At 39.5% G+C, this 115,343-nt stretch carries 99 protein-coding genes, 1 tRNA gene, 2 pseudogenes and 1 other annotated feature (1 of these 103 running past the window's edge); of the genes and pseudogenes, 90 read left to right on the top strand and 12 right to left on the bottom strand.

What is annotated here, in order from left to right:
• The 9 genes from BLR11_RS02535 to BLR11_RS02495 all read left to right on the top strand — a co-directional run.
• A protein-coding gene (locus tag BLR11_RS02535; RefSeq protein ID WP_091647910.1) for a TetR/AcrR family transcriptional regulator crosses the window boundary here: on the top strand, positions 1 to 109 show its 3' end. Its footprint begins 512 nt before the window's first position; the window shows 109 of its 621 coding nt (coding positions 513-621); its start codon lies beyond the left edge, outside the window; its stop codon occupies positions 107 to 109.
• A gap of 76 nt (positions 110 to 185) precedes the next feature.
• Positions 186 to 1,604 carry a radical SAM protein gene (locus tag BLR11_RS02530; RefSeq protein ID WP_245675057.1) on the top strand — a complete coding sequence of 473 codons (1,419 nt, stop codon included), beginning with the start codon at positions 186 to 188 and terminating at the stop codon, positions 1,602 to 1,604.
• Positions 1,605 to 1,711: 107 nt separating this feature from the next.
• On the top strand, positions 1,712 to 2,944 hold the full coding sequence (locus BLR11_RS02525; protein WP_091647909.1) for a hypothetical protein: 1,233 nt from the start codon (positions 1,712 to 1,714) through the stop codon (positions 2,942 to 2,944).
• 258 nt (positions 2,945 to 3,202) lie between these two features.
• On the top strand, positions 3,203 to 3,787 hold the full coding sequence (locus BLR11_RS02520; protein WP_091647907.1) for a dienelactone hydrolase family protein: 585 nt from the start codon (positions 3,203 to 3,205) through the stop codon (positions 3,785 to 3,787).
• 41 nt (positions 3,788 to 3,828) lie between these two features.
• On the top strand, positions 3,829 to 4,224 hold the full coding sequence (locus BLR11_RS02515; protein WP_091647906.1) for an FMN-binding protein: 396 nt from the start codon (positions 3,829 to 3,831) through the stop codon (positions 4,222 to 4,224).
• 147 nt (positions 4,225 to 4,371) lie between these two features.
• Entirely contained in the window at positions 4,372 to 5,229 is an 858-nt protein-coding gene (locus BLR11_RS02510; RefSeq protein WP_091647904.1) for an AraC family transcriptional regulator, read from the top strand.
• A gap of 44 nt (positions 5,230 to 5,273) precedes the next feature.
• The gene (locus BLR11_RS02505; protein ID WP_091647902.1) at positions 5,274 to 5,945 is read left to right on the top strand and encodes a hypothetical protein; all 672 of its coding nucleotides are present in this window, start codon (positions 5,274 to 5,276) and stop codon (positions 5,943 to 5,945) included.
• 78 nt (positions 5,946 to 6,023) lie between these two features.
• Positions 6,024 to 6,716 (top strand): aspartate/glutamate racemase family protein, encoded by a 693-nt coding sequence (locus tag BLR11_RS02500; RefSeq protein ID WP_091647900.1) that lies wholly within the window; start codon positions 6,024 to 6,026, stop codon positions 6,714 to 6,716.
• Positions 6,717 to 6,786: 70 nt separating this feature from the next.
• Entirely contained in the window at positions 6,787 to 7,269 is a 483-nt protein-coding gene (locus tag BLR11_RS02495; RefSeq protein ID WP_091647899.1) for a GNAT family N-acetyltransferase, read from the top strand.
• A 35-nt stretch (positions 7,270 to 7,304) separates the two neighbouring features.
• Here the strand turns inward: BLR11_RS02495 and BLR11_RS02490 are convergent, their stop codons facing one another.
• Positions 7,305 to 7,841, bottom strand: a complete 537-nt coding sequence (locus BLR11_RS02490) for a permease (protein ID WP_091647897.1) — start codon at positions 7,839 to 7,841, stop codon at positions 7,305 to 7,307.
• Positions 7,838 to 8,317, bottom strand: coding sequence for a permease (locus tag BLR11_RS02485; RefSeq protein ID WP_091647895.1), 480 nt, complete (start codon positions 8,315 to 8,317; stop codon positions 7,838 to 7,840). Before BLR11_RS02485 ends, BLR11_RS02490 begins: the two co-directional genes overlap by 4 nt.
• Before the next feature lie 150 nt (positions 8,318 to 8,467).
• Between BLR11_RS02485 and BLR11_RS02480 the strand changes: the two genes are divergently transcribed.
• From BLR11_RS02480 to BLR11_RS02450, 7 genes are all read left to right on the top strand, one after another.
• Positions 8,468 to 8,818, top strand: coding sequence for a helix-turn-helix transcriptional regulator (locus BLR11_RS02480; protein WP_091647894.1), 351 nt, complete (start codon positions 8,468 to 8,470; stop codon positions 8,816 to 8,818).
• Positions 8,819 to 9,051: 233 nt separating this feature from the next.
• Entirely contained in the window at positions 9,052 to 9,876 is an 825-nt protein-coding gene (locus BLR11_RS02475) for an AraC family transcriptional regulator (protein ID WP_091647892.1), read from the top strand.
• A 34-nt stretch (positions 9,877 to 9,910) separates the two neighbouring features.
• Positions 9,911 to 10,333, top strand: a complete 423-nt coding sequence (locus tag BLR11_RS02470) for a DUF2000 domain-containing protein (RefSeq protein WP_091647890.1) — start codon at positions 9,911 to 9,913, stop codon at positions 10,331 to 10,333.
• Between the two features lie 160 nt (positions 10,334 to 10,493).
• Positions 10,494 to 11,087 carry a DJ-1/PfpI family protein gene (locus tag BLR11_RS02465; RefSeq protein WP_091647889.1) on the top strand — a complete coding sequence of 198 codons (594 nt, stop codon included), beginning with the start codon at positions 10,494 to 10,496 and terminating at the stop codon, positions 11,085 to 11,087.
• Positions 11,088 to 11,187: 100 nt separating this feature from the next.
• Positions 11,188 to 11,544: a molecular chaperone Hsp90 gene (locus tag BLR11_RS02460; protein ID WP_091647887.1), complete on the top strand. Its 357-nt coding sequence runs from the start codon at positions 11,188 to 11,190 to the stop codon at positions 11,542 to 11,544.
• A 178-nt stretch (positions 11,545 to 11,722) separates the two neighbouring features.
• The gene (locus BLR11_RS02455; protein WP_091647885.1) at positions 11,723 to 12,466 is read left to right on the top strand and encodes a gamma-glutamyl-gamma-aminobutyrate hydrolase family protein; all 744 of its coding nucleotides are present in this window, start codon (positions 11,723 to 11,725) and stop codon (positions 12,464 to 12,466) included.
• The gene (locus BLR11_RS02450; protein WP_091647883.1) at positions 12,459 to 13,769 is read left to right on the top strand and encodes an APC family permease; all 1,311 of its coding nucleotides are present in this window, start codon (positions 12,459 to 12,461) and stop codon (positions 13,767 to 13,769) included. The genes BLR11_RS02455 and BLR11_RS02450 overlap by 8 nt, the downstream gene beginning before the upstream one ends.
• A 99-nt stretch (positions 13,770 to 13,868) precedes the next feature.
• On the opposite strand, the gene BLR11_RS02445 is transcribed toward BLR11_RS02450, so the two are convergent.
• The gene (locus BLR11_RS02445) at positions 13,869 to 14,150 is read right to left on the bottom strand and encodes a glutaredoxin family protein (RefSeq protein ID WP_091647881.1); all 282 of its coding nucleotides are present in this window, start codon (positions 14,148 to 14,150) and stop codon (positions 13,869 to 13,871) included.
• 346 nt (positions 14,151 to 14,496) lie between these two features.
• Between BLR11_RS02445 and BLR11_RS02440 the strand changes: the two genes are divergently transcribed.
• The 9 genes and pseudogenes from BLR11_RS02440 to BLR11_RS02400 all read left to right on the top strand — a co-directional run bounded on the left by BLR11_RS02440 (position 14,497) and on the right by BLR11_RS02400 (position 29,286).
• Complete coding sequence (locus BLR11_RS02440; protein ID WP_091647879.1) at positions 14,497 to 15,804, top strand: chloride channel protein; 1,308 nt, start codon at positions 14,497 to 14,499, stop codon at positions 15,802 to 15,804.
• A gap of 191 nt (positions 15,805 to 15,995) precedes the next feature.
• Positions 15,996 to 16,820, top strand: a complete 825-nt coding sequence (locus BLR11_RS02435) for a pyridoxamine kinase (RefSeq protein WP_091647878.1) — start codon at positions 15,996 to 15,998, stop codon at positions 16,818 to 16,820.
• 13 nt (positions 16,821 to 16,833) lie between these two features.
• Positions 16,834 to 17,493: a TatD family nuclease-associated radical SAM protein gene (locus BLR11_RS02430; RefSeq protein ID WP_091647876.1), complete on the top strand. Its 660-nt coding sequence runs from the start codon at positions 16,834 to 16,836 to the stop codon at positions 17,491 to 17,493.
• Positions 17,494 to 17,522: 29 nt separating this feature from the next.
• Complete coding sequence (locus BLR11_RS02425; protein ID WP_091647874.1) at positions 17,523 to 18,062, top strand: ECF transporter S component; 540 nt, start codon at positions 17,523 to 17,525, stop codon at positions 18,060 to 18,062.
• Between the two features lie 112 nt (positions 18,063 to 18,174).
• Complete coding sequence (locus tag BLR11_RS02420) at positions 18,175 to 18,915, top strand: hypothetical protein (protein WP_091647873.1); 741 nt, start codon at positions 18,175 to 18,177, stop codon at positions 18,913 to 18,915.
• Positions 18,916 to 19,102: 187 nt separating this feature from the next.
• Positions 19,103 to 19,573: an NUDIX hydrolase gene (locus BLR11_RS02415; RefSeq protein ID WP_091647871.1), complete on the top strand. Its 471-nt coding sequence runs from the start codon at positions 19,103 to 19,105 to the stop codon at positions 19,571 to 19,573.
• A gap of 548 nt (positions 19,574 to 20,121) precedes the next feature.
• A pseudogene (locus tag BLR11_RS14710) lies at positions 20,122 to 20,292 on the top strand (helix-turn-helix domain-containing protein); the annotation flags it as partial.
• Positions 20,293 to 20,306: 14 nt separating this feature from the next.
• A complete protein-coding gene (locus tag BLR11_RS14460; RefSeq protein ID WP_176762840.1) occupies positions 20,307 to 28,682 on the top strand; it encodes an ESPR-type extended signal peptide-containing protein in 8,376 nt (2,791 codons plus the stop codon).
• A gap of 184 nt (positions 28,683 to 28,866) precedes the next feature.
• On the top strand, positions 28,867 to 29,286 hold the full coding sequence (locus BLR11_RS02400; RefSeq protein WP_091647866.1) for a DUF3887 domain-containing protein: 420 nt from the start codon (positions 28,867 to 28,869) through the stop codon (positions 29,284 to 29,286).
• A gap of 81 nt (positions 29,287 to 29,367) precedes the next feature.
• Here BLR11_RS02400 and BLR11_RS02395 read toward each other — a convergent pair whose 3' ends face one another.
• Entirely contained in the window at positions 29,368 to 30,033 is a 666-nt protein-coding gene (locus BLR11_RS02395; RefSeq protein ID WP_218118691.1) for a YczE/YyaS/YitT family protein, read from the bottom strand.
• A gap of 224 nt (positions 30,034 to 30,257) precedes the next feature.
• On the opposite strand from BLR11_RS02395, the gene BLR11_RS02390 reads away from it, so the two are divergent.
• From BLR11_RS02390 to fucO, 8 genes are all read left to right on the top strand, one after another.
• Positions 30,258 to 30,533, top strand: coding sequence for a hypothetical protein (locus BLR11_RS02390; RefSeq protein ID WP_091647864.1), 276 nt, complete (start codon positions 30,258 to 30,260; stop codon positions 30,531 to 30,533).
• A 23-nt stretch (positions 30,534 to 30,556) separates the two neighbouring features.
• Positions 30,557 to 31,510 carry a D-2-hydroxyacid dehydrogenase gene (locus BLR11_RS02385; RefSeq protein WP_091647862.1) on the top strand — a complete coding sequence of 318 codons (954 nt, stop codon included), beginning with the start codon at positions 30,557 to 30,559 and terminating at the stop codon, positions 31,508 to 31,510.
• Between the two features lie 124 nt (positions 31,511 to 31,634).
• Positions 31,635 to 31,879: a binding site (T-box leader), on the top strand.
• A gap of 150 nt (positions 31,880 to 32,029) precedes the next feature.
• On the top strand, positions 32,030 to 33,772 hold the full coding sequence (locus BLR11_RS02380) for a 2-isopropylmalate synthase (protein ID WP_091647861.1): 1,743 nt from the start codon (positions 32,030 to 32,032) through the stop codon (positions 33,770 to 33,772).
• Positions 33,773 to 33,802: 30 nt separating this feature from the next.
• Positions 33,803 to 35,062 (top strand): 3-isopropylmalate dehydratase large subunit, encoded by a 1,260-nt coding sequence (gene leuC, locus BLR11_RS02375; protein ID WP_091647859.1) that lies wholly within the window; start codon positions 33,803 to 33,805, stop codon positions 35,060 to 35,062.
• A gap of 1 nt (position 35,063) precedes the next feature.
• Positions 35,064 to 35,552 (top strand): 3-isopropylmalate dehydratase small subunit, encoded by a 489-nt coding sequence (locus tag BLR11_RS02370; protein ID WP_091647858.1) that lies wholly within the window; start codon positions 35,064 to 35,066, stop codon positions 35,550 to 35,552.
• A complete protein-coding gene (gene leuB, locus BLR11_RS02365; protein ID WP_091647856.1) occupies positions 35,553 to 36,623 on the top strand; it encodes a 3-isopropylmalate dehydrogenase in 1,071 nt (356 codons plus the stop codon).
• A 179-nt stretch (positions 36,624 to 36,802) separates the two neighbouring features.
• On the top strand, positions 36,803 to 38,737 hold the full coding sequence (locus tag BLR11_RS02360; RefSeq protein WP_091647854.1) for a sigma-54-dependent Fis family transcriptional regulator: 1,935 nt from the start codon (positions 36,803 to 36,805) through the stop codon (positions 38,735 to 38,737).
• Between the two features lie 251 nt (positions 38,738 to 38,988).
• Positions 38,989 to 40,140, top strand: coding sequence for a lactaldehyde reductase (fucO, locus tag BLR11_RS02355; RefSeq protein ID WP_091647852.1), 1,152 nt, complete (start codon positions 38,989 to 38,991; stop codon positions 40,138 to 40,140).
• Between the two features lie 97 nt (positions 40,141 to 40,237).
• Here fucO and BLR11_RS02350 read toward each other — a convergent pair whose 3' ends face one another.
• On the bottom strand, positions 40,238 to 40,903 hold the full coding sequence (locus BLR11_RS02350; RefSeq protein WP_091647850.1) for a metal-dependent hydrolase: 666 nt from the start codon (positions 40,901 to 40,903) through the stop codon (positions 40,238 to 40,240).
• A 9-nt stretch (positions 40,904 to 40,912) separates the two neighbouring features.
• Complete coding sequence (locus BLR11_RS02345; RefSeq protein WP_245675056.1) at positions 40,913 to 41,314, bottom strand: hypothetical protein; 402 nt, start codon at positions 41,312 to 41,314, stop codon at positions 40,913 to 40,915.
• Positions 41,315 to 41,466: 152 nt separating this feature from the next.
• Here BLR11_RS02345 and BLR11_RS02340 point away from each other — a divergent pair, with 152 nt between their 5' ends.
• From BLR11_RS02340 to BLR11_RS02260, 18 genes are all read left to right on the top strand, one after another.
• A complete protein-coding gene (locus BLR11_RS02340; protein ID WP_091647847.1) occupies positions 41,467 to 41,955 on the top strand; it encodes a tRNA (cytidine(34)-2'-O)-methyltransferase in 489 nt (162 codons plus the stop codon).
• Positions 41,956 to 41,966: 11 nt separating this feature from the next.
• On the top strand, positions 41,967 to 42,317 hold the full coding sequence (locus BLR11_RS02335) for a YlbF/YmcA family competence regulator (protein ID WP_245675055.1): 351 nt from the start codon (positions 41,967 to 41,969) through the stop codon (positions 42,315 to 42,317).
• Positions 42,307 to 43,239 (top strand): UDP-N-acetylmuramate dehydrogenase, encoded by a 933-nt coding sequence (gene murB / locus BLR11_RS02330; RefSeq protein ID WP_091647843.1) that lies wholly within the window; start codon positions 42,307 to 42,309, stop codon positions 43,237 to 43,239. Before BLR11_RS02335 ends, murB begins: the two co-directional genes overlap by 11 nt.
• A gap of 192 nt (positions 43,240 to 43,431) precedes the next feature.
• Positions 43,432 to 45,240 carry a translational GTPase TypA gene (gene typA / locus BLR11_RS02325; RefSeq protein ID WP_091647841.1) on the top strand — a complete coding sequence of 603 codons (1,809 nt, stop codon included), beginning with the start codon at positions 43,432 to 43,434 and terminating at the stop codon, positions 45,238 to 45,240.
• A gap of 177 nt (positions 45,241 to 45,417) precedes the next feature.
• The gene (locus BLR11_RS02320) at positions 45,418 to 46,803 is read left to right on the top strand and encodes an ammonium transporter (RefSeq protein WP_091647839.1); all 1,386 of its coding nucleotides are present in this window, start codon (positions 45,418 to 45,420) and stop codon (positions 46,801 to 46,803) included.
• Between the two features lie 50 nt (positions 46,804 to 46,853).
• On the top strand, positions 46,854 to 47,249 hold the full coding sequence (locus tag BLR11_RS02315; protein WP_091647838.1) for a P-II family nitrogen regulator: 396 nt from the start codon (positions 46,854 to 46,856) through the stop codon (positions 47,247 to 47,249).
• Between the two features lie 173 nt (positions 47,250 to 47,422).
• Positions 47,423 to 48,304 carry a DMT family transporter gene (locus BLR11_RS02310; RefSeq protein WP_091647836.1) on the top strand — a complete coding sequence of 294 codons (882 nt, stop codon included), beginning with the start codon at positions 47,423 to 47,425 and terminating at the stop codon, positions 48,302 to 48,304.
• A gap of 260 nt (positions 48,305 to 48,564) precedes the next feature.
• Positions 48,565 to 48,942 carry an ArsR/SmtB family transcription factor gene (locus BLR11_RS02305; protein WP_091647835.1) on the top strand — a complete coding sequence of 126 codons (378 nt, stop codon included), beginning with the start codon at positions 48,565 to 48,567 and terminating at the stop codon, positions 48,940 to 48,942.
• The gene (gene arsD / locus BLR11_RS02300; protein ID WP_245675054.1) at positions 48,926 to 49,306 is read left to right on the top strand and encodes an arsenite efflux transporter metallochaperone ArsD; all 381 of its coding nucleotides are present in this window, start codon (positions 48,926 to 48,928) and stop codon (positions 49,304 to 49,306) included. The genes BLR11_RS02305 and arsD overlap by 17 nt, the downstream gene beginning before the upstream one ends.
• Before the next feature lie 14 nt (positions 49,307 to 49,320).
• On the top strand, positions 49,321 to 51,072 hold the full coding sequence (gene arsA, locus BLR11_RS02295; RefSeq protein ID WP_091647832.1) for an arsenical pump-driving ATPase: 1,752 nt from the start codon (positions 49,321 to 49,323) through the stop codon (positions 51,070 to 51,072).
• A 121-nt stretch (positions 51,073 to 51,193) separates the two neighbouring features.
• Entirely contained in the window at positions 51,194 to 52,480 is a 1,287-nt protein-coding gene (gene arsM, locus BLR11_RS02290; protein WP_091647830.1) for an arsenite methyltransferase, read from the top strand.
• Positions 52,461 to 53,522 carry an ACR3 family arsenite efflux transporter gene (gene arsB / locus BLR11_RS02285; RefSeq protein ID WP_091647828.1) on the top strand — a complete coding sequence of 354 codons (1,062 nt, stop codon included), beginning with the start codon at positions 52,461 to 52,463 and terminating at the stop codon, positions 53,520 to 53,522. Before arsM ends, arsB begins: the two co-directional genes overlap by 20 nt.
• A 288-nt stretch (positions 53,523 to 53,810) precedes the next feature.
• The gene (locus tag BLR11_RS02280; protein WP_091647827.1) at positions 53,811 to 54,800 is read left to right on the top strand and encodes a DUF5677 domain-containing protein; all 990 of its coding nucleotides are present in this window, start codon (positions 53,811 to 53,813) and stop codon (positions 54,798 to 54,800) included.
• A gap of 276 nt (positions 54,801 to 55,076) precedes the next feature.
• Positions 55,077 to 55,247 carry a hypothetical protein gene (locus BLR11_RS14085; protein WP_176762839.1) on the top strand — a complete coding sequence of 57 codons (171 nt, stop codon included), beginning with the start codon at positions 55,077 to 55,079 and terminating at the stop codon, positions 55,245 to 55,247.
• Between the two features lie 97 nt (positions 55,248 to 55,344).
• Positions 55,345 to 55,833: a sigma-70 RNA polymerase sigma factor region 4 domain-containing protein gene (locus BLR11_RS02275; protein WP_091647825.1), complete on the top strand. Its 489-nt coding sequence runs from the start codon at positions 55,345 to 55,347 to the stop codon at positions 55,831 to 55,833.
• 96 nt (positions 55,834 to 55,929) lie between these two features.
• Complete coding sequence (locus BLR11_RS02270) at positions 55,930 to 56,184, top strand: hypothetical protein (RefSeq protein ID WP_091647824.1); 255 nt, start codon at positions 55,930 to 55,932, stop codon at positions 56,182 to 56,184.
• Positions 56,185 to 56,398: 214 nt separating this feature from the next.
• Complete coding sequence (locus BLR11_RS02265; RefSeq protein ID WP_091647822.1) at positions 56,399 to 56,596, top strand: hypothetical protein; 198 nt, start codon at positions 56,399 to 56,401, stop codon at positions 56,594 to 56,596.
• Positions 56,597 to 56,928: 332 nt separating this feature from the next.
• On the top strand, positions 56,929 to 57,132 hold the full coding sequence (locus tag BLR11_RS02260) for a hypothetical protein (protein WP_091647820.1): 204 nt from the start codon (positions 56,929 to 56,931) through the stop codon (positions 57,130 to 57,132).
• A gap of 444 nt (positions 57,133 to 57,576) precedes the next feature.
• On the opposite strand, the gene BLR11_RS14705 is transcribed toward BLR11_RS02260, so the two are convergent.
• The 3 genes and pseudogenes from BLR11_RS14705 to BLR11_RS14200 all read right to left on the bottom strand — a co-directional run bounded on the left by BLR11_RS14705 (position 57,577) and on the right by BLR11_RS14200 (position 58,735).
• Positions 57,577 to 57,729 (bottom strand): integrase core domain-containing protein, encoded by a 153-nt coding sequence (locus tag BLR11_RS14705; RefSeq protein WP_218118698.1) that lies wholly within the window; start codon positions 57,727 to 57,729, stop codon positions 57,577 to 57,579.
• Between the two features lie 57 nt (positions 57,730 to 57,786).
• Positions 57,787 to 58,350: pseudogene (locus BLR11_RS14205) on the bottom strand (IS3 family transposase); the annotation flags it as partial.
• Between the two features lie 37 nt (positions 58,351 to 58,387).
• Positions 58,388 to 58,735 (bottom strand): transposase, encoded by a 348-nt coding sequence (locus BLR11_RS14200; RefSeq protein ID WP_218118690.1) that lies wholly within the window; start codon positions 58,733 to 58,735, stop codon positions 58,388 to 58,390.
• Positions 58,736 to 58,810: 75 nt separating this feature from the next.
• Between BLR11_RS14200 and BLR11_RS02250 the strand changes: the two genes are divergently transcribed.
• Complete coding sequence (locus BLR11_RS02250) at positions 58,811 to 59,941, top strand: DUF4020 domain-containing protein (RefSeq protein WP_091647818.1); 1,131 nt, start codon at positions 58,811 to 58,813, stop codon at positions 59,939 to 59,941.
• Between the two features lie 407 nt (positions 59,942 to 60,348).
• On the opposite strand, the gene BLR11_RS02245 is transcribed toward BLR11_RS02250, so the two are convergent.
• Positions 60,349 to 60,437 (bottom strand) — tRNA-Ser (locus tag BLR11_RS02245).
• A gap of 160 nt (positions 60,438 to 60,597) precedes the next feature.
• Here BLR11_RS02245 and BLR11_RS02240 point away from each other — a divergent pair.
• The 11 genes from BLR11_RS02240 to gatB all read left to right on the top strand — a co-directional run bounded on the left by BLR11_RS02240 (position 60,598) and on the right by gatB (position 76,042).
• Positions 60,598 to 62,691, top strand: a complete 2,094-nt coding sequence (locus BLR11_RS02240) for an LTA synthase family protein (protein WP_091647817.1) — start codon at positions 60,598 to 60,600, stop codon at positions 62,689 to 62,691.
• 219 nt (positions 62,692 to 62,910) lie between these two features.
• Positions 62,911 to 63,786, top strand: coding sequence for a glycine--tRNA ligase subunit alpha (gene glyQ / locus BLR11_RS02235; RefSeq protein ID WP_091647815.1), 876 nt, complete (start codon positions 62,911 to 62,913; stop codon positions 63,784 to 63,786).
• Positions 63,787 to 65,838 (top strand): glycine--tRNA ligase subunit beta, encoded by a 2,052-nt coding sequence (glyS, locus tag BLR11_RS02230; protein ID WP_091647814.1) that lies wholly within the window; start codon positions 63,787 to 63,789, stop codon positions 65,836 to 65,838.
• 95 nt (positions 65,839 to 65,933) lie between these two features.
• Positions 65,934 to 66,497, top strand: coding sequence for a hypothetical protein (locus tag BLR11_RS02225; RefSeq protein WP_091647812.1), 564 nt, complete (start codon positions 65,934 to 65,936; stop codon positions 66,495 to 66,497).
• A 138-nt stretch (positions 66,498 to 66,635) separates the two neighbouring features.
• Positions 66,636 to 66,980, top strand: a complete 345-nt coding sequence (rplS, locus tag BLR11_RS02220) for a 50S ribosomal protein L19 (RefSeq protein WP_091647810.1) — start codon at positions 66,636 to 66,638, stop codon at positions 66,978 to 66,980.
• 219 nt (positions 66,981 to 67,199) lie between these two features.
• Positions 67,200 to 68,483: a manganese-dependent inorganic pyrophosphatase gene (locus BLR11_RS02215; protein WP_091647808.1), complete on the top strand. Its 1,284-nt coding sequence runs from the start codon at positions 67,200 to 67,202 to the stop codon at positions 68,481 to 68,483.
• Between the two features lie 73 nt (positions 68,484 to 68,556).
• A complete protein-coding gene (gene pcrA, locus BLR11_RS02210) occupies positions 68,557 to 70,755 on the top strand; it encodes a DNA helicase PcrA (RefSeq protein WP_091647806.1) in 2,199 nt (732 codons plus the stop codon).
• Positions 70,756 to 70,767: 12 nt separating this feature from the next.
• Positions 70,768 to 72,771 (top strand): NAD-dependent DNA ligase LigA, encoded by a 2,004-nt coding sequence (gene ligA / locus BLR11_RS02205; RefSeq protein WP_091647804.1) that lies wholly within the window; start codon positions 70,768 to 70,770, stop codon positions 72,769 to 72,771.
• Positions 72,772 to 72,835: 64 nt separating this feature from the next.
• A complete protein-coding gene (gatC, locus tag BLR11_RS02200; protein WP_091647802.1) occupies positions 72,836 to 73,126 on the top strand; it encodes an Asp-tRNA(Asn)/Glu-tRNA(Gln) amidotransferase subunit GatC in 291 nt (96 codons plus the stop codon).
• Between the two features lie 7 nt (positions 73,127 to 73,133).
• A complete protein-coding gene (gatA, locus tag BLR11_RS02195) occupies positions 73,134 to 74,600 on the top strand; it encodes an Asp-tRNA(Asn)/Glu-tRNA(Gln) amidotransferase subunit GatA (protein WP_091647800.1) in 1,467 nt (488 codons plus the stop codon).
• Positions 74,600 to 76,042, top strand: coding sequence for an Asp-tRNA(Asn)/Glu-tRNA(Gln) amidotransferase subunit GatB (gene gatB, locus BLR11_RS02190; RefSeq protein ID WP_091647798.1), 1,443 nt, complete (start codon positions 74,600 to 74,602; stop codon positions 76,040 to 76,042). Before gatA ends, gatB begins: the two co-directional genes overlap by 1 nt.
• 195 nt (positions 76,043 to 76,237) lie before the next feature.
• On the opposite strand, the gene tadA is transcribed toward gatB, so the two are convergent.
• Positions 76,238 to 76,690 (bottom strand): tRNA adenosine(34) deaminase TadA, encoded by a 453-nt coding sequence (gene tadA, locus BLR11_RS02185; RefSeq protein WP_091647796.1) that lies wholly within the window; start codon positions 76,688 to 76,690, stop codon positions 76,238 to 76,240.
• A gap of 113 nt (positions 76,691 to 76,803) precedes the next feature.
• On the opposite strand from tadA, the gene BLR11_RS02180 reads away from it, so the two are divergent.
• The 22 genes from BLR11_RS02180 to sufU all read left to right on the top strand — a co-directional run bounded on the left by BLR11_RS02180 (position 76,804) and on the right by sufU (position 106,768).
• Entirely contained in the window at positions 76,804 to 77,463 is a 660-nt protein-coding gene (locus BLR11_RS02180; protein WP_091647794.1) for a trimeric intracellular cation channel family protein, read from the top strand.
• Positions 77,464 to 77,517: 54 nt separating this feature from the next.
• A complete protein-coding gene (locus BLR11_RS02175; RefSeq protein WP_091647792.1) occupies positions 77,518 to 79,344 on the top strand; it encodes a DUF4127 family protein in 1,827 nt (608 codons plus the stop codon).
• A 191-nt stretch (positions 79,345 to 79,535) separates the two neighbouring features.
• Positions 79,536 to 80,552 carry an endolytic transglycosylase MltG gene (gene mltG, locus BLR11_RS02170; RefSeq protein ID WP_091647790.1) on the top strand — a complete coding sequence of 339 codons (1,017 nt, stop codon included), beginning with the start codon at positions 79,536 to 79,538 and terminating at the stop codon, positions 80,550 to 80,552.
• A complete protein-coding gene (locus tag BLR11_RS02165) occupies positions 80,549 to 81,178 on the top strand; it encodes an O-methyltransferase (protein WP_091647788.1) in 630 nt (209 codons plus the stop codon). The genes mltG and BLR11_RS02165 overlap by 4 nt, the downstream gene beginning before the upstream one ends.
• Positions 81,153 to 82,373 (top strand): peptidase U32 family protein, encoded by a 1,221-nt coding sequence (locus BLR11_RS02160; RefSeq protein ID WP_091647946.1) that lies wholly within the window; start codon positions 81,153 to 81,155, stop codon positions 82,371 to 82,373. The genes BLR11_RS02165 and BLR11_RS02160 overlap by 26 nt, the downstream gene beginning before the upstream one ends.
• Complete coding sequence (locus BLR11_RS02155; RefSeq protein ID WP_091647787.1) at positions 82,370 to 82,597, top strand: DUF4911 domain-containing protein; 228 nt, start codon at positions 82,370 to 82,372, stop codon at positions 82,595 to 82,597. Before BLR11_RS02160 ends, BLR11_RS02155 begins: the two co-directional genes overlap by 4 nt.
• A 310-nt stretch (positions 82,598 to 82,907) precedes the next feature.
• Positions 82,908 to 84,074: a glucose-1-phosphate adenylyltransferase gene (locus BLR11_RS02150; RefSeq protein ID WP_091647785.1), complete on the top strand. Its 1,167-nt coding sequence runs from the start codon at positions 82,908 to 82,910 to the stop codon at positions 84,072 to 84,074.
• Entirely contained in the window at positions 84,071 to 85,183 is a 1,113-nt protein-coding gene (gene glgD, locus BLR11_RS02145; protein ID WP_176762838.1) for a glucose-1-phosphate adenylyltransferase subunit GlgD, read from the top strand. Before BLR11_RS02150 ends, glgD begins: the two co-directional genes overlap by 4 nt.
• Before the next feature lie 19 nt (positions 85,184 to 85,202).
• Positions 85,203 to 87,641: a glycogen/starch/alpha-glucan phosphorylase gene (locus tag BLR11_RS02140; protein ID WP_091647783.1), complete on the top strand. Its 2,439-nt coding sequence runs from the start codon at positions 85,203 to 85,205 to the stop codon at positions 87,639 to 87,641.
• Between the two features lie 17 nt (positions 87,642 to 87,658).
• Entirely contained in the window at positions 87,659 to 89,581 is a 1,923-nt protein-coding gene (glgB, locus tag BLR11_RS02135) for a 1,4-alpha-glucan branching protein GlgB (protein WP_091647782.1), read from the top strand.
• Between the two features lie 75 nt (positions 89,582 to 89,656).
• A complete protein-coding gene (gene glgA / locus BLR11_RS02130) occupies positions 89,657 to 91,096 on the top strand; it encodes a glycogen synthase GlgA (RefSeq protein ID WP_245675053.1) in 1,440 nt (479 codons plus the stop codon).
• Positions 91,097 to 91,169: 73 nt separating this feature from the next.
• Positions 91,170 to 94,568: a 4-alpha-glucanotransferase gene (gene malQ / locus BLR11_RS02125; protein ID WP_091647780.1), complete on the top strand. Its 3,399-nt coding sequence runs from the start codon at positions 91,170 to 91,172 to the stop codon at positions 94,566 to 94,568.
• A 105-nt stretch (positions 94,569 to 94,673) separates the two neighbouring features.
• The gene (locus BLR11_RS02120; protein WP_245675052.1) at positions 94,674 to 95,900 is read left to right on the top strand and encodes an NAD(P)-dependent malic enzyme; all 1,227 of its coding nucleotides are present in this window, start codon (positions 94,674 to 94,676) and stop codon (positions 95,898 to 95,900) included.
• Between the two features lie 197 nt (positions 95,901 to 96,097).
• Complete coding sequence (locus tag BLR11_RS02115) at positions 96,098 to 97,765, top strand: ATP-dependent nuclease (RefSeq protein ID WP_091647779.1); 1,668 nt, start codon at positions 96,098 to 96,100, stop codon at positions 97,763 to 97,765.
• A gap of 37 nt (positions 97,766 to 97,802) precedes the next feature.
• Positions 97,803 to 99,935, top strand: a complete 2,133-nt coding sequence (locus tag BLR11_RS02110; protein ID WP_091647777.1) for a DNA topoisomerase 3 — start codon at positions 97,803 to 97,805, stop codon at positions 99,933 to 99,935.
• A 119-nt stretch (positions 99,936 to 100,054) separates the two neighbouring features.
• Positions 100,055 to 100,576, top strand: a complete 522-nt coding sequence (gene dcd / locus BLR11_RS02105; RefSeq protein WP_091647775.1) for a dCTP deaminase — start codon at positions 100,055 to 100,057, stop codon at positions 100,574 to 100,576.
• A 61-nt stretch (positions 100,577 to 100,637) separates the two neighbouring features.
• Positions 100,638 to 101,627, top strand: coding sequence for a P1 family peptidase (locus BLR11_RS02100; RefSeq protein ID WP_091647774.1), 990 nt, complete (start codon positions 100,638 to 100,640; stop codon positions 101,625 to 101,627).
• Between the two features lie 198 nt (positions 101,628 to 101,825).
• Complete coding sequence (sufC, locus tag BLR11_RS02095) at positions 101,826 to 102,572, top strand: Fe-S cluster assembly ATPase SufC (protein WP_091647772.1); 747 nt, start codon at positions 101,826 to 101,828, stop codon at positions 102,570 to 102,572.
• Positions 102,573 to 102,583: 11 nt separating this feature from the next.
• Positions 102,584 to 103,996, top strand: coding sequence for a Fe-S cluster assembly protein SufB (gene sufB / locus BLR11_RS02090; RefSeq protein ID WP_091647770.1), 1,413 nt, complete (start codon positions 102,584 to 102,586; stop codon positions 103,994 to 103,996).
• 12 nt (positions 103,997 to 104,008) lie between these two features.
• Entirely contained in the window at positions 104,009 to 105,133 is a 1,125-nt protein-coding gene (locus BLR11_RS02085) for a SufB/SufD family protein (protein WP_091647768.1), read from the top strand.
• Complete coding sequence (locus BLR11_RS02080; protein WP_091647767.1) at positions 105,096 to 106,316, top strand: aminotransferase class V-fold PLP-dependent enzyme; 1,221 nt, start codon at positions 105,096 to 105,098, stop codon at positions 106,314 to 106,316. Before BLR11_RS02085 ends, BLR11_RS02080 begins: the two co-directional genes overlap by 38 nt.
• An 11-nt stretch (positions 106,317 to 106,327) precedes the next feature.
• Positions 106,328 to 106,768, top strand: a complete 441-nt coding sequence (sufU, locus tag BLR11_RS02075; protein WP_091647765.1) for a Fe-S cluster assembly sulfur transfer protein SufU — start codon at positions 106,328 to 106,330, stop codon at positions 106,766 to 106,768.
• A gap of 107 nt (positions 106,769 to 106,875) precedes the next feature.
• On the opposite strand, the gene lgt is transcribed toward sufU, so the two are convergent.
• Positions 106,876 to 107,667 (bottom strand): prolipoprotein diacylglyceryl transferase, encoded by a 792-nt coding sequence (lgt, locus tag BLR11_RS02070; protein WP_091647763.1) that lies wholly within the window; start codon positions 107,665 to 107,667, stop codon positions 106,876 to 106,878.
• A 100-nt stretch (positions 107,668 to 107,767) separates the two neighbouring features.
• Between lgt and BLR11_RS02065 the strand changes: the two genes are divergently transcribed.
• The 5 genes from BLR11_RS02065 to BLR11_RS02045 all read left to right on the top strand — a co-directional run.
• Complete coding sequence (locus BLR11_RS02065) at positions 107,768 to 109,300, top strand: glycosyl hydrolase family 18 protein (RefSeq protein WP_091647761.1); 1,533 nt, start codon at positions 107,768 to 107,770, stop codon at positions 109,298 to 109,300.
• A gap of 381 nt (positions 109,301 to 109,681) precedes the next feature.
• Positions 109,682 to 112,156, top strand: coding sequence for a leucine--tRNA ligase (gene leuS, locus BLR11_RS02060; protein ID WP_218118696.1), 2,475 nt, complete (start codon positions 109,682 to 109,684; stop codon positions 112,154 to 112,156).
• Between the two features lie 92 nt (positions 112,157 to 112,248).
• The gene (locus BLR11_RS02055) at positions 112,249 to 112,863 is read left to right on the top strand and encodes an NUDIX hydrolase (protein ID WP_176762837.1); all 615 of its coding nucleotides are present in this window, start codon (positions 112,249 to 112,251) and stop codon (positions 112,861 to 112,863) included.
• A 535-nt stretch (positions 112,864 to 113,398) separates the two neighbouring features.
• Positions 113,399 to 114,538 carry an acyl-CoA dehydrogenase gene (locus BLR11_RS02050; RefSeq protein ID WP_091647756.1) on the top strand — a complete coding sequence of 380 codons (1,140 nt, stop codon included), beginning with the start codon at positions 113,399 to 113,401 and terminating at the stop codon, positions 114,536 to 114,538.
• A gap of 79 nt (positions 114,539 to 114,617) precedes the next feature.
• On the top strand, positions 114,618 to 115,343 hold a 726-nt coding region (locus BLR11_RS02045; protein WP_091647755.1), incomplete at its 3' end, for an electron transfer flavoprotein subunit beta/FixA family protein.

Here is a 115,343-nt window from a genome sequence, read left to right as displayed (position 1 = left end):
TTTGTTTGACCACACTTTTCTCGTGGAAAATAATATGACCTATTATGATGCGGTGGTATCCTTGTCGAAAATCCTTACCCGGGGATTTATTGAGGAAAAAGATATATAAACAATGCCGTATAATGTATAACATTTCATTTTTGAAATGAGAGCATGTTTTTACAAGCGAGTAGGAGTGATTCAGTATGAGTACGATCAAAAATAAAATGACACGTATGTTGTTAAAGGAAGGCTTAGATCTGGCAATACATCATATGGAAAAAAATCCAGAAACAGGTATGCAGGATGTAGCAATGCTGGTAAATAAATATTTTAAGCCTACACCATATGATCGGAATCAGATGGGACAGAATACATTTTCATATATGGAACAGTATCTAAGGAACCCACAATCAAAATGGCGGCGTTATGCGGAAGATTTGCTGCGGGATATAGATAAAAATGTACTGAAAACGTTTATCTTAAATTCGGCGTATGAAGCAGGATACAAAGGAAATAACCTGCGGCACCAATTAATGGAACAAAAGTTATGTAATATACCGTGGGCGATTTTGTTTGATCCAACATCTATGTGTAATATGCATTGTACGGGATGCTGGGCTGCAGAGTATGGACATATGCTGAACTTGAGTAACGAAGATATGGATGCTATTGTACGGCAAGGAGAAAAAATAGGCTGTCATTTTTATTTGCTGACAGGCGGTGAACCATTGATGCGAAAAAATGATATTATCATTTTGGCACGAAAACATCCTACAAGTGAATTTCATATTTTTACAAATGGTTCTTTGATTACGGACGAATTTTGCCAGGCGGCAGTAGCTGTAGGCAATTTGTCTTTTTCATTAAGCATAGAAGGATTTGAAAAGGCTAATGATGAAAGACGAGGTAAAGGAAGTTTTCGACGGATTATGAAGGCTATGGATATTTTGCACCGTAATCGCCTGCTATTCGGTATTTCTGTGTGTTATACTAAATTAAACTATAAGAATGTAACGTCGGATGAGTTCTTGGATATGGTTATTGAAAAAGGCTGTAAATATGCATGGTATTTTCATTATATGCCGGTAGGAAATGAAGCGGTTCCGGATTTACTTTTGTCTCCGGATGAACGAACCTATATGTATCATCGTGTGCGGGAAATTCGTTCAGAACAGTGTGATAAACTATTCTTTGCCATTGATTTTCAAAATGATGGAGAGTTTATTGATGGATGCATTGCCGGCGGACGAGCTTATCTGCATATTAATGCCAATGGGGATATTGAACCTTGCGTTTTTATCCATTATTCAGATACTAATATTCATACAGGTACAGTAATGGAGGCGCTTGAAAATCCTTTGTTTATGGCATATCATACGCGGCAGCCGTTTAATGAAAATTTACTGCAGCCTTGTCCGATGTTGGAAAATCCATCGATATTGCCGGAAATTATTCGTGAATCTAAAGCCCCCTCTACTGATTTGCAATCTCCTGAATCGGCAGAACATTTATGTGCAAAATGCAAAAAATATGCGAAAGACTGGCAAGCCGCGGCAGATACATTATGGATGGAAAGCGGACATAGCGGACATAGCGGACATAGCGGCAATCGCGTATCATAATTGGTTATAGGTGCGTCGGTATGACGTATGATATCTCGGAAATCGATGTTTTTTGATTTAAAACATCGATTTCTGGGTTAATGGCATGAAAAAGAAGGTGATGATATATGGACCGAAAAAAATGGAATGTGGCGATCGGCTTTGCAACCGGGAGAAAAAATTTTTATCGTATCCTGCGAAGTTATGTATTAAATTGCTTTGAATCAGGATTACTTGATAATAAAGATGTAGGATTAAATTTGTTTGTTGCATATGATCTTGAGTATCGTCATACGCGTAAGGCTGACTTCGTTTCGATAAATCCGGAAATTTCAAAATTATTGGACAGTGTTCATTTTATTGGTAAACAAGAGATGTTAGCAGAAAAACAAAATATGTTAAAACGAGGCATTCTTACTAAAACGGAGGCGAGTGTTATTTTTCGGCGCGGGTATGCATTGCAGCGGAATATTATTTTGTATAAAGCAATTGAAAATCATATGGACTGCTTACTTTTTCTCGACGACGATGAATATCCGGTGGCTTTGACGAAAAGTATCGAAACTGATTTATGGGGTGGGCAGCGTGTTATTCAGTCACATCTTAAATATATCAAGGAGGCAGATATTACTTGCGGACATCATTGTGGTTACATATCACCGATTCCCTATATGGAATTTTCACGTTCTTTTCCTGAAAGCATATTTAAAAAATTTATTCAGGCGTTAAGTAATGATATCATAAATTGGGATACTATCTGCAGTGTGATGAAAAATGGCGGAGTCACATATGCAGATAAGCAGATTTTATTGCGTAAGGAAGTAAAAACAATACAGGAAAGCAATGGAGCTAAGTTTATTTCCGGTTCCAACCTTTGTATTAATTTACAAAATCCGAAGCGAGTATTCCCTTTTTACAATCCGCCAGGGGCACGCGGGGAAGATACTTTTTTAAGTACCTGTCTGACAGAACGCAAGGTACTGCAGATTCCCTGCTATACCTTTCATGATGGATTTGGCGCATATCGTTATATGCTGGCGGGTGTTCTGCCTGTACGAATGAAGATGATACGAGCTGATTCTTCACGAGTGCTCAAACGTTTTTATGCGGCCTGTGTAGGCTGGGTACGATATAAGCCGTTGTACATATATATTACGGATAGAGCGCACTATTACAGTCGAATAGACGAAATGACTGAAAATCTAGAACAAACATTACCGGTTATTTGCCGTTATTTTAAATCGGATATGTTTATGATGGTGCTGCGGGAATTAAAGAAGTATGATAATACAATTGGTAAACAGTATACACAGTTTGAAAATAATAAATTGATATGGTCCCGTATATTGGAAACATTATAAAATGAATATACGAAAAATAAAATACAGTGCCATTTTCTAAAGAGACGCCGGTTGGCGTCTTTTTTGTATAGACATCAGCCGCAATGGAAAATTTTATTGTAAAGTGCCGTTTTCAGATGTTGAATTTTTTGGGACCCATTACCATAATAATAGATTGACAAGAATATTTCTTGTGCATACAATAGAATACACAGGTTTTAAAGTCTGGTTTTACAACCTCGTACAGATGTAAAATATATTGGATAAAAAGGTGAAAAAATGTTTGAAAAAAAAGTGGCATTGGTTATCTTACCGGAAATTTACGGTATTAATCCATTCATCGAAACCGTGAAGAGAAAATATCAGGCATTAGGCTTTCATGTTTTTTCTCCTAATTTATTATTGCGTTCTTATTTTCCTTATACGGAACGGGAAGAAGCATATCTGTTTTTTCAAAATCATATAGGGTTTGGGGCATATAAAGATGTGGATTATTTAATGGAAGAGTTGCAAGCTTCTTATGAAAAAGTTATTATATTAGGGTTTAGCGTCGGAGCAACATTAGCTTGGCGGTGCAGTGGGCGAGGGCACGTTGACGGAATTGTTGCTTGTTACGGTTCCCGTATTCGAGATTATCTGGAGGTAGAGCCGCGGTGTGATTCGCTGTTGCTTTTTGCGGAAAAGGATTTTTTTCATGTTACTGAAGTGCAGCAGGCTGTATTTTCAAAAAAAAGAGTAAAATCTATGATATTTCCTGCTGCGCATGGATTTTTTGATATGTATAGCGAGAGTTATGATAAAGAACAAGCAAATAAAGGATGGCAGTACATTGATGAATTTATCGATGGTGTTATAGAAGCATAGAATTAAAAAATTAAATCGCTGCATTTGCGCGGAGGAATCGCATGATAAGAAATAAGAAAAAATGGATACAGGCTGGAGTCATAGTTTTAATTATTCTTTTGGCCGGTGGAGCAATATATATGAAAAAAGTTATGAATTATCAAGAAAAAGTACAGCATATTGTTATTCATAATGTGGATATTTCAGCAAAAGCGGATGGAGTATATACTGGAAAGTGTGATGTTGACCTTATTTCTGCAACGGTTGAAGTTACGGTCCATAATGGGGAGATTACGAAAATCAATATTCTGCAGCATAAAAATGGACGAGGTAAACCGGCAGAAGCTGTTTTAGATAGAATAATCAAGGAACAAAAACTTAAAGTAGATGCTGTATCAGGGGCAACTAATTCAAGTATTGTTTTGGAAAAAGCCGTTGAAAATGCACTTAATACATAAAGCAATCTATTTTTCTAAAAGAGAAAATATCTGCAATTATAATTTTAAAATCATTGCAGATGCTTTTTGACTAATTTTTGTGCTTTATAATGAATAACTTATTATGTGATGTATAGTAGCAGCTGGGGGTAAGGAGGATTTCTTGAGGTGAATAAGGAACAAATTAAATTTACAATAATTCCTCAGCTGCATAATCTTGAATTACTTCATGCTGCTTATGGAAATTATACTTTTAGCAAACATATTCATGAAAATTATGCGATTGGAGTGGTGGAACGGGGAGCACTTGGTTTTTCTTATCATGGGGAACGGCTTGTTTCTTATCCCGGAAGCATTAATTTAGTCGTTCCGGGAGAGGCACATGATGGGTATGCCGCTTCACAGAATGGATGGACATACCGCATGTTTTATATTTACCCTGAAATGATGGAAAAAGTAATGTATTATATGTCAGATCGAATACACCAATTGCCATATTTTAAAGCCGGAGTGATACAGAATAAATTTTTGGCGGCATACATTCGAAATCTGCACATAGCGTTATCAGAACCACAGGGCATATCCCTGATAGAACAAGAATCCTTATTGCTGACAATGCTGACTGTATTTATTTCTCGATATGCAGAAGAAAAACCTTGTGTAAGACGGATAGAAAAAGAGAAAAAAATGGTTAGGTCCGCGGTGTCTTTTATAGAAGAAAATTATATGAGAAATATTTCTATTCGAGAATTATCCGATGTATGCCACTTAAGTCCGTATTACTTAATTCGTATGTTTCATGAATGTATGGGTGTGCCGCCGCATATGTATTTGAAGCAGGTTCGAATACATAGAGTGAAGGATTTATTGGGAAAAGGATACTCTTTGTTATCGGCAGCTCAAGAAACAGGTTTTACAGATCAAAGTCATTTGACAAAGCAATTTAAACAAATTACCGGAATTACACCTAAAAAATACAGCAATAGTATACAAGAAATAGCAGGGAGAAAAGCTAAAATAAAGTAAATCGCTGCAATCTTCTGCGATATTATTTTAGGAGGCGAGAGCATATGATACAAGCAACAGAAAAATGGAAGGAAAGACATCCAGATGCCAAAATGGGTTTTATGGTAATGAATCAGCTCATGTATGGCATGGGGACAGAAATTTTGGATGCAGAAAAGGAAAAAGTAGAACAACTACTTAGAAATTCTTTTGCAGATAGTACTTCATTAAAAGGACAACCCGCGATTGCTGCCTATGTAAAATATTATAAGCATTTTAAGAAAACCTACCATGTTTTAAAGCAGCAAGAGTCGGTTGCTTTTAAGGGAAAATCAATTCCACAATCTATTCCCATAGTGGAAGCTATGTTTATGGCTGAACTCAAGAATGGTTTGTTGACAGCCGGCCATGATTATGATGCATTAAAACTACCGCTGTATCTGGATACGGCACAGGGAACGGAGTCATATACGTTGATGAGCCGCAATATACAGCAACCGAAGAATGAGGATATGATACTATGTGATCAATGTGGTGTTATTTCCAGTATTATCTATGGACCAGACCAACGGACGCGTATTGTACCTGAAACGAAGACTGCATTATTTGTTATTTATGCGCCACCGGGTATTTCTGATAGTATGATTCATAATCATCTGACGGATATGTATACTTATGTTAAAATGGTTTATCCAGAGGCAGTGGTAGAACAGCAGCAGATTATATCAGCTAGGTGATGGGTAAGGTTGAGAATTAAAGAGATAGATGCGAGAGTATCTGCTTGCAATATTGTTTAATAGAAAGGATCGTATAAAATGAAAAAATTAGGATTGATTGGCGGTACAGGACCTGAGTCTACTATACCGTATTATCGAAATATTGTATTTGGTGTTAAGCATAAAGTCGGCAAAGAGTATTTCCCGAACATAACCATAGAAAGCTTAAATGTATTTGAAGTTCTTAACAAATGTGCCATAGGTGATTATATGGGACTTGCAGAATATATGGCTGCCGGAATTTCATGTCTTGCTGCTGCCGGTTGTGATTTTGCCGCTTTTACTGGTATTACTCCTCATATAGTATTTGATGAAGTACAGAAAAAATCAGCTATTCCTCTTGTTAGTATGATAGATACAACGTGTAATAAAGCGAAATGCTGTCAATACAAGAAAATAGGTCTTTTAGGAACTAAAGCGACTATGACCGGTTCTTTTTTTCAAAAACCATTTGAGGCAAGTGGAATAGAAATTATAACACCTGAATGCTTTGCTATGGAATATATTAACGATAAAATTTCCCGCGAATTGGAAAATGGAATCGTTCTTGATGATACAAGACAGCAATTTATTCATATTATAGAAGATATGGTTGATAACGATTCTATAGATGCCGTTGTATTAGGGTGTACAGAAATACCGCTACTCTTCCAGTCGACGAATTTGCCGATTCCGGTATTAGATGCGATGGAGATACATATGGAAACACTAATTGATATGATATTGAAATAGAAGCATATGATGTAGTATTGTACATATGCCGGAGTGTTTTAAAAATATGGGTTACGAGGGGATGATATATATGGCAGCAGATATTGTATTAGGATATGATAAAAAAAATGATTTAAAAAAATTATTTACAGAATATACGGATATGCTTGTTGCAAACGATTCAACTTTTGCGGCTTCTCTAAAAATGCAAAAATATGAAGAAGAAATAGAGCATTTACATGACAAATATGGAATGCCGGATGGAAGACTTTATATTGCCTATGTGGAAGGGATTCCTGCTGGGTGTGCAGCGTTTCATCGTTATGATGCTGTTCGCTGCGAGGGAAAGCGCCTTTATGTGCGTCCGCAATATCGCGGACAGCACATTGCAACGCTGCTTATGGAAAAAATTATGAAGGAAGCCAAAGAAATTGGCTATAAGATTTTTCTTCTTGATACGCTGCCTTTTCTTAAAGAAGCTATTAAAATGTATGAAAAGTACGGCTTTTATGAAATACCTAAATACTACGATTCGCCCGTTGCTTCTACCATTTATATGGAAAAAAAATTATAATATAATAAACATCATTACATGATGAGGTTGTACAGTTATATCTCCTTTTTTCTGGCTTGATATAACTGTATTTTTTCGTGTTTTGACAGTAAAATATCTGTTATTTTTGCTATTATTATTATGGCAGGGATATCCAGAATATAACGTAATATCATAAATGGCCAACCCATTACAGAGGCTTCAAATAATGAAATGGGAATTTTTGTAGCAGACCATGCACCTACGAAAATAAGAATATTGGTGAAAGCTGCATTTTTTTTCATCAGCACTTCAGTGAAGGGAAACGCCATATAGCCGGGACCGGCAGCAACGGATCCAATAAAGAGTGCTGTTATAACTCCTCGCATTCCAGCATGTTCACCCATGAATTTTGTCATTGTTTTTTTGTCGATCCATACATCCAGCAACCCCATTAAAATAAAAATAGGTGGCATGATAAACATCATTTCTTTTAAATTTTGTGTTGTTCCATGTATTGATTTTATCCCAGATTCAGGAGAAATGATATATAAGCATGCATTTATAAGTATGAGTAGTAGTACGAATTTGTATCGGTATAGGATATACTTCATTTTAATAACGCCTCCATTATGCATGCAATCAAAAAAGAAAAAAATATAGCGGACATGTTGCGGATATATGCAGCTTTTTTTCCAAAATATTGAATTTCTATTGGCATAGTAAGGACGCCGACCATTACGGATGTTGAAATAAAAACAGTAATTTGAAAAAAACCAGCGCCGTTTTCCAGTAATGTATGGGCCAGTGGAAATGTTACAAAGCCGGGTATAATAGTACAGGAGCCAATTATGGCGGCTAATACAATGCTATACCAATTGGAATCACCTCCTAATAATAAAGCGATTGTTTCTGGTGTTAAAAAAGAAAGAATGATGCCGACGATGAACACAATAGCCAAAAACAGCGGCAACATATTTTTAAAGGAATTCCAGCTTTTTAATAAAGCTTGCTTTGTTTTAGACATACTTTTGTGTGCGGACCACAGAATTAAGAAAAATACTGCGGCGTAAAAAATAATTGTCATCATAAATAGTGTCCTTTCAATATAAATGTTATTAACATCATGATGTATAATACAGTATCAATATAAAGCTAATTTACTGTTTTGTCAATTGAATATTGACAGAATAGTAAGAAAAGCAGTAAGGTGTATATAACATATAGGAGGTTATAACGTATGAATAAAACGCAGCAACATAGACATTTACCAGCATTTATTTTACTTCAATTGGCACAGCATAGTGCACATGGGGGGGCGTTATACAATGCGTTAATTCAGGATATTCCTGATTTTCAATGTGATACAGCAGCGATTTATCGTACATTGAAACAGCTTGAAAAAGAAGACGCGGTCATATTTTCATGGGATACAAGTCATGCAGGTCCAGCGCGCAAGATTTATAGTATTACGCCTATCGGATATAAGCAGCTTGCCTTTTGGAAATCAGATATGGAGCAGCGAAGTAAGCGATTGCATTATTTTTTAAATACATATGAAACATTAAAACTTGATAAAACTGAATTATAACAATAACCGCTATGCGATGTGGTACATCGCATAGCGGTTATTGTTTTTACTGTATAAGCGTTTTTGGTTCAGTGGTTTATTGGAAAAACAACAGGCATAAGATATACGTAATTATGCATCTGAGAGGAACCTGTAGTACCGAGATTGCTATTTATACAGATAGATTGACGATATTTTGCAAGCCTGTCCATAAGACCCATGGTACAATAAGCTTATTAAAGGAGGGTAGCGAGATGAATAAAGGAATACGTACGATTGTATATGATGAAGAGTTACATTTGGAAGCATATCATCTCAAGGGCATTGTGCAGTCTTTCCCCAATCATTTCCATGAATGCTATGTAATTGGTTTAATGGAAGATGGAGAGCGATGCATGTGCTGCAAGAACCAGGAATATATATTGAAAAAAAATGATATTGTTTTATTTAATCCGGGAGATAGTCATTTATGTTTTCAAAATGATGGACATACATTGAGTTATAGAGCCATTAATATTTCCCGAAATAGAATGCTGGATTTGGCAGAAGAGGCAATAGGAAAACGAGAAGCCATTAATTTTTCGAAAAGTGTTATCAGGGATCAAGAAATGGCCTGTCTTTTACATGAATTGCATAGCATGATACTGGATGGATTTGAAGAATTTAATAAAGAGGAAAAATTAATGTTTTTAATTGCCCTTTTATATGAAAGATGTGGATCGCCTTTTTCAATATGCTTGCCCGAATATGCCGAGGAAATCGAAAAAATTTCTAATTATATACAAGTACATTATAGGGAACGAATTTCTTTGTCACAACTTTGCCAGCTTGTAAATTTAAGTAAATCTACCTTATTACGGGGATTTACAAAACGTAAAGGGATGACACCCTACCGTTATCTGGAAACTGTGCGAATTAATGAGGCAAAAAAATTGCTTGAACAAGGAATTTCACCATTAGAAGCTGCCATGAAAACTGGTTTTTCAGATCAAAGTCATTTTACAAATTATTTTAGTCAATTTATTGGATTGTCTCCAGGTGCATATCATCAAATATTTTTTGATAAACCGAACAGATAGTAAAAAATAATGAATATAAGAAGGGTGAATTAGTATGGATTGGATGAGAGAAAAGTGTGTTATGATTATTGATGAAAAATTGCCATTAGGATTAATTGCCAATACAGCAGCGATTCTGGGGATCACATTAGGGAAAACTGTGCCGGAAGTTGTCGGAACAGATGTTGTGGATCAAAATGGCAATCCCCATCTTGGTATTATTGCGTTTCCGGTACCTGTATTAAAAGGATCATCAGATGTAATAAAAGAAATAAAAAAAAGATTGCAGGATCCTTTTTTTCAGGACATAATAGTGGTGGATTTTTCTGATTTAGCACAAGAATGTAAAACATATGATGAATATAAGGAGAAGATGGCAGCTATGCCTGAACAAGCGCTGCAATATTTAGGTATAGCTATTTGCGGTTCTAAAAAAGAAATTAATACATTGACCGGAAATATGCCGCTTCTTAGATGAATTTACATTATGTATCTCGGTTATTGTACGATATAACAGAAAATGTTTTGATTTTGTCTTTGATTTGATATAGTATTATAGATAAGGTTTGTATAAGAATGCTTTATTATACACCGGAGACGTACTGACGTATAAATGTAAAAAATGGGAGATGGATATATTGGAAATTTATATTATACTATTTCATGATTTTGAGACGTTGGATGCGTTTGGGCCCGTGGAAATTTTGGGTCGCATTGGAGAATATCATCTGCATTTTGTGTCATATGCAGGGGGAACAGTGATTAGCCGCCAGGGCATCCCGGTGATAACTGAAAAATTAGACAGTGTAAACGGTGGAGGAGTTGTTCTTATTCCCGGTGGAATGGGAACGCGGACGCTGGTAACAGATAAAGCTTTTTTGAAGGCCTTGGTTCCGGTTGTTGATATGTCTGCCTACTGTCTTACTGTGTGTACGGGATCCGTACTTCTTGCACAAACGGGAAGGCTGGACGGACGGAAGGCCACATCAAATAAAAAAGCCTTTTCTTGGGTTAAGACTACCCGTACTGCTGTTTTGTGGCAAGGTAAGGCACGATGGGTTGTTGACGGGAAATTTTATACGTCATCCGGTATATCCGCAGGCATCGATATGACATTAGGATTTATTTGTGATGTATATGGAAGGAAAAAGGCCGTAGAAATTGCTCAGAGTATAGAGTATAATTGGCAGGAAAATAAAAATTGCGATCCGTTTGCTGCGGATAATAAATAAGGGACGTATATATACTATATGGTATCGTTGAAGCCATTGCACGCAGTTAAGTATTGTGATAGAATACGAGCAATACTAGAAGAAAGCGAGGAGGGTATGTATGGAAAACGAAACGCGGAAATTTATCATTGAAAAAACACAGGAATTGATAAGTGCTCCATCCTGCAGCCGGGAAGCGAAAGAAGCGGCACAGCATTGGCTGGAGACAGTTGGATCAGAACAGGAAACCGAAGTCACAAAAAAATATCTGCTTGAATTAGAATCTGACATTATGCCTATTGATATGTTGATCGCCTTTGCAGAATCTTCTAAAGGAATCGAAATTTTTGGAACAGAGAAGGCAGCGGCTATTTTGACACATGCCAAACAAATTAAATCTGCCGGAGCACAATATTGTGATTGTCCTGCCTGTACTGCAGCGGCGGCAATTCTGGAAAAAAAGAATTTGTTTTTTTGATAATATACTGGTATAACAATTAGAAGGGTCTTGGGCGTCTTTTGTCTGAGGCCCTTTTGTATAGAAAATAATTTTATTGACGTAGTGTTTTATGTATTATAGAATGGAGCGTATGGATAAAGCATGGCTTTTTCCGATTTTATGACAGCAAGGAATCTTTTTGGGAGGGGAGAGATATATGAATAAACCCGTAATTGGTATTTCAGGATCTCATTTGATTGATGATCATGGTGCTTTTGCCGGATATCACCGTGCCTATGTCAATGATGATTATGTCCGATCTGTGGCAGAGGCAGGAGGGATTCCGGTTATATTGCCTTTTACCAGTAATGATGAGATTGTTACGGAAACAATGAATCACGTTGATGGATTATTATTATCAGGTGGGCACGATGTATATCCGCTGTGTTATAATGAAGAGCCTATGCAAGGGATTGGCCCGGTTTGGCCGGAACGGGATCATTTTGACTTTTTATTATTGGAAATGGCTGAGAAAAAAAATATCCCCATTATGGCTATTTGCCGGGGACATCAAATTGTTAACGTGTATCATGGAGGATCTTTGTATCAGGATTTAAAATATGATACAGCATGTTATATTAAACATGCACAGAATCAAGATCCAGCAACAGCGACACATACCGTTATTGTGGAGGCGGATTCGCGATTAGCAGGTATTATTAAGTGCACAGAGTGGATTACCAATTCCCATCACCATCAGACAATAAAAAAAATGGGAGAGGGATTGCGTATTGCTGCGCGTGCCAAAGATGGTACTATTGAAGCAATGGAGGGAACGGTATATCCGTATTTACAAACCTATCAATTTCATCCTGAAATGATGACTGTAAATAATGGAGAAGCAAAATGTTTATTTGATGATTTTATTCAAGCGGCAGGAGGGAAGAAAAATAATGGATAAAAAATCGGGAAAATTTGGTTTTTGGAGTATTGTTCTCCTGGGAATTAACAGTATTGTCGGTACGGGGATATTTCTTTTGCCCAATAAAGCATATTCGTTGATTGGGTCGGCTAGTTTAGGCGTTCTTTTTTTTGATGCGCTTCTGGCTGGTTGTATGGCTCTTTGTTTTGCGGAAGTTGCCGGTTTTTTTACGCGTAACGGCGGACCTTATTTATATGCGAAATATTCATTGGGAAATTTTTTTGGCTATGAAGTTGGTGTTTTGAAGTGGATTGTTGTCATGATTGCATGGGCTACAATGGCTGTAGGATTTGCTACGGCATTAGGGGCGGCCTTTCCTTTTTTATCCGGTGAAATGATGAAAAATATTATTGCTTCCGCTATTATTTTAGTACTGACCATTATCAATATCATCGGTGTTAACACGACAAAAATTTTGAGTAATCTTATTACAGTATCTAAGCTGGTTCCGCTTATTGCATTTATTGTGATTGGTATTTTCTTTGTCAATGGCTCTCACTTTACCCCTGTATTTCCAGGCGGAGAGTATCAAGGCGGCACATTTGCCAGTGCTGCTATTTTATTGTTTTTTGCCTATACCGGATTTGAAGCTATTGCAGTAGCTGCAGAAGATATGGAAAATCCAAAAAAAAATCTGCCTCGGGCTATTATTATGACGATGATTATTGTTTCTATTTTATATATGCTTATTTTAGGTATCAGTATCGGTATTATGGGAACTGATTTAGCACATACACAGGCACCGATTCAAGATGCGTTCGGTATGATTCTTGGACCAGCAGGTGCATATTTTGTTTTAGCAGGGACATTGCTTTCTATGGGCGGTATTAATATGGCACAGTCTTTTTTTGGTCCGCGTGTCTGCACTTCCTTATCGGAGGATGGAATGCTGCCGTCAGTACTTTCTAAACGTACACCATGGAATACTCCGTATGTGGCGGCTATTGTAACTGCTTTTTTCAGTATCTTGTTGACTTGGACGGGAAGTTTTGCAACTTTGGCAGCTATTAGTGCGGTGTCGCGTTTTACCCAATATTTGCCAACTTGTATTTCTGTTATTATTTTCCGAAAGAAATGGGCAGATAAAGAAAGACCGTATATGATTCCTTTTGGTGTTACTATTCCTGTTATTGCTATCGTTGTCAGCCTTTGGATGTTGTCTCAGGCTCAAACTTCACAATTGATCTGGGGATTTGGAGGATGTATAGTAGTTCTTCCGTTCTACTTTATTTATCTAAGTAAAAAGCGTAAAGGATTAATTAAGGAAAGCAATACATTGTAGCATAGGGTATTGTTTATATTGTTGTGATAAAGGCTGCATTTTTTAATTTAAAACTCCTTGAAAACACTGAATGTTACGAGTGTTTTCAAGGAGTTTTTTTTACATGGCAAGCGCTTTATCAAGGGATGCCTTTACGTGTTTTTTGATTTCTTCATAGGTTTGCCCAGGTTGTGCTTCGTATAATTTTTCATGCCCGATAAATAGGGAAGGTACATAGTAATACGTATGACCCTTCACTGCTTCGGGGTTTTCACTTTCTTCATACCAAGTAATAGGAACTGTGCGGTAAACTTGGTTTTCTGTTATTAATTCTTCAATGGCAGCCTTCGCATTACGGCAATAGGGGCAATGTGTGAGATAAAAAGCTGTAATAGGTTTCATGTATATCTTCCTCCTTTATCTTTGATATCTTAAGCGTACTTTAATTTTTTAATATTGTCAATTGGCAAAATAAACATCGTTTTATGTATAACAATGAATTAGTTAATAACGGCGAGGATATACCGCGTTTTTTTGAAATACTTTTGAAATACATAGTTATCCTATTAATAAAATTATATATATTTTTTATCTTAATTATCTTAATATAATATTTCAAATACATGTTGACATTTTCATGAATACATGGTAATTTTATACATGCAGGTCATTTGTTTTTTGTCAATAATGGTATACCAAATGCCACTTGCAATAAAACATGGCGAATTCACTAACAGGAGTGTTCTACATGAAATCATTACATATAAAAGTTATACTTTACTTGCTTATTATAGGCGCAGCAGCCGGATTTATAGGTATTATTTTGACTGTACTTATGCATACGATACAACATTATGCTTTTGGATATGGTTTTTATGGCGAAGTATCTTTTCGGGAGGTTGTAGAATATGCATCGCCTTTACGCCGGCTTATTGTGCTGACGGCTTGCGGCATGCTAGTTGGAGGAGCTTGGTTTGTTATTCATCGAATTTGTCCGCCTCTTGTTTCTATCAAGCAAACCGTGGATGATCCAACTCGGGAGATGCCGGTGAAAACAACGGTTGTTCATGCTGTCCTTCAAATTATAACAGTTGCATTAGGTTCACCTCTGGGAAGGGAAGTTGCTCCAAGAGAAATTAGTGCAGCCTTTGCAACGAAATTATCTCAGGTTTTTCATGTTGATACAGAAACACGAAAATTATTATTAGCTTGTGCTTCTGGGGCGGGTTTGGCAGCAGTGTATAATGTTCCTTTGGCGGCTGCCATATTTTCGTTGGAAACATTATTAATGCGCTGGGATTATCGATCTGTTAGTGCAGCCTTTCTATGCAGCGGTACTGCTGTTTATGTTGTACGGCAAGGATTGGGTGATCTGGTTCAATATCCTCTGCCACAAGTTGCATTCGGTGAATCGACCGTTTTATTTGCAGCACTTATAGGACCTTTTATAGCGATTGCCGTTATTGTTTTTGAAAAGAGTTTGAAGCCGTTTCCTTTCATCTCCAGAAATAATCCTAAAATAATAGCGGCAGCTATCATATCTTTTTTTCTCATTGGGGTATTATCCATGTATTATCCGGAAATTCTAGGTAATGGGAAAGCGGGCAATCAACTTAGTTTTACAGATATGATCAGTTGGCAATATGGTTTGGGACTTTTATCTACTAAATGGCTGGCAGTTATATTGGCAACAGCTGCAGGTGCTTACGGTGGCCGCATTACACCTTCGATGATGCTGGGAGGAATGATAGGTATGGTTTCAGCAATTTTTTGGAATATCCTTTTCCCGGGTATTTCGGTATCAGTTGCTGTTATTGCCTTTGTTGGAGCTGCTATTTTCTTGGGTTTGGCACAAAAAATGCCAGTTACCGCCATCGTATTTTTGTTGGAATTATCGCGTTTTTCTCCTGCTTACTTATTTCCGATGTGTGCTTGCTTAGCTACTGCATTGCTTGTGTATAATGCACTGCAGTTTGCAGATGTACCAGCTAAAAATTGGGTAGAAAATCAAAGACATCCTTATATGGCGTATATTCTTTCCCATATTATAAAGTAGTAAATTATATGTCTGTTACATAGCAGAGATACTGTTATACAGTATTTCTGCTGTTTTTTTTATCAATCTGTACCACTAAAATATTTTATTTTTGTATATTTTAATGAATACACATTTGATGTATACTTAGTTTTAGATTTTCTGATGCGGGAAATCTAAAACTATATGGGTACTGGGGATGATAGTAGACAATGAGACAAAAACGAATTGCCTTAATCAATGACTTAACGGGATTTGGAAGATGTTCAATTACTGTGGAACTGCCGCTTATTTCCGCATTAAAAGTACAAGCATGTCCGCTGCCGACAGCCATACTTTCCGTTCATACGGGTTTTTCTGCTCATTATATGAGTGATTACAGTGAAAATATGCGGCCGTATATACGTAACTGGAAGGACAATCAATTGCAATTTGATGGGATTTGTACCGGATTTCTTAGTTCTGTCAAACAAATTGACATTGTTATTGAGTTTATAAAAAACTTTAAACATTCACATACACAAGTTATTTTTGACCCGGTAATGGGAGATTATGGTACATTATATGCATCCTACACTCCCGATATTTGCAATGAAATGCGAAGGCTCTTAACGTATGCTGATACGATAACGCCGAATCTTACGGAGGCTTGTGAATTGCTTTGCATACCGTATCCGGATGAAGGCACAGTGAGTGAAACAGCGTTGTTTCAAATGGCAGAGGCATTATCTTTCAAGGGACCTTCCCAGGTTATCATTACCGGGGTGGGTGAGAAGAATACAATTAGTAATTATATATATGAACGAGGAAAGGAACCGCAGATTATCAAGACGTTGAAAATAGGCGGCAACCGGTCTGGTACGGGAGATATTTTTACCGCAATCATTTCTGCCTGCTTAGTAAAAGGAGAACCATTAATACCTTCTGTAAGAAAAGCAGTGGATTTTATTGTAAAAACATTGGTATATACTGAAAAACTAGGATTGCCTTGGAATTATGGATTGGCATTTGAAGAATATTTGACAGAATTGGAATGAGGAGGACAGGAATATGATTATCTATACGTATGATAAGGGGCGGTATTTAAGTTTGGAGGAAAGTTTAAAACGACAACCGCAGGGCATGAGAAGTGTTTATATCAATATGACGAATCGTTGTAATTGTGCTTGTACATTTTGTTTGCGGAACGTAAAAAAAATGGATAAAACAGCGACACTTTGGTTGGAAACAGAACCTTCTGCAGAAGAAATACAGTATATGTTGGATACAGCACCATGGACGGTTATCAATGAAATTGTATTTTGTGGGTTTGGTGAACCAACGATGAGATTATCTGATGTAGTTCAGCTTTTAACCTATGTAAAACATAGGCATCCTCACGTACAAACACGGATTAATACAAATGGTTTATCTGATTTGGAATATGGTTACGATACATCGTCCGTCTTTGACCATCATATTTTAGATACTATTTCTATCAGTCTTAATGCTTCAAATGCAGAACGGTATTTAACACTTACGAGAAGTAAGTTTGGCGCAGAATCCTTTGAAGCGATGCTTGCATTTGCAGGTCATTGCAAGAGATATATTCCCCATGTGGTAATGACGATCGTAGATAAAGTGGAAAGTGATGATGAAATTAAAGCTTGTCAAACAGTATGTGCCCAACGAGGATTAACACTGCGTGTACGGGCGTACGAAGAAAATTAGGTACGAGAATATGAATGGGAGTGTGTGCCATGATGGAGTATAACAAGACAAAACCTATGTCTGCGTCACGAAGTATCTGCATAACTGCTGTTATGACGGCATTTATCTGCATGATGACAATTGTTCCGCGTATTCCAATTCCTTTGGGATATGCTCATTTAGGAGATGCTGCCATTTTTCTGGTTGTTTTATATGCCGGACATCGTGAAGGAGCTGTGGCAGCCAGCCTTGGTTCTGCATTTGCCGATTTTTTAGGAGGTTTTCCTATATGGATTCTTCCGACTATTCTTATCAAATATAGTATGGTGATTATTCTCTGGCACATTGTAAAAAAACATGCAGCAGATATTCATGTTTTGTCTGCCTATGCTTTTTGCGGGTTATGCTTATCAGGTGGATGGATGGTCATTGGATATACTATATTCGGAAGTATTCTATATGGAGGGATAGCAGTTGGATTAACCTCTGCGCCAGGACTTTTTTTAGAAGGAGTAGTTAATATTGCAGCAGCTATTGCAGCGGGAGCAGTATTGGAACGAAGCAAATCTTTTTCGGCGTATTTTAAATAAGTGGGACTTATAGCACAGATGTTGATGATTGGGTGAATATATATTGTTTTCTTACATGAATGAGCGTATAATATTCGTTTGAAAAGAAACCAGTATAAGGGAGAGACCCATTTTGAAAAAGTTATTATCTATAGTTGCAGTATGTTTTGTTTTTTTTATGGCAGTATCAATGAATTGCTTAGCAAAAGGAGAAGGAACGGAAAGTCGGGAAAATATGTTACAATGGCTGGAACCGGCCGAAGGCGATTGGTACAGTACCAAGGGGAATCTGACGCTGACGATCCAAGGAGATTATATTAATAATTGCAAAGTCCTTGGCGCACAGAATTGTACCTATGATTACCCGCGAAGCGGTACTTTTTGCGTTGCTGAAGCTGCGGGGAATCGTAATATAAAAATGGATTTATTTGGGAATAATGTGCATCAATATCTTATTGTCGATGATCATATGGTACTGCGCCGCTCTACTCGTCCGGAATACAATGAATCTGCCGGTGGCATCTATCTGGGTATGACGCAGGAAGATGTATTGCAACACTATGCCCGTCCGACGAATATTATTGCCGAAAATGGTACGGAACGATGGGAATATGATGCCAATAAATTTGATGTTATTTTTAAAAGCAATATTGTAGTAGGTATCCGGTTATATGAAGATAGTACGAAACATTTTGATAAATCCGGACTTGGCGCTGCTTCCGCACCATCTGCGTACAAAGAAGCCTATGGAATGGAGGATCTTCCCAGCATTCCTGCTCAAGGGGGACAACTCTCACCAGTATATAAAATAGGTCATGGCGAGTTCCTGTTTTTCGGATCAGATTATGTGCAGTTATCTGTATATAATCGATAAGAATTTAAATTGTTGGCTAATTGATTATACGATACAAGGACTGCTCTTTATAAGCTGAATGCGGCAATTTAACTTATGAAGAGCATTTTTTTTATGACCGGCAGGTAGGATATATAGCAGTAGACAGCAGTATACCCTATGCTATAATAATAAAATACAAGGTATAAAAAGAAAAGAGTGAACATATATGCTAAATACTACATTGTGTTATATAGAAAGAAATAATTCTTACTTAATGCTGCATCGCATTAAGAAAAAAAATGATATTAATCATGATAAATGGATTGGCATTGGCGGTAAATTTGAAGAGCATGAGAGTCCGGAAGACTGTGTATTACGTGAAGTTTACGAAGAAACAGGTTTAACATTGTCCTCTTGGCGGTATTGCGGTATTATTACGTTTATTTGTGATGATTATGAAACAGAACTTATGCATTTATATAGTTCGGATTCTTTTTCTGGAGAGCTGCAGGAATGTGATGAAGGTGTATTGCAGTGGATTCCTATTGAAAAAATATATGACTTACCTCTTTGGGCAGGGGATAAAATATTTTTAAAACTGATGCAGCAGAAACAGGACTTCTTTTCTCTTAAAGTTATTTATAAGGGAAATACCTTGGTTCATGCGATACTTAATGGAAAAGAAAAACTAGTTTAATTATATAGTGTGGATATAGAAAATCCCTGCTATATACCTATGATGATTTTTACTCATAGGTATGTAGCAGGGATTTTTATGTTGAAGTAATATGATCTATGTATTTTAAAATGTATATATAGAAGAAATGTAAAAGTGAACACTTGACTAGTTAATAATATTTTTTTATAAGACTAATTATTTATTTTTACGTTTGTATTATAAAAAATATGAATATTTATTTAAAATATAAGCGTAAAAAGGCTTAAAGTGTTTATATTATCATCATAAATACAATTCAAATGTTCTTATTTATGATGATAATGTTCTTATTTATGAACATTATAAGACGAATATATAAACTATTAATTTATTTTATGAATAATTATACTTTACAAAAAATAGAAGAAACGATAACATACAAATATATATATTAAGTTAATAATAATCAATATAACTTAATATTCTTAACTAAATAATAAAAAAGGAGAGATAATTTTGTATGATGACAAGGAAATTTATTTTAAACAGATAGGATATCAAGTTGCAAGTTATAGAAAAAAAAAAATTTAACCCAACAAGAATTGGCGGATAAAGCACATATCAGCAGAAGTTCCATCGGAAAAATCGAATGTGGAAACTATAATCGGAATATTTCGCTGTCTATGCTCATAGATATTGCCAATGCCTTGGGGATTCATTTTACAGCCTTTTTTTCTTTTATGAAAAATAGAAAATAATGGAGGAAAAAATTATGAACAAAATATATAAGGTTATATTTAATCAAGCACTGCAGGTATATCAAGTGGTATCTGAATTATCTAAAGGACATAGCAAATCTTCAACTCCCTCGGCCAAACGGAAAGATAAATGTGCTTTACAATTATTAAACGCACGAAAACTGCTGCTTGCTTCTGCAATGGCAGGATTCATGATTTCTCCGGTATTTGCAGATACCATTGTGCCGATCAGCGGAATAACCCAAGTGCAAGAAGGCAGTAATATAATCCTTACAGAATCTAGTGATGGCACGACCTTGAGCATTGGCGTGAACCCCAGCATAACTGCAGATACACTAACGGTGGGCAATACAACGATAGATGCCAGCGGACTTGCTATTACCGGTGGTCCAAGCATACAAGTCAGCGGCATAAAGGCTGGTGGAGAAAAAATCACAAATGTGTCAGCAGGAGATATTTCTTCCGTGACTTCAATGGATGCGGTAAATGGCGGACAATTATTTGCAACAAACCAAAACGTTGCGGCGAACACCAGTGATATCAGTGGTCTGAAGACACGAGCAGCGGCTGATGAAACAACTATTGCGGCGAACACCAGTGATATTAGTGGTCTGAAAACACGAGCAGCGGCCGATGAAACAACTATTGCGGCGAATACCAGTGATATCAGCGGTCTGAAAACACGGGCCACGGCTGATGAAACAAAGATAACGGCGAATGCCAATGATATTAGTGGTTTAAAAACACGAGCTACAACAGATGAAACGAATATAGCAACCAATGCAACTCATATAACAGCACTTCAAACTGCGCTCCAAACGACGGGTATAGGAGTAAAGTATTTTCGGGAAAATTCTACGGGAATTGATGCAAGTGCATCCGGGACGGATGCGATTGCTGTAGGCAGTTCTGCTGTATCCAGCGGGACAGCCTCTATTGCAGCAGGAATTTCGGCAGTGTCCAGTGGTACGGGGGCTGTCGCTGTGGGATATAGTGCGGCAGCGGCAGCGGATAATTCTTTGGCGCTAGGCTCAGCGGCAACGGTTGGCTCGAAAACAGTGAATGGCGTAACCACTCTCACGGGAGGAAATCAGGGAATTGCCATAGGTGATGCTGCCAGTGTCACTGCCGATAATGCAATTGCTTTAGGAACAACCGCGAGTGCCGGTGGAGAGGGAAGTATTGCCTTTGGCGGATCAGCTAATGCAACCTCGGCTAATTCGATAGCGATTGGTCTGTCCGCTGTTACAGATGGTGTAACAGGGATTGCCATTGGTGATGGAACCCAAGTTAGTGGTGCTAGCGGCGTAGCCTTGGGTACATCGGCTAAAGCCGGTACGGATGGTACTGCCATAGGCGATAAAACTAGTGCCGGTACGAATGGCATTGCTTTGGGACTTTCCGCTTCTGCTGGAACCAATGCCATTGTTTTAGGAACCGCGGCTAGTGCTGGCAACGGAATTGCGTTAGGTACAGCTGCTGCAGCTAACGGAGATACAAGTATCGCTTTGGGGGCATCGGCCAGTACCAGCGGCAGTAACGATATTTCCTTTGGTTCTTCTGCGGGACTAGGATCCACAGGTACAAGCACTGCGAAAAATCAAGCGAATCGTATCGCATTAGGTACAGATGCAGGGCAATATGTAAGTGGTAATGAAGATATCGCTATCGGTTTAAGTGCCGGTAATAACGTGAGTGGTTCTTATAATATTGCGATTGGCAGCAGTGCTGGCGGTAATACTGCCGGTGATAACAATGTTGCTATCGGATGGCAGGCTAATTTAACAAATGCGACGGGGAGTCATAGCACGGCGATCGGGGCTTCTACTACGGCTGCTTCAGGGGCTACCGCTGTAGGGTACTTAGCAAATGCAGCGGGAGATAATTCCATTGCAATTGGCTATCAATCTACTTCCTTTACTTCTTCCGGTGTTGCTATAGGAGTTAATGCGACAGCAGCCGATAATAGCAGCATAGCATTGGGAAATGATTCCTATGCCATTGCAAGTGATTCTTCAGGAAACGGCTATCTAACGGGAACCACTTCCGGTGTCGGGGTTGTATCTGTGGGATCTTCCGGTGCAAATGGGCAGATTTTTCAGCGGCGTATTACTAATGTAGCTGCCGGTTCCTCTGCGTATGATGCAGTGAATGTACAGCAGCTGCAGGCTGCACAAACCAGAGTAGCCAATCTTATCGGCGGCAATGTAACAGTAAATACAAATGGTACCTATAGCGGGATCACTCTGACGGATAACAAGAATCAAACCTATACATATTCAACAGTAGCGGCGGCATTAAATGCGCTTAGCTCAGGGACTATAAATCTTCTCCCCAGTGGTACAATTACCTATTCGGATAATACAAATGCTGATATTAAACTGGCAGGAACCAATGGCACCACCATCAGCAATGTGGCAAATGCGGTTACCTCAGACCAGGCTGTAAATTTAGGACAAATGAAAAGTGCCATTGCAGCTAGCAGTACCAAGTACTTCAGTGTTAATTCAACAGTAGGAGGGAATTCAGGAAATCTTGGTGCGACAGGAAAAGATGCGATTGCAATTGGAGGGGCAGTCACCGCAGTGGGGGCAGAAAGTATATCCATGGGCTATAATACAAAAGCACAAGGAGATAATACCATTGTTTTAGGCAATGCCGTATCGGCTACGGACAGACAAACTGTAGCCTATGATACTTCGGGAGTGGCTATTGGTACTTCGGCGAGCAGTACGGGCAGTAATTCTATTGCTATTGGTACATATGCACAAACAGGTCTTCAGAATAGTCCTACGACGACGTCAAACAATGCTATTGCTATCGGTGATTATGCGGAAGCAACAGCGGATTCTGCCGTTGCACTAGGGCAAACTGCGCACGCATCAGGCTTAAAGGCAATTGCGCAAGGATATACTGCCAGTGCTACGGGAACATCTGCCATTGCAATGGGTACAGGAACCATGGCATCGGGAACTTCTTCAACGGCGTTGGGTTCATATGTAACCGTATCTGCTTCAAACTCCGGCGCCATAGGCAGCACAATGCTTGGAAAAACGAATGGAACTACTTTGAGTGGGGCCGATACGTATGCGATTGGCAATGGAGATACTATTTCAGCGGCTAATTCCAGTGTTGTGGGAAATGCGAGCACGGTGTATTCTAATAATTCCAGTATTACCGGAAATAGCAACAGCATAGGCCAAATAGTGCCGACAGATAATACAGGGCTTAACTATGCTACCATCAGTACTGTAAATTCCAGTATAGTGGGAAACAGCAATACAGTAACCGCATTGAATTCAGATGTTATTGGAAATTCAAATATAGTTGGCAAGGTGGATACTACCTATGCAACTTCATATGATTATGCCACAGGATCAGGCATTTTGGGCAATAGTAATACCTTGACGGGAAGCAACGACCGCATCATTGGGAATAACAACGTTGTATCTGATTTGTCGGATGTATTTATTTTAGGCAACAGTGTTACGGCAGGGATGGGAAATTCTGTATATCTTGGTACCGGTTCAGCTTATGTAGCAGCCTCTGATGCAAGCAATACCACAGAAGGCATATCGACTTATAACGGGGTTACTATTGGCAATGGAAATTATACTTTTTCAGGAACTGCGCCTGCAGGTGTGGTAACTGTGGGATCCGTTGGTTCGACTCGGCGGATTCAAAATGTTTCTGCTGGTTTAATATCGCTTTCCAGTACGGATGCGGTAAATGGCAGTCAATTGTATGCCTTGACGCAGCCGCTTCGTTTTGCTGGTGACAATTCTACTGTAAGCAATACCTCTGCGGCCAGCAGTTCTGATAAGAATGTGATACAGCGCGGTTCTGACCAAGCGATACAAATTATCGGAGGAGCTTCTGCAACGAACCTTTCTTCCAATAATATAGGAGTGACGGCTAATACATCTACCAACACACTGGCGGTTCAGCTGGCGAAAGACTTGACCGGGCTGAGTAGTGTTACAACGGGAAATACGGTGATGAATACCAACGGCCTGGTCATTACGAATGGTCCGAGCATTACGGCCGGCGGCATTAATGCGGGTAATGAAAAGATTACCAATGTGGCGGCTGGTACCGTGTCAGCGACTTCGACGGATGCGGTAAATGGCAGCCAGCTTAACGCGGTTAGTACCGTTGCCAATAAAGGATGGAATACCACTGCGGCAGCGACGGGTACGGGTACGGTAAGCGGCAGCAGTACGGCAAATGTAGCTCCTGGTGCAACAGTTACGACCACGGCAGGAAATAATATTGCTATTACCCAGAATGGTACTAATTTGACGATTGCTACTAATCCAAATTTAATTTCCACCAGTTTAACCACTGGCAACACCACGGTAAATACGAACGGACTTAGTATTACAGGAGGGCCGAGTGTTACGGCCAGCGGCATCAATGCGGGTGGTAATAAGATTACCAATGTGGCGGCCGGCATTGTGTCAGCGACTTCGACGGATGCGGTAAATGGCAGCCAGCTCAATGCGGTCAGTACCGTTGCGAATGAAGGATGGAATTTAACCTCAAATGGGGCAGCCGGCTCTAAGAGTAATGTGGCACCTGGCAGTACAGTAGATTTCAGCAATACCGATGGCAATGTTACAATCAGCAATACCGGGAATGCAGTGAAAGTGAATTTGGCATCGAAACTTACGTTAGGAAGCGGGTCCGGGGCAGTTATTGCAGATGGTACAGCAGGAACAGTCAATGCAGGGACAAAAGTATCATTAAATGGCAGTACCGGTACCGGAGTTATTGGCAACGTTACTATTACCGGCAGTGGTTCAACGGGCACCGTAAATGGATTGACTAATAAAGCATGGGATCCCAATGCCATCGTATCTGGTCAGGCGGCAACGGAAGATCAGTTAAAGTCGGCCTCCAATACGCTTACCAATAATGGGCTGAATTTTGCAGGAAATGATGGTAATTCTATTCATAAGAACTTAGGAGATACGTTAAATATTGTCGGCGGCTATAGCGGCAGCGGAACAACGTCCTCCAAAAATTTAAAAACGGTGAAGGATGCCAATGGTAATTTGGAAATTCAAATGGCGGATGACACAGTTTTACATAGCGTGACCACGGGTAATACAGTGGTAAATACGAATGGTGTGACTATTGGTACTGGTAGTACAGCGGTCTCTTTGACCAATGGCGGTCTCAATAACGGCGGTAATAAGATTACCAATGTAGCGGCCGGAAAAGATCAAACAGATGCGGTAAATGTAGGACAACTACAAACGGCGATAGCTGGATCAAAAACAACAGTTTCTGATGGTACCAATACGCACGTGACCTCTTTCACCGCGGCAGACGGTCATACAGACTATCAAGTGAATCTCAATGATACGGTGACGCTGGGAAGCGGCGCCGATGCGGTTACCCTGGATGGTACGAAAGGTACGATTCAGGCAGGTACAAACGTGGTGCTGGATGGTGTCAATGGAACCGGAAAGATAGGCAATGTGACCATTAATGGGAATGGTTCCGCAGGAACCGTGAATGGGTTGACCAACAAAACCTGGGATCCTAACAACTATGTAAGTGGTCAAGCGGCAACGGAAGATCAGCTGAAACTGGCAGCCTCTACTGTAACAAGGGCAGGATTGAATTTTGCCGGTAATGACGGTACGGTAATCCATAAGAATTTGGGAGATCAGTTAAATATTGTAGGCGGTTACAACGGTACGGGAACTACTTCTTCAACTAATGTTAAGACAGTCAAGAACAATGATGGAAATTTGGAAATCCAAATGGCCGATAACGCGGTGTTCAACAGCCTTATTACAGGCAGCACGGTGATGAATAACAGCGGTATTACCATAGGTAGCGGATCATCTGCGGTATCCCTCACCAATACAGGTCTGAATAACGGCGGACAGAAAATTACCAATGTAGCAAACGGGACAGCAGATAACGATGCGGTCAATGTGAGCCAGCTGAATACGGCGGCCGCCAAAGCTGCGACTACTGTGTCTGATGGTACCAATACGCACGTGACCTCTTTCACCGCGGCAGACGGTCATACAGACTATCAAGTGAATCTCAATGATACGGTGACGCTGGGAAGCGGTGCCGATGCGGTTACCCTGGATGGTACGAAAGGTACGATTCAGGCAGGTACAAATGTGGTGCTGGATGGGGTCAATGGAACCGCAAAGATAGGCAATGTGACCATTAATGGGAATGATTCCGCAGGAACCGTGAATGGGTTGACCAACAAAACCTGGGATCCTAACAACTATGTAAGTGGTCAAGCGGCAACGGAAGATCAGCTGAAACTGGCAGCCTCTACTGTAACAAGTGCAGGATTAGACTTTGCCGGCAATGACGGTACGGTCATCCATAAGAATCTGGGAGACCGACTGAATATTGTAGGAGGGTATACAGGAAGCGGCACGACTTCGTCGAAAAATATCAAGACGGTAAGGAACCAAAACGGTGATTTGGAAATCCAGATGGCCGACGACGCGGTGTTCAACAGCCTTACTACAGGCAACACGGTGATGAATACGAACGGTGTAATCATCGGCACGGGGGATACGGCAGTGTCTTTGTCCAATACGGGCCTGAATAACGGCGGCAACAAGATTACCAATGTAGCAAATGGGACAGCAGATAACGATGCCGTGAATGTCAGCCAATTGAATAAAGCGGCAGCCGGATCAAAAACAACGGTATCCAATGGTGTGAATACAACCGTGTCATTGAGTGTAGATCCAATGGACGGTCATACGGACTATCAGGTAAATCTGAATAAGGATATCAATGTGGAAAGCGTGACGGCTGGGAATACCAAGATGGATACCAATGGTCTGACTACGGCAGACGGCAAGGGAAACAGCACGTCTGTTACTGCAACAGGTATGACTACCAAAGATGCTGCCGGCAATACGACGTCAGTCACCGGAAATGGAGTGAGCATTGCCGGTTCCAACGGTAAAAATGTATCTTTGACCAGCAGCGGTTTGGATAACGGCGGCAACAAGATAACGAATGTAGCAGCCGGGGTGGATGGAACGGACGCAGTTAATGTAGACCAACTAAATGATACGGTGGATAAAGCAGCCGCAGCAGCAAAATCAACTGTATCTGCAGGAAAGAACATTACGGTTACACCTACGGTAGATGGAACAGACGGACATACGAATTATAATGTGGCGTTGAATGATACGGTGACATTGGGAAGTGGTGCTAATGCGGTTACCATGGATGGTACTAAAGGAACGGTTACTGCTGGAACCGGAGATAATGCAGTAACTATGAATGGTAGCAATGGTACGATTCAGGCCGGTACGACGGTGTCTTTGGATGGAGCAAACGGAACCGGAAAGATCGGTAATGTGACGATTAATGGTAGTGGTTCTACCGGTACGATCAATGGACTGACAAATAAAACTTGGGATCCGGGTAACTACACCAGCGGACAGGGGGCGACAGAAGATCAGTTAAAAGTTCTGGATTCTCGAACAGTGCAATATAATCTCAACAGTGACGGCAGCGTAGACAACAGTAAAATTACGTTAGGTGGTTCTCAGGGGACTACAATTACCAATGTGGCTGCTGGAAAATTATCATCTGATTCCACTGATGCTGTCAATGGCAGCCAACTGTATGCAACGAATCAAGCGGTCACTAACAATAGTCAAAATATTAGTATTCTCGGGAATTCCATCAGTAATTTGGATACTCGTGTTGACAAAGTGGGCGCCGGTGCAGCAGCTCTTGCCGCACTGCATCCTCTCGATTTTGATCCGGATGATAAGTGGGATTTTGCCGCTGGATATGGTAATTACAGCGGTGCGAGCGCAGCTGCTATAGGTGCATATTATCGACCGAATGAAGATACTATGTTCAGTATCGGCGGCAGTATCGGCAATGGAGAAAACATGATCAATGCGGGTGTCAGCTTCAAATTAGGACAGGGAAATCATATTTCCACTTCCCGTGTTGCCATGGCGAAAGAATTAAAGGATATGCGTGCTGTCGTAGCACAGCAGGCAGAACAAATACAAAAATTGACGGCTGTTGTGAATACGTTGGTAGGCATGCAGGCAGTAAAACCTAATTCAACGGTGATGTTCCCTGATGTTCCGGAAAATCATTGGGCCTATGAAACCATTAAAGCGATGGCAGCTCAGGGACTTATCGAAGGATATCCGGACGGTACCTTTGGCGGGGATCGTACAATGACGAGATATGAATTTGCCCAGATTATTTATCGGGTACTGCAGAAAGGGATTCCCGTAGACAGCAAACTCGTTAGTGAATTTAAACCGGAATTGGAACGGATTCGCGTGGATACCATATCGAAAGATAAAAACGGAAATCCGACGATTGAACGAGTTCGGGTAAATACAGTATATTAAGATTTTATTTTTTGAGAAAGCACGCGGTATAGATGAAATGATACAGGGGGGCAGTTTGGTTGTTTTATGCTATATCATTGCATATCCATGGTAATGTAAAATGCCGATACAGGTATGTTGTTTCCCAAAAGAGTAGCTCGTCACTTTTAGTGTATTTTAAAAATGTATAAGAGGAGCGGAATATATGAAATTTAAAAAAATTATATGTACTGTCTTTTTTGCGATTTCTTTAAGTAATATGGGTATAGCCGCTGATAATGGTGCTGTATTGACAAAAGAAGAAAGTCAAGTACAAACTTTCATGACAGCGTTATATACGGATAATGGTTATGGATCTGCCAAAAGCAGTATGGCAGATTCTTTGGCAGAAAAAATCAACACGCAGAACTTTGGAGAATTGCAAAAGCAAATTCAAAATAAATTTGGACGATATAAAAGTATGAAATTAGTTGTCTTGGAAAAATTTGATCAGGGAGACCGGTTGACTTATATGGCAGACTACGGCGCGAATCAATTGGTTAGAATTGTGATTACGTTTGGTCCCAATGGAAAAAATGGTATTCAAAGTTTCGCTTTTACACGGATGCAAGTTGATAAAAAATAAAGCCTGACAGTGGAGCATGTGAATTATATTTAAAGTTAAAAATACGTTACCTGCAGAAATATCTGCAGGTAACGTATTTTATTACTTCATTTTTATAGGGTATAGTTTTTTTTCGAAATCGAAATAATTGGCAATACGACTCCAAATTTTGACCAGGAAACCAACCAGAAAAATAGAAACAATAGTGCCTTCACGAATGCCTCGTATATCCCCGAAATAAACAACGGAAATCAGCAAAGCGGTTATGCCTAATACAGCATCAAATACTACTTTTACGCTGCCGAAGCGAATTTTGAATTTGTAAGCCAGCGCTTTTACCGCACCTTCTCCGGGATTCATGATGACATTTGCTGCTACTTGCAGATAGATTCCCAATGCCATCAGAATGCTGCCGATAAGCAGGGCCAACATTCTGGCCCAATAGGCACTTGGATTCAGGGGCGAGAAAATATACATTCCCAAGTCTGTAAAAAAGCCAAAAAAAGGACCGATAATAATTTGCCAAAGTTGTGCTTTTGGAAAGTCTCTGCCTAATATAACAAACTCCGCTATCATGAACAGGATACTGAGCAGGCAGGTAAATTGTCCGAAGGTAATTGGAAAAATAAGGCTTAAAACGAATGGGACACTGGAAATGGGCGTAGTACCTGAATTTGATTTTGCAACTACCGCGATCCCAAAGGCCATAATAAGTAACCCTGTAAATAAAATTATATAACGAATTATTATGTTTTGTGTGCGAGTCAAAATGACGTATCTCCTTTTATATGAAAATATATAGAAAAAAAGCACACCATCCCGCGTATTGATAGATGGCATGCATTTAATTTTATAATGTATATTTTAACAGGTCTGTCTGGTTTTGTAAAATAGTTGCGGTATACTATCACTTGCCAAGGGACCGGTGTTCATATAAAATAGAAATATACGATATGATCCAGTACGATTACTAACAAAAAGAAGGCATGGCAATGAGTAAAAAACCAACAAAAAAAACAAATTCTGCAATACCTAAAAAAACGAATAAAGTTAAAGAACAACAAGAGAAAAAACCAAAAAGCGTAAAACAAGTTTTAATTGAAATGGATAATAAAACACGTTTTACTTATGTGCTGGGGGTGGCAGCTTTTATCTGGTCGTATTACATGGTATTAGAAAAAGGAAGTATTGATGATTATTTTTTACTGGCATTTATTACGGCTGTCCTGATCGGAAGTTTTGCAATGCGAATGAAAGGAAAAAAATAATACATAAAAAGGAGTTTTTTATTATGAAAATACTGGCAGTAATGGATTTATTGGATACCCATAAAAAATGGTTGGAGGAGGCTGCAGGAGATAATGAAATTGTTTATATTCCAGCAGCGAATGTGACTATACAGGATGTATCTGATGCGGAAGTTATTATTGGAAATATAGCACCGGCACTTTTATCGACAGCATCAAAACTGCGATGGGTGCAATTGTTCAGTGCGGGTGCCAGTGAATATTGTAAACCAGGTGTGCTTCAGCACGGTGTTATGTTAACGAATGCAACCGGTGCGTATGGCTTGGCTATTTCGGAACATATGTTGGCAGTGCTGTTAGCAATGATGAAAAAATTATATGTGTATGAGGCAAATCAAAAACAATGTTTATGGAAGGATGAAGGACCCGTTACTTCTGTATCGGGTGCTACCGTTCTGGTGATTGGTCTGGGTGATATAGGCGGCAGATTTGCCCGACTTTGCAAAATGATGGGAGCACATGTCATTGGGATGCGGCGGCGCAGCACTGTTATTCCAGATTATGCGGATGAAATGGGAACGATGGAAAGGCTGGATGAATATTTGGCTCGTGCTGATGTTATAGTCTCCAGTCTTCCAGGAACAAAAGCAACAACGGGTTTGTATAATAAAGAACGTTTTCAAGCGATGAAGCAGGGGGCTTATTTTATTAATGTAGGACGCGGTACGGCGGTTGTTAGTGAGGATCTGTGCAATGCAGTAAAAAACGGACATCTTGCAGGTGCTGCACTTGATGTGACGGATCCGGAGCCGTTGCCGAAAAATCATCCTTTATGGAGTATTCCGGGTATCCATATAACGCCGCATGTATCCGGCGGATTTCATTTAGCAGCTACACATGACAATATCGTAAAAATAGCAGCAGCTAATCTGCGGTCATATATCTGCGGAGTTCCACTGAAAAATGAAGTTGATTTTATGACAGGATATAAAAAGTAATAGTATTTTGTGACGCTGAACATAAATTTACAAAAAAATACAATATAGTCAAACGTTTAATTTAATTTTACCCTCTTGTCAAAAGAAGAATGTTGTGATAAAGTATCATTCAACAAGCAAAAATACAAATGCGTTGATAAGAATTAGTAGTGTCCGGAAAGCTTGCAGAGAGCTGTTGGGTGGTGTGAAACAGTAGCGGAACGGAAGCGAACTCATCTTTAAGCTGCTCGCTGAATCAAGTAGGTGGAGCCGGGGCCTGGCCGTTAACAAACAGGAGGGTATCGATGAAAATCCGTACCTGATATAAGAGCATACTTTTTTGGTATGAATTAGAGTGGTAACGCGTGAGCAAAGTCTTTCGTCTCTTCAAAGAGATGGAAGACTTTTTTTGTTGTCTGTTGATGTAACAACCCGGGATTAGTAAAAAGGATGAAAACGGGTTCATGTGTACAGATAGCAAAATCTTGATAAAAATCAGCGTTTGCTTGTAATCAGAAGGGAAAAGGAGATGCATGGTGGATGATGAACGTAAAAAAATACAAGAAAGGGTATTATATGCCGCCGTATACAGATGTAAGCTGGGCGGCAAAGGATTGTGCCGAAAAAGCACCGACTTGGTGCAGCGTAGATTTGCGAGATGGTAACCAGGCTCTTATTATCCCTATGAATCTTACCGAAAAAATAGAATTTTATAAAAAATTGGTACAAATGGGTTTCAAGGAAATCGAAGTTGGTTTCCCGGCAGCGTCAGAAACAGAATATGAATTTTTACGTACACTAGTTGAAAAAGATCTGATTCCTGATGATGTGACTGTACAAGTATTAACACAGGCACGGAAACATATTATTCAACGAACGTTTGAAGCGTTAGAGGGAGTAAAAAATGCAATTGTGCATGTATATAATTCAACATCTGCAGCACAGCGAACACAAGTGTTTCATAAATCAAAGGAGGAAATTAAACAAATAGCAGTTGAAGGAGCAGCATTGTTGAAAGAATTAACTGATCGAAACGGTTCTAAGTATCGATTCGAATATTCTCCTGAAAGTTTCACCGGGACAGAGCCTGAATATGCACTGGAGGTTTGCAATGCGGTTCTTAACGTTTGGAAGCCTGCAAGTGATCGTAAGGCTATTATCAATTTACCCTCTACTGTGCAAATGTCTATGCCCCATGTGTATGCTTCACAGATTGCGTACATGTCTCAACATTTGAATTATCGAGACAACATTGTATTATCTCTGCATCCTCATAATGATAGAGGATGCGGTGTTGCTGATGCAGAACTGGGATTGTTGGCGGGTGCAGAGCGTATTGAAGGTACTTTGTTTGGCAATGGAGAACGTACCGGTAATGTCGATATTGTAACGATTGCGTTAAATATGTATGCCATGGGGATTGATCCTGGTTTGGATTTTTCTAATATGCCGGAATTGATAGAAGTATATGAACGGGTGACGCGTATGAATGTTCCTCCCAGACAACCGTATGCCGGACAACTTGTTTTTGCCGCTTTTTCTGGATCTCATCAGGATGCCATTGCAAAAGGAATGAAATATCATGCCGATACGTGTCAAAAGCAATGGTCTGTGCCATATCTGCTTATTGATCCGGAAGATTTGGGACGCCATTACGATGCGGATGTTATCCGCATTAACAGTCAATCAGGTCAAGGGGGTGTGGGATATGTAATGGAACAACAGTATGGCGTTTGCATGCCTAAAAAAATGCGTGAAGATTTTAGTTATTTTGTAAAAGAAATTTCAGATCATAAACATCGTGAATTAAAGCCGGAGGATATGTATCATATATTTGTGCAGCATTATGTTAATATAATCTCACCTTTCCAATTAGAGGATTTTTCACTTAAAAAAGAAGAGACGAAATGGTATGGACAAATTGTTCTTATGGTAAACGGGAAGAAAACGATTTTGGAAGGCAGCGGAAATGGACAGTTAGATGCTGTGAGTAATGCTATTTGCAGCACGTATGGCATACATATATATAATTTAGTTTATAATGAGCACGATTTAGATAGCGGATCCAATTCGCGGGGAATGGCTTATTTTGGATTGACCTATGATGATAGGAAGACTGCTTGGGGAGTAGGAGTAGATACCGATATTATCACCGCTTCCGTTATTGCTTTTATCAGTGCTGTAAATCAAATGGAAGGAATCAAAGAAAAAGTTAAATTTTGTCAAAAACGAGAAGCTGCATATGAAAAAGACATATATAAAGATGGAATTGCACAACATTAGTAACTGTTATAATTTTGGAGGGAATATATTATGGGAATGACGATGACACAAAAAATTTTAGCCAGACATGCAGGATTGGATTTTGTTAAGGCCGGTGACTTAATTAATTGTAAACTGGATATGGTGTTAGCGAATGATATTACGGCACCTCCTTCGATTGCTGAATATAAAAAAATAGGCAGACCGGTTTTTGATTGTACAAAGGTTGCTTTGGTACCGGATCACTTTATCCCTAATAAAGATATCAAATCTGCAGGACTTGCAAAGATTGTACGTGATTTTGCCAGAGAAAATAACATTCAGCATTATTATGAAGTTGGGCGTGTTGGGATTGAACATGTTCTGCTTCCGGAACAAGGATTAGTAGCGCCGGGGATGGTTACGATCGGAGCCGATTCTCATACTTGTACCTATGGAGCGTTAGGCGGTTTTTCTACAGGTGTCGGTTCAACCGATCTCGGAGTGGCCATGGCGACGGGAGAGGCCTGGTTTAAAGTTCCGGAGGCGATTAAAGTTAATATTACAGGTAAAAAACCAGATGATATTACCGGCAAGGATGTAATGTTGACTTTAATAGGTATGATTGGAGTGGACGGAGCACTTTATCAATCATTAGAATTTATGGGCAGCGGTATTGCAGAATTGTCGATGACAGATCGGTTTACTATTGCCAATATGGCTATTGAGGCAGGAGCTAAAAATGGCATTTTTCCTGTAGATGATCAAACTATGCAATATATTAAGAATCGTGTCACTACGCCGTATGATATAGTGACAGCGGATGATGATGCGTCGTATCGACGTGTAGTTTCAATCAATCTTGAAGAATTGAAGCCAGTAGTTGCGTTCCCGCATCTGCCGGAAAATACGAAAGTAGTAGGAACATTTGGAGATATTAAAATTGATCAAGTTGTGATTGGCTCTTGTACAAATGGCCGAATAGAAGATTTGAAAATTGCAGCATCTATTATGCAAGGGCATACGATTCATCCTGATGTGCGTTGTATTATTATTCCAGGCAGTCAGAAAATCTATATGGAAGCGATGGAAAAAGGATATATTAAAATATTTATTGAATCAGGAGCGGCTGTATCTACGCCTACATGCGGTCCTTGCCTGGGGGGATATATGGGGATACTTGCAGCCGGAGAAAAGTGTGTTTCTACAACGAACCGTAATTTCCGCGGCCGGATGGGACACGTAGATAGTGAAGTATATCTGGCGGGTCCGCAAGTAGCGGCAGCCAGTGCTATTTTGGGGAAAATTGCAGCACCTAAGGAGGTATATTGAAATGAAAATAGAAGGAAAAGTTTGGCGTTATGGCGATAATATAGATACAGACGTTATTATTCCTGCCCGTTATTTGAACAGTTTTGATCCACAAGAATTAGCGTCCCATTGTATGGTAGATATAGACGAAACATTTTCTCATGAAGTACAAACAGGAGATATCATGGTAGGAGGCAAGAATTTTGGCTGCGGTTCCTCGCGTGAACATGCTCCGATAGCTATTAAAGCTTCTGGAATCCCGGTTATTATTGCAGCTAGTTTTGCTCGTATTTTTTATCGCAATAGTATTAATGTAGGATTACCTGTATTGGAAATCGGCAGTGATGTAGAAAAGATTAAAGCCGGTCATATCCTTCGGATTGACTTGACGGCAGGATGTATTGAAAATAGTACAACAGGAGATATATTTCAAGCAGCACCGCTGCCTGGATTTATTCAAGATATTGCCAGAGCCGGCGGGTTAATTGAATATGTAAAGGAGAAAAAATAAATGGAAAAACATATCGTTGTCATCCCGGGAGACGGGATTGGAAAAGAAATTACGACAGCGGCTGTGAAGGTGCTGAAAAAAATTGATGAGATATATCATATAGGGCTTACCTTTGAATATCAATATGCAGGGGGAACGGCCTATGATAAATTTGGAACCCCGCTTCCTGAAAATACGATTGAGGCTGCAAAAAAAGCGAGTGCTGTTTTATTTGGTGCAGTAGGCGGCACGCAGTGGGATAGTGTGGAACCAGCACTGCGGCCTGAAAAAGCGGTTTTAGGATTGCGAAAAGCCTTGGGATTATATGTTAATTTGCGTCCAGTAAAAGTGCAGAAGGAACTTTGTGAATATTCTCCGCTGAAACCGGAAATTGTGACCGGTTCAGATATTCTTATTGTTCGCGAACTTATTGGCGGGATTTATTTTGGTGATAAATGCGAATCGGAAATACATAATGGTGTTGAACGTGCATGGGATTTGGAAAACTATAGTGTACCGGAAGTAGAACGAATTACACGATTTGCGATGGAAGCTGCACGCAAGAGGAAAAATAAGGTCACCTCCGTCGATAAATCCAATGTATTGGCAACGTCTCGCTTATGGCGGCGGACAGTCACTAAAATTGCCGCGCAGAATCCCGATATATTAGTAGATAATCTGTATGTAGATAATTGTGCGATGCAGCTGGCCATCAGGCCGACACAGTTTGATGTGATTGTAACAGGAAACTTGTTTGGCGATATACTGAGCGATGAAGCGGCTGTATTGGGAGGATCCATTGGAATGATGCCATCGGCTAGTATTGGAGAACTTACAAGCCTTTATGAACCTATTCATGGATCGGCACCGGATATTGCCGGCAAGGGTATTGCCAATCCCTTGGCAACGATTCTTTCTTCTGCTATGCTGCTTCGCTATTCGTTAGAGGAAGAGTCAGCGGCCTGTGCTGTTGAAAAAGCTGTTGATGCTGCTTTGGAAGAGGGCTGGCGCACTCCCGATTTATATAAGGATGGATTTAAAAAGGCTGATACAAATACAATGACGGAAGTTGTATTGCAATATATTAAATAAATTGAAATTACATGCGTTTCATCGGTATGTTATACACTTCTTGCAAATGAATACATAAATTCATATACCGTTTAAAAGTAAGCGTAATATATGATGATTGATGATATACTATTCATATAGGATGGTTTGTCTGTTTTTTTAATATATATACTATTCGTTCGTTGTAGGGAGTGCATAACATGAAAATAGGTGAAGCAAAAGCTGTGTGGCAAAAATTTATGTCTGATGGTACCTTAAATGAAAAGATGCAGCCTGCTGTTGCACGGTCTTGGTTAAAGTGCCGGGAGATGAGAGTAAATCCATATAGTGATAATGTTACACAGGTAGATGATATCGTCTTTCAAAAGGTATTGAAGAAAAACAAAGAATTGATTCGAATAGCAGCCCCTATTATACAAAGTGTATACCAAATTATTAAAGAGTCACACTTTTTACTGGTATTAACTGATAGGGATGGGTATGTTTTAGAAACAATCGGGGATGATTCTATCTTAAAAAGGTCCGAAAACATATTGTTTCATAAGGGAGCTGTATGGACTAATCTGGGAGTAGGAAGTAATGCACCGGGAATTGCATTGGAATATGACATGCCGATTCAAATGAATGGCCCGGAACATTATTGTATGTCTCAGCATGGATGGACTTGTTCCGCGGCGCCGATTCATGGGTTGAACGGTCAAGTAATCGGTTGTCTGGATTTGTCCGGTGCTGTGGAAGCCGCTCATCCGCATACACTGGCACTTGTTGTAGCCGGCGCGTTTAGTGTGGAAAGTATGCTGGCAAGTTATCATCAGTCGCTGCTTATGCGTTCAGCAGCCAACGGACTACACGAATCCATCCTTTTGCTCAATGATACATTTCAATTGCGATGGATAAATAATACAGCAAAAAAGGAATTATCGATTTGTTTTCCTAAAATGGCAATGATTGATTTTAGAAGTGTTATGCCGGATGTAGATTGGAATAGCGTTATAACGATGCAAAAGGAAAATGCACCGTTATATATAGATGACATGCGTTTTTTTATTAAGGGAAAAGTGCGGCGTTTTAGTGCTACTATTTCATTAACCGTAAATACGAGCGGACGGACAATCACCGTGATTCTTCGTAAGCAAGAACATCTTATACGGTCAGTGAATCGTGTGTCCGGAAATCAAGCTGCATATAGCTTTGACAATATTTTTACTGCGGATACCATGATGAAACAAGTGATAGAAAGAGCACGGCAGTATGCCCGATATGATGGAAGCATCCTCATAGAAGGTGAAAGCGGTACGGGAAAAGAACTATTTGCTCAAGCCATTCATACGGGAAGCTGTAGAGCAGAAGGACCTTTTGTTGCGGTAAATTGTGCTTCTTTGCCGCGGGATTTGATAGAAAGTGAACTTTTTGGCTATGAAAAAGGAGCTTTTACAGGAGCTCTCAAGGAAGGGAATCCGGGAAAATTTGAATTAGCCGACCATGGTACGTTGTTTCTTGATGAAATCGGAGAAATGCCATTGGAATTTCAGGCTAAGTTACTGCGAGTGGTTGAAACATTGCAAGTTCGCCGTATTGGCGGTAAAGAGGAAAAAAAACTGGATGTGCGTGTTATTGCCGCGACCAATCGCAATTTAAAGAGACAAGTCCGGTTAGGGTTATTTCGCAGTGATCTTTATTATAGACTCAATGTATTGAGATTAGATATTCCGCCTCTGCGGGAACGTCCAGATGATGTAGAATTTTGTGCCAATCGATTTTTGCAGCGGTTTAATTTGCGATATCCGGATAGAAAAAGAAAATTTTCTGCAGATTTTTTATTATCTCTAAAACACTACGATTGGCCCGGGAATGTCAGGGAACTGCAAAATAGTATTGAAAGAGTTTTTTACACGAGCGAGTCTCCGGTGATTTCATCCCATGATTTTTGCTATGTTATGGATGATGTTGCTGCAGTCGTACCGAGTGAAACAAGAGAAGAAAGCGAAAAACAGACATATGTACGTATTCTTAAAAACTCCGGGGGCAATGTAGCCGATGCTGCTCACCGTATAAGCGTGAGTATACCTACCTTTTATCGTATTTGTAAGCAATATGATATAATACCAAAAAAAATACGGCGGGGCTTAGAATGACAGTCAGATTTAAAATTATCATATGTATCATATGTATCAATAATTTTGATAAATTTGATACATATGATTGACATGAAAAATCACAGAAAAGAAGCTTTTATTGACTAAATAGGGTGAATAATAAAACATATTTCCATTATAGAGAGAAAATAGACAAATAAAAAAATAGATTTGATGAATATATCGCTTTTTGGCACAGTTATTTCATACTAGATAGTATAGTTCTTTTTTATAAAAGGAGGCATACTAGTATGAGTAACAGAATTACGTTAAATGAAACTTCATATTTTGGTGAAGGTGCTATTCAGGAAATTATTAATGAAGTGCAAAATCGCAGGTTAAAAAAAGTCATGGTTGCAACCGATCCCGATTTATTAAAATTTAAAGTTGCCGATAAAGTGACAGATTTACTGGATAGTGCGGATATTGATTATGTTGTATATGATCATATCAAAGCCAATCCCACGATTCAAAATGTACAAGAAGGTGTTGATTTTTGCCGGATACAACAAGCTGATGTTATTGTTGCTATTGGCGGAGGTTCTTCTATTGATACGGCAAAAGCTATTGCTGTTATTATGACAAATCCGGATTTTTATGATGTCCGCAGCTTAGAAGGGGCGTCACCGACCAAAAATAAGGCAATGCCGATTATTGCTGTTTCGACGACTAGCGGAACAGCGGCAGAAGTTACTATTAATTATGTTATCACAGATGTGGAAAAACATCGCAAATTTGTTTGTTCAGATCCTCATGATATACCGGTTGTTGCGATTATAGATCCGCAGATGAGTGCTTCCATGCCTGCCGGTCTTTGTGCCGCTACGGGAATGGATGCATTAGTTCATGCCATTGAAGGATACATTACGAAAGGAGCCTGGGAATTAACTGATATGATGCATTTAAAGGCTATTGAAATGATCAGTAAATGGCTGCGCCAATCGGTAGAAGGTGATATGAAGGCACGTGAAGAAATGGCAATTGGCCAGTACATTGCAGGTATGGGATTTTCTAATGTTGGCTTGGGGATCGATCATTCCATGGCACATCCATTAAGTGCTTTTTATGACATTCCGCATGGGGTTGCCTGTGCTGTTTTATTAGCGCCGGTATTAAAATTTAATGCATCGGCGACAGGGGAACGTTATCGCGAAGTGGCACGGGCTATGGGGGTGTCCGGAGTAGATGACATGAGCCAGGAGGAATATCGACAGGCCTGTATAGATGCTGTGCAAAAATTGGCGGATGATGTTCATATACCGCGGCAGCTTCGTACACTGGGAGTTAAAGAGAAAGATATTGATTTTCTTGCTGCATCAGCGATTGCTGATGCTTGTACACCAGGTAATCCAAGAGATGTTGTCAAGAACGAAATTATTGAAATTTACAAATCCATTTTGTGAATTTTGATTAAGTAAAATAATATAATATTTTCATTAATATATAAACGGAACAATTCCCCTGATCCATGAATGAATCAGGGGAATTGTTCCGTTTTAATCAAAATTCATAGGTTGTGCCGGGCGCGATGATTTGGACTGGAATATGGAAATTTTTTTCAACTAAATTTTTATATTCCATAGGATCCTTGTCAATGATCGGCCATGTTTTATAATGAATGGGAATCACTAAACCCGGTTGGATCCAAGACGCTGCAATGGCAGCATCTTCAATGCCCATTGTGAAATTGTCGCCAATAGGAAGAATCGCGTAATCAATAGGTGAAAAGCGGCTATGGAGTTTCATGTCTGAGTATAGCCCCGTGTCACCGGCAAAGTAAATAAGCTTATTATTTATTTGAATGATACAGCCGCATGCGAGCCCGCCTGCTATACCGGAACCATGAAGAGCGGGGGTCAGGCGGATATAGCCAAAAGGAAAAAAAGCTTTGCCGCCAATGTGCATGGCATGCGTCTTACAGCCTGCATTTGCAGCTTTAGCAGCTACTTCTGCTGTGCTGATAATGGTAGCGTTGTTGGTTTTAGCTATGATTTCAGCATCTCCGTAATGATCGCTGTGGGCATGAGAAATAAAAATGTACTGACAGCAAATAGATGCCGGATTAATTGATGTCCAAGGATTATCCGTAATAAACGGATCAAATAAAATGGCGGTATTCTTTTCTGTAAGTAAAAAAGCGGAATGTCCGTAATAGGTAAATTTCATAATGTTGCCTCATTTTTTTAATGCATGGTACCATTTATCGAGTCCTTCTTTTGGAAAAGCCCCTTCCATGGCAGTATCCAATTTTTTATGTAATTCTTTTTCATCTTTTAGTGGGTAGATGTCTTTATAATCAGTATAAATATCCCAGAAATCTCTCATATGGAGGTTAGCATACGTATCTCCGTATACTTTAAAACAAGAAGAACACAGCGTAATAAAAACCGCTTCTTCATCGTGCTGACGAGCATCGTCCAGGCCGCAGCAGCGAGTATATAAGTGAATAGTACCAAATAGTTGATGTAAATAATCATATAGCTGAGACACTGTCTGCGGTTCCAACTGCAGCAGCTTACAGCCTGGAGCGAAATAAATCGGCCATTGTGCAATATTGTCTCTGTTTTCCATATCCATGATGAACACCTCTTTCTTAATATATACTTTCCCTAATACCTATATTAAAACATATTTGAAGATAAAATTCAATTAAACAATATTATCTATGCATCTCTGTCACTTGAAGGACATGAAAAAATCTTGTACAATGTTACAGGAGAGTGATGATTATGCATATTGTTATGGTGGAACCGGAAATTCCCGGCAATACAGGAAATATCGCACGGTTATGTGCAGCTAATCATATTATGCTGCATTTAGTTAAACCATTAGGATTTTCTTTGGAGAATAAGTATTTAAAACGAGCAGGATTAGATTACTGGCCGTTAGTTGATGTAAAAATTCATGAAAATTTTGAAGAAGTGCAGAAAAAATACGAAGGTCACCGATTTTTTTATTTGACGACTAAGTCGGAACAGTGTTATGCTGATATCCGGTTTGAAAAAGATGATTTGCTGGTTTTCGGCAAAGAAACTAAGGGACTGCCGGAACGGTTACTTAAACAGTACCCCGAATTTTGTTTTCGGATTCCCATGGCGGATAAGGCTCGTAGTTTGAATTTATCTAATTCTGTTGCTATTGTTTCCTATGAAGCGCTGCGTCAATTAGATTTTCCCGATATGTCTAAATGCGGGATTGGCATTAAAAATTTGAAATAAAGGGGAAATAAATGATGAATATATATGATAAAGCCCATGAACTGGCAAAAGCTATTCGTGAGTCGGAAGAATATAAGGCTCTGGTAGATGCGGGAAAGGTTCTTTCCACAAATGAGACATCGAAAAAAATGGTTCAAGAATTTCTCATAAAACAAGTGCAGTTGGAATATGCCGGGGCAATGGGGGGACAACCTGATAAAGCCAAGGTAGAAGAACTAAATAAATTAGCAGAAGTTATCAAAGGAAATAAAATGGCCGTTGATTATTTGCAAGCGTATAGGAAATGGCAGACTTGTGCCGGCGATGTATTAAAAATCATTCAAGAATCTATGGCTGAAGGAATGAGTATCCTTGATAAATAAGTATGCGTTTACAAGTTTTATTTCACAATTGAATGCGATCATTCCCGGTGAACGGCTGTTGATAGATGAGCCGATGAGCCGGCATACGACATTTGCCGTAGGCGGACCTGCCGATGTGCTTGTCCTTCCTCACACTGTTCAGGAACTGGCGGTAGCCATACGGTCAGCAAAAGAGCTGTTGCTTCCCTTGACGGTTTTAGGGGGCGGGTCTAATGTTTTAGTGCTAGATGGCGGAATACGCGGTGTAGTTATTCAACTTAATGAGCTAAATAAGGTATTGCAATGTGATGGTTTATTACTGCGGGCCAGTTCAGGGCTTATGCTGGGAGATGTTTGCGCATTTGCGCAGCAAAACGGTCTGGCGGGAATTGAATTTGCCTGTGGGATTCCGGGAACCTTGGGCGGCGCTGTGTTTATGAATGCTGGTGCGTACGATGGTGAAATGAGCAAAATCGTTTCCCGAGTCCAAGCAATCAATGATGCCGGAATCGTTCACACATATGATGCGGCAGAACTTGAATTTTCATACCGGCACAGCAGATTTCAACTGACACAGGAAGTGATTGTTGAAGTGGAACTTGCACTTACGGCAGATGATAAGGCGGCAATTGCTGAACGCATTGATGTGCTTATGAGCCGTCGGCGCAGTAAGCAGCCATTGGAAATGCACAGTGCAGGAAGCACATTTAAGCGGCCAGCCGGACATTTTGCCGGGACCTTGATCGAACAAACAGGACTTAAAGGATTTTCTGTCGGTGATGCCCAGGTATCAACAAAACATGCCGGGTTTGTTGTTAATATGGGGCATGCTTCGGCCGAAGACATATTAAATTTGATTCGAGAAGTACAAAAACGGGTGCAATCTGCCCATGGAGTGTGTTTGGAACCAGAGGTCCGGGTTATTGGCGAATCGAGAAAATAATTCTTGGAGTATACGATAGTGAGTATGCAATATAAGTTTATTCGGTAAAAGAAAGAGGGTCTATTTTTATAGAGCCTCTTTTTCTGTAAAAAAATAGTAGTCAACATCCGGTTCATGTGATATAATTATTAAGTTACAATTTAATCTATTATAATCTATTTATAGTGTTAGTTAACAGGAGAGGACTGCAGGATGGAACGTAAGGATATACGTAATATAGCGATTATTGCCCACGTCGATCATGGTAAAACAACCTTAGTCGATGCTATGTTGAAACAGAGCCATGTTTTTCGTGCTAATGAAAAAGTAGCTGAACGCGTGATGGACTCTGGTGATATTGAACGTGAACGTGGCATTACAATTTTGTCTAAGAATACATCGGTTATGCATGAAGGTGTGAAAATTAATATTGTTGATACTCCGGGGCATGCCGATTTTGGCGGCGAAGTTGAACGAGTATTAAATATGGTTGATGGCGTATTGCTTCTTGTCGATGCATTTGAAGGACCTATGCCGCAGACAAAGTTTGTGCTGCGAAAAGCGTTGGAACAAAAATTAAAACCCATCGTTGTCATTAATAAAATTGATAAACCGGATGCTCGTGTTGAAGAAGTAGAAGACGAAGTGTTGGAATTATTTATGGAACTGGAAGCAGATGATGATCAACTTGATTTTCCTGTCATTTATGCTAACGGACGTGATGGCATCGCTAAAGCACATATGGAGGACGAAAGTGATAATTTAGAACCTCTTTTTAAATGTATTATTGAAAACTGTCCGTGCCCTAAAGGAGATCCGGAAGGTCCCCTACAATTTATGGTGACAACACTTGACTATGATGATTACGTTGGGAAAATTGCGATTGGACGTATTGTACGCGGCAAAATGAAAACAAATCAGCAGGTTGTTATTACAGATGGTGAAAGCCAGCGTAAAGCAAAAATTGGCCGGGTATATACATATGAAGGATTGAAGCGATCTGAAACAGAAGAAGTTTACATGGGAGAAATAGCGGCTATTGTTGGTATTGAAGATATCAAAATTGGGGAAACGGTGGCAGATCCATTAAACCCGGAAGCTTTGCCTACTATCGACATTGATGAACCGACATTGTCTATGGTTTTCTATGTGAATGATAGTCCTTTTGCCGGACAAGAAGGAGATTTTGTAACCAGCCGCCATCTGCGTGATCGGCTTTTCCGCGAAGTACAAACCAATGTTAGTCTGCGTGTAGAAGAAACGGACAGTGCAGATGCGTTTAAGGTATCTGGACGCGGGGAACTCCATATTGCAGTTCTTATAGAAGAAATGCGCCGTGAAGGGTATGAAATGCAGATTGGTAAACCCAGTGTCATTCTTAAAGAAATCAACGGCCGTAAATGTGAACCATTGGAACAATTGACAATTGATGTGCCTCAGGAATTTATGGGGGCTGTTATGGAATCACTGGGGACTCGTAAAGCTGAGCTGGTAAATATGGTAGATCTTGCAGGATATACACGCTTGGAATTTATCATTCCAGCCCGAGGTCTTATTGGTTTCCGTTCGGAATTTCTTACCGGTACGAAGGGAAACGGCATTATGTACCATGTTTTTCACGGATATGCACCTTGGAAGGGCGAAATTCCTGGACGTACACGGGGATCTCTGGTTGCATTCGAAACAGGAGAAACAACAGCCTATGGTATTTTTAACCTCCAGGATCGTGGAACCATGTTTATTCAGCCGACCAAGAAAATTTATTTAGGTCAAATTATCGGCGAAAGTAATCGTGATGTGGATATTGATGTCAATCCTTGTAAAAAGAAACATTTGAGTAATACACGTTCTTCCTCTGCCGATGAAGCATTGCGTTTGGTTCCGGCACGGGTTATGAGTTTGGAACAATCCTTAGAATGGATTAATGATGATGAATTGGTTGAAGTAACACCGAAAAGCATACGTTTGCGTAAAGCTATTCTTGATCAGCATGATCGTAAAAAGGCAGCTCGTAATAAATAAAAATGAATTTGCGGTGAAAACATTAATGTATACAAAAAATATTTATTGACAGCCGCAAATATTTAATGTAGAATGAGCTTAAATTTAATTTAACTGGCAATGAAGCCCCTGTATTTGTTAAACACAAATACAGGGGCTTTATTATTTCCGGTGAAGTAAATTTAGAGGGGGAATACTATGAATACTTTAGTCGAAAAAATCAGGGGTATTTTGGCATTATCATTTATTTTTGCTTTAGCTGCCGTACCAGCCTTGGCTGCCGATGGAGCTTCTGCCATTGATACGGGCGACACGGCATGGGTGCTGATTTCAGCAGCACTGGTCATGTGGATGACCCCGGGCCTTGGCTTATTTTACGGGGGGATGGTACGGAACAAAAATGTATTGGCTACGATTATGCAGAGTTTCTTTATTGTTTGTTTCGTTTCTGTATTATGGATATTGGTAGGGTATTCACTGGCATTTGGACCAGACCACGGAGGCTTGATTGGTGGATTGGACTGGATTGGTTTCCAAGGTGTTGGAATGGAACCGAGTGCAGATTATGCTAAAACGGTGCCGCATCTGGCTTTTGCTTGTTTCCAAATGATGTTTGCCGTGATTACGCCTGCTCTTATTACAGGGGCTTTCGCAGAACGTGTAAAATTTTCGGCATTTGTTCTTTTTACTGCTCTTTGGAGTCTTTTTGTATATTCTCCGGCGGCACATTGGGTTTGGGGCGCCGGCGGCTGGCTGGGAGCTCTTGGCTGCCTTGATTTTGCAGGAGGTACGTGTATTCATATTTTATCCGGTGTTTCCGGCTTGACAGCATGTTTGTATATTGGTACACGTAAAGGGTACGGAAAAGAAGCTATGATACCACATAATATGCCTATGACTGTTCTTGGCGCTGCGATGCTTTGGGTAGGCTGGTTTGGTTTTAATGCCGGCAGTGCACTAGGGGCGAACGGCCTGGCAGCTAATGCGTTTGCCGCTACTCAGGTAGCTGCCGCCGGTGCAGCTGTTTCATGGGTAGCCGTGGAAGCTATTGTTCATGACAAACCGACTGTTTTAGGCGGAGCTTCCGGTGTTGTTGCCGGATTAGTTGCAATCACTCCTGCTGCCGGTTTTGTAACACCCTTGGCAGGTCTTGTTATTGGTCTGGTTGCAGGTGTCTTATGTTTCTTTGCTGTTGCTGTTGTAAAACAGCATTTTGGATATGATGATTCTTTGGATGCATTTGGTGTTCATGGTGTAGGTGGTTTGTGGGGAGCTATTGCAACGGGATTGTTTTGCACTACTATGGTCAACCCGGATGGAGCTAATGGCTTATTTGCCGGTAATGCTGCACAGGTTGGCATTCAAGCAATCGGCGCTCTTTCCTGTATCGTTTTCGGTATTGTTATGACACTTATCATTCTTAAAATTGTGGATACTCTTATCGGAATCAGAGTAAGTCCTGAAAAGGAAATTGTTGGACTTGATGTTACAGAACATGGTGAACGTGGATATGTTATGATGGATAGTTTTGGTGCCATGATTGCATCGACAAATCATCCGTCGGTTACCAAAAACAAGTCGTAGTGCACGACATATAGTTTGGCCATGTACGGATTGGTGAATGGAGGAATATTATGGGGCAGATCAATAAAATAGAAATCATTACAAGACCGGAAAAACTGAATGATTTAAAAGAAGCGATGTATGCTATCCGCGTTACCGGTATGACTGTCATGCAAGTCTATGGCTGCGGTCTTTCACATGGTTATACGGAAATATACCGTGGGCAGGAAATGTCGATTAATTTATTGCCAAAAATAAAAGTAGAGATCGTAGTGAGTGAAATACCTGTTGAAAAAGTGATAGAAGCAGCGGAAAAAGCTTGCCGCACAGGTCATATTGGCGATGGAAAGATTTTTGTTACTACTGTTGACAATGCAATTCGTATCCGAACCGGTGAATCCGGTGTTGATGCGATACGTGACCGAAATGATGAAACAGATATTGTAAATTCGATCATAAAAGAATAAAATACTGTTTTTCGGTGTTAATTAGTAATAATTAACTGGCAGAAGGAAGAGACGGGAGGGAAAATACCCTTTTTTCTCTTCCTTTTGCGTTTATTATTTTGGCCGGTATACGTTGACGACGAACACAAAAATAAAGTAATATAACAAAAAAGATATATGGGAAGGAGCATGGCATGAACCGGAATTACATAAAGTTTTTAGCGGCAGTACTACTGTTTGGTTCCAATGGCATTATTGCCAGTTATATTGCGCTGGATAGTTATGTTATTGTTCTAAGCCGTATGGTTATGGGAAGCATATTTCTGTTGCTGCTGCTGATGTGGCGACAGCAAAAAATATGGACGGGTCCTCCGAGAAGGGTATGGGGCAAACTTATATTAGCCGGATTAGCGCTGGGTGGAAATTGGCTGTTTCTGTATGAATCATATACGCAGATAGGCGTAAGCTTGGCAACACTTGCTTGTTATAGTGGTCCTGTGATGGTACTTCTATTGTCCGTACCGTTATTTCATGAACGCATTACTGTAATAAAAGCGGCAGGAATGGTGACGGTCATCGCGGGAATGCTGTGCGTCAATGGTGTCAGTGTGCAATCACAGGGAGTATCATGGGGACTGATGAGCGGTATATTATCCGCGGTATGTTTTGCTCTGCTGGTCATTATTAATAAAAAGATGAAGGGAGTGGATGGATTAGAAGGGACTCTTTGTCAATTGCTCATAGGAGGTGTAATGGTCGGGGCAGTAACGTTTAGCATGCATCCGCAGATAGGAGTACTTTCATTGGAAAGTGTACTGGCTGTTATCGTACTGGGTGTTATCAACACGGGAATCGGCTGTTATCTGTATTTTTCGGCTATGCAATATTTACCAGCTCAAACTGTGTCGATTTTTGGGTATTTAGAACCGTTTTCTGCATTGATTTTTGCTGCAGTTTTTTTGGGAGAGATATTATCATTGCTGCAGATTTTAGGAGCGGTTTTGATTTTAGGAGGCGTTGTTTTTGCCGAATTATGTCCGTTGTTTCATAAGAAACGCATACGATTTGACGAATGACTTTATCCGAAAGCATAGAGCTGTGAAATAAAAAAACAGGAAAATTTATACTTGTATGTTACATGCAAAAGGTTCTGCTCTGGAGCAGAACCTTTTTTGTTACAGCTATCTATTTAGTGCGGTTTTTATATCTATTGGTATTGATATTTGTTAATGTATGTTGAATATACTTAAAATAGTTGCTTGCATTTCTAAAAAAAATGGTATATTATATTCGTATAAACGATTATACAAATATACAATAGAGAAAAGGTGAAAATATGGAAGAAAAATTGATAGATGAATTAAAAGCACTATCAGATGAAACTCGTTTGCGAATTTTAAATCTATTATATGAAAATGAACTTTGTGTTTGTGTTATAATGGAACTTTTGCAAATTACGCAGGCCAAAGCAAGCCGCCATCTTATTTATCTCAAGAATGTTGGTTTAGTAAAAGATAGAAAACAAGCACAGTGGTCTTATTATTCCATGCAAAAAGATAAAAAAGAGAAATTTCTGGACAGCTTAGTTTATGATAAATTGCGAACAATTAAATTATATCAAAAAGATATGGATAATCTGCATAAGTGGATACAGGAAGAAAACAACGTTTGTGATAATTCTATTAAAGGAGTGAGTAATGATGAAAAAAATTGAAATTTTTGAACCGGCAATGTGTTGTTCGACAGGGGTATGCGGTCCTTCCGTGAATCCAGAATTAATCCGGGTGGCAGCAGTTGTTGAAAATTTAAAAAAAGAAGGAATTCATATTATAAGGCATAATTTGTCTTCTGAACCGCAGGCATTTGTACAAAATACAATTATCAATACAGTACTGAATGACAAAGGAATGGAAATACTTCCGGTAACTATGGTGGACGGCGCGATTGTTAAGGAAGGTGGGTATCTTACCAATGCGGAATTTGCGGAATATCTTCAGGTGGGTATTGATATAGTACAATCAAAAACGGATACGGTACAGAATTCCACCTGTAATTGTGGTTCGGACGATTGTTGTTAAGGAGGAATGTGGCTATGAAAATAGCATTATATGATCCGGCGGAAACAGCAGCAACGAAATATCTATTTTTTACAGGCAAAGGTGGTGTGGGAAAAACTTCTATTGCCTGTGCGACTGCGGTATCATTGGCGGATGCAGGGGAAAAGATACTGCTTGTCAGTACGGATCCTGCCTCTAATCTTCAGGATGTATTCGGTATCCCGTTGAATGATGCGGGTGTTGCTATTGCGGATGTCCCACGTTTGGTTGTTGCCAATCTGGATCCGCTGACGGCTGCTGCGGAATACCGGGAATCAGTGATTGGTGCATATCGCGGAAAATTACCGGATTCTGCCATTAAAAATGTAGAAGAGCAGCTATCTGGTTCTTGTACGGTGGAAATTGCAGCATTTAACGCATTTTCTGAATTTTTGACAAATGCGGAAAAAGCAGAAGAATTCGATCATATTATTTTTGATACGGCACCGACTGGACATACGCTCCGCATGCTCCAGCTTCCGTCTGCATGGAGCGGTTTTATCAGCGAAAGCAAACATGGGGCTTCTTGCCTCGGACAACTGTCCGGTTTAGAGGATAAAAAAGAAATGTACAAGAAAGCGGTTCATACGTTGGCAGATAACCGTCTCACTACGATCATCCTTGTTACCAGGCCGGAAACGGCACCGATACGGGAAGCACAGCGGGCTTCTCATGAACTGGAAGCATTAGAAATCCGTAATCAAGTGCTTGTAATAAATGGTCTTTTGGAAACATATGATGCAAATGATACAGTTGAAACCGCTTTATTTAAAAAACAACAAGAGGCATTGCAGGAAATACCCCAGAGTTTAGTAAGACAATCTGTCACGATGGTACCGTTGCGCGCGTATAATATTACTGGGTTGGATAATGTCAGACATCTGCTTTCCTATTCCGGACATACCCCTGTTGTGTCCACTTTACAGCATTCAAATGCGTACACGCTTTCGGATGTAGTAGATGAAATTGAAGCGTCAAATAAAAAAGTAATCTTTACAATGGGGAAAGGCGGAGTCGGAAAGACGACAATCGCAGCGGCTATCGCTCTGGGACTGCATCGTAAAGGGAAAAAGGTGCGTCTTGCTACCACGGATCCGGCTGATCATTTAAACCTTGTCATGGGACAGGAAAAAGATATATCTGTCAGTCATATCAATGAAAAGGGCGAATTGAAGAAATATCAGGAAGAAGTACTTGCGAAAGCACGCCAGACTATGCCGGAGGATGATCTTGAATATGTCAAGGAAGATCTTAGGTCGCCGTGTACACAGGAAATCGCCGTATTTCGTGCATTTGCCGATATTGTTGCAAAGAGTCGGGACGAAATCGTTGTACTGGATACAGCACCGACAGGACATACGATCCTTTTACTGGAATCTACCCAAAATTACAATCAGCAGATAGAAAATTCCGGGGGAGCTGTATCGGATGCAGAAAAAGAATTGCTTCCCAGATTAAAAGATCCCAATGAAACCGAAGTTATTATTGTAACACTTGCAGAAACGACTCCGTTTTATGAAGCAAAGCGATTATTGGATGATCTAAAGCGGGCAGGGCTTGCCGTAAAATGGTGGGTAATCAATGCCAGTTACTCAATGGCAGACACAAAAAGTGATTTTTTGAAGGCAAAAGCCGCAGCTGAATTGCAATGGATCCATGAAGTAGATAACATATCCGATGGTCAATATGCGGTTATTCCATGGAAACCGTTTGAAGTAAAAGGTGAAAAATTGTTGGAATTGTTATAATCTCAATTCTAAATTAAATACTGTATCTATTATTAAACACAAGGATTTGTAGTGAAATAAATTTGATTTATCACATAAACAATATTTTTACGTTGATTTAACAACATGAGGAGAAAATATTATGAAAGATAATGAATTGCGAGAGGTTGTTCGTGAAAAATATGCTAAGGCAATAGTGGGTGCGAATCGTGTATGTTGCGGTGATTCATGCAGCAATGATTCTAAAAATACGATTACGGGCGGGTTATATTCAACAGAGGAGATACAAGGATTGCCGCAAGACATGATAGCTGCTTCTTTTGGTTGCGGCAATCCTACGGCATTAGGTTCCTTGCATGCTGGAGAAACTGTACTTGATTTGGGAAGCGGTGCTGGGCTGGATGTATTGCTTTCTGCACGTCGAATTGGTCCATCCGGTAAAGCATATGGACTTGATATGACAGATGAAATGTTGGCTGAAGCTAACGCTAATAAAAATAAGGCTAATATAGCCAATGCCGAGTTTTTAAAAGGATATATTGAAGAAATTCCTTTGCCGGATGGAGAAATAGATGCTGTTATTTCTAATTGTGTTATTAATTTGTCAGGAGATAAGGATCAAGTTTTTAGAGAAATATATCGAGTTCTCAAGCCGGGAGGACGCATAGCTGTATCTGATATTGTTATTACAAAACCATTACCTGATACTATAAGACGTGATTTATTTTCATGGGCTGGGTGCATATCCGGTGCGTTATTACATACAGAATATGAAAAAAAATTAAAAGAGGCAGGGTTCGAAAACATTGAAGTTCGAACAACTCGAACGTATGATTTAACAGAACTATTTATGCAACAGCGAGTATCATCAAACATAACGAACGAAATTGAAGAATGGAATGGGGCATTGATTAGTGCATTTATTCGTGCAAAAAAACCTGCGCAATCTTTAGTAGAGGGGGCTGATTTCAATATTAAAATTGCTGAACAAAAAGATTTTCCACAAATATATAATTTGTTAGAGCATAGTGGATTACCTGTTAGTGGAGTCAGTGATGATACGGGAAAATATTATATTGCACAAGGTACTTCTATTATGGGAGTATTGGGTTTTGAAATTTACAATGATGTTGCTTTGTTGCGTTCATTGGCCGTTTGTCCTAAGTTTAAAAAATCAGGGATTGCCAGTAAATTAATACAGTATGTTCTAAATATATTGAGGGAACAAAGATGTAAAGGAGTTTACTTATTAACTAATACAGCGGAAACTTATTTAAGTAGATATGATTTTATCTCCATATCGCGTGATGCTGTACCAGTTGATATTTTAGAAACATCTTCTCTGGGAAATATATGTCCTAAAACTAGCACTTGTATGTATTTGAATTTGAGTAAGGAGAAAAAATACGATGGGAATACAAAAAAATAGGTTATCTTTTTTAGATAGATTTCTTACACTGTGGATTTTTATTGCTATGGGATTAGGTGTAACTTGTGGCTATTTATCTCCTAATTTAGCAGAATCATTAAGTGCTTTTAGTACAGGGACAATATCATGGCCCATTGCAATAGGTCTTATCGTTATGATGTATCCACCGCTTGCTAAAGTTAAATATGAAGAAATTGGGAAAGTCATAAAAAATAAAAGAATATTTGTGTTTTCACTTTTTCAGAATTGGATTATAGGTCCTGTTTTAATGTTTATTTTGGCGGTATTATTTTTGGGCGATATGCCCGGATTTGCTATCGGATTAATTGTCATTGGATTGGCAAGGTGTATTGCAATGGTCATTATATGGAATACACTTGCTAATGGGGATAATGAGTATTGTGCGGCGCTGGTAGCACTCAATTCTATTTTCCAAATTTTGTTATATGCGGTGTATATATATTTATTTGTGACACTTATTCCCGCATGGTTGGGCATGTCTTGGGGAGAGCAGAATATTACAATATCAATGATAGATGTAGCTAAAAGTGTGTTAATCTATCTAGGAATCCCGTTCGTTGCAGGATTTTTTACAAGATTTGGACTTATACGAGCAAAAACACAAAAATGGTATGAACAAGTTTTTATACCTACAATTTCACCGTTGGCTTTAATTGCGTTGTTGTATACCATTGTTATTATGTTTATGACCAAAGGTAGTGAAATTATTGATAATCCGATAAATGTTGTTCGTATAGCTATCCCGCTTTTAATTTATTTTGTGATTATGTTTTTTTCTAGTTTTTATATATCATATAAAGCAAATTTTAAATATGAACAAACAGTCACTTTAGCATTTACTGCTGCCAGTAATAATTTTGAATTAGCTATTGCAGTCACTGTGGCTGTGTTTGGTATTGCCTCTGATCAAGCTTTTGCGGCTGTAATTGGACCACTGATTGAAGTACCAGTTATGATTGGTTTAGTGAATGCAGCGACCTATTTAAAACGAAAATATTATAATATAAATGGAATCGAATAATTGAAGAAAAAATAAGAAATACTATTTTAAGATAGGCAATGTTTGACCGTAAGATTTTTTATTGATCAATACATGAGAGCTTAATTGAATAATAAGAGTAGTAAAAAGCTGTTATACTATATACAGTAGAATTATGTAAATACTACTACAAGTAATGAGTTTGCATAGGTCTATGATTCAATGTCTCTTTTCTGGATAGCCGTCACTTGATGCAGTGGCGGCTTTTTAATTGGTAGTGTAAATTTAGTTGTTTTTGTGATATTATCTCTATAAAGAGGCGATATTTTAATGACACGAGAACAAATGGATAATCTCGAAGCTTATGGAAATTTATCAGCAAAAATATTAAAAAACTGTATACGAGAATGTGAACGTATAGGAAAGATTTTCTTGGATGAATATAAAAATAGACAGAGCAAAACTGATCAGAAGTTAATTACAGAAGGTGATGCACTATTTCTTCATTTTTTTAAAGAATGGACAGATTTATTATATGGAGTACAAATTCTTTGTGGTAATAATCTTCATCGTAATGCAATACCTACAGTGAGAACCATGTATGAAGTATTTTTACTAATGAATTATTTAATGGTTGATGAAGATGAAATAAATATTAAAGCAAAATGTTATTCCGTATTTTCTGTTTGGAAAGGAAGAAGAGATATTCAAAGAGGTAATCGGTACGCACAAGATCATCCCGATGTCGTAATAGATGTTTTATATAATACTGAAGCTACTTATGAAAAAGTTAATCGACTTTTTGAACAGTTTTCGTCCAATGTAAGTACAAAATTGATAAAAGACACGATTGAAGAATTAAACAATGCTGCGAAAGATAAATTTTATGGTCCGTGGTATTTTGTTTTTGAATATTTAAAAGATCATAGAATTAAAAGGTACTCCTTGCGACAAATGAGTATTATGTTAAATGAACGGCTAAATGGTGATTTGTTCTTTGATGATAGTCTTATGTTTATGTATGATCAATTATATGATTTTATGCCTCAATATATACATGGGGCGAGTTTTTTAGATATAGTAAATACAGATATTAGTGACAATTTTTTTTCTCCAACATGGTATTCTAAAAATGGGTTTTTATTGATTTCTTTAATACAAGTAATGTTTTTTGAAATAATCACAATAATATCAAGAAAATATTTTTATGGATCAGAAGGAGAATGGAACTCTATTGAAAAATTAGATATATCGGCTCTTGATGAAAAACAACATAAAATTTTACAGAAGATATGTGAATTAGATAAGCAGTTGTCTTAAACTGTTTGTAAATTTAAAATAGTAAGCGGAATGATTGGGGTGATAAGCAGGAAACTGAGGTTACCGGTAAAGATGGCGGTCTCATCAATGTATGTAATATGAGTGATGAGGATGCTGATAAGCGTATTGCGGAATTAGAATCAAAGAAAAAGCATTGATATTTTGATGATTATTGTATATTCATACATTAATATACCTAGTATAACGGGATTGATAACATAAAGTTGTCAGTTCCGTTTTGTGTTTATGCAAAATAATTACAAAGGAGAGTGAATTATGACTAAAAAAAGCGAAATTGAAACAATAATATTTAATACAATGGACGAATTAAAATATATATCTATTGGGAAAATGGATTTAGCTGCGCTTGTAGTTGTCGTAGCATATAGGGCTTATGATAAGGGAAAAGCGGAAGGACTTCATCAAACAAAGATACTGCAAAATTAAAACTTTTAGCATGTTATAACTTAAAAATTTGATCAAGAGAGATAACCGGGGGAACTGATTGACATTGTTTCATTATAATAGCAGGAGGCAATAGAGCATGGATCGTAGTAAAAATGTAGCGGTAATCAAATACTATCTGCAGCACTATCAGGAGCAGATGACGTATATAGAAAACGTGAAGGCGGATATTGCTGATTATGAAGCCATGCTGTCACTAAATGCGGCACCAAAAATTCCATCTTTATCTTTTGCACCCGGCGGCAATGGTAGTGATCTAAGTCAGCAAGAACAGGAATATTTCAAGAAAGAGAAAATTCCAAACAAGATTGCTGCACTTCGGACAGAACTTGCGGAGAAAGAACCTATCATGAACCGACTAAATCGGTCACTAGAAGCATTGACAGAATCGGATCGAATGATTATTTGCAATAAATATATAAAAGAAATGTCGTGGAAAATGACAGCAGCCTGTGTGAATTGTTCAGAAGGATACTGCCGCAAGCGTAGTGAAAAGGTACTAGAAATATTGGCGGAGATGGTGTTTGGAACAGAAGATATTCCGGTGCAGACAGATTTTTTATTTTAAAGTTGACTTATTTATTGTACGCAGTTATTATTTAATAAATATAATATGAAAATTTATTATTGATAATTTTTTCTTTCGAAGAAAGAATGTGTTTTAATGACTGGAATAGATGAGCATATGTTTGAGATGAAAAAATTAAATGATGCATTAGATCAAAGAATAGCAGAATTAAAAAAAAGACAAGATGATTTGAATAGGGAATATGTAAAATTGTACAATGAAAATAATGGAGTATGTACCCCGGAAATGGAAAAAATAATTTTTGAACTATTAGAAAATGATAAAAGTATTGAAGATGCTTGCAGAAGAATTGATAGTAAGTTCCACTATTTGGGAAACATATTGAAATAGATGGGAAACCATACAATAAAGAATAGCTTGTATTAAATATATTTGTGAATAACTTTTTTCTTGTAGCAGATTCGGACAGATTTATAGCAGAATTGTAGCAGGTTTGGACAAGAAATACATGTTATAATAGTAGTGCAGGAAAATAAGTATAGGCTAGTTAATTGGAAATATTTTATAGATTCTGCGTTTCTCTTATTATTAGGAGGGATATTATATGACATCATATCTAGAAAAGTATTTAAAAATTCGAGTAATTAGTAACAGAGCTTTACATGAAGGTATTTGTAAAGTACATGATTCTAAAATGAATTATATTACATTAGCTGAAAAAACAAAGAAAAAAACAGTATTTAAAGAATATAGGTATAATCTGAAAGATATTAGTGTTATCAGTGTTAGCGATTGTAAATAATATTCTAAGCACTGATTACATAATGATAGTGCAGAAAGTGAGTATTGGGGGGAATTATTCATTTTAATGAACGATATCTTTTATTTTATATTTGTGGTATAGTGTAAATACAAGGGGTGATGATTGAAACCAAACCGATTTCAAACATTTATCGAGTGCGGATATATGAAATAAAACCCTTTAGGAGCTATAACATGTAACGTGATACAGAACGACCTTTTTGAAGGTGGGGACGGATAAACCTTCTACTATAGGAATTAAGAACACTCGCAGCTCGAGTGTTCTTTTATTATATTGTTAATATGTTATATGGTATGAAGGAGGGATTTTTTATGATAGATAAAACAAAATTAGAAAAATGCAGATATCATAGATGTGGACATTTTGAATTAGAAAATTACACTGAAAGTGATAAGCATTATGAAGGATTTGTAGATCCTAATAAATTAAATGAAATCTACGATGAAAAATATGAACTAGTTCCTTCCGCGTCGTTTGAGATAGATCAAGAATACATTGATAAGTTTGATAAGTAAAAATTTAACAGCAATGATGTTATGATTCAAGAATTGGAAAAATGTATTTTTATATCAAGATGCAGTAATAAAAATAGGTAGTGTAAAATAGTTTGTGCTTTTGAAAAAAATCTGTAGAATGAAGATATGGAGGTCAAAAGCATGGGACTACTAACGAAAGAACAAATTCGGGAGCTCATTAAAGAGCGAAACATGAAGACAACCAGCGCGATATTTCGGCAATGCTTAAGGATCTATTCAGTGAAACTATGCAGGAAATGCTGGAAGCTGAAATGGATACCACTCTGGGTTATTGGGTTATGGTAAAAATGAAAACTCTGCCAAACAAACCGAAAATCGTCGTAACGGGCATAGCAAGAAGACGGTAGTCAGTGAATATGGTGATACCGAATTGTATAATGGCTCATTTGTCAAGACAGAAATCTAAAGATTTCATAATGAACCTTAAGCCGTGGCATAATCTATTAGCATTGCTGGATAGTACAGCGTAGCTGGAGCCTGATAATCAATTGCTGAATGATTCCGTTTAAAATTGTAGGTCTGGATATAATTTTTAATTGCTTGACGCGCCTCTTTGAGATTGCCATACTGAGTCAGCTAAGCTTCCTCATACTTGAAACTTCGGAACCAACGTTCAATCATGATGTTGTCAGCTCAGCGTCTCTTGCCATCCATGCTTTGGCGCACCTTATTTTCCTTTAAAAACTTAATATACTCCTTGCTAGTGAACTGGCAACCCTGATCTGAGTTTAAAATTAGCGGTTTCGCAACTTTAAATGCTCTTTTGAGCGCATGGGTGACCATTCTGGTGTCTAATGTGTCATCTACTTCCCAGCCAACAATGCATCGGCTATACCAGTCGATGACAGCGGTTAAATAAAGGAATCCTCGTTTGATGGGAATATAGGTGATGTCAATTGACCATGCTTGATTTGGCCGAGTTATTACAGCATTCCGCAGCAAATACGGGCATACCTTCGCCTGTTGCATACGTTTGGACAGATTTATCTTTGGATATATCGCGTCCATACCCATTTCCGTCATATACCGACGGGCTTTCCTGCGGCCGACCAAGTAACCGAGGCTTTTGAGTTGGGATGACATTTGACGCGCCCCCCAAGCGGGATTATCCGTATGAATACGATCTATGACAGCTTTACAGGCAAGCTCTTCTGATGAAATAGGTGTGCCTTGGTAGTAGATGCTGGTACGATTTACTTCAAGTAATTCAGCGCCTTTCTATGCGGGAAGTTCTTTAGTCATCAAAAGGTTTCGGACTAAATTTACTTTCGTAGCCAGGTCCAAGCAGTTCTGTAGATTTTTTTTTCAACCAGTCCACCTGCATGGTGAGTTGGCCAACCTTTTTAGCATATGCTTCTTTCTCTTTGCGTTCCTCATCTAGTTTTTCTCTGATATGCTCCTCTCGGGAATCATCGAATACAACAGAGGCTTTATCGAGAAATTCTTTTTTCCAGTTTCGCAAAAGATTTGGTTGTATGCTATTTTCTATAGCTATTGCATGGAGATCTTTCTCGCCCTTGAGCAGTTCGAGAACTAGATCCGATTTGAATTTTGCTGTGAAATGTCTTCTTTTCCGGGACATAAATGAACCTTCTTTCAAGTGTTATCTACAGTATATCAGGTTCATTATAAACGGGCTCCCAAAATGTCTTAATTTATGAGACCATTATACATTCAGCCAAAAGCGAAGTTTAAGACATTTATAAGCCCTATTCAAAAAGAAGAACTACTTAATAAAAAACCAAGTGAAATTATTGATTTTTTGATTGAATTCAAGGAAAATTCGGTTAATTTATTCAATGAACCCAGTAGGTGTGGTCTTATTACTGTTGTAGCGGAAGTAGTGGCGAGTAATTTTGATTGGGGAGTTAGTCTATTTCAAATTTTATCTCAAAAAGAACTTTGGAAAAGTGATTTATGGGGCGGTATTTTTGAAGGATTTGAGAAAGGAAAAATTTTGCCAGAGCAGTGGGAAAAGATATTGTCACTGATTGAACAACATAAAGACCTATTATATATTGGAAATAATGTTGCTAAATTGCTTTTGAGTTCTATCCAAAAAGAATCGGATGGTATTCCTTTAGAATCTATTATCCATGCAGAATGTTTTGCCTATCAATTGTTGAAGATTTATATTGATGAGGGTGAAGTGATTGATGACACAATTAGTGAAAAATGGGCTGAAGAAGCAATAAATAATACAGGGGGTAAATTGACTGAATTTATACTCCATAGTATTTCTAAAATACATAAAAATGTAAAATATTATAATGGATTAACAAAAGATAATAAAGCATATTTTGAATTAATTTTAGAAAGTGATTGTTATGCAGCACAGATGGTATGGGATAAATGGCTTCAACAGTACTTAAAAAATCGTATTGAAGGGGTGCCGCTAGCTTTAGAAGATAAAGAAATTGAAGAAATGATTGGCTGGTTACCTTTTATGAACAAACATATTCCTGAATTTGTATCATATATTTGTAATGTTACCATTCCGTGTATAAATGATGTTTTGCTATATTGGAAGATTGATAAAAAAAAATTAGCGAAGCAATATCCTGATGATATTGCTAAACTTTTAAATTGTTTAATTATGTCGGCGAACTGTCCGTTTTCCCCTCGCGATACAGTGGCTGAAATTGTTGGAGATTTGATTTCAGCTCGAGCAGATGAAACAAGTGTAAGATTAATTATTGATAGTCTGGCAAGACTTGGTTTAGAAAGTGCACCGGAATTAAGAAATAGTATTTTAACGAGTAATTCAAGTGTAATACTAAATTCATAAAAGAATGAAACCGGAAGATTTATTTCTTATAATATAGTAATAACTGCAATAAATAAAATTGATAAAATATGTAAAGGGTTCTTAACCGAGATACCATTGGACCAAGTTGAGGTGTAGAATTATATGAATATCATGCATTATGTGTATGTAGGTAAGAAATTATTACTTTGTAGCTGAAAAGAGAATGAACGCTATTAAATAATCCAACCCCCTGTTTGATTATTCAGGGGGTTATTTTTGTGCGCTATATATTTATGAAGCACTTTGTATATTTGAGAAAATTATCATTTTTAGGCCGATGCAGAAAAATGACGATTGGGGTAGAAGGTCGGGAAAAATCCGAAAAATAAGAAAAATAAAAACGCACCATCAAGTCTGACAAACAGCTTAATGATGCGCTTTATGAATGGCGGAGCGGGTGGGATTCGAACCCACGGACCCTTTCGGATCAACTGATTTCGAGTCAGCCCCGTTATGACCACTTCGATACCGCTCCAAGAGTCAACATAAAAATCTTATCATAGTTACTGTCCTTCGTCAATAAAAAGATAACATAAAAGTTTATTTGACTTTTTCTACAGTTTAATTATAATGAGAGAGTATAGAAAACTATTTTAATGCAAATAGTTTTATTATGAGAATAAAGGAGTTATTACATGTTTGAGCAATTTTATATTTCTATGCAGCAGGACATTAAATTGTTTGTTTTTTTTCCTGTTCTTTGTGCTGTTTTTCGCGGGATATTTATTTATACATATAAACCATATTCTTTAAAAGGAAAGTGGAAAGTAGTAAAAGAATGTTTTCGCTTTGGTTTTTGGTGGGGCATGGATTTTAATGCCTATGTATTTTTATTTTCCTTACTGCTGATAACGCTTCCGGGGTTAGTATTCCCCTATTGGCATAGCCATGCAAACTTCGTTCGTTTAATGGGCGGAACTATATACGCTGCGATATTATATGCAGCTTTTGTGGGAAAAATGATTTTTTATTTTCAGTTCCATGATACATTTAATGGATTGGTTTTATTGGGACGCAAGGCTAATAAACGCAATTTAATAGATGTCTTTTTAAACCAATATCATGGCTGGACTGCTATTTTAGGAGCAATTCCGTATACCTTTGCATGCTGGATTATTTTAACGCTGCTGATTAGATTTCCTTCCGTGGCATATCCTCATTTTTCTTTGCCTGTGGTGTCATATGGTTTTAATGTACTTATTGTGTTGGTGGTAGGTCTGGGCTTTTATTTTTTTCGATATGGCGGGACTTTGATTCATGATGATAAACCGGAATGGGATACTATCCCGGATATTGTGAAAAACGATGTATTTCTTTCCAAGGCGGCAATGGACGATTTAGTTGCGTTGGAATATTTGGCAGAACATCCAATGAATGATTCTTTAAAGCACACAGATGAAGAGGATATGCAGTCTTTTGAAACGGCAGCCAAAGAAATAGGTGCAGCTCTTCCTATCCAAAAAAATCCGGTATATATGAGCAGACGAATAGCTAAAGGATCAATGATTAAGCCGCCATCTCACATTTTTCTTATTGTGGGAGAAAGTTACGGGCAAAACTATGTAGATCCGTTTTTACAATCACTTCATGTTGCGGACGGAATAAAATCTTTAATGAATGATCCTTCCGCAGCCGTAATATCTAATTTTCTTTCCGCAGGTATTATCTCCAGACCTTCGATCGTGAGTCTTATGTCGGGGATATTTGATGCAGGGCTGGAGCTGAATGAACGGGAGGCTTTTTGGCGGGGAACGGTACCGACGTCGTTGCCGGTGCAGCTTAGAAAACTGGGATATCATTCCTCCTATTGGTATGGCGGCAGTTTGGCACATGGAAATTTTCAGCATTTTTGCCCGGCGTGCGGTTTTGACCGGGCCATGGCTGCGACAGATTTTTGCGGTCCGAACGCGCCGATGAGCTGGGTGGGTGTGTATGATGGTGTTTTTCTTGATAAAACCGCAGAATTGATTGAACAGGATGATGTTCATCCGTTGCAGTTTCATTTTGTATACACTACGTCCAACCATGGCCCGTACAAGATGAATTTAGGAGAACTGGGTTTTGATACAGAACGCATTATGCCGGATGCTCCTGATGATGTGAAGCATAATAAGGGTATACAATCTGTGTTGGGAACCTTCTGGTACTCTGATCAGGCTATCAGCAACTTTATAGAGCGGATGAAACGGTGCTATAAGGACAGCTTATTCATTTTCACGGGGGATCACGGCGGTTCTTGCGGCGAATTGCAGCATACATCGCTTATGCAGCGGACATATACGTTCAGAGAACTGCACTGTCCGGTGTTTATGATGCAGCATCCTGATATTACACAGAATATTTTGGCGGGTAATATGATTGGCGGGCATATGAATATTATGCCTACGATTATGGAATTGATAGGACCAGCAGGGTTTGAATATTATTCATTAGTACCGCCGCTTACGGAGAAGCTTTCTCGTGTGGTTACACCATATCATTGGCTGACAGCTGAAGCAATCGGTGATTATAGTGATAATTATTATCAGATGCTTGCGGCGATATCGGGTGAACAAGTAAATATGGGAAATACTCCGTATATACATATTTCTGAAGCAGAACGGAATTTATCGGCTTATTTATTGCGTCATCCGGAATTATTGAAAGAGGCAGGGCGACCCTCTGTTTCGTCATTGACTTTTTCGGACAAGTTTGCTAAGATGGTCCATATGAGCGATGCAGGAGAGTAGTAGGCATATAAAAGCGAAACAGGAATAGTGCGAGCCTGTTGTGTGCTGAAGGCGCTTCGAAGGCTCCGGCAGGAAGTTCCGGATAGGAATGCGTAAAAGCCGAAAGAATGAAGTGGGTCTTACCGACCAATCAGGGTGGAACCGCGGGTAAGTGTGTACTCGTCCCTGTAACATTTATTAATGTTACAGGGATTTTTTGTATTTTAGGAGGGAAAACAGATGAATTTTCAGGAAATGATTTTTGCATTGAAACACTTTTGGTCTTCCCAAGGCTGCATTATTCAAGAACCGTATGATGTAGAAAAGGGAGCGGGTACGATGAATCCTGCAACTTTTTTGCGTACTTTGGGACCGGAACCTTGGCATGTGGCATATGTAGAGCCATCACGCCGGCCAGCTGACGGACGTTATGGCGATAATCCGAATCGATTGTATCAACATCATCAGTTCCAAGTTATTTGCAAGCCATCGCCTGATAATATCCAAGAGCTTTATTTGGAAAGTTTGGCAAAACTTGGCATTAAAGCAGAAGAACATGATATCCGCTTTGTCGAAGATAATTGGGAATCACCGACATTAGGTGCATGGGGGCTGGGTTGGGAAGTATGGCTGGATGGCATGGAAATTACACAGTTTACATATTTTCAGCAAGTTGGCGGTATTGATGTCAAGCCTGTTTCTTCAGAAATAACATATGGCATGGAACGGCTGGCCATGTATATACAGCAAAAAGATAATGTATATGATTTGGAATGGACGGAAGGCATTACATATGGAGATATTTTTCATCAAAATGAAGTGGAACAATCTACCTATGCATTCCAGATTAGTGATGCAAAACTTTTGTTTCATTTATTTGATTTATATGAAACAGAAGCTATGCGTATTATTAAATCGGGATTTGTTCTTCCAGCCTATGATTATGCTTTAAAATGTTCCCATGCTTTTAATCTCCTTGATGCACGCGGTGCAATTAGTGTCAGTGAACGGGCTGCTTTTATAGGACGTGTTCGTAATTTGGCGCGTGCTTGTGCCAAAGGATATTTGGAACAACGAGAAAAATTGGGATTTCCTATGTTAAAGGAGGATAAGTAAATGAGCAAAGATGTATTGCTGGAAATAGGCACGGAAGAAATACCAGCTCACTATATGCCAAATGTGTTATTGCAGATCAAGGAACTGGCTGGTGAAAAATTTGCAGAAGCGAATATTTCCTGTGGAACTATATGTTCCCTGGGGACGCCTCGCCGTATCGTTCTTTGTATCAGCGAAGTTGCAGATAAGCAAAAAGATATTTTTTCAAAAAATAAAGGACCTTCTGTTAAAATTGCGTTTGATGCTGCGGGGAATCCCACCAAAGCAGCCTTGGGATTTGCTCGCGGTCAGAAAATAAATGTAGAAGATTTGGTCGTTGAAAATGGATATGTATATGCTAACGTGACCTGTGCCGGAGTTCCCACTCAAGGATTACTTCCGGATATTTTAAAAAATATTATCCTATCCTTGAACTTCCCTAAAAGCATGATTTGGGGGAATGAAGATGTTCGTTTTGTCCGCCCTATCCGATGGATGGTAGCACTGTTAGATACAGATGTAATACCTTTTGAAATTGCGCATGTACATACCGGGAATCGAAGCCGCGGACATCGCTTTTTAAGTGATGGAGATTTTTTGATTTCTTCCATGAAAGAGTATAGAAAAATCATGAAAGAACATTTCGTTATTGTTGATCCTGAGGAACGGAAACAGATGATTCTGTCAGGATTGCAGAAATTGGCAGAAGAAAAAGGCGGGACAATCATAATGGATAAAGACCTGCTCGAAGAAGTCATGTATCTAGTTGAATATCCAACCGCGTTATGCGGCAATTTTGACGAAGCATTTCTGCAATTACCGGAAGCGGCTATCATTACACCGATGAAAGACCATCAACGGTATTTTCCCATGAAAGATAAAGATGGGAAATTAATGAATATGTTTCTTACTGTACGGAATGGTAATGCATATCATTTAGAAACCGTTCAACACGGGAACGAACGTGTACTTCGTGCACGTCTGGATGATGCAAAATTCTTTTTTGATGAAGATCGGAAAACAAAATTGATTGATCGTGTTGAAGATTTGAAGAAAATTGTTTTCCAGGATGGATTGGGAACACTTTATGATAAAGCAAAACGCCTGGAAGCAATTACTGTCTTTTTGAAGGATACACTTTCTATCGTTGAGATAGAAGATACTTTATTAGTGAGAGCAGCTCAATTAGCTAAAACGGATCTTTTAACGCAAATGGTGGCAGAGTTTACAGAATTGCAAGGTATTATGGGAATGGAATATGCCCGCATTGATGGCGAAAAGGAAGCAGTTGCCTTAGCAATAAATGAACAATATTTGCCGCGTTTTGCCGGTGATGAATTGCCGCAAACGGTGATGGGTAAAATTTTGGGTCTTGCTGATAAATTTGATACTATTGCCGGCTCCTTTAGTTTGGGCCTCATTCCTACAGGATCGCAGGACCCATTTGCACTGCGTCGTCAGACTATTGGCATTTTGAACATCCTTATGGAAGCTCATTGGAAACTGGACTGCAGCGAAGTGTTTCGTTTTATCTTAAATCTTTTAGGTGTTCCGGCAGAAAAACAAAAGAAAATCGTAGAACAACTCAATGCGTATTTTCGTTTGCGTCTGAAAAATATTTTCCAAGAGAGAGGAATGGATTATCATATCATTGATTGTGTCCTTTGTGCGGATACGCTGGATGCTTCGGAGGCAGAACAGCGGGCACAAGCGCTGACGAATGCTGACATCATGAGCCAGACTGATATATTACAGGCTTTTACTCGTGTGGAAAACATGATTAAAGATACGAAAATTACAGATGTAAAACCAGAATTGTTTGAAACGGCGGAAGAAAAGAAACTGTATCAAACCTGCGAGTATATGCAGTCTAAACTGTCTGCATTATATGCTGGCTATGATTATGATGGTGTTATTGCTGTTTTGCAGGAAGGAGTGGCGGCTATTAACGAATTTCTTGATCATGTACTTGTCATGCATAAACAGGAAGAAGTTAAGAATAATCGCCTTTATCTTCTGGCATTGACATTCAGCCTTATTAGTCCGCTGGGAGATATAAAGAAACTATCTTAACTTTTTGTAATATTTTTGTGACTTTTTTTAATAGTATAATGTGATGTAATATGGTATAGTAAATGTACAATTTTAATTGAAAGGAAGGGATTAAAATGAAAAAAATAGTATTGTTGATCGCGGCTATTACAATGCTGATTATGTCAGCTTCTTTTGCTGCCGATAATACAACGGATATTAACGGAGCTGATAATGACGATATTAATACAGTAGAGGTATTGAAAACGAATGATGCCAACTACTACCGGTATGAAAATTCACGTTTTCAATATGCTGTTGATATACCCGTGACCGCTACTGAAGCGATTCCTTCAACAAACGGTGATGGATGTAATTTTATTGATCCTGCGGATGGGGCAACATATACCGTATATGGGGCGGAGAATACAATGCATTTTACCCTGCAGAATCTTTATAATGTGGATATGGGTATCATTAATTTCCCGAAACTTACGAATAAATCCATGGGAAAGAATTATTATGCTATTGCTTGGGAAAAAGATAATATGAGTTATTATAAAAAAGTGGTTTTAAATAAAGACACCTATGCTTCCTTTGGCATTGCCTACCCATTGTCTAAAAAAGAAAAGTATAAAGCGATTATTGCCCATATGGATAAGTCTTTTGTACCGGTAAATGCGCAAACTGCAGCGAAATAAAAGAAGTAAGGTATTGCCAACAAGTAAATTATGTGATAAAATAACTCTGTTAATCTAGACAGTCCTCTGTCCGCTTCGCGATGTGCCATGTTTGTGATGGTGCCGCAGGGCACGAATGTCTCAAGGAGGAAAATATAAATGAACATTATCAGTGTGCTTGAACAAGAACAACTTCGCAGTGACATTCCTGATTTTCGCCCCGGTGATACCGTAAAGGTACATGTAAAGGTCGTAGAAGGCAATAGGGAACGTATTCAGATTTTTGAAGGTCTTGTTATCGGCCGTCAAAATGGCGGTGTCCGTGAAACATTCACGGTTCGTCGTATTTCGTATGGCATAGGAGTGGAACGTACTTTCTTGGTACATTCACCTCGTTTGGCAAGAATTGAAGTTGTTCGCCGCGGTATTGTCCGTCGTGCAAAATTGCATTATTTGCGCGGTCTCACAGGCAAAGCTGCACGTATTCGCGAAAAACGGTCCTAGTAGTAAAGAACACAAACAAGAGTTGGATTATTCCAACTCTTGTTTTTTTTTGTGCCCGGTATGAACGCAGTCTAACGGATGAAAGTCCCAATGGGTGACCTCCTACTCGATTGGTTTAACTAGGTTCATTTTTTTTTTGAATAGGATAGACCTCTATGTTATAATAGTCACTAGAGTATATATTTAACCATTAACTAATTTTAATATGAGGTGAGTACATTGGCAGAAAAACATATTTTTGTTACAGGCCATAAGAGCCCGGATACAGATTCTATCTGTTCTTCCATTGCATATGCGAAATTGAAACAACTGATGAATGTAGATGCGGTGGCTATTCGTGCCGGTGAAATAAACAAGGAAACTGAATTTGCATTGAATTATTTTAAGGTTGCGCCCCAGCCGCTAGTGAAAAATTTTTATATTACAGTTGCCGATGCAGCAGATACAACGATTGCAGCATTATCTTTGAGCTCCAGTTTGAAAGATGCGGCTAAGTGGTTTTCTGTTAATCTTCTCGAATTTGCCCCGGTCGTGGATAATGGCAAGTTTGTTGGTATCATTGATAAAGCGAGTTTTGCCGATGAATTTATCAAAAATCTTCTTGGGCAGGAATTGACGACGATTAAAGAACTGGTTCATGATCCTGAAATTTTTTATAAAACCACGGACTTTGCTCATGATGTAAAATCAGATGGGACGTATGTTGTTATAAAAGAAGGCAAATATTATGGATTAATTTGTACGGCATGCATTGAACATACGGAAAAACAACAAGTAATTCTTGTTGATCATAATGAAAAGAAACAAATTATTGATGGCATTGATGAAGCCGAAGTAATTGAAAACATTGATCATCACCGTATTGGCGGTGGTATTGCTACAGATGGTCCCATTTTTGTCCTTTTTAAGCCAGTCGGCTGTACTAGTACTATTGTAACACAGCTATATGAGTTGTATCACAAGGAAATCCCTAAAGATATAGCGGGCTTGCTGTTGTCTGCGATTATTTCTGATACAGTGTTGTTCCGTTCTCCTACATGCACGGATGAAGATAAAGCTGCTTGTGAAAAACTTGCGGCAATTGCCGGAGTGGATATACAGCAGTATGGTTTGAGCATGCTTAAAGCCGGTGCGAATGTGTCTGATTTATCACCAGACGAAATTGCCCATAATGATATGAAGGAATTTTCGGAAAAAGACCAAGTTATTTCTATATCTCAAGTTCAGGTTATGGACACGAAAGACTTGCTTGATCAAAAAGAAGTCTTGCTGAATGCATTGGAAAAAATGCGTACAGGAGCTGATTATGCGGCATCCTTATTAATGATTACCAGTATTATTGATGAATCGACAAATCTTATTTTTGCGGGTAATTTTGAAGATGTTATCCATAAGTCGTTTGCCAAGGATATCCTTGATAAAGAAGTGTATCTTCCTAATGTAATGAGCCGTAAAAAACAAATTGTACCGCCCATTTTAGCGGCTATTAAAGACTTACGCTGATTTTTAGTAAATAATTGCCAAGGCCCTCATCCTGATGGTGGTGTGGGCCTTGGTTCGTGTTTAAGGAGTTTTCATGAATCCGATTTATGATACATTAAATGAAAAACAAATAGAAGCGGTAAAACATACGGAAGGTCCTTTGCTGATCATGGCTGGAGCTGGTTCCGGAAAAACCAAGGTACTTACCTGCCGTATTGCTCATCTTTTGGAAAAAGGTGTTGCGCCGTATTGTATTTTAGCAATTACCTTTACCAATAAGGCAGCTAAAGAAATGCAGGAACGAGTACGCAATCTTGTAGGTGCTGAAGCAGAACGAATTTGGCTCAGTACTTTTCATTCTTTTTGTGCTAAGCTGCTGCGTTTTGAAATTGATGGATTTGATGGATACAGCCGTAATTTTACAATATACGATGCATCGGATCAACTGGTTCTTGTAAAAGATTGTTTAAAAGAAATTAATTTGGATGACAAGCAATTTCCGCCCCGTTCCGTTTTGTCGACGATATCGGGAGCGAAAAATCGACTTCTGCAGGCGGCTGAATATGCGAAACAGGCGGGAGACTTTTATGAACAAAAAGTTTCTGATGTATATACATTATATGAAAAAAAATTAAAAGATAATAATGCAATGGATTTTGATGATTTGCTTCTTTTAGCGGTTAAACTGTTGCAGACGAACCGGGATGTGAGGGAAAAGTATCAAAATCGATTTCAATATATTTTGGTAGATGAATATCAAGATACAAATCATGCACAATATTTACTGACACGCATATTGGCGGCAAAATGGCAGAATATATGTGTTGTCGGTGATGCGGATCAGAGTATCTATGCCTGGCGTGGTGCAGATATACAGAATATTATAGAATTTGGAAAAGATTATCCTCAGGCAGCGCAAATTAAACTGGAACAGAATTATCGTTCTACGAAAACAATTCTAGAAGCAGCAAATGCGGTTATCGAACACAATAAAAGCCGGCCAAAAAAAGAATTATGGACTTGTAATCCTGACGGTCATAAAATCATTCATTATCATGCGCAAACAGAGCATGATGAAGCCGACTATATTGGAGGGATAATATACAATCGTCATGAAATCGGACACGAACCATATGGACATATGGCCGTTCTTTTCCGCACGAATTCCCAGTCTCGTACATTGGAAGAAGCATTAATGCATTATGGTATTCCGTATACGATGGTGGGAGGAACAAAATTTTATGACCGCAAAGAAATAAAAGATATTATTGCATATTTGCGCGTTTTATATAATCCCGACGACAGTTTGAGTCTTATGCGCATTATCAATGTTCCCAAGCGCAGTCTGGGAGCAACGACACTGGAACATTTGGCGGAGTATGCTGAAAAAAATGAGATTTCTATTTTTGAGGCCTTGTCTTCTTCAGAAGAACTGCCGGTAACAAAGCGGGCAAAAGAATCATTGGAAAGTTTTGCCGTGCTTATTTTTGATTTGCTGAACCACACGAGCGAATGGGATGTGATGACTCTTATTGAAGAAGTTATCCGGCAAAGTGGGTATGGTGCAATGATTGATGCAGAGGCAGCGCATGATCCAAAAGGAGAAAGTCGTAAAGAAAATTTAGGAGAATTCTTATCGGTTGCTAGGGATTTTATGAATTCCAATCCACAAGGGACATTACAAGATTTTTTAGAAAATATTGCATTAGTTAATGATGTTGATGAATTTGAAAATTCAGAATCCAAGGTTACTTTGATGACACTTCATGCTGCAAAGGGATTGGAATTTCCCATAGTGTTTCTGGCAGGCATGGATGAAGGATTGTTTCCTCACAGTCGAACTCTTATGGATCCGGGACAAATTGAAGAGGAACGGCGGTTATGTTATGTAGGGATTACGCGTGCGGAACAGCAATTATATCTGACGAATGCTTCAACTCGTACGATATATGGGCATATTTCGGCATATCTTCCCAGTCGTTTTCTCCGTGAGATACCGGAAGATCTTATGGAAGAATACAAAAGGCGTGTCAAAATGCCTGAAACGTCGTCACGAGTACCGGCACGGCAGCGGATATCTATTCTGTCGCAGCCTGTGAATTCAGCTCTTCCTGAAAAACATGAAGTAGATGATTCATGGAAAGCGGGGGACAATGTACGGCATAAAATTTGGGGTATTGGGAAGATTCTTGAAGTTATTGGAGAAGGATCAAATATGCAGATGAAAATTGAGTTTCCTACGAAAGGAGTTCGGCAGGTTGTTGTGAAATATGCACCTATCGAAAGGGAATAGGAGGTATATAGCATGGATAATACATCGGATTTGTATCAGGAACTGCAAAAATTGCGGAAACTGCTTGAGTATCATAGTTACCGGTATTATACGAAAGATAAGCCGGAAATCAGTGATTATGAATATGATATGCAGTATCGTCGTCTTGAAGATATTGAAAAAGAACATCCGGAATGGATTACGCCTGATTCACCAACACAGCGGGTTGGCTCCAAAATATCAGGAGGCTTTGCCAAATATACACATGATCGTCCTATGCTTAGTTTAGGTGATGTTTTCAACGATCATGAATTGATGGAGTTTGATCAGCGTATACGAAATGATTTGGTTGATGAAAAACTGGAATATATTGTAGAACTGAAAATTGATGGATTGGCAGTCAATCTTATATATGAAAAAGGAAAATTTGTCCGGGGTGTGACACGGGGAGATGGCAGAGTGGGAGAGGATATTACAAATAATGTCCGTACCATTAGAACGATTCCGCTTCATATTGATAGCGACTCCGAGCATATAGAAGTACGCGGGGAAGTGTACATGCCTGTTGATTCTTTTGAACAATTGAATGAGCAGAGGATAGAAGACGAACTTGAACCATTTGCAAATCCTCGAAATGCTGCGGCAGGTTCTTTGCGTCAACTGGATCCGAACATTACAGCCCGGCGAAAGTTAGCATTTTTTGCTTATGCGCTGGGAGGTAACGTAGGATTAATGATACAGAGTCAGGAAGAATTATTGCAGCGGCTTAAGGAGTTTCATTTCCACGTTAATCCTGAATATAGAAAATTTGCAGATATGTCCGATGTTATTCAATTTATTCATAGTTGGGATGAACGACGCCGGGATTTACCGTATGCTACGGATGGAATGGTAGTTAAAGTAAATTCTTTTTCGCAGCAGGAACGTCTGGGCAATACTGTTAAAATTCCACGTTGGGCGATAGCTTATAAATTCCCGCCGGAAAGAGCCGAAACTAAAGTCCTTGATATATCAGTTTCCTTGGGACGGACCGGAGTACTTACTCCGGCGGCTGATTTGGCACCGGTGCGCTTGGCGGGTACGGTAGTCAAACGAGCTACGCTGCATAATGAAGATTATATTAAAGAAAAAGACATTCGTATCGGGGATACTGTTATTATACAAAAAGCAGGAGAAATTATTCCGGAAGTTGTAAAACCAATAGTAGAGGTCCGGCAGGGAACCGAAAAGATATTTACTATGCCCACGGTCTGTCCTAGCTGCGGCGGGACGGTTGTTCGCCGGGAAGGAGAAGCAGCGGTACGGTGTATAAATCCCGATTGTCCCGCTGTACTCGTGGAACGAGTGGCACATTTTGTGTCCCGTGATGCCATGAATATCGATGGACTGGGAGATGCTATCGTCAGCCAGCTTTTGGATCGTCATATGATTCATACGGTAGCAGATCTGTATGACTTAACAAAAGAAAACCTGCTAAGTTTGGATGGATTTGCTGATAAATCGGCAGAAAATTTGTTAAGAGCAATTGATGATAGTCGTACAGTAGGATTAGCACGTGTTATTTTTGCTTTGGGGATACGGTTTGTGGGAGCGAAAGTTGGACGTATCTTGGCCGAATATTTCGGCTCTATGTCGGCTATTATGCGTGCTTCGGCAGAAGAGCTTACCGCTATTGATGAGGTAGGCCCGAGAATTGCCAATAGTCTTATTTCTTATTTTTCTGATTCAAAACATCGGGATTTAATACAAAAACTTGCTGCTCATGGAATTGTTATGACAGCAGAAAAGAAAGCACTTATCAATACTTCTTTTGATGGAGAAATCGTTGTTCTTACGGGAAAATTAGTAAATATGACTCGGCAAGAAGGGCAAAAAGCGGTTGAAGATAGAGGCGGCAAGGTCACATCATCTGTAACAAAGAAAACGACATTGGTAGTAGTCGGAAGCGAACCGGGAAGTAAGTTTGATAGGGCAAATCAACTGGGAATTCGTGTTATAGATGAAGAAGAGTTCTGTCAATGGTTGGAAAGAGAATAAAAAAAATGGTATAATAATTTATTGTAAAGTTATAGATAAAATATTTTCAACAAGGGGTGTCCATATGAAAATCAGTGCAGAGGAAATAAAAAAAATCGCACTATTGTCCCGATTGGAAATCCAGGATAATCAGATTGATTCCGTTGGGAAACAGTTAAATGACATTTTAACGTACATGGATTTAATCAGCCAAGTCGATATAAGTGATGTAGAACCGACAGGACATGCCGTATCTATGCGCAATGTTATGCGTGAAGATGTGCCTCAACCGTCTTTGGCGAATGAAAAAGCACTGCAGAATGCACCGGAACAAGAAAACGGTTATTTTAAAGTTCCCAAGGTTATTCAGGATTAGGAGGCATATGGTGGAAGCGTCGACAATACATGTATTACATGAAAAATTAGTTACTGGTGAAATTACGTCCGTTGAACTAACAAAGAAGTATCTTGCTCACAAAGATGCTGTTGAACCCCGAGTTCAAGCTTTTTTGTCAGATAATCGTGAATATGCGCTGGAAGCAGCAGCGGCAGTTGACAAGAAAATAGCTGCAGGAGAGAGTATTTCGGATTTAGCCGGTATACCGGGTGCTATAAAAGATAATATATGCATCAAAGGGCAAAATGCTACCTGTGCCTCTCGGATGCTGGAAAATTTTAAATCGCCATATAATGCGACTGTTATTGAAAAATTGATGAATGCCGATTATGTCAGTCTTGGCAAAACGAATATGGATGAATTTGCCATGGGGAGTTCGACCGAAAATTCTGCTTTTCAAATAACACACAATCCTTGGAATCTGGACTGCGTCCCAGGTGGATCTTCCGGAGGATCTGCAGCTGCTGTTGCTTCGGGAGAAGCTGTATGGGCCTTGGGATCTGACACGGGAGGATCCATTCGCCAGCCTGCATCGTATTGTGGGTTAGTCGGTATGAAACCTACTTATGGACTGATTTCCCGATATGGCTTGATTGCCTTTGCTTCATCGCTGGATCAAATCGGGCCTATTACAACGGACGTTACGGATTGTGCTATCGTGCTGAATGCGATTGCTGGTCATGACAGCAAAGATTCCACTTCCATTGTACAGGAAAAAAAGGATTATAAAAAAGCGCTGGTTAATGATGTTAGAGGGCTGAAAATTGGTATTCCCGAAGAATATTTTGCTGAAGGGCTTGATTCTGAGTGCAGAAAAGCGCTAGAAGAAGCGATTGATACGTATAAAAAATTAGGTGCTGAGATAATTTCGCTTAAAATGCCTCATATGAAATATGGACTGGCAGCGTATTACATTATTGCTCCCGCTGAAGCCAGCTCCAATTTAGCTCGGTTTGACGGGGTAGGATTCGGGCTGCGCATTCCGGGCACTGACATTGTAGATATGTATAAGAAAACTCGTTCTGCAGGATTTGGCGCTGAAGTAAAACGCCGTATTCTGCTTGGCACGTATGTTTTAAGCTCGGGATATTACGATGCATACTATCTGCGGGCGATGAAGGTACGTACGCTGGTGAAGAGCGATTATGACGAAGCCTTGAAGCAGGTTGATGTGCTCTTGACTCCGACAGTACCGGATACGGCCTTTAAAATTGGGCAGAATACGGATGATCCACTGGCGATGTACCTAGGTGACATCTGTACTGTTACATTAAATTTGACGGGGCTTCCCGGTATGAATATTTGCTGCGGATATAAGGATGGACTGCCTATCGGCATGCAGCTTATTGCCAAAGCTCTTGATGAAGAAACGCTGCTGCGGGCTGCATATACGTTTGAACAAAATCGTACCGATTTGAAAAAGCAGCCGCCTATGAGGGAGGTTGAATTATAATGAAATACGAATCCGTCATTGGGCTGGAGGTCCATTGTGAATTAAAGACGAAAACAAAGATTTTTTGCGGCTGCAGTACAGAATTCGGTGCCGAACCCAATACACATGTATGTCCCGTATGTTTGGGGCTTCCTGGCGTATTGCCGGTTTTGAATAAAGAAGTGCTGCATTTTGCTATTAAAGCAGGATTGGCATTACATTGTGATATTTTACCATACAGTAAATTCGATCGTAAAAATTACTATTATCCTGATTTGCCGAAGAATTTTCAGACCTCGCAGTATGATCTGCCAATTTGTTTGAATGGGCATGTGGATATAGAAGTCGGCGGTGAAACACGGCGCATCCGATTGACTCGTATCCATATGGAAGAGGATGCCGGTAAACTTGTCCATAATGGCGCTTCCATTGATACGTCTGATACGACATATGTTGATTATAACCGTACAGGTGTGCCTTTGTTGGAAATCGTATCGGAACCGGATATCCGCAGTGGTGAAGAAGCTAAAGCATACTTGGAAAAACTGCGGTCTATATTGCAGTACCTTGATGTATCGGATTGTCGCATGGAAGAAGGAAGTATGCGCTGCGATGCTAATATTTCCGTACGTCCGGTCGGAACTGCTGAATTAGGCACAAAGGCTGAATTGAAAAATATTAATTCTTTCAGCGGCGTTCAAAAAGGCATTGAATTTGAGGCAGTTCGCCAGGCCGAACTGATTGAAGATGGGGGGACTGTTATTCAGGAAACCCGCGGCTGGGACGAAAATAAAGAGATTACAGTTACCCAGCGTGTCAAGGAAGGAACAAATGATTATCGATTTTTTCCCGAACCGGATTTGATTCCTATAGAGGTATCTCCGGAATGGATTGAGGAAATTCGCAAAGAAATCCCGGAAATGCCGGATGCGAGATGCAAGCGTTTTACTGAAGAGTTGGGATTGCCTGAATATGATGCGAATCTTCTTACACTAGATAAACAGACGGCAGATTACTTTGAAGCGGTAGTGGCTGCCGGTATTGATGTTAAAACAGCGTCTAATTGGATGCAGGGGGAATTTGCCAAACAATTGAATGCTGCCGGATTGACAGCTGATAAAGCACCGGTTGCTCCGAATGCGTTAGCCGAACTTCTGGAATTGATTTCTAAAGGTACTATATCTGGAAAAATTGCTAAATCGGTATTGCCTGAAATGTGGCAATCCGGAAAAGCAGCCGCAGAGGTTGTAAAGGAAAAAGGTCTTGTCCAGATTTCTGATACAGGGGCACTGGAAGAAATTATTAAAACGATTATTGCATCAAATCCACAATCTGTTGCAGACTATAAAGCCGGTAAGAAAAAAGCTATTGGTTTTTTGGTAGGACAGGTCATGAAACAGACAAAAGGCCGTGCTAATCCTGGAGCGGTCAATGAATTATTGATTAAAAATTTAGAGGCATAAAAGTAAAAATTTATAAAACGCATTTAAATACCTCTGGATAGGGAAGTGAAGATACTTGTTTTCCCTATTCAGAGGTATTTTATGTTATGTAAAGAATGAATTTTGTGTGCAGTATATTAGACCGAGACGGATCAGACACGGGATACCTTTATATTTAAAATTCTTGTACCGTGTATCTGCTATTTTATTTATATTTCATTGTCTTCTTTGTCTAAAAAAATCTTTCATCAGCTGACTGCATTCTTCCTCTCGTATTCCTGAGGTAACAGATACCTGATGATTTAAGCTGGGATTATTTACTATGCAAAATAGTGAGTGGACAGCTCCGCCTTTAGGATCATCACAGCCATATACTAGGCGATCCAGACGACTATTGACAATAGCACCGGCACACATGGAACATGGTTCTACTGTGACATATAACGTGCATCCGGAAAGACGCCAGCGTGATAATGCCCGGCAAGCTTTTTCTATAGCTAATACTTCAGCATGCGCAGTAGCACAGGGCAGTGTTTCGCGTAAATTATAGGCAGAAGCAATAACTTTTTTTTCAAACACGATAATGGCACCAATTGGAATTTCTCCTACGTTATAGGCGATTTTGGCTTCGTGTAATGCTTTTCCCATGTAAAATTCATCTTTAGTCATGATTTTCTCCTTCATATAGCATGCCGCAGTGATAACCAGAAGGGTTGGTTATTATAAGCATTTTATGATATGATACATACTGATAGTATAATTTTACAGGATGGTGGATGGTAATGCAATCATTATGGTGGCAATTATTTGATATATTAGGAACGACGGCATTTGCTTTATCAGGGACAATGGTTGCCGTATCGAGAAGAATGGATATTTTTGGTGTATTCGTCCTTGCTGCAGCGACTGCAGTTGGCGGCGGCATACTTCGTGATGTTATTATTGGCAATATTCCTCCGGCAGCGCTGCGAGATGATTTGTATTTATGGATTGTTATTATAACGATTGCCGTAACGTGTGCCATTATTCGATATATTACTATGCGGCGTGACTTGATGGACCGCTTCAAAAATGTATATTTAATGTCCGATGCCATAGGACTGGGGTCTTTTACTGTTACGGGGACGATGCTGGGGTGTAGTTATTATCCCAATATGTGGGTTTTAGCTGTTACTCTTGGCGTTGTTACCGCTATTGGCGGCGGAGTTATTCGTGATGTCTTGGCAGGACAAGTGCCGATTATTTTTTTACAGGATATTTATGCCTCCGCCTCTTTGATCGGTTCATGCATGTTGTATATTACGTTTATTATACTGGGAATTCCTGCTGAAATATCTTGCATTATAGGATTTAGCATCACGTTAATATTGCGTATGTTAGCTATTCATTTTCATTGGAATCTTCCTCGTGTCCGCCGTAAACGAAGAGATGATATTTTGTAATTGTCATTGGTTTTTGCTATAATTAATACAATATTTTAGTTTGAGGTGATTTAGTTGAAGTTGCTACATAAAGTAATACGTTTTGCTGTATTTGCAATGATATTGTGTACTGGACCAGCGGCATTAGCAAAAACCATTTTATATGTGCCGCAGGATAACCGACCCGTTGATCTTGCATATACCGTCAGCACAGCACAGGATGCCGGATATACAATTATTACACCGCCGCAGAAATATTTGTCGGGCAGTAATTTTAAGGGATCTCCGGAACAGCTTTTGCAGTGGGTTGATGCTCATGCCGGGGAAGCCGATGCTATGGTGCTTTCTGTAGATTCTCTTGTTTATGGGGGATTGGTAGATTCCCGTAAGCATAATATGGATATGGCAACATTAGTCAGGCGGATAAATGAAATTGAAAAAATTAAAAATAATCACAGCCATATTCCTATCTATGCTTTTAGTACTGTTATGCGCAGCCCTTGGGCCGGTGGACAGGGGGTAGAACCTGATTATTATTTGACGTATGGAAATGATATTTATGAATTATCGGCACTGCAGTCAAAAATGGACGAAGAAGGGCTGAACCCGCAGGAACGAACAGACTGGTTCAATATTGTACAACGTGTACCCATGGAATATCTGCAGGATTGGTACAATCGGCGTCGTAAAAATATGATGGTAAATCATATACTGATTCAGTGTGCCAAAAAAGGCATTTTTACATATTTTTGTCTGGGTCATGATGATAATTCTACTCATACACAATCCGCTTTGGAAGCAAAATACCTTGAAACGGAAAGCAAGGGAGTTTCTAATAACGTATATGGATCTTTTCCGGGGGCTGATCAGCTTGGATTGCTGCTTATCACGCGAGCAAGTAATGATTTTAACAATTATCATCCTAAAATTACCGTTATTTATCCTCTTGGCGGGGGTGCCAGGACCGTTCCAAGTTATGACGGGCAGGAAATTGGCAAGACAATTAAAGCGCACATTGAAGCTGTAGGCGGAGTTATTACCGATAAAGAACGTCCTGATTTACTGCTGGCAGTTAATACGCCGTTGACAACGCAGACTTCAGAGTCAGCTAATTTTGAAAACTTTCCGATTATGCTTGATTCTACGAAGGTATTTCTGGGACAAATCGAAAAAGCAATACAGGCGGGTATCCCGGTGAGTATAGTTGATATGGCTTTTTCTAATGGATCAGATAATACATTGGTTTATGGGTTATATATGGATAAAATTATGTATAGTTTAGCTGCCTATAATGGTTGGAATACGGCTAGTAATTCTGTGGGATACGGAGTTTCACAGGGAATTTTATCTAAATATATGACGGCTGATGCACACCAGCGTATGTTGACAACCCAATATCTTGATAATTGGGCATATCAAGCGAATGTCCGTGATTATATTACACGCATGCAGGAAAAAATCAAAAAAAATGAAGAGCCTCAATACTTTTCTACGATCAATGCAGAATTGCAGAGCCGCACCAAAGAACAATTGCAGCGATATGCAAAAGATTATCTTGGTGTTGATCCACGGACGATTCAAGTTACGTTGCCGTGGAATCGACTTTTTGAAGTCTATGTCGATGTTCGTGCCTTTCCGGATATTCCATTGGAATCACGAATACGGGAACAAATGCGTCAAGCGGAGAATGATCGAATCAAAGCGCAGGAGGATGCTGCAAAAGCAGCATTATCAGCGGCAAAACAATCTTCAAACAGTCAAAATACGGTGACAGCTCAAGCGGCTGTACAACAGTCTGCTGAAGCAGATGCAGATGAACAGCAGTCTGATTTACAATCACAGCAGATAGATCAGCGAGAAGAGTTGGCGCAACAGCAACGTATTTGGAGTCCGTCCAAGTAAATTTTGATAAAAAGGGGATAACGCCGACAAAGACTGTTTTTGTCGGCATTATTTTATTTTGATGAAATAGTATTGCCTATTCATAGTATTTTAAATATGAATATTTGCCACATACAATAATTTTACAGTATAATAGATACATTATGGATAAAAAAAATAATACACAAGAAGTTAATACAAGTGGATCAATCATGAAAAACCATACCTGGAATAAAAAACAAATTACCGTAACCTTAGTTTGCTGTTTTATTATTTTGGGAGTGGTCAGTGCAGAGGCAGCTTATTATGCACCTATTTCATTTTTAAAACCGGCAGAAGCGTATATAGAAGTTCACGATACGATGACTGCCGGTGAGATTGCCGCAGAATTACAAAACAAAGGGATTATTTCCAATACGTGGTGGTTTCGGGCAGTGGCAACTTTAACGGGAACAGCCAATACAATGAAACAAGGAGAATATCTGGTCAACAACCGCATGAGCCTGCATGATTTAATGGCAAAATTGGTAAGCGGTAAATCAGAAGCGGAACGCATTGTGATTCCTGAAGGATATACGGTTCGCCGCATTGCCCAAGTGCTCAATCAAAAAGGATTGGTGAAAGAGGCTGATTTTTTGTCGGCAGCGGCAGATACGAAAAACTTATACCCTTATATGTATGGAAATCGTGTAGTTACGTTTCCGTCAGAAGGTTTTTTATTTCCTGATACATATTTTATCCCGCGAGGGGCAACGGCAGATCAGATAGTAAAAATGATGCTGGATAATTTTGATAAGCATCTTACAGAAAATATGAGGGAAAGCGCAGACCAGCACAATATGTCAATTTATCAGTTTGTTACATTAGCCTCCATGGTAGAAAAAGAGGCACAATATGAAGAAGACCAGCCGATTATTGCCGCGGTATTTCTTAAACGGTTGAAAATCCATATGCCGCTGCAGTCTGATGCCAGCCTTTCTTATTCTTTAGGATCTCATAAATCAGCCTATAGTATAGAAGAGACGAAAATTGATTCTCCGTATAATACATATTTATATACAGGACTTCCTCCGGGACCGATTGGCAATCCCGGGGTAAACTGCTTGAAGGCTGTTGCCGAAGCGAAAGATACGGAATATTTGTTTTTTGTAGCAGACGCTAAGGGGCATAATCATTTTTCCCGGACCTATGAAGAACATATGCAGAATGTGAAGGAGTATATGCCTTGAAGGAGTTATTTGAAGAAATGAAAAAATATGCAGCAGCGCAGATGATTCCTATTTTACGTGATACGGAAGTAACTCTATTTTGCAGATTAATAGCGGAAGCGGCTCCGAAGCGTGTTTTGGAAATCGGAACGGCTATTGGGTATTCTACATTGCAGATGGTTCCGCTGCTGTCTGAAAACGGATCGATTGTTACCATTGAGATTGACAAGGAGCGCGCGTATAAAGCACGAGAATACATTGCACGAGCACATTGCGAAGATCGTGTTACACAATTGATCGGAGATGCCGCCGTTCTTTTAAATGATTTAAAAGGTCCGTGGGACTTAGTTTTTTTGGATGGGCCTAAAGGGCAGTATTCACGACAGCTTGTGAAATTAATTCCCGAACTGTCGCCGCGGGCAGTTATTATTGCTGATAATATTTTATATCATGGAATGGTACGCATCAAGGGACCGATACCTCATAAACATCGTACGATTGTTATGCGGCTTCGAGAATATTTACGAATGGTAACTCAGGATAAAAGATTTGAGACGACTTTTTATGAAAACGGAGACGGAATGACCGTTTCCTATTGGAAAGGATACGAGTATGCAGAAAATGGAATTATTGGCACCTGCCGGTAATATGGATAAAATGAAAATGGCATTGCTTTATGGTGCCGATGCTGTTTATTTAGGCGGGAAAGCTTTTGGATTGCGTGCCTATAGCGGCAATTTTACAGATGAAGAACTAAGAGAGGCTGTTTCTTTTGCACATTCCTTGAAAAAGAAAGTGCATGTAACCGTTAATATTTTTCCTCATAATGATGATTTTAAAGGCTTGCCGGAATATTTGGAATATCTGGACAGCATAGGGGTAGATGCTATCTTAGTGGCAGATCCGGGTGTGTTTTATCTGGCCAGAAAAATTGTTCCCCGGATGCCGGTTCATATCAGTACGCAAGCGAATACAACAAACTGGATATCGGCTAAATTCTGGCAGGAAGCCGGTGCCAAACGTGTGGTTATGGCAAGAGAAGTTAGTCTTGCCGATATAAAAGTTATTCACGAAAAAGTTCCGGTTGAATTGGAAGGGTTTGTACATGGTGCTATGTGTATTTCTTATTCCGGACGTTGTTTATTGAGTAATTATTTTACACAAAACAGAGATTCTAACCGTGGCCAATGTGTGCAAGCCTGCCGCTGGAAATATAATATTGTTGAAGAAACCCGGCCTGGTCAATATTTTCCTGTTACGGAAGATGATAGGGGAACCTATATTTTTAATTCGAAAGATTTGTGCCTGCTTCCTTATTTGCCTGCATTATATGAGGCAGGCTTATGTAGTCTGAAAATAGAAGGACGTATGAAAAGTGTACATTATGTTGCTACTGTAGTAAAAGTTTATCGGGAAGCTTTGGATGCATTTGAACGAGATCCTGAACATTTTTCTGTAAAACAGGAATGGCTGGATGAATTGGAGAAGATTTCTCACCGACCATATACGAAAGGGTTTTCTGTATCTCGTCCAACGGAAGCCGATCAAGTATACAGCCACTCCAGTAATACACAGACACATGAATTTATCGGTCTTGTTACTTCCTATGACAAAGAAAAAAAAATCGTATATTTGGAACAGCGCAATAATTTTAAAGTTGGCGATACCGTTGAGTTTTTACAACCTCGAGGGAAAAATGTGCATCATATTATTACAAAAATGATTGATGAAAAGAACGCGATTATTACTGTAGCGCCTCATCCGCAGATGAAGGTGGGTATTTATATTGATACGCCGCTGCAGCCGTATTCTATGATGCGCCGAAAGGTGGCAGAGTCATGAATCACGATTGGGTTTATTTTCGTATAAAACCAGAAAATATGACGTTTGTAACACGTATTATAGAAGGCTGCGAATACTTGGGAGTGGTTACCGCATTAGATGGCAAAAAAGGAATTGGATTTGTAAGAACTGTTATCGATACAAAAGAATTGACGAAAGAAATACTGATGTCGCTGCCTTTTAGAGTAGAACTTCTTGATGTAAATCAACTTAAAATAATATAAGCACTATTATGCAACATAAATGCAATATAAAAAAAGATACCAGATTTTTATACTATTTTTCGGTATCTTTTTTTTATTTTATTATTTGCTGCTCCTATATAGATTATCACTGGTATTATCGCATTTTTACCGTTATTAGTGTATAATAAATATAGAGATAAATCACGTTATAACGTAATTTTTAAATAATATATCAGGGAAAGAATACCGAAAAGTCAGAAGGGAAGAATGGAAATATCAAATATTGCAGTTGATAATTAAAAATATGTGTATCAAGTCGGTATGTCTTTCGGAATCAGGAGGCAATTCTATGAGAAAATCTAATTGTTTAGCCATGATACTTGCCGGAGGAAAAGGAAGCCGTTTGGGGGTTCTTACTAAAAACCAAGCCAAACCAGGACTGCTGTTTGGCGGAAAGTACCGCATTATTGACTTTACATTGAGTAATTGCCGTCATTCCGGCATTGATACAGTCGGCATTTTAACTCAATATCAACCGTTGGCACTGAATTGGTATGTAGGAAACGGAAGTTCTTGGGATCTTGATTCTGACCGTGGAGGAACTTTTGTGCTACCGCCTTATATGACAGATGACGGAACCAATTGGTATCATGGAACGGCTGACGCTATTTATCAAAATATGAATTTTGTGGATATGATTGGTTCCGATTATGTTCTTGTATTATCAGGCGATCATATTTATTCCATGGACTATTCGAAAATGCTGGCATTTCATAAAAAACATCATGCAGGTGTTACTATTGGCACGATTCGTGTCCCATGGAGCGATGCCAGCCGTTTTGGTATTATGACGACTGACGATAACATGAAAATACGTAAGTTTCAGGAGAAGCCGATACATCCGGAAAGCAATCTTGCTTCTATGGGCATTTATATTTTCAATCGAAAACTCCTGAAAACATATTTAATGGCGGATGCAAAGGAAATACATTCAGAACATGATTTTGGAAAGAATGTTATTCCTGCGATGCTGTCACAAAATCTGCCGCTGTATGCATATCCTTTTGAAGGATATTGGAAAGATGTAGGTACCATTGAAAGCTTGTGGCAGGCGAATATGGATTTATTAGCCGATGATCCACCTCTTGATCTGAATAATTCTGATTGGCGTATTTATTCCGGCAGTCAATCGCTGCCACCTCATGTCATTGGACCGCATGGCAGTGCCAGAAGCTCTCTTGTAGGGGAGGGATCTCAAATTTTAGGTACGGTGATACGTTCGGTTGTTTTTTACGGTGTTACTATTGAAGAAGGTGCAAAGGTGACTAATTCCGTTTTAATGCCGGGGACAAGTATTGAAAAAAATGCAGTAGTAGATAAAGCTATTATTGGCGAAAGATGTATTATTCAAAGTAATGCAGTTGTTCATAATGACGATGGTACCGTAATGGTTGTCGGTAACGATGAAAAGATAAAAGCGAGTGAGGGACAGATACAAGGAGACGTGATAGCATGAGCAGCCAAATCATTGGATTGATAAATCTCCAGGAAGATAATCCGCTGCGCGAATTGAATGAAAGACGTCCATTAGCTACTATGCCGTTTGGCGGAAAATTTCGCCTTATTGATTTTACTTTATCCAATATGGTAAACGCTGGTATCGGGGATATAGGAATTCTTCTTTCTGCAGAATCGCGTTCTGTATTAGACCACATACGTTCTGCTAAGGATTGGAATCTGGCCCGCAAGGGAGATGGCTTATTTTACTTGCCGCTGGAAGCACAAGATATTATTCATCCTATGGAGGGGGATGTTCGTACATATTATCATAATTTATCGTTTGTAGAGCGGGCGGTACAACCTTATATCCTGATTACGCGCAGTGACTATGTACAAAATATAGACTATGAAAAGGTTCTTCATTTCCATCGTCGGCATAATGCCGATGTGACTGTAATTTATCACCACCCGGCAACAGATATAACTGGCAATTTTTATATACTTGATACAGATGATAAAGACCGTATTACGGAGATAACTCCTAAAACGCATGTGAAAAGCGGTGAAAATGTCTATATGCGCGGAATCTTGATTGATTGTGAAATATTTAATCGATCTGTCCGTCTGGCATATGCCAAAGGGTATAAATTCATATTGACGGATATTTTAAAAAGAAACATTGACCGGCTGCGCGTTTTCGGTTTTAATTATCAAGGCTATACGGCTTGTATTCATTCCGTTCCTGCGTATTTTAATGCGAATATGGAATTACTGGATGTAAAAAAATGGCGCAGTCTCTTTCTTGATGGAGAAAGGCGGATATATACAAAAATAAAAGATGAAGCTCCGGCCAAATATATGGAGGAATCCGCTGTAAATAACTCACTGGTAGCGAATGGCTGTATTATTGAAGGCCGGGTAGAAAACAGCATTCTTTTTCGCAAAGTCCGTGTGGGAAAAAATGCGGTCATACGTAACAGTATCATTATGCAGCACTCTGCCGTTGGTGATGATGCACAGCTAAACTATGTTATTTGTGACAAAAATGCAAGTATTCAGTCAGAAGCTGTGCTGACGGGGACAAAACAAATGCCTTTATGTATTGGAAAATATTCGGTTATCTGATGTAAAGAGAGGTATGCGCATGAAGAAATGGAAAGATAAAGAAGAATTCAAAAAAATATTTATTCGTAAATCTCATGTAGCATGGGAAAAAGATGTGCGCGACCTTATACCAAACGAAGTATATCAGACCGTTGCATTTATGATTCGTGATTTAATAAGTGAAGATTGGATTAAAACCAATAAGATGTATGTAGAAAAGAAAGTTAAACAAGTATATTATTTTTCGATTGAATTTTTATTGGGAAGATTACTGCAGTCAAATTTGATCAGTGTTGATATGGAAACAGTTTGCCGCGAAGGATTGCATGATTTGGGTTGGGATTTGGATGCTATTATACCGGAAGAACGAGATCCGGGATTGGGGAATGGAGGATTAGGCCGTCTTGCAGCGTGTTTTGCAGATTCTTTGGCAGCTCTTCGTTTGCCCGGTCATGGATGTAGTATCCGCTATCAATATGGGTTGTTTAATCAACGTATTGTGGATGGACAACAAGTTGAACTTCCGGATAATTGGCTGGTAGATGGCTATCCGTGGGAAGTGAAGAAAGTAGATAAGGCGGTCAATGTATGTTTTAGCGGCAATGCGTATATGCGTCCTGACGGTGAGGGAAACTTGGAATGCGTATACGAAAATTATCACTCTGTCCGTGCTGTGCCGTATGATGTGCCTATGGTTGGCTATCATAATGATACCGTCAATACATTGCGGTTATGGCGTGCCGAATATACCCGAGAAGATGTATATCGTGTCTTGGCCAAAGGAAATCGACATGAGGCATTTCGCTATAAAGATAATGTACAGCTTATTTCTCGCTTTTTGTATCCGGAAGACAGTACGGAAGAAGGCCGCAGGTTACGGCTTATGCAGGAGTACTTTATGGTCTCTGCCGGCGTCCAAAGTATAGTCCGGCATTTTAAGCAGAAGATAAGCCCTAATATTAAAGTATTTGGGCACTATGTGGCCATTCATATCAATGATACGCATCCCGCTTTGGTTATACCTGAATTAATGCGGATTTTTATGGACGAAGAAGGGCTGCCGTGGGAAACGGCATGGGATATTACCACGGAAGTTGTAGCCTATACCAATCATACCATTTTGCCGGAAGCAATGGAGCGCTGGTCCATTCCCCTGTTTAAAGAATTACTGCCGCGCATCTATTTAGTCATAGAAGAATTAAACAAGCGATGGCTGCAGCAGGTACGGAATAAAAATCCCGGCGATGAGGCAAAAGCGCGTGAAGTGGCTATCCTTTGGGATAATCAGGTTCATATGGCTCATCTTGCCGTATTGGGAAGTCATAGTATTAATGGGGTGGCGGAAATTCACTCGCAAATATTGAAGGAATCTACGTTGCATGCATTCTATAGCTGCTTTCCCGAACGTTTCAATAATAAGACAAACGGAGTGTCTCATCGGCGATGGTTGATTCAGTCCAATCCACAGCTGGCACAGCTTATCGATTCAGCTATCGGAAATACATGGCGTAAACATCCCGAACATATGATACATCTCTCCGCATATGCAGCAGATACTGCTTTTCTGGAACAACTGGATCAAGTAAAAAGAATACGTAAAAATATACTTGCATCATATATTAAAGCGGAATATGATCAGCAAATAGATACAGACTCTGTATTTGATATACAAATTAAACGATTCCATCTGTATAAGCGTCAACTGTTGAATATTCTCCATATTCTCAATCTGTATTATGCATTAAAAGAGAATCCGAACATGGATATCGTTCCGCGCACATATTTATTTGGCGGAAAAGCTGCGGCAGGGTATGGCGAAGCAAAAATGACGATTAAACTCATTAATGTAGTTAGTAAAATGATTAATGGGGATCATTGTTTGGAGGGAAAATTAAAAGTACTGTTTTTAGAAAATTATAATGTTTCTTTAGCTCAACTTTTATTTCCGGCAGCCGATGTAAGCGAACAAATTTCTACGGCCGGTAAAGAAGCTTCCGGAACCGGCAATATGAAGTTTATGATGAATGGAGCTATTACATTAGGGACTATGGATGGCGCTAACGTAGAAATTCATCATGAAGTAGGTGACGATAACTGTGTTATTTTTGGACTGCGGGCCGATGAAGTGATGAAGTATTATGTTCACGGCGGATATTCATCTTGGGATTTATATCGTACAAATGAGCACATTCGCATGCTTTTGACACATTTAGTAGATGGTTCGTTGGGAAACGGCAATTATGCTTTCCAAATGTTATATGATTCTCTTTTGGATCGAAATGATGAATATTTTGTGCTGAAAGATTTTGATTCGTATTGCGAGGCACAGAAAAATATCGGCTGCCGTTATCAAAATCACTATAAATGGCTTCAGTCTAGTGCCGTAAATATAGCACATTCGGGATTTTTTTCCAGTGATCGGACGATTCGGCAATATGCACGTGATATTTGGCATATTAAACCTGTTGAAAGTACGTAGGTTTTGGAGGGGACATTATGAAATTAAGTGCAATCGATGACTACAGTACATTTTTATATCACCAGGGTACAAATTACAGCAGCTACCGTTTATTCGGTGCACATTTCACGTCTTATAAGCGCAAATCCTGTGTTCGTTTTGCCGTATGGGCACCTCATGCACAGCAGGTGAGTGTTGTCGGTGATTTTAATAATTGGGATGACCGGATGGATAGGATGACAGCTTCTTCCTATGGAAATGGCATCTGGGTTGCTTATATTGAAGGATTGCAGGAAGGCGATATATATAAATATGCCATTACAACATCTTCGGGAGATGTGATTCTTAAAAGTGATCCGTATGCCTTTGCGTCAGAACTGCGTCCGGGAACGGCTTCAAAATTGACGAAACTTCACTACCATTGGAAAGACAAAAATTGGCAGCGGGATTGCCAAAACTATGACTCTTACAAAAATCCCATGCTTATCTATGAAATGCATCTTGGATCCTGGCGCCGTAACGCGGCAGGCGATGTATTGACATATCGTGAAATAGCACAGCAGGTAGTCGCGTATGTAAAAGATATGAACTATACTCACATTGAACTCATGCCCTTGTGTGAATATCCTTTTGACGGATCTTGGGGATATCAGATTACCGGTTATTTTTCAGTAACAAGCCGGTACGGCAATCCTGAAGATTTTATGTATTTTGTTGATGTATGTCACCGCAATCATATCGGGGTTATTTTGGATTGGGTTCCCGGACATTACTGTCGTGATGCGCAGGGACTTCGCTTCTTTGATGGACAACCGGTGTATGAATCGGAAAATGAATTATTAGCGGAAAATCAAGAATGGGATACGATGAATTTTGATTACGGTCGTACGGAAGTGCAAAGTTTCCTTATATCGAATGCACTTTTCTGGCTTACGCAATTTCACCTTGATGGCTTGCGTATTGATGCTGTTGCTAACATGCTGTATCTTGATTACGGCCATGGTGCCGGTCCCTGGCAGTCTAATGCCTATGGCGGGCGCGAAAATCTTGATGCCATTGATTTTTTGCATAAGTTAAATACCGCTGTTTTTGCGGCGATACCACAGACACTGATGATAGCGGAAGAATCATCTGCATGGCCTCTTGTCACGAAACCGGTCGATGTAGGCGGTCTGGGATTTAACTATAAATGGAATATGGGCTGGATGAACGATATGTTAAAATATATGTCTCTGGATCCCATATATCGAAAGGAAAATCATAATTTGGTTACGTTTTCCTTATGTTATGCTTTTTCAGAAAATTTCATTTTACCCTTATCACACGATGAAGTTGTTCATGGAAAACGTTCTTTATTAAATAAAATGCCGGGAGATTATTGGCAGAAATTTGCTGGGTTACGAGCTTTTTATGCCTACTGGATGGCTCACCCGGGGAAAAAACTGCTCTTTATGGGATGTGATTTTGGACAATTTATTGAATGGAACTATAATGATAGTTTAGATTGGCATTTATTAGAATATCCGATGCACCATGCGCTGCATGATTATGTGAGAGAACTCAATGCATATTATCTGGAACATCCGGAGCTCTGGCAAGAAGATTGTGAATGGTCCGGCTTTTCGTGGATCAGCTGCGATGATTGTAATAATAGCGTGATTGCCTTTTATCGCAGGGGCAGGGAAAATAATCTGATGACTGTTGTCCTCTGTAATTTTACACCCATTGTTCGTCATTCCTATCGAGTGGGTGTTCCGGAAAAAGGGGTATATGCAGAAGTGTTTAATAGTGACGCGGAACGGTTTGGGGGTTCTGATGTATGTAACACAGATGCTTTTGTCAGTGAAGACATTCCTATGCATGGGCAAAATCAATCTATGGTGTTGACATTACCGCCATTAGCTGTTATATACCTAAAGATGCAGTCGGAAATAACTGATAATGGAACAGAAAAAATATAAAGAATAATGTGATAGTACATACAATAATTTTTTAAAATTTCAATCATAGAAAATTTTTGAAAAGAGGTGTTACCTATGATTAAAGTTTTATTTGTTGCTTCTGAAGCAGTGCCATTTGTTAAAACCGGCGGGTTAGCAGATGTTATGGGCGCATTGCCAAACGTATTGGCATCTAAGGGAATGGATGTTCGTCTGGTGATTCCTAAATATAGCCAAATTCCCGATTCTTACAACGATGAAATGCAGGAAGTGTACCATGGTGTTGTAAATTTAGCTTGGCGTCAATTATATTATGGCGTTGAAAAAATTGAAAAGAGTGGAATGACCGTTTATTTTATTGATAATGAACAATATTTTAAACGAGATCGTTTGTATGGTTTTGATGATGATGCAGAACGGTTTGCGTATTATAGCCGGGCAGTTTTGGCAATGCTGCCAAAAATCGGATTTCAGCCGGATATTATTCATTGTAATGATTGGCATACAGGTCTTATCGGTGTTTTTTTAAAAGAAGATTTTTATCGAGATTCCTATTATAAAAACATAAAAGTTGTGTATACTATCCATAATTTAAAATACCAGGGGATATTTTCTCCGTCAGTAGTAGAGGATATAATGGGGTTGCCGCGAAAACTTTTTGATAACGGAAATCTTGAATGTGACGGATGTGTTAATTATATGAAAGCCGGTATGGTGTACGCTGATCATATTACTACCGTGAGTCAGACATACGCACAAGAAATTGCATACCCTTATTTTGGCGAAAAGTTGGATAGCTATATTCGCCTGTGTAAGCATAGACTGACCGGGATTATCAATGGGCTTGATGAAACAATATATAATCCGGCAAAAGATCCGTTTATTCCTTTTACCTATACCAAAAGCAACGTGTTCAGCCGTAAAGCTGCTAATAAAGAATCGTTGCAGGAACGTCTGGGACTTCCCGTCAATCGTAATATTCCTATGCTTGCTATTGTATCCCGTCTTATTGAAGATAAGGGGATGGATTTAATAATGCGTATTATGGATGAATTGATGATGGAAGAGGTACAGCTCATTATTTTAGGTACTGGCGATTGGCCGTATGAGGAGGGGTTTCGTCATTTAGCCCAGCATAATCCGACAAAAGTTTCGGCAAATATTCTTTTTGATGAAGGATTAGCTCACTGTGTATATGCGGCTTCAGATTTATTTATTATGCCATCACGATATGAACCTTGCGGACTGAGTCAACTTATTGCTTTAAAATATGGGACGATTCCTGTTGTCAGAGAAACAGGAGGATTAAAAGATACGATTATTCCTTTTGACAAATATACGAATACAGGAAACGGATTAAATTTTCAAAATTTTAATGCCCATGAATTATTGTTTACAGTGAAACGAGCGTTAAGTTATTATGCCGATTCTCATTTATGGAAGTATCTCGTTCATAATGCGATGACAAGCAAATACGGCTGGCGTAAGTCGGCGGATAAATACGAAGAATTGTACACTCATATTTTAAATACATGATCAAATAGATCAATACCCCCTTGACCAAATTAAGCATATGGTGGGGGGTATTTTAGAAAAAGGAGTTCTGAACATGGACCTATATTTATATCATGATTCACGGAATCCGGTATATAAATCAATATTTGGCGCTGTCCGTACAGGTAAAAAACTTACATTACGAATTTCTGCCAACCTAAAAAATGAAAATACCTGTTTGATTACGCTGCGTACTTGGAAAAGCAATGAAGGAGAACATAAAATACCCATGGCAGAAAAAGGCGGATTTTACGAAGCCGAAATTACCATGCCTGAAGAAGGGGCACTTTTATGGTATTATTTTATTGTCCAATATCAAGGAAACACCGTATATTATGGTAATAATAAGGAACAACTTGGTGGAGTAGGCGCTGTGTATACACAAGAGCCGCCATCATACCAAATTACCGTTTATGATAAGGATGTTCATACGCCGGATTGGTTTAAGAATGCGATTGTGTATCAAATATTTCCAGATCGATTTTGTCGGAGTGAATCATCGACTGCCAAACTTTTTGGGAAAAAAGGGGCTGTTATTCACAGTGATTGGAATGATATACCGCACTATTGCAAAGATAATCAAGGAAATGTTGTGCAATATGATTTTTTTGGCGGCAACTTAGCTGGAATAAGAAAAAAATTAGACTATCTCAAGATGCTGCATGTCACAGCGGTATACTTGAATCCAGTTTTTGAAAGCAGCAGCAATCATCGATATGACACAGCCGATTATCATCATATTGATCCTATGCTGGGAACAAATGAAGAATTTTCTCGCTTGTGTGCAGATGCTGAAAAAAAAGGCATACATATTATTTTGGATGGTGTATTCAGTCATACAGGCGAAGATAGCATATATTTTAATAAATTCGGACACTACCCTGAAACAGGAGCGTATCAATCGAAACAATCCCCGTATTATGATTGGTATAGGTTTATCGATTATCCTGACAAATATGAGTCATGGTGGGGTGTAAAAGCGCTTCCCAACGTAGCCGAAATGACCCCGTCTTATTTGGACTTTATTATTAATAATAAAGATAGTGTCCTTACGTATTGGCTGGAGCGGGGAATCAGCGGCTGGCGTCTTGATGTGATCGATGAACTTCCGGAAACCTTTTTGCGCAAATTTTATCATACACTAAAAAAAGAAAACGCACAGGCTGTTCTGATCGGCGAAGTGTGGGAAGATGCGTCGAATAAAATGAGTTATGGAGAACAACGAGAATATCTTTGCGGCAAGGATATGGACAGTGCCATGAATTATGCTTTGCGGGCCATTATGATAGACTTTATTTTGGAACACAAAGACGGCAGACGTACGGCAGAAGAAATATATCGGCAGATGGAAAATTATCCGCAGGAAAATTTTTATGCTATGCTGAATCTTATTGGCAGCCATGATGTAAAGCGGATTTTATCTATTCTTGGTGCAGATGGCGGAACCGCTGTTTTGACAGCTTCAGAAAAATCGGAAGCACGTCTTAAAGTACTTTGTACATGGCAGATGACAATGCCAGGTGCCCCATGTATTTATTATGGGGATGAAGCTGGGGTAACCGGTGATGTAGATCCTGATAATCGCAGAACGTATCCATGGGGAAATGAAAATACACGTATTTTAGAATGGTATATACAGCTCACCACCTTGCGGAGTCATAATGCTGCTTTACGGACCGGACGCTTTATTCCTCTTTATGGAAATGGCGATATTTATGCATATGCCCGTAGTATTGAAGGCGGTATGGATGTGTTTGGAAAAAAAGCAGAAGATGGTTTTTTTATTATCGTCATGAATCGGAATACCACTGCAATACGGTCTATTAGTATGTATACAGATGGATTGGCCTATGGTAAGTTATATGATGCCTTTGAGCCCAATCGAGTTCCTATCTGCACAGTAAACAGCCGTTTTACTGTAACCTTGCCGCCCCTTGGTGTTACGGTATTGAAAGGCATGGATGAAATAAAAGAAAAAAGGGCCGGAATCTTATGCCATCCTACGTCATTTCCTTCCAGCTATGGTATGGGCGATCTAGGAAACGAGGCAATGCAGTTTATTGATTTTCTTTCTCAAGCGGGGCAGAAGGTATGGCAAATTTTACCGCTTACGCAGCCGGGAGAAGGAAATTCCCCCTATGTATCTATGTCGGCTTTTGCCGGGAATGAACGATTGATTTCATTGGATAAATTGGTCACGATGGGATGGCTGAAAGAAAAACGTTTTCTGGAATTTAAGCGGCAGATATTGCAGGCTCATACATATGAAGAAAAATGGCAGTGCAAAAAGATGTGTTTATGGGATATGTCGCATGATCCTGATTTAGTAATTCCTTGGAATGATTTTGCGGCATTCTGTCAGAATAATGCAGATTGGCTTGAAGAGTATGCCATATTTTCGGCAATACATGATTTTTATCAAGGGAATTCATGGACTCAATGGCCTGATGATATACGGAATCATGAAGCGGCAGCCATTGAGTACTATAAAAAAGAATTATCAGCCACCCTATCTCATAATAAATTTATGCAATATATTTTTCATATGCAATGGCAGGAAGTACGGCAATATGCCGCAAGCAAAGATATTGCAATTTTAGGTGACATACCAATATTTGTTGCTCATGACAGTGTAGACTGCTGGGCTCATCAAGAGTTTTTCGATTTAGACGAACAGGGATATTTGCGTCACGGAGCAGGTGTTCCGCCTGATTATTTTTCTGCCGATGGACAAGTTTGGGGGAATCCATTGTACCGGTGGGATACTATAGCTGCGGATCAGTATGAATGGTGGATCAAGAGATTTCAACGTGTGTTAGCTATGGTTGATGAAATACGTATTGATCATTTTCGCGGATTTGCATCTTGTTGGGCTATTCCTGCCGGTTCACATACTGCCAGAGACGGAAAATGGGATCCCGGCCCAGGAATTGACCTGTTTCGAGCGATATACAAAAAAATTCCTAATATTCAATTAATAGCAGAAGACTTAGGATTTATAACGGATGATGTCTGTGAATTAAAAAACAAATTAGGTATCCCGGGGATGAAGATTTTGCAGTTTCATATGAAATACCGATCAGATGGCCGCTATAGTTTTGATACAGAACCGGATTGCGTTGCTTATACAGGTACACATGACAATAATACGTTGCTTGGATGGTATACGGAGGAATTGGATAGGTATCAGCAGGAACAGATGAAAAATGCTTTGGGATTAGAGAAAAATGCTTCTGCAGAAGAAATTGTATGGTCTTTTGTATCGTATGTATACAGCCGAAGGGCAAAGACCATTATAGTGCCCCTGCAAGATGTCTTGTGTTTGCCGTCAGCGTGTCGTATGAATCGCCCCGGCATCAGTCATGGACAATGGCTGTGGCAGGCAGAAAAAGGACAACTGACCGACATGTTGGCACAGAGACTTGCAATCTTGTGCAAACAGTACGGCAGATGAGAAGATAGTTGCATTTCTGTATAATATGTGATACAACTAATATCATTCCATAGAAATATAGTAACTGTACTTGGAATGGGAGACAAATGAAAAGAGGGGTTTTCTTTGCATAATAACGATGATGAAGCATTAATGCTGCATAAAAGATTAGCGGGTAAGTTAAACATAGGCAGCAAAGTAGCAGCTAATTCAAAAAAATCTTTATCCTTGCTGTATACACCGGGGGTGGCAGCACCTTGCCTAAAAATTGCTGAAGATGAAGCACGGTCATATGAATATACTGGACGTGGAAATTATGTTGCTGTAGTCACGGATGGCAGTGCGGTTCTTGGACTGGGAAATATTGGACCGCAGGCAGGTATGCCGGTCATGGAGGGGAAATGTCTTCTTTTTAGTGAATTTTCCGGAATAAATGCAGTTCCTCTTTGTATTGGAACTCAGAATGTGGAGGAAATTATTCGATTTGTACAGCTGCTGGAGCCATCCTTTGGTGGTATCAATTTAGAAGATATTAGTGGCCCTCGTTGTTTTGAAATTGAAAGAAGATTACGGGAAACGATGCATATTCCTGTATTTCATGATGATCAGCATGGAACTGCGATTATTGTGCTGGCGGGTATTATTAATGCGTTGCAGTTTGTTAACAAGCCGGCAGCGTCGGCAAAAGTTGTTATTAATGGCGGAGGTGCCGCGGGTCTTAGTATTGCTAACTTGCTTTTAGAATATGGGATAAAAGATATTATCATTTGTGATATTCATGGGGCCCTTTGTGAAGGGGATGCAGATAGTAATCCGGCTCAGGAAAAAATGGCTGAAAAAACCAATATTCGTCATGAACATGGAGATTTAGCACATATTTTAAAAGACAAAGATGTTTTTATCGGCGTTTCAAAAGGAGGAATTGTATCCCCTGCAATGATACAATCTATGGCGGATAATGCAATTTGCTTTGCTATGGCAAATCCTATTCCCGAGATTTACCCGCAGGAAGCGAAAGCGGCAGGAGCACGTGTAGTTGGATCGGGGCGTTCGGATTTTCCCAATCAGGTGAATAATGTACTTGTATTCCCCGGTGTATTTCGCGGCGCATTAGATTGTCGTGCTGCTGATATCAGTGAAAAAATGAAATTGGCTGCGGCAAAAGCTATTGCAGCAGTTGCAGAAAAAGATGGATTGCGTGAAGAATATATTCTACCCGATGCCTTTGACAGCAGAGTAACGATAAATGTTGCTGCAGCGGTTGCCGAAGCAGCAACACAGGAGGGCATCGCTGGAATGCCAATGACGTTTGCAGAAGAAGTGGAAAAAGCAAAATCTTTTATGAAAAAGTAAGATAGATAACTGCAGCTGTATTCTCATAGATAATTAAGAGGATACGGCTGTATTTCTTTTTGTCTGCTGCAGTAATTATGGTAAGATATATAATGTATAGAGAAATAAAAAATCACATGTCTATTTTAAAAAATGGATTTACTGGTTTATGTCGAATAATATATACATAAGAATCTTGATTGAAAGTGGGTGATAATGTGTATATAAAATATATGCGTTTACAGAATTATCGTTTATTTAAAGATGTAGAAATGAACTTTCATGAAAGAGCAAATTATCTCGTGGGAGAAAATAATATTGGTAAGAGCAGTTTTTTACGCTTATTATCGCTGATAAGTTCCGGTTTTGGCATTTTAGAACATGACTATGCTGATACAAATCTTCCTATTGTAATTATTGTCGAAATATGTTTATTGGATGACACATCAGAACATTTTTTTGATAGTGAAGAAGGGGTGCCGGCCCAGGTGCGTCTGCGCATGGAAAAGCGGGTGGATGAAATTTTTCCGCGTTTATACAATGATATAGATAATTCACAGCTGCCGCTTGATTTAATTCGACGCATCCGATATATTTATCATTCAGAAACGCGAAACGACGATTATCTTGTTTCTGACGAAATATATAATTTATTAAAAAATGATATACTTAAAAGTGGACAAATTGAAGAATTCAGGCCTTCTCCCGATATGGTCCAATTCATTCGTCAGCAGGAACGGTATAGTGAATATGATACTTCTTTTTATATGAATGTATTGGTGTTGTCTAAATTGTTGAGCCGTCAGGATCGGCCCAGAGCGGATAATTTAAAATTCATTTCTCTTGTAGCCTTGAAGATTTTATCTCAAATATATGTAATGTATCACAGTAAAGCCGTTCCTTTTGAACATACGATTATTGTAGACAGCAAGGGCAAACGATTTTTGTCTATATTTGTGGCGATAGATGAACCGGAAATACATTTGCATCCTTATATGCAGCGATCTATTTTGACATATTACAAACAATTGCTGCAGAATGAGGATCCGGCTTTTTGCTGTATTCTGAAATCACTGTTTAATATAGATGGGCTGCGGGGACAGATGTTTATTGTTACGCATTCGACAGATTCGCTAGTGGATGATTACCGTAATATCATTCGCTTTTACAGAGACAAATGTGGATGTGTTCAGGCTGCCTGCGGTGTAAATTTCCACTTTAATGAAGAAATAGAAAAACATCTGATTATGCATTTCCCGGAAGTAAAAGAAGCACTGTACTCGCGCAGCGTTATTATTGTCGAAGGGGAAACGGAATATGGATGTTTCCAGCTTTTTGGCACGACATTGGAATTGCGTTTTGATTATTATGGCATTTGTCTTATTAATGCGCGCGGAGAAAGCTCTATATCTAAAATCAAAAAATTACTGCAGTATTTTAAAATACCTACAGTGGCACTTTATGATGCAGATGTAAAAGGCAGCCGTGAGGCGGAAAAAAATGTTTTTTTTACAGACGAAATTTGTTTTGAAATGGATCTCGCAAAAGCTATGATTGACAAAGGAAAACGACGGATTTTAGATCATATCATTTATACAGCCGGAGGTACCCATGGCAAAGCAACGGCGGATATGCTGAAAAAAGCTTGCCGTAAGCTGGATATGAATTACCATAATTATCCGCCGAGAATGCTGGAGAATGTAAATCCTCGCAATGTAGAGGCTATGTACGTGTATTATTTTTCTTGGCTGTATAGCAATAAAGGGGTTATTTTAGGCCGCCTTATTGGGCAATCTCTTACAAAACAGGAAATACCGGCTTCTTTTACCCGGGTAATTAAAGTTGCCGGTCAATTAGCTAAAGTTGATTCGAATCAAGATTGTTGAATATAGTATATGTATTAAGAAATAGGAGTTGCGTACGTTGCGTATCTTTATTGCAGAAAAACCGAGTATGGCTAGGGAATTAGCCAAATGTCTGCCACCGCCGCAGCACAAGAAAAAAGGATTCATTGAAACCGGAGACGGTATTGTTACTTGGGCTTACGGGCATGTATTACAGCAGGCAGAACCACAGGATTATGATATAAAGTATAAAACATGGAAAGCGGAAGATTTGCCGATTGTGCCGAAAGAATGGAAACTGTTGGTCAGCCCGAACAGTAAAGAACAATTCCAAACGATCTGCAATCTGATTACTCAGGCAGACAGCATTATTAATGCAGGAGATCCGGATAGAGAAGGTCAGCTTTTAATTGATGAAATATTAGATTATGTAGGGAACACCAAGCCGGTACAACGGATACTTCTGAATGCTCTTGATGAAAAGAGCATTCAAGAATCTTTGGCGGATCTGCGGAATAATTCTGATTTTCTCCACTTGAAAGAATCCGCATTGGCTCGCAGCCGTGCGGATTGGCTTATTGGGATGAACTTATCACGGGCATATACATTGGCTGCGCGGAGGCAGGGCCATCGCGTTGTTTTTCCTATCGGCAGAGTCAAAACTCCAACATTGGCACTTGTTGTGCGGCGTCAGCGGGAACTGGATCATTTTGTTCCTGTCGAGTATTTTATTGTAAAGGCTGTGTTTATTCATGCCAACGGAAGTATTACTGCGCAGTGGCAGCCGAAGGATACGCAAACAGGGATGGATTCTGAGGGACATATTATTGAAGAAAAAGCAGCTCAGGCACTTATTGATCGGTTACATAATAACCCGTCAGGAGTAATTCAAGAACGAAAAAAGACAAAAAAGAAGGAAGCGCAGCGTCTTCCCCTATCATTGTCATCCCTGCAGGTTTTAGCAGGCAAACGCTATGGATATGATCCGCAGCAGGTATTGGATGCAGCACAGCAGCTTTATGAACGAAAACTTACGACATATCCCCGCTCTGATTGTGAATATCTGCCATGCAATCAATGGAAAGATCGTTCTTCTATTATACGTAACTTACAAAGCAACCAGGCTGGAAAATTATCAGAGTGGACTGAAAAGGCTGATCTTTCTATTAAAAGCAGGGCATGGAACGATAGTAAAATCACAGCGCATCATGCCATTATTCCCACGACGGTTTTTTGTGATTTTTCTAAATTGACATCACTGCAGCAGCATATTTATTATCTTATTGCGCAGTCATACATTGCACAATTTTATCCGTTGTATGAATATGATCAGACTCGTATACTCGTTGAAGCGGCATCAGAACTGTTTGTGGCCCATGGAAAAGTAATTACTGTATTGGGATGGAAAGAACTATATACATCTGATAAGAATGATGTCGAGGAGGAAGAAAACGACGACGGACTGCCTGTTGTAAAAAAAGGAGATACGGTTGTCTATCAAGATGGGCTTGTGGATAAGAAAACAACGAAACCGCCGTCGCGCTTTACGCCATCTACGCTGTTGGCGGCAATGAAGGAAATTTATAAATATGTTAAAGATGATTCTTTAAAGAAAAAACTAAAAGAGGTACAGGGCATTGGAACAGAAGCGACACGGGCTACTATTATTGATGAACTGATAAAACGAAAATTTTTAGTAGAAGAAGGGAAAAAAAGATATTTGAAGCCGACAGATAATGCATATCTGCTTGTAGATGCATTGCCTGATGAAATGGTATATCCCGATGAAACAGCTGTTTGGGAAGATCGGCTATATAAAATGAGTGAAGGGAAAGATCAACTTGCTTCATTTCTGCAGGATCAAATTATATTTTTAGAAAAACTTGTTGCAAGAGCCAGAGAAGTAAAAATTGTTAGCAAAAATATGAATAAAGATCAGAAAATATGTCCGCAATGCGGTGCGGTCATGGTTTTACGGCATGGCAAGTACGGCGACTTTTTTGGCTGTACCATGTATCCGAAATGCCGATATACAGAACAAATGACAGCCCCGTTAAAAGAAGAAGAAAAAAAATATAAATGTCCTCGCTGCCATGATGGGTATTTTATTTGCCGCACGAGTTCTTACGGACGCTATTGGGTATGCAGCGAACCTGCTTGCAATACAACTTGCAGTGACGTAGAGGGAAAACCAAGCATATTTGCAAAATAGTGATACTTAAGATGGGGGCCTTTAGAAACGGACTGTTGAAAATAATAATGGAAAAACCATGACAAGTACTGTTTTTTTGTATATAATTTAGAGTATATTAAACCACGAGGTGACAGTGTATGATATTGTCCGGTAAGGAAATTGTTAAACATATAGGTGAAAAAATCATTATTGATCCCTTTGATCCTAAACGAGTTAATCCTAACAGCTATAATTTGTCTTTATATAATCATCTTATGGTTTATGATCATCAGGAATTAGATATGGCTCAGTCAAATTCTGCTTCTGATATTATTATTCCCAAAAGCGGCTATGTGCTGCAGCCTAATAAATTGTATCTGGGACGGACGAACGAATATACGAAAACCAATGGATATATTCCCATGCTGGAAGGGCGTTCCTCCGTTGGAAGATTGGGCGTATTTATTCATGTAACTGCTGGGTTTGGAGATGTCGGATTTGCTGGATATTGGACATTGGAGATTTTTTGCGTGCAGCCTATTCGTATATATCCGGATGTGGAAATTTGTCAAATATATTATCATGATATTGATGGTGAATATGACACCTATAAATCTGGCAAGTATCAAAATAATCATGGGATTCAGACAAGTATGCTTTATAAGGATTTTCAAAAATAATCAATAAAAGGAGCATATCTATCTTAGATATGCTCCTTTTGTGCAGGAGGGTGATAATATAATGAAAGAAATAAAAATCCAAGATATGAAAAATTTTCGAATAGGCAGCAGTGAAAACCGTAAAGCTGGCACGGGATGTACGGTTATCATATGTCCGGAAGGTGCTCCCTGCGGTATTGATGTCCGGGGAGGAGGTCCTGCCAGCCGGGAAACAGAATTACTTAAGCCGGTTGCTGCCTGTGAAAAGATACATGCTATCGCGTTATGCGGTGGGAGTGCGTTTGGGCTTAATGCGGCAGGCGGTGTTATGAAGTATCTTGAAGAGCATGATATTGGTTTTGAAACGAGATACGGCAAAGTACCTCTGGTGTGTGCTTCCTCTATATTTGATTTAGGTTGTGGTGACAGCACGGTACGGCCGGATGAGGGAATGGGGTATGCCGCTTGTTTGGCGGCAGAACAAAACGATATACAGGAAGGAAATCATGGTGCCGGGACGGGCGCAACGGTTGGAAAACTTTGGGGAGCCGCTTACATGATGAAATCGGGGCTTGGCATATATGCTGTAGAAGCCTGGGGACTTCAAGTCGCAGCTGTTGTTGCTGTTAACGCCGTAGGTGATGTATATGATCGGAGCCGCAATTGTATTTTGGCGGGAATGCTTAATAAAGATAAAAACGGATTTGCTTGTTCGGAACGGATTCTGATAGAGGATAGAGATACGCCGAATCTCTTTTCACAGAGAGCACAAGCACATGCAACGAACACTACTATAGCAGCAATTATTACGAATGCAGCTTTTGATAAGACGGCAATGAATAAAATTGCTGCTATGGCGGGTAATGGCATGGTACGCGCTATTTCACCGGTTAATACAATGGCTGACGGGGATTCTGTGTATGCTGTTTCTGTCGGTACTGTTACGGCAGATATTAATATTGTCGGAACGTTAGCGGCTTATGTTTTGGAAAAAGCCATTGGCCGTGCCGTATTATATGCCGATTCTGCATATGGAATTCCAGCAGTAAAAGATTTGCAATGGAAGAAATAACACAGGTATGATTGTATTAATTGGCAAATGTGTTTAAAAACTATTTGTTTCATTTGAAGCAAATAGTTTTTTTTTATAAAAACATCACTAAAAAAGTTGACATTCATACTGCATTGGAGTAATCTATGTATGATAAATGTATAGCAATTTTGTCCATTTTAAAAATGTAATAATAAATAACTAGTAGGAGTGATTACTGTGAGTGAATTACTGAGAGTAGAAGGCCTGAAAGTTGCTGTTGAAGGCAAAGAAATCCTCAAAGGACTCGACTTAACAATTAATACAGGAGAAACACATGTTATTATGGGGACGAACGGAGCTGGGAAATCAACATTGTTTAACGCCGTGATGGGAAATCCCCAATATGCAGTTACCGCAGGCCGTATATTTTTTGAAGGCAGGGATATAACAGATCAGCCTGTTAACGAAAGGGCTAAAGCAGGCATCTTTATGGCGTTTCAATCACCAATAGCGGTTCAGGGGATTTCTGTAGAAAACTTTATCCGCAACGCTAAAAGTACTGTTTCCGGTGAACCACAGCGAATTATGCCATTTCGCAAAAAAATGCATAAACAGATGGAAGGTCTTATGATGGACCGTTCCTACGGAGATCGCTATGTCAATGATGGATTTTCCGGCGGAGAACGCAAAAAAACAGAAATTTTACAAATGTGTATGCTGGAACCTAAATTGGCTATGTTGGATGAAATCGACTCGGGTCTTGACGTGGATGCTGTCAGAATAGTTTCAGAAGCTGTTTCCGAATATCATAATGAAAGCAATGCTATTCTTGTTATTACACATCATAGCGAAATATTGCAAAAACTGATTCCTGACTATGTGCATATTCTCATTAATGGACGTATTGTCAAAACCGGCAATGCCAAACTTATTCAGGAAATTGAAGCTAATGGCTACGATGCCTTTAAAGAACAAGCTAAATAGGAGGGGTTAGTATGGCTGATGCAAAAAGTAAAATTGATGCCTTGTCCAATTTTGGCAACGTCTATAATTTTAAAAAAGATTTTACGTATTCCTATAAAACCGAAGCAGGATTGACTCCGGAAATTGTTAAGGAAATCTCAGATAAAAAACATGAACCGGAATGGATGCTGCGTTTTCGGCTGAAATCCTTGGAAACTTTTTATAAATTGGATTATCCCGACTGGGCACCTGATATCAGCGAACTCGATATGGATAATATTGTCACCTATGTACGGCCTAATGCACAGATGAAAGCGAATTGGAATGAGGTTCCCGATGACATTAAGGATACATTTGACAGGCTGGGAATTCCAGAGGCTGAAAAGACTTCATTAGCCGGAGTTGGGGCACAGTATGATTCGGAAGTCGTATATCACAGCATTCAAGAAGATTTAGTTAAACAGGGAGTTATTTATACGGATTTTGATACGGCTCTTAGCAAATATGAAGATATTGTAAAAGCACATTTCATGAAACTTGTCCCCCCGACAGATCATAAATTCGCAGCTCTTCATGGGGCAGTATGGTCCGGAGGATCCTATGTGTTTGTACCCAAGGGCGTACAGGTGTCCATCCCATTGCAGAGTTATTTTCGTCTGAACGCTCCCGGGGCGGGTCAATTCGAACATACTATGATTATTGTTGAAGAGGGAGCTAAAGTTCATTTTATTGAAGGATGTTCAGCACCTAAATATAACGTAGCAAATCTCCATGCAGGATGTGTGGAACTCTTTATTGGCGATAATGCAGAATTGACGTATTCAACTATTGAAAACTGGTCAAAAAACATGTATAACTTAAATACCAAACGAGCGATCGTAGGTAAGAACGGACGTATTAACTGGGTTACGGGCTCTTTTGGCTCGCATACATCCTGCTTATATCCTATGAGCATCCTGCAAGGAGAAGGGGCTCATTGTGAATTTACCGGAGTTACTTTTGCCGGTGAAGGGCAGTATCTTGATACGGGTTCCAAAGTAGTACATAATGCACCGTATACGACTAGCAATATTAATTCAAAATCTATTTCTAAAAGCGGTGGAGTCTGTATTTATCGAGGCTGCGTTGTTGTCAATGAAAAAGCAGAAGGAGCGAAGGCTAATGTCAGCTGCGAATCGCTGATGCTGGACGAAATTTCACAATCCGATACGATACCGGCGATTATTGTAAAAAATGATAATATAGATTTAGGGCATGAAGCGAAGATAGGACGCATATCTGATGAGGCTATTTTTTATCTGATGAGCCGAGGACTAAGTGAAGAGGAAGCACGTGCGATGTTGGTCAGAGGATTTGTCGAACCGGTTTCTAAAGCATTGCCTTTAGAATACGCGGTAGAAATGAATAATCTGATTAATCTGGAACTTAAAGGTTCATTGAAATAGGGAGGAATTATCATGATCAAAGAACAATATAACCAACTCCCGCGAACCACGTTCCGCTGGATGAAGGTAAATCATTTGGAGTTAGCGCCTCAGCAGATGAGCCCGGCTGTATATATACAGCCTCAGGAACATCATGACGGAGAGGTCGCAGTGCGGTTTTACGATGGAGATGGCAATTTGTCGCTGGGAGACTTTACGGGTGCCAATGCAGAGGCGTTATCACAAGCGCTGCATCATAGTACGACGGGGTGCCGTATAGAAATTGCACCTCACGCAAAGGGAGCTGTTTGGCTTACCTATACACTGAGTGAAGAAGTTCCGCAGATTATTGCCCAACTTCAAATTAAGGCTGGTAATGGCAGTGATGTGTCGATATATCTGACTTTTGAAGGTGACGCGGAACAAGGAAATGTCAATTTTTTAAATTACATAGAAGCTGAGAAAGGCGCGAAAGTGAAAATTAGTAAAATTCAGCTTCACGGGGAACATGTACGGCATATAGAACACCGTTATGCAAAAACAGAAAAACAAAGTTTTGTTGATTATGTAAGTGCTGAGATTGGCAGCCGTGAAACGATTGTTTACTATAAGACAGATCTTTTAAAGGAAAGTGGGAAGTTTCACAGTAATACGATGTACATGGGAGATGATACACAGATATTTGATTTTTCCTATTGGGTTCCACAGCAGGGAAAACAGACGGAAACCGATATTCTTACGACCGGTTCACTCATGGGAAGCTCGAAAAAATATTTTCGCGGTACGATAGATTTTCTGCGTGGTGGGAAAAAAGCAGTTGGATCTGAATCAGATGTATGTCTTTTGCTGAGTCCGAAAGCACATTCCATTTCTATTCCGCTTCTTCTTTGTAAGGAAGATGATGTTGTTGGAAATCATGCTTCCAGTGCGGGTCAAATTGATCAAGATAAACTTTTTTATCTGATGAGCCGTGGATTTAGTGAAAATGGTGCACAATTGATTATTGTTGAGTCTAATATTAGACCGGTCATTGATAAACTGGGTGATTCGGCTATGGAAAATAAAGTGTTGCAGGCTGTTCGCGAAAAGATGCAGTACTGCCATAAGAAAGGTGATTGCCATGTTAAATGTTCGAAAAGATTTCCCCATATTGACTAAAGTTCATAACGGACATCAGATTGTTTATTTTGATAATGCAGCTACGACACAAAAGCCTAAACAAGTGATCCAGGCAATTGTTGATTTGTTGGAGAACCACAATGGCAATCCGCATCGTGGTGCGCATATTTTGAGTGTGGAAGCATCGAAGCTGTATGATGATGCGCGCATAGCTGTACAAAAATTTATTAATGCAGCGCATAGTGAAGAAGTTGTATTTGTCCGTAATGCTACGGAGGCGCTTAATATCATAGCTCGAAGTTATGGCGAAACGCACTTGCACGAGGGCGATAAGATTGTTATCCCGATTTCTGAACATCATGCCAATTTGGTTACCTGGCAGCGTGTTGCCAGAGTAACAGGAGCAAAACTTGTCTATATGTATCTTGATGAAACAGGACATTTTACGGAAAATGATTTAGCTAAAATCGACAGTAAAACAAAAATTGTTGCATTTGCGGCAGTCAGCAACGTGTTAGGCATGAAAACGCCTATTAAAAAAATTATTGATAAAGCGCATGCGGCAGGAGCCGTCGTTGTACTTGATGGAGCGCAGGCGGCACCTCATATGAAGAGTGATGTGCAACAATGGGATTGCGATTTTTATGTTTTTTCCGGACATAAGATGCTGGGTTCTGCTGGAACCGGTGTGCTGTATGGAAAACGTGATTTATTAAATGATATGGAACCTTTCCTTTTGGGCGGAGATATGATAGAATACGTCCAAGAACAGACCACGACTTTCAATGTGCTGCCGTTTAAATTTGAAGCGGGAACTGAAAATGTTGAAGGTGCGGTTGCATTGCATGCAGCAATTGATTATCTGGAAAACATAGGATTTGATACTATCGAAGCAAAAGAACACGAATTAGTAACGCGGGCTCTTCAGGGATTGGAACAAATTCCTTATGTTCACATTATCGGCAGTACCAACGCTGAGGAAAAAACAGGCGTTATTTCCTTTACTATTGAAGGAGTGCATCCTCATGATGTGGCAACTATCCTTGACAGCTACGGAATTGCGATTCGGTCGGGACATCATTGTGCACAGCCTTATGGCAGCCATATCGGAGCGGAGGCATCAAATCGTGTCAGCTTTTATATTTACAATACAGTTGAAGAAGTTGACTATTTTCTTGATAAATTAAAACTTGTTCGTAAAACGATGGGTTTTAAAGACTAGGAGTGGCAGATATGGAAGACATGAATCAGTTATATTCTGATATTATTTTGGAGCACAACCAGAATCAACTCAATAAACATGAACTCAATCCATATAATTTGGAAGAACGAGGGCATAATCCAAGTTGTGGCGATGATATTACGCTGCGTGCCGAAATCGAAAACGGCATTGTAAAGGATGCTGCGTATACGGGACACGGATGTGCTATCAGCCAAGCTTCGGCAGATATGATGATTGATATTATAAAAGGTAAAACAGTGGATGAAGCGTTGCGGCTTGTTGATTTATTTCTTGATATGATTAAACGGGAAATTACGGATGAGGAGAAATTAGAAGATTTGGAGGATGCTATTGCTCTAAAAAATATTTCTAATATGCCGGCTCGTGTAAAATGTGCAGTTCTTGCGTGGCACACCTTGAAAGAAGCTATTGTAAATAAAAATCAACAATAAAATTAATAAAGTATCTATTGGGTTAAGATAGAGAAAAGGAACATGTAGCAGGATAAATCAAAATCCTGCCACATGTTCCTTTTTGATGGGACTTAAAAACCAGATAGTTATTGTCCCTTATCTTCTGTATCGATTTTGCCATAAAACTGAAGATATAAAAATACGGCAGCGGCTATGCCAAATGCAATTACACTGGTCATTTGAGCTGATTTTAAACCCATAACGAGGTTTACGTAATCTCCGCGTAAAAATTCCAAGAAGAAACGTTCTACAGCATATAACATAATGTAAAGACAAAAGACCTGTCCTTTTTTGTGAGGGAAACTGCTGTAAAAAAGCAAGGCTACAAAAACTAAAACATCAAGTTGTCCTTCCCATATTTCTGCCGGCCATAAAGGCTGGCTGCCATATGTATGATACGCAAGTGTTGTGTCTGGATATAATAAGCCGAAATTTTCTCCTGTGGGATGTCCGAAGGCATCTCCGTTCATGAGGTTGGCCATGCGGCCGATGGATTGTCCCAATATAATAGCAGGTGCCAGAAGGTCGGCAAAAGCCCAAGTATCAATATGATGATATCTGGTGTATATGATGCCGGCGATGGCTCCGAATAGGAGGCCGCCTTGTATTGCCATGCCGCCCTGCCAGACATACGGAATCTCTGTAATATGGTTATGATAATACGTCCAGTCGAAAAAGAAAACATCCCACAGACGTCCGCCTACAATACCCATAAGACCGCAGTACATGGTAAAATCAAATATATGTACATGCCAGCCCCGTCCATCCCGTTTCATAATATAATAAGCAACAACGCCTGCCGACAGAATCCCAAGCATGAATAAAAGACCATAAGAACGAATAGGAAAAGATCCGATATAAAACAAATATTGATGCATATGTTTCCTCCTTTGTGTTATAATAGCATAATGTATATATTATAACGTATTTATGTAAAATTACCAGATAAAAAATATTTATATAGTAGGAGAATGTGCAATGATTCACTGGAAATCTAAAAAAAATCTTATGTTTTTGGTTCCTTTATTTTTGGCAGTAAGCATCACGGTAACACTGCCGCAAAATATTTTTGCTAAGACAGTTAGTGTAAAAGAAACAAAGAAATCAGATCCTGTTTTTAACGTACCCACGGTCAACAATCCGATTCAAGCTATGGATATTCAAAATTTAAAAATTGTGGAAGAACAAGGAAGGTGGCTTGTATCAGGTAATTCCCTGTCACAATACGGTATTCACGAGATTTCAGGAAAAACGGGATATTTTCTCGTGCGCTTACCTAAATCAAAACAGAATACGACGGATACGTTATGGCAGAATCCTAATGTAGAACTTCTCTTTCCCGGCAGTAAAGGAAAGAAGGATTACACTGTCAGTATACAGCATATTCGCCGGCCTTTAGGTATTCGTTATGTTTTGCAGCCAAAAGAAAAAGAATTAGAGCCGCCATTGACACCTGTTACGATGATTCCTGAATTGAAAGAGCAGGATTCAATCGCTGTAATCAATAAAAAGGGGAAATTAGATATTGCTCTTCTATGGGATCCTATGATGAAAGAAAAAGATAATATTCCTGAAATAAACGCCAAACAGCGTGTCATTTCTCCCACAGCATTTAGAATGACGACAGCAGGGATAGAGCTGCGCAATCCGGATTTAGATACACTGATTGCGGCATATCGTGACAAAGGGTATAATATATGGCCTTTGGTGGACAATCATTTTGATCCTCAATTTACACATCAATTGCTTATGGACGACAGCTTGAAGGAACGCGTAATAAAACAGCTCATAGGCTATGCACTGCTATATAATTTGAATGGATATAATCTTGATTTCGAGAATATAAATTATGAAGACCGCGATCGTCTGACCGCGTTTGTTGGTGATATTGTTAAAGCGGGACATGCGTATGGACTCACTATTTCTATGGATGTGACAGCTATATCCAATAATCCCAATTGGTCTCAGGTTTATGACCGCGCTTCCTTGGCTAAACAGCTTGATTATGTCGTACTTATGGCCTATGACCAATTTGGTCGAGCCAGTGCCGTTGCCGGACCGAATGCATCATACCCATGGGTCGATGCGAGTGTAAGAAAGATGATAACTGTCGTTCCGCCGAATAAACTTATTCTTGGGATGCCTTTATATATGCGCACTTGGTATGAAACCAATGATCCGGGAACGCTTCCTTCTGATATGGATACTTGGCTGCAGCGGACATCGCAGATCAGTATGGCTGCCCCCTCTTCCCTTGATGTGAAAACGTTGACGATGTCGGACAGCAAAAAGCTATTTGCTCGTTTTAAAAAAGATATACGCTGGGATGAGGCTTTGAAATTGTATTATATGGAATTGCCCGTTGCTGAAGGACAAATAAAAATATGGTTTGAAGATGAAAAGTCTTTGCAGTATAAATATTTGCTGTTATCTGCCTATCGCTTGGCAGGAGCTGCTTTTTGGCGCAAAGGGTTTGAAGTAAATGATTTTTGGCAGAACTTTCCTGCGTAAAATAGAAAACAAAAAGATTTCATGTTTTTATACTTTACAAAAAAGGAATAGCGTAGTAGAATATGTAACATCTATAAGGTAAGCAATGATTGGGAATTGTAAACAACAGCGTTCCAGAGAGCCGGCGATGGTGGAAATCCGGTACGTCAGAAGTTTATTCACTCACCCGGGAGCTTCTTATGCTGAAACATAGTAAGTATAAGCGTTTGACGGGCGTTAACCGTAAGACGGAATACTATTTCGTCGTAATGAGAACCAATTAGGGTGGTACAGCGATCATACGCCCCTAACGATGCATTGCAAGGCATTGTTAGGGGCTTTTCTTTTTGTGATAGAGATACCAGGTATAGGTTGAATTGTACGTATAGGAGGCATATGTTAATAATGGAAAAGTATATCCCACAGGAAATTGAAAAAAAATGGCAAAAAAAATGGCTGGAGGAAAAGGTTGATTGTTGTCCGGATGATAATGGAAAGCCGCCGTATTATGTTTTGGAAATGTTTCCTTATCCATCAGGAAACCTTCATATGGGACATGTGCGCAATTACTCTATTGGGGATGTCATTGCCAGATATAAACGGATGACGGGCTTTAATGTTTTGCATCCGATGGGATGGGATTCGTTCGGGATGCCTGCGGAAAATGCTGCCATCAAAAACAATATTCCGCCGGCAGTGTGGACACTGGATAACATATCCAATATGAAACGGCAGCAGCAGGCTTTGGGACTTTCCTATGATTGGGACCGGGAAGCGACAACTTGCAAGGAAGATTACTATAAATGGAATCAATGGCTCTTTGAATTATTTTATAAAAAAGGTCTTGTATATAGAAAAAAGGCAAAGGTAAACTGGTGTGAAAACTGTAATACTGTTTTGGCAAATGAACAAGTTATTGATGGCAAATGCTGGCGCTGTGATTCCGATGTTGTAAAAAAAGACTTGGAACAATGGTTTATAAAAATCACTGATTATGCGGATCGCCTGCTGCAGGACCTGAATAAGCTGGATGGATGGCCGGAACGTGTCAAGACGATGCAGAAAAATTGGATCGGACGCAGTGAAGGTGCCGAGTTTGACTTTACTATTCCTGAAATAGACAAAAAAATATCTATGTTTTCTACAAGAGTGGATACAATTTTTGGCGTAACATATATTGTATTGGCCCCGGAACATCCGTATGTGGCGGAATTGATTAAAGGCAAGGAAAATGAAACAGAACTCCGCAATTTTATCACCCGTATGAAAAATATGAATGATATGGACCGCACCTCGGACGATGCCGAAAAAGAAGGCATGTTTACTGGCTCTTATGCGATAAATCCAGTTAATAATGAAGAAGTGCCTATTTGGATTGCCAATTATGTTTTGATCGATTATGGAACAGGTGCTGTAATGGGGGTTCCGGGTCATGATGCACGTGACTGGGAGTTTGCTAAAAAATATCAGCTGCCGATTCGACTGGTCGTTCAGAATGAAGAAGGAACATTAGATCTAGATACGATGGAAACAGCATACCATGATCCCGGAATTTTGGTTAATTCCGGTTCATTTAACGGTCTGACCGATGAAGAAGGGCGTAAAGCTATTACCCAATGGCTTGTGGAACATCAATTGGGGCATGGTACTGTAAACTATAAACTTCGCGATTGGCTTATTTCCCGTCAGCGCTATTGGGGTACTCCCATTCCGGTCATTTATTGTGATACCTGTGGAGAACAGCTTGTTCCTGAAGATCAGCTGCCGATTACGCTGCCCACGGATGTTAAATTTACAGCGGGTGCTGTTTCCCCGTTGGCTACAAGTGAAAATTTTGTTCATTGTACTTGTCCGAAATGCGGTGGTCCTGCTCGGCGTGAAACTGATACCATGGATACATTTTTTGATTCTTCCTGGTATTACTTACGCTATACAGATGCAAGAAATAATCAGGCGGCCTTTGATTCGAAAAAAGCGAATCATTGGATGGCCGTTGACCAATATATCGGCGGTATTGAACACGCTATTCTGCATTTGCTGTATTCCCGTTTCTTTATGAAGGTCTTGTATGATGCCGGTTTAGTGGAAGACGATGAACCATTTACTCGTCTGCTGACACAGGGAATGGTTCTGATGGATGGCAGTAAAATGTCAAAATCCAAGGGCAATGTTGTATCTCCGGAAGAAATTGTACAAAAATACGGAGCGGATACAGCACGGTTATTTATCTTGTTTGCCGCACCGCCGGAACGTGATTTGGAATGGTCTGATCAAGGAGTGGAAGGCTCCTTCCGCTTTTTAAATCGTGTATGGCGCATTTTTGGACAATATATGGAATTGATGAAACAAGGAGACCCTGCCTCTCAAGAGTATACAGAAGATGAAAAAGAACTTCGCTTTGTGGAATATACCTCCATTGGAAAAGTTACAGAAGGTGTTACTGGTAAATATAACTTTAATACAGCGATTAGTTCTATTATGGAAATGGTCAATGCGATGTATGCATATGTAGGAAAAAATCAGACAATCCGTAAAGATCTGGCGCTGGAGGTAAATAAAAATTTGTTATTGCTGCTGGCTCCGTTTACGCCGCATATTACAGAAGAATTGTGGCATGATGCAGGATTTGAAGGGAGCGTTCATGAAGCAGCCTGGCCGGAAGTGGATGCTTCGGCTTTGATCGTCGATGAAATTGAAATACCTATACAAATTAATGGTAAAGTCCGCGAACGCATTACAATACCTGTCGATATTACGAGTGAAGAAATGAAAGAAAAAGTATTATCAATGCCCCGTGTGAAAGAATTTATAGATGGCAGGAAAATTATTAAATATATTGTCATTCCGCAAAAGATTGTTAATATTGTTGTAAAATAAGTAAAAATTAAGATACTCATATAAAAATGAGTATCTTTTTTTGCACGCATTTGATATCATAAAATATGATATATATGAAGGGGAGCATAGACATGAATACTGAAAAATGGAGCAGCATAAAGGCAAAACAGTCGCCTGTGCTGCGTAATAAACAATGTGCAGTGTTAGTCCCGCTCATTGAAAATAATGGCAATCTGGGGGTTTTATTTGAAGTTCGCAGCAGCAAACTCAGCTGGCAGCCGGGTGATATTTGTTTTCCCGGAGGGGGCAGGGAGAATACCGATATTTCTTTTGAACATACAGCGGTTAGAGAAACAATGGAAGAATTAGGAACTTCAAAAAAACAAATTCAGATGCTCGGCAGACTGGATTATGTCGAGTCTCCTGTCGGGGTAACTGTATGGCCGTTTGTTGGGATGATAGAGGCTGGCTGCATTCATATAAGCAAACAGGAAGTACAGGAAATTTTTATTGTTCCGGTGTCGTGGTTTCTCACACAGGAACCGGAACATTTCTGCATGGAAATTGCGACAAGACCGGCGGCTGGTTTTCCGGATGTCATTGCCAAGCAATTATCTTGGCAGTGGCGTAAACGTTCTTCGTATGATATTTACATGTATCAATATGAAAATAAAACGATTTGGGGAATTACAGCGCATATCGTCAAAAATTTTATTAGTCAATATCGCCGCATAGAAATGACATAGTACTTTTTACTATGCCATTTAGTTATAAATAAATTATTTGCTATATTGTTTTTTTATAATGAAATACGTGTGGTAATGTTATTGATTTTTTTATATTGTGTTAATTATTGCACAATATATTTGCTAAGAAATAGCTGTAATACTGGCATTTTTATTATTTTATGCAAATAAAGTTCATCGAATATTTTCAATAAGCCAAGTGAAAAAATGTGTTGCAATGAACAAAAAAGATTATGTATGATAATAAGTTTTAGCTGGTTAGCTATGAGAAAAAAAAATAATAATATTGCCCCAAGTGCTGTTTTTTCTATTGATTTAATTTGTGAAAAGTTGTACAATTCAGATGTGGGAGATTAGAACAATTGTGTATATGCCGTGTGCATTTATCATTGTCTAATTGTGGTTATCATAGCTGCTACAGGCTTTCGGAAGCACCTGCAGAAGTTAGTTCAAAGCGGCAATAACTATATCTTTTTACAATGCTTTTTAGTTTAAACTAAATAGTAAAAACATTCTAAAGGAGAGTGGAAGAATCATGGATTTTAACATGACGGAAGATCAACAAATGTTTGTAAAATTGGCTAAAGACTTTGGTGAAAAAAGATTAGCCCCGACTATTACTGAACGTGACCATCACGGTATTTTTGATGAAGCAATCGTCAAAGAAATGCTCGAAATGGGTTTGGGCGGCACATATTTCCCAGAAGAATACGGCGGAGCTGGTGCCGATGTATTGAGCTACATCATGACAGTAGAAGAACTGGCTAAGTATGATGCAGGTGTCAGCATTACATTGTCCGGAACCGTATCCTTGTGTGCCAATCCGATTTTTGAATACGGCACAGAAGAACAAAAGAAAAAATTCTTAACTCCGCTTTGCGAAGGCACGAAACTGGGTGCGTTCGGCTTGACAGAACCGAATGCCGGTACCGATGCTTCCGGCCAGCAGACCGTTGCTGTAAAAGAAGGCGACCATTACATCTTGAATGGCTCCAAAATCTTTATCACCAACGCAGGCGCAGCTGATATCTATATTGTATTCGCTATGACGGATAAGAGCCAGGGTAATCATGGTATTACGGCATTCATCCTTGAAAAAGGAATGGAAGGCTTTACTTTTGGCAAGAAAGAAGACAAACTCGGGATCCATACCTCTCAGACGATGGAACTCGTATTCCAGAATGTAAAAGTTCCTGTTGAAAATATGCTGGGTCAAGAAGGCAAAGGCTTCAAAATTGCTATGCAGACATTGGACGGCGGCCGTATCGGCGTAGCCGCACAGGCATTGGGGATTGCAGAAGCCGCGTTGAAAGATGCAGTTGAATATTCCAAACAGCGTGTACAGTTTGGCAAACCGATCTGCAAATTCCAGGCTATTTCCTTCAAGCTTGCTGATATGGCAATGAAGATCGAAGCAGCTAGAAACCTCGTATACAAAGCAGCGATGAAAAAACAGGAAAAGAAACCGTATTCGGTGGATGCCGCAATGGCAAAATGCTATGCTTCGGATGTAGCTATGGAAGTTTCAGTTGACGCAGTTCAGATTTTCGGCGGCTACGGCTACAGCGAAGAATATCCAGTTGCCCGTCATATGCGTGATGCAAAGATTACGCAGATTTATGAAGGCACGAACGAAGTACAGCGCATGGTTACTTCCGGTGCATTATTGCGGTAATTGGCATGACAAAGCAGGTTTGATTGTTGCGTAATCAAGCTGTGGAGACAAGAAAACATTTTTAGGAGGTTAGCGTAATATGGAAATATTGGTATGTGTAAAACAAGTACCAGATACTGCAGAAGTAAAAATCGACCCAGTGAAACATACCGTCATTCGTGCGGGTGTGCCTAACATCTTTAATCCGTTTGACCAGAATGCCTTGGAAGCTGCACTGCAGCTGAAGGATGAACAGGGAGCTAAGGTAACGCTGCTCTCCATGGGGCCACCGCAGGCTGTAGAAGTACTTCGTGAAGGGCTGGCAATGGGAGCCGACGAAGCATATTTGCTGACAGACAGAAAAGTCGGCGGTTCGGATACCCTGGCAACAGGCTACTGCCTGGCACAGGCAGTCAAGAAAGTTGCTGAATTACAAGGACTGGACCATTTCGACATGATCTTATGCGGCAAGCAGGCCATTGATGGAGATACAGCACAGGTCGGTCCGCAGATAGCAGCTGAACTCGGTATCCCACAGATCACCTACGCAGCACATATCGAAGTAGAAGGAGAAAAAGTAACGGTAAAGCAGCAGAATGAAGAAGGCTATATCGTTACGGAAGCTTCGTTCCCAGTTCTCATTACGGCTGTAAAAGAATTAAATGAACCGCGGTTCCCGACTATTCGCGGAACGATGAAGGCCAAACGTCGCGAAATACCAACCTTGTCGGCAGATGATATCAAAGTAGACGAAAGCCGTATCGGTTTGAGCGGTTCGCCGACAAATGTCCGCAAAATCTTCACTCCGCCTCAGAGAACGCAGGGT

This window comes from Megasphaera paucivorans, assembly GCF_900103535.1.
Lineage (GTDB): Bacteria > Bacillota > Negativicutes > Veillonellales > Megasphaeraceae > Megasphaera_A > Megasphaera_A paucivorans.
This window is presented reverse-complemented; position numbering and strand designations above follow the sequence as displayed.

Excerpts from the sequence above, each read along its gene's own strand:
- BLR11_RS02335 (WP_245675055.1), top strand. The coding sequence starts at position 41,967 with ATGATGAATATATATGATAAAGCCCATGAACTGGCAAAAGCTATTCGT.
- typA (WP_091647841.1), top strand. The coding sequence starts at position 43,432 with ATGGAACGTAAGGATATACGTAATATAGCGATTATTGCCCACGTCGAT.
- leuC (WP_091647859.1), top strand. The coding sequence starts at position 33,803 with ATGGGAATGACGATGACACAAAAAATTTTAGCCAGACATGCAGGATTG.
- BLR11_RS02180 (WP_091647794.1), top strand. The coding sequence starts at position 76,804 with ATGCAATCATTATGGTGGCAATTATTTGATATATTAGGAACGACGGCA.
- BLR11_RS02400 (WP_091647866.1), top strand. The coding sequence starts at position 28,867 with ATGAAATTTAAAAAAATTATATGTACTGTCTTTTTTGCGATTTCTTTA.
- BLR11_RS02260 (WP_091647820.1), top strand. The coding sequence starts at position 56,929 with ATGATAGATAAAACAAAATTAGAAAAATGCAGATATCATAGATGTGGA.
- BLR11_RS02525 (WP_091647909.1), top strand. The coding sequence starts at position 1,712 with ATGGACCGAAAAAAATGGAATGTGGCGATCGGCTTTGCAACCGGGAGA.
- BLR11_RS02350 (WP_091647850.1), bottom strand. The coding sequence starts at position 40,903 with ATGAAATTTACCTATTACGGACATTCCGCTTTTTTACTTACAGAAAAG.
- BLR11_RS02345 (WP_245675056.1), bottom strand. The coding sequence starts at position 41,314 with ATGGATATGGAAAACAGAGACAATATTGCACAATGGCCGATTTATTTC.
- BLR11_RS14085 (WP_176762839.1), top strand. The coding sequence starts at position 55,077 with ATGACTAAAAAAAGCGAAATTGAAACAATAATATTTAATACAATGGAC.
- mltG (WP_091647790.1), top strand. The coding sequence starts at position 79,536 with ATGAAAAACCATACCTGGAATAAAAAACAAATTACCGTAACCTTAGTT.
- BLR11_RS02435 (WP_091647878.1), top strand. The coding sequence starts at position 15,996 with ATGAGACAAAAACGAATTGCCTTAATCAATGACTTAACGGGATTTGGA.
- BLR11_RS02380 (WP_091647861.1), top strand. The coding sequence starts at position 32,030 with ATGATGAACGTAAAAAAATACAAGAAAGGGTATTATATGCCGCCGTAT.
- BLR11_RS14200 (WP_218118690.1), bottom strand. The coding sequence starts at position 58,735 with ATGTCCCGGAAAAGAAGACATTTCACAGCAAAATTCAAATCGGATCTA.
- leuB (WP_091647856.1), top strand. The coding sequence starts at position 35,553 with ATGGAAAAACATATCGTTGTCATCCCGGGAGACGGGATTGGAAAAGAA.
- arsB (WP_091647828.1), top strand. The coding sequence starts at position 52,461 with ATGGGAATACAAAAAAATAGGTTATCTTTTTTAGATAGATTTCTTACA.
- arsM (WP_091647830.1), top strand. The coding sequence starts at position 51,194 with ATGAAAGATAATGAATTGCGAGAGGTTGTTCGTGAAAAATATGCTAAG.
- glyS (WP_091647814.1), top strand. The coding sequence starts at position 63,787 with ATGAGCAAAGATGTATTGCTGGAAATAGGCACGGAAGAAATACCAGCT.
- BLR11_RS02265 (WP_091647822.1), top strand. The coding sequence starts at position 56,399 with ATGACATCATATCTAGAAAAGTATTTAAAAATTCGAGTAATTAGTAAC.
- BLR11_RS02520 (WP_091647907.1), top strand. The coding sequence starts at position 3,203 with ATGTTTGAAAAAAAAGTGGCATTGGTTATCTTACCGGAAATTTACGGT.
- BLR11_RS02140 (WP_091647783.1), top strand. The coding sequence starts at position 85,203 with ATGAAGAAATGGAAAGATAAAGAAGAATTCAAAAAAATATTTATTCGT.
- BLR11_RS02160 (WP_091647946.1), top strand. The coding sequence starts at position 81,153 with ATGGAATTATTGGCACCTGCCGGTAATATGGATAAAATGAAAATGGCA.
- gatB (WP_091647798.1), top strand. The coding sequence starts at position 74,600 with ATGAAATACGAATCCGTCATTGGGCTGGAGGTCCATTGTGAATTAAAG.
- BLR11_RS02500 (WP_091647900.1), top strand. The coding sequence starts at position 6,024 with ATGAAAAAATTAGGATTGATTGGCGGTACAGGACCTGAGTCTACTATA.
- BLR11_RS02515 (WP_091647906.1), top strand. The coding sequence starts at position 3,829 with ATGATAAGAAATAAGAAAAAATGGATACAGGCTGGAGTCATAGTTTTA.
- BLR11_RS02305 (WP_091647835.1), top strand. The coding sequence starts at position 48,565 with ATGGAAGAAAAATTGATAGATGAATTAAAAGCACTATCAGATGAAACT.
- tadA (WP_091647796.1), bottom strand. The coding sequence starts at position 76,690 with ATGACTAAAGATGAATTTTACATGGGAAAAGCATTACACGAAGCCAAA.
- BLR11_RS02320 (WP_091647839.1), top strand. The coding sequence starts at position 45,418 with ATGAATACTTTAGTCGAAAAAATCAGGGGTATTTTGGCATTATCATTT.
- BLR11_RS02505 (WP_091647902.1), top strand. The coding sequence starts at position 5,274 with ATGATACAAGCAACAGAAAAATGGAAGGAAAGACATCCAGATGCCAAA.
- arsD (WP_245675054.1), top strand. The coding sequence starts at position 48,926 with ATGATGAAAAAAATTGAAATTTTTGAACCGGCAATGTGTTGTTCGACA.
- BLR11_RS02430 (WP_091647876.1), top strand. The coding sequence starts at position 16,834 with ATGATTATCTATACGTATGATAAGGGGCGGTATTTAAGTTTGGAGGAA.
- BLR11_RS02055 (WP_176762837.1), top strand. The coding sequence starts at position 112,249 with ATGAATACTGAAAAATGGAGCAGCATAAAGGCAAAACAGTCGCCTGTG.
- sufB (WP_091647770.1), top strand. The coding sequence starts at position 102,584 with ATGGCTGATGCAAAAAGTAAAATTGATGCCTTGTCCAATTTTGGCAAC.
- BLR11_RS02085 (WP_091647768.1), top strand. The coding sequence starts at position 104,009 with ATGATCAAAGAACAATATAACCAACTCCCGCGAACCACGTTCCGCTGG.
- lgt (WP_091647763.1), bottom strand. The coding sequence starts at position 107,667 with ATGCATCAATATTTGTTTTATATCGGATCTTTTCCTATTCGTTCTTAT.
- BLR11_RS02250 (WP_091647818.1), top strand. The coding sequence starts at position 58,811 with ATGAGACCATTATACATTCAGCCAAAAGCGAAGTTTAAGACATTTATA.
- BLR11_RS02490 (WP_091647897.1), bottom strand. The coding sequence starts at position 7,841 with ATGAAGTATATCCTATACCGATACAAATTCGTACTACTACTCATACTT.
- BLR11_RS02475 (WP_091647892.1), top strand. The coding sequence starts at position 9,052 with ATGAATAAAGGAATACGTACGATTGTATATGATGAAGAGTTACATTTG.
- BLR11_RS02340 (WP_091647847.1), top strand. The coding sequence starts at position 41,467 with ATGCATATTGTTATGGTGGAACCGGAAATTCCCGGCAATACAGGAAAT.
- BLR11_RS02415 (WP_091647871.1), top strand. The coding sequence starts at position 19,103 with ATGCTAAATACTACATTGTGTTATATAGAAAGAAATAATTCTTACTTA.
- BLR11_RS02370 (WP_091647858.1), top strand. The coding sequence starts at position 35,064 with ATGAAAATAGAAGGAAAAGTTTGGCGTTATGGCGATAATATAGATACA.
- BLR11_RS02425 (WP_091647874.1), top strand. The coding sequence starts at position 17,523 with ATGATGGAGTATAACAAGACAAAACCTATGTCTGCGTCACGAAGTATC.
- BLR11_RS02440 (WP_091647879.1), top strand. The coding sequence starts at position 14,497 with ATGAAATCATTACATATAAAAGTTATACTTTACTTGCTTATTATAGGC.
- glgB (WP_091647782.1), top strand. The coding sequence starts at position 87,659 with ATGAAATTAAGTGCAATCGATGACTACAGTACATTTTTATATCACCAG.
- fucO (WP_091647852.1), top strand. The coding sequence starts at position 38,989 with ATGAGTAACAGAATTACGTTAAATGAAACTTCATATTTTGGTGAAGGT.
- BLR11_RS02530 (WP_245675057.1), top strand. The coding sequence starts at position 186 with ATGAGTACGATCAAAAATAAAATGACACGTATGTTGTTAAAGGAAGGC.
- BLR11_RS02065 (WP_091647761.1), top strand. The coding sequence starts at position 107,768 with ATGATTCACTGGAAATCTAAAAAAAATCTTATGTTTTTGGTTCCTTTA.
- gatA (WP_091647800.1), top strand. The coding sequence starts at position 73,134 with ATGGTGGAAGCGTCGACAATACATGTATTACATGAAAAATTAGTTACT.
- BLR11_RS02480 (WP_091647894.1), top strand. The coding sequence starts at position 8,468 with ATGAATAAAACGCAGCAACATAGACATTTACCAGCATTTATTTTACTT.
- BLR11_RS02450 (WP_091647883.1), top strand. The coding sequence starts at position 12,459 with ATGGATAAAAAATCGGGAAAATTTGGTTTTTGGAGTATTGTTCTCCTG.
- rplS (WP_091647810.1), top strand. The coding sequence starts at position 66,636 with ATGAACATTATCAGTGTGCTTGAACAAGAACAACTTCGCAGTGACATT.
- BLR11_RS02315 (WP_091647838.1), top strand. The coding sequence starts at position 46,854 with ATGGGGCAGATCAATAAAATAGAAATCATTACAAGACCGGAAAAACTG.
- BLR11_RS02050 (WP_091647756.1), top strand. The coding sequence starts at position 113,399 with ATGGATTTTAACATGACGGAAGATCAACAAATGTTTGTAAAATTGGCT.
- BLR11_RS02100 (WP_091647774.1), top strand. The coding sequence starts at position 100,638 with ATGAAAGAAATAAAAATCCAAGATATGAAAAATTTTCGAATAGGCAGC.
- BLR11_RS02485 (WP_091647895.1), bottom strand. The coding sequence starts at position 8,317 with ATGATGACAATTATTTTTTACGCCGCAGTATTTTTCTTAATTCTGTGG.
- BLR11_RS02080 (WP_091647767.1), top strand. The coding sequence starts at position 105,096 with ATGTTAAATGTTCGAAAAGATTTCCCCATATTGACTAAAGTTCATAAC.
- BLR11_RS02385 (WP_091647862.1), top strand. The coding sequence starts at position 30,557 with ATGAAAATACTGGCAGTAATGGATTTATTGGATACCCATAAAAAATGG.
- BLR11_RS02275 (WP_091647825.1), top strand. The coding sequence starts at position 55,345 with ATGGATCGTAGTAAAAATGTAGCGGTAATCAAATACTATCTGCAGCAC.
- BLR11_RS02150 (WP_091647785.1), top strand. The coding sequence starts at position 82,908 with ATGAGAAAATCTAATTGTTTAGCCATGATACTTGCCGGAGGAAAAGGA.
- dcd (WP_091647775.1), top strand. The coding sequence starts at position 100,055 with ATGATATTGTCCGGTAAGGAAATTGTTAAACATATAGGTGAAAAAATC.
- BLR11_RS02270 (WP_091647824.1), top strand. The coding sequence starts at position 55,930 with ATGACTGGAATAGATGAGCATATGTTTGAGATGAAAAAATTAAATGAT.
- glgD (WP_176762838.1), top strand. The coding sequence starts at position 84,071 with ATGAGCAGCCAAATCATTGGATTGATAAATCTCCAGGAAGATAATCCG.
- BLR11_RS02455 (WP_091647885.1), top strand. The coding sequence starts at position 11,723 with ATGAATAAACCCGTAATTGGTATTTCAGGATCTCATTTGATTGATGAT.
- BLR11_RS02495 (WP_091647899.1), top strand. The coding sequence starts at position 6,787 with ATGGCAGCAGATATTGTATTAGGATATGATAAAAAAAATGATTTAAAA.
- BLR11_RS02310 (WP_091647836.1), top strand. The coding sequence starts at position 47,423 with ATGAACCGGAATTACATAAAGTTTTTAGCGGCAGTACTACTGTTTGGT.
- gatC (WP_091647802.1), top strand. The coding sequence starts at position 72,836 with ATGAAAATCAGTGCAGAGGAAATAAAAAAAATCGCACTATTGTCCCGA.
- BLR11_RS02445 (WP_091647881.1), bottom strand. The coding sequence starts at position 14,150 with ATGAAACCTATTACAGCTTTTTATCTCACACATTGCCCCTATTGCCGT.
- malQ (WP_091647780.1), top strand. The coding sequence starts at position 91,170 with ATGGACCTATATTTATATCATGATTCACGGAATCCGGTATATAAATCA.
- BLR11_RS02225 (WP_091647812.1), top strand. The coding sequence starts at position 65,934 with ATGAAAAAAATAGTATTGTTGATCGCGGCTATTACAATGCTGATTATG.
- BLR11_RS02280 (WP_091647827.1), top strand. The coding sequence starts at position 53,811 with ATGACACGAGAACAAATGGATAATCTCGAAGCTTATGGAAATTTATCA.
- sufU (WP_091647765.1), top strand. The coding sequence starts at position 106,328 with ATGGAAGACATGAATCAGTTATATTCTGATATTATTTTGGAGCACAAC.
- ligA (WP_091647804.1), top strand. The coding sequence starts at position 70,768 with ATGGATAATACATCGGATTTGTATCAGGAACTGCAAAAATTGCGGAAA.
- BLR11_RS02155 (WP_091647787.1), top strand. The coding sequence starts at position 82,370 with ATGAATCACGATTGGGTTTATTTTCGTATAAAACCAGAAAATATGACG.
- BLR11_RS02360 (WP_091647854.1), top strand. The coding sequence starts at position 36,803 with ATGAAAATAGGTGAAGCAAAAGCTGTGTGGCAAAAATTTATGTCTGAT.
- glyQ (WP_091647815.1), top strand. The coding sequence starts at position 62,911 with ATGAATTTTCAGGAAATGATTTTTGCATTGAAACACTTTTGGTCTTCC.
- arsA (WP_091647832.1), top strand. The coding sequence starts at position 49,321 with ATGAAAATAGCATTATATGATCCGGCGGAAACAGCAGCAACGAAATAT.
- BLR11_RS14460 (WP_176762840.1), top strand. The coding sequence starts at position 20,307 with ATGAACAAAATATATAAGGTTATATTTAATCAAGCACTGCAGGTATAT.
- glgA (WP_245675053.1), top strand. The coding sequence starts at position 89,657 with ATGATTAAAGTTTTATTTGTTGCTTCTGAAGCAGTGCCATTTGTTAAA.
- BLR11_RS02240 (WP_091647817.1), top strand. The coding sequence starts at position 60,598 with ATGTTTGAGCAATTTTATATTTCTATGCAGCAGGACATTAAATTGTTT.
- BLR11_RS02470 (WP_091647890.1), top strand. The coding sequence starts at position 9,911 with ATGGATTGGATGAGAGAAAAGTGTGTTATGATTATTGATGAAAAATTG.
- BLR11_RS02460 (WP_091647887.1), top strand. The coding sequence starts at position 11,188 with ATGGAAAACGAAACGCGGAAATTTATCATTGAAAAAACACAGGAATTG.
- pcrA (WP_091647806.1), top strand. The coding sequence starts at position 68,557 with ATGAATCCGATTTATGATACATTAAATGAAAAACAAATAGAAGCGGTA.
- BLR11_RS02390 (WP_091647864.1), top strand. The coding sequence starts at position 30,258 with ATGAGTAAAAAACCAACAAAAAAAACAAATTCTGCAATACCTAAAAAA.